The sequence below is a fragment of the Eubacteriales bacterium mix99 genome (genome assembly GCA_038396605.1).
Taxonomy (GTDB): Bacteria; Bacillota; Clostridia; order Caldicoprobacterales; family DTU083; genus UBA4874.
The window spans coordinates 1787817-1903159 of sequence record CP121690.1 but is presented as its reverse complement, the minus strand read 5'-3'; the positions used below and the strand labels follow the sequence as shown (position 1 = coordinate 1903159).

Genomic DNA, 115343 nt, shown 5'->3' with positions numbered 1-115343 from the left:
CTGCCGGATGCATATCACAGCGCAGAATATCCCCGACAATAATCTGGCTTTGAACCTGATCCAGGAGGGATGGCATCCGGAAACGAATGTAAACAAGCTCCCTATCACCCTGAACGATACCCTGATTACCGTGATCGTGAAATTTAACATGAATCTGGACAGCTCACTGGAAAATGAATCCATTACGCTTAATCGCTATTTTCCGGAGTTTCAAAAGATCCTTTCCGAAGCCTTCCGGAAGCATTATGTTGCTTCTCCTCTGAACAACAGTCTCATACTGCATGCCAACCTCTCTTCGGATCCTATGCAGTGCAGGGAAAGTTTTCATCAGCTAAACCGGCTTTTCGGGCTGGCGGGGGGAGCCGCCCGGCACATGGCAATGGGGATCAGCAATCCCGTGGAATCCGCTGCCACCCTGAAGGATTCCTTTCAGCAAGCCAGGATGGCGGTGCATTCCTCTTTCTTAACCGGCTATGGCAAACAGATTTTTTACAGAAACCTGAGCAGGACACCTTTCCGTCCTTCCCTGGACCTGGAGAATCGATTCTTCCATCAGATCAACGTGAACAATATGGCAACGGCCATTGACTTCCTGGAAGATTATATTGACTACATGGAGAAATGTCGTCCGGAAGACATTCCAGCCATCAAAGACGAGCTGGCCAGCATTTCCTTCCGGCTGAACCAAAAGCTGAAAGGACAGGAAGGGATGCAGCGGTCCTTTGTCACCGAGACCATTAGCTACGCTTTGGAGATTACGGATATTCAAAAATATCTGATGCGCCTCCTGAAACAGATTTTATCCGAGATCAACAACCTGGACAACAAAGGCCGGATTATCTTCGATACGGAAAAGTATATTCTGGAAAACTACGATAACGATCTGAGCATTCAAAAGATTGCTGATCACGTGTTTATCACCCCCACCTACCTCTGCCACCTTTATAAAACCAAGACCGGCAGAACCATCAATCAGTTTATTCTGGAAGTCAAGATGAACAAATCCAAAAAGCTGATTACGCAAACCAACATGAAAATCAAGGAGATTTCTGATAAGATGGGGTACAGCAATCAGAACTACTTTACGCGGACATTTACAAAATATTTTGGCGTCACACCGAGTACCTTCCGCAATAAAAGGCTCTGACTACTGATACGTGGGCCTACTGATAAGAGGGTGCTGAAACGGCACAATGGCTTTGACTGACACCTGACACGGAGCTCTGCAAGATACGGGGAGCCAAACCCAAAAGAAGGAGTGAAGCGACCAGTATGAAATGGCTGGATTCCATAAAGCGGGCTTATCTGGACAGCTCTTACCAAAACAAACTGATTCTGTCCATGTTTGCCATCGTTATGCTGCCGGTTATCGTGTTGACTACGTATTCCTATTATCAGAATATTCAGATGGTCAAACGCCAGTCTATTTCCCTTTCTGAATTGTATCTCCGTCAGACAGAGACTTCCATAAACTCGAGGATTACGGAAATTGCCAATGCCGCCCTGAACCTGTCCAGAAACAAAAATGTCACGGAGATCCTGGCAAAGGATCCGGACTCCGTTCCGATTGCAGAGCAGATCGAGGATTTAAATGACCTTGACATTATTGCAGCCCGTTTCCGGAACTCCGATGCCGTCTACAAAATACGGATCTATGTCAGGAACGGTTTCCTGTACAGTGACCGAAACGACCTGACCTACAACCTGGATCAGATCCAGGAAGAAAGCTGGGCAAAACCCCTGAGGGAATCCTATTCCGTTATCTATTTTACGAATCCCTATGATTACACCTACATTCTCAGCGATAAGCAAAGACTCATTTCCGCCATTGTACCCATACGGAATCCCAAAAATTTTGATGAATTCATCGGCATCATAAGCGTGGACATGCTGGAAGGCGATATTCTGGATCTGATGCAGACTGCCGATTACAGCAAAAAAGGAAAAATCCTGATTACCAATCAGGCATATGCCCCCCTGATTTCCTATACGGCAAACAAGAAACTGTTTCCCCATGAAATACCTGAAAAGATGATCCACAACCTGGATCCGTCCTATATTACAACGGACAATGATTATGTGATCGGCAGAACGACTCTTTGGAATAACTGGATGCTGATCACCATATCCTCCATGGAAGATCTGCTAAGCGTGCAGTCCGGCCTGAGAAAACAGTTCATCCTGCTGGTCCTGATTGCCGGAGTCATTGTCTACTGTCTGTCCTGTTTCTATGGACGACAGAACGCAAAACGAATCAACCTTCTGGCAAAACAGATTCGGGGAGTGGAAAGCGGAAATTTCAATGTAAACTGCATTGTGGACAGTGCGGATGAAATCGGGGAGCTTCAAACAAGCTTCAATTATATGGTAAAAAAGGTGAACTCCCTCATGAAGAAACAATACCAACTGGGTAAGAATCTGAATACCATGGAGCTGAAAGTCCTGCAGGCGCAAATCAATCCCCATTTCCTGTACAATACCCTGGATCTCATCTCCTGGACGGCAAAACGCAATGATATGGAAGAAGTATGTGATATTGTCATCAAATTATCCCGGTTCTACCGAATCAGTCTGAGCAATGGCAGTGATTACATTTCCATTGCCAATGAAGTGGAGCATGTTCGTCTCTATGTTGAGCTCCAGAATCTCCGCTTCTTAAAGGATATCGAGCTGAAAACGGAAGTGGATCCGGAACTGGAAGACTATCGGATCATGAAGCTTCTGCTCCAGCCGATTGTTGAAAACAGCATTCTGCACGGGATCGCCAATTCCGATAAAGAAAAGGGAATCATCTTCCTCTCGGTCCAGCCGGTCGAAGGCATGATACGGATTACCATCCGGGACAACGGAATCGGTATGAATCAGACTACCATTTATCGGCTGATGACCTATGATGAGATCCCGAATGAAGGACAGGATACAGGAGGTTACGGACTTAAAAATGTGATCAACCGTCTGAAGCTTTACTATGATAATCAGGCCCGGATCACTTTCGATTCCACGCCGGAGGAAGGAACCTCCGTAACCATTCTGATCCCTCATCTTCCGCAGTAAATAGCACTGCTTCAATGGAATACTTTTCCCGGCAAGGTTATCTTCTTCGCAGACATCCGGTTATAAGCCGTTTGCATAATTTCCACATATCTTTTCAGCCCCATGGAATCCAACCAGGAGTAACATAACGGATATCTTTGCCGTTTTCAGATACCCGATAGAACTCTTCGTTGAATTTCAGATTCTTTATGACCTTCTTTACTTCCCTGCCTTTCTCTATACAAAGAAATTCTATCCGGCTTACTTTCTTAAAAATATCTTCCTCATTTTTTGAGTTATAGATCATGATTGCACGCACAGTGTGCGGTTTATTGAAGTGAAAGGCAAACGTCGATGTGCCATTGACCAGAGTCTCCTTTACATGAATTCTGATAAACTCCGTTTCGTTTTTGTAAAGGGAGAACAATCCATCCGTAAGATACTTATCATCTGAATCCTTTGCCAGCTCTCCACATGTAATGGTTGCTTTCGGTGCAATGTTCCTGTATCCGCTGTATTCATCCATGCATGGATGAATCGATGAGATCGGCTCATTTGCGTACAGAACATCCAAATCGCTGTCATTTTTATCCCTGATCGTTACCCACTTTACTTATACTCTGCGCCCAACTGGCTGAGACCTTCACACAGGCTGTCAAACAGCACCTTGCCTGCGCCCATGCCGTGATATGCCGAATGCACACCGATGCCGGCATTTTGTAATAAATTTTCACTCATGCGATATGATTATGCTATGATCCTTGTATTCTGATGGGGTGCTCCCGGTTTCCTTTTTGAATAGATCAGACGATCCAATATCTGAAAGGCCATGATTGTTATGAAGAAATATAGTGTTACACCATACACATACCGGAAAAATCTTTGCAGCGTCGTCCAGGCGGCTGAACCAAAAGGACTTCAGGGGGACTATGATTCACAGTCTCTGAAGTCCAAAGATAAAACGTAAAACAAGCAGTCGAATGGATCAAATCACGGTCAGATCAAAATCAAGCATATCCGCAAGTATCGTCAGTTCATTTAAATAATTGCCCTTTGTGATACCATAGTGTTGTGTAACACCTGCATCCACTAATTTTCCAAAAAATTCCCCGGCGGGAATCCGGCTTCGAAACAGGCCATGAGAATATCCGGCCAGAAAATGTTTGGTTTTTACGGCATCAATAAGGCTGCAAACCATTTTAAAATGTCCATTTGCATGGGAAATATGAACAATCGTTTTTTCACCCGGCGCAAATACATTCCAGGCAAAGGGTGCACCGGCATGCTTGTAGCCGGACTTCGCGAAGCGTGCATCAATGGATAAAATGGTGGAACTTGCCGGATCCGTATAATCATTTGGGCCGGCATGTCCGGCAGCAAACAGTCCTGTGCGCTTGTCAATATAAAAAGGCTCAATGAAATTCACATGCCCGCCGGACAGTTTCTTTAAGATATAGCAGGCAAGGCCTCCGCCCAGGTCCCCTTCCGGAACTACCATAATATCCTCCGTACCAGGACAGGGAGTAAAGCCTGGCCGCAAGCCGATTTTCTGCATTAGCGTCTCATCGATATCGTTCAGGACCAACAGCTCTATATTGTTATGACGGGAGATCTCTTCCAAACCGAGAGAGGCTTCCACGGAAGCAAACATCTTTTCCTTATTGATCTGGCCATCGGAAGGATAGATGTCCAATATCTGATTCATGACATGGAGGGTTCTTTCTTTTGGAATCTGCTCAATTTCCTCTTCCAGTCCGGAAACGGACAGAAATCTCAGCTCTGGACCAACTTTCAGAAACAGGTCATATGGATCCACATAGGTAGACCACATTGCTTCGTTATAAGAGGGAAGAAGCCCGAAGGAGGTCTGGCGAAGCGTGGAGCGCAGTTTTGCAGCACACGCCGTTTCATGGGCCTTTTTCATTACCTGCTCCATGGTGCCGATCACCGTATATAGCATGGGCCGCTGGAAACGCCGGATGGATCCTGATGCTTCCAGTGTTCCAACGAGTCCACCGGCAGAAAGAAACTCTATAAATCGATCTTCCTCCATGGAATCCTCAAATCCCGGCTCTTCACGGGTAATGGCTGCAAACAGGATGGGCACCTCCGACATATCCCGAAGAAATCGGATCCAGGCAAAGTCGTCCGACCAGGATAAAAAAAGTGCGAACACCATATCCACGTCGTTCACTTTGAACGCATGGACAGCTGCCTTCACATTTTCACGGGTGTATACGATACCGGGAAATATTTTATCCGCAAAGTCCAGCTCCTGCAACAGTTGCTGGGATTCTTTTTCCTTTCTTTCCCGGTAAGTACCATGCTCCGTCCCTTCCCCCAGGTTGCGGAAGCGTGGGGAAGCAATCATCAATACTCCCATAAGTGGTTTTCGACTGTTGTGTTTTGTCAAGACAAGCGGCTCCTTTCCTGATTTATGGTTTACAAAACATCTGCTTTCCGTTCATTTATTGGTGGAGTCGATAGAATCATTTATCCTCCTCCTCTTCCAAACTTCTTTTCAGAGCTCATCAAAGACCCGTACATAATCCACCGTAAAGCAATCCGGCAGCACAGCGGCTAGAAGCTTGTCATCGGGTGTTCTTCCATTACCTTTCCGATAGCCCTTACATTCGGTTGTCAACAGGATAAACTGTTCCACTTTTGACACATACTCATTTGTTCTTGCTGTTTCCTTTCCATCACAATAAAACACATAGCCCTCTTCGCTCCAATGTACTCCAAAACGATGGAATCCATCCTCTGACTCCCTGATATGATATCGAATTCTTGCATCTGATTTTTTATGGCTGCCGTATCCTCCGAATATATTTCCACTCGTTACCTCTCCGTCACGTGTAAAGTTCTCCATAATATCGCATTCTATGCCGCTATATGACGGGTCATATGCAGTGCCGATCGATGGAGACTGAAGCCAAAAAGCCGACCACCAACCCGGTTGCTTCTGCAACTTGCAGCGGACCTCATAATATCCATATCGATGCATGAACTTAGGCTTTGGGAGCTCGCCAAGGGGCCAAATTTCATTTTCCGCTCCTGGAATACTCGGGGCATTGGCAATTTGCTGATACCGATTGGGCAGGTCAAATGAATTGGATCCTGTCTGAAGCTGAGCGGAATAAAACTGTCCATCCTTTTCAAGAAGATGGATCTCCACATTGCTTTTCCCGTCCAGTATGATACCTTTGTCTGTATAGGTTTGGAATCGTTTCCCCCAAAAATTAAGCCGAAAATCCCATTTCCCCCGATCCAATTCGGTCCCATCGAACTCGTCATGCCACACGAGTTTCCAGTTATACGCCTTTGGAAGAAGACTTGGTTCATGGTCAATTACTATATACTCTTTCATTTTCCGCCCTCTCTCATAAACAACCAAAATGAATCACTTGTCTTGCTCTTTCCAGGCTTCAGTGGCTTCCTCTTCCCATTCCTTTCCGCCGATCTCTTCCCACTCTTTGATGTAGTTGTCGTATATGGGCTTCAGATCGCCGCCTGCTGCCACCAGATCCACATACATTTCATCAATGGTCTGATCCATGTCGGTGCCAAATTCGGTACGTGTTTCCAGAGTCTTTACAATATTGACATAAGGAATTCCATTTTCCCGCGCCAGGGCGACACCTTCCCGGGTTTGCTTATTGAAAGTCTCTATCTCCGCATTCATGGCAGGTGCAAAAAGGCTCCAGTAAACAAATCCGCCTGCCGCACGATGTGTTGCATTGTCCTTGTACTCTCCAAGATATTCATATTCTCCATTTGCCTTGTCTGTCCACTTAAACATAACGTTTTCCACACCGAGATACAGCAGCTCGCTGCCTTCTTTGGACATACAGAAGTTGGCCAGCTTTACCGCCGACTCAAGATTCTTGCATTTAGATGAAAACGCATACCCAGTCGTCAGTGAAGGCATGGCAGCAGGAGTCCCATGATGCCCTTCCGGTCCTTTTATGACGGGAAAATCAAACGTAGGAGGCGTTTCTTCCGTATATCTGGATGGCATCCAGTTGTTGGTCGGTCCAACACATTCCCATTCTATTCCTCCAGCCACTCCGTTCCACAATTTTGAAAACATGTCCATCTTGGGAATTGTTGCCCACTCCGGTTCAATTAGTCCGTCCTTATTCAGTTTATTGATATAGGCCATCGCTTCCAGAAACTTTGGATGCTTTACCCAGGATGTAACTGTCCCGTCTCCCAATTCAATTGCTTTTCCCACAGGAATATTGTAAGCACCGAATACAGATGCGAATGAAGATGGGCTGGCATTGGCACAAAGTCCAAATGTATCGTTCTTTCCGTTGCCGTCCGGGTCCTTGAAGGTAAATGCATACAGCACATCATATAAGCTGTCCGGATCGGTGGGCATATCCATCTTCAGATTTGCAAGCCAGTCGGTGCGAAGGTTGAGCTGCTTGCAGTAAGGAAGTTTGGCAGTTAAAATCATGTAAATGCCATCCTCATTTACCGGGGACTTCGAAAGATTTTCACCGACATTATCCAAAACATTGGGAGCATACTGTTCAACCAAATCCCCTACCTCGGCAAGTAATCCACCTTCCCTGAACTCAAGGGCTTCGTCTCCGTCCGTCCCAAAGATATCCGGTAAAGTGCCGGATGCCGCCAGCGTGCTCTTTTTTGTTTTGAGATCGGATCCGGGAACATATGTCATATCAATGATCGTATTGGTCCGTTTGCCAAGCTCTTTTAAAACGAGGTTGTCAGCGGAAGGAGTATTGTCGCCACTTAGAAGGATACTGATCTTTGCCGGGGCTTCCTCCTTGTCGTTCTTGCCGGAGCCCTCTCCTGATTTGTCTGACTTCGGAACTGTTGTGCTCCGGACGTTATCCGCAACATCCGCTTCTTTTTTTTCACTGTCACCTCCCGATTTTGCACAAGCCACAAAAGAAACGGCCAAAAGCAGAGACAATATGCAACATACGGCTCTTTTTCCTTTTTTCACATAAATTCCTCCCTGATTTGTTTTGTTGTTTGCAATAAAGCAACATGGACAGATCCGTGTGTCTGTACATGTTGATTCTTATGGAAGCGTCTATTCCTTTACAGATTCTACCATTACACCTTTCGTGTAGTATTTCTGAAGAAAAGGATAGACGATCAGAATGGGAATGATAGAGACTGTTACTACTGTCATTTTCATGGTCTCTTCCGTCAGTCGGGACGCCGGTCCCAGATCCCCGGCATCTCCCAATGCTCCTTTGGCGCCGGCAGCGCCGATCAATTGGCGGAGATAGACTTGCAGCAGCTGCAGATCCTGATTGTTTACATACAGTACACCGTCCATATAGGAATTCCAGTTGCCCACGCCGTAAAACATGGCAATGGCAGCCAGGGCCGGCAGGGACAAGGGTAATATGATCCGAAACAGGACCTGAAAGGGATTTGCCCCGTCCAAAAGAGCCGATTCCTCCAGAGAGGCCGGAATGGACATATAATAAGTGCGGAGAATGAACATATTATAAGCACTCATGGCTCCCGGGACAACATAAACCCAGAAGGTATCCAGCAATCCCAGACTCTTGATCAATAAATAAGTAGGAATCATGCCCCCGCTGAAAAGCATAGTGAAAAATATCATCATGGAGATCACATTTCTGCCTTTAAAACGCGACAGGGACAACGGATACGCCGTCATCGCCGTCAGGCTTACACTGATCAGTGTTCCGACAAGGGTTTTTAATACGGTATTCCGATATGCCACAAAAATTTGCCTGGTATTCAACAGCATTTTATAGGAAAGAAGAGTAAAGCTGCGCGGCAGGAAGAACAGTCCCCCGCTCATGGATGCATGGGAATCCGATAAGGAATACATGATCACATGCCAAAATGGGTAAATTGTTGTAAATACCAATATTCCCATAAAAGTTCCAATAAATATATCCGTTATCCAATCCGCCATGCTTTTTTTCCTTAACCCAGGTTTACTCATAATACAGCCTCCCTGCCTATCCTATATGATTCCGCTTTCAGGATCGATTTTCTTTGCGATATAATTTGTAGCCAATACCAATACCATACCAATAGCTGATTGAAACAGACCTGCTGCGGTGGCAAGTGAAAACTTTCTCTGCTCAAGGCCCATACGGTAAACATAGGTATCGATGATATCCGCCACAGAAATAACCAGATTATTGGACATGGCAAATATTTGATCAAAGCCAGCGTACATCATTTCCCCGATACGGAAGAACAGCAAAACAACGATAGTTGAACGAATGGAAGCCAATGTAATATGCCACATCTGCCGCCAACGACCGGCCCCATCAATTGCCGCTGCTTCATATAAATTTTGATCTACGCCGCTGATCGCTGACAGATACACGATCGTTCCCATGCCGGCGCTCTTCCAGATATGAGAAACTACAATAACTGCCTGAAAGTGATCCTTGTCCGTCAACAGATTGGGTATTGACCCTTTGTAACCAAGTGCCGATGCAATACCATGAATCGCACCGGTACTCGGGGAAAGAATGGCATACAGCAAGCTATAAATAACAATCCAGGAAACAAAATTCGGAAGGATTACAGCAGTCTGAACAAATTTTTTGGCTCTACTTCTCCGGATTTCGTTAATCAACAAAGACAACAGAATTGGAAACGGGAATCCAAACACCAATTTGTAAACACTGATCAGAATATTGTTCTGCAGTGCCCTGAGAAAGGCCCTGCGAGAAAACAGGTTTGTAAAGTTGGTCAGCCCAACCCAGGGAGCGGACAAGATATCAGAAGTAACCTTATAATCTTTAAATGCTATTGACACACCATACATCGGTACATACCTAAACAGGAGGATATAAACCAATCCGGGTAAAATCATCAGATACAGCATATAATCCTTTCGTATATAGCCAAAAAAGCTTTGCAGCCTGCCTTTTTCCCTATGTCGTGTTTCCCTTTGCAACATTGTGGACATGTTAACCCCCCTAATGAATAGAATACATGGTTAGGATTACTCCGTAAAAAACGGGGACATTTGTTTCCTTTTCCTTCTATCACCTGATAGGATCTACTGTCTGTTACTGTATAACGATTATACCATGCACCGGAATAACCTGCAAGTATTTTTTACAATTATGCCAATATTTTTTGAAAATATTTTCAGTCAGCTAATGCTCCTTGTCATTTTTGAATCCTTAGCCAAAAATATCAAGGCATGTTTAAACGTTCATTATTTCCAGGAGTACTCATTTTATCGTATTTGCAGGCGTTTTTTAGAAAGTGGTTCGAAAGGATATGCCCTATTTCCATTTTCAGACTTTTCGGCACGCTGTATACAGATCAGAAAACAGGAAAGTATGGAAGCTCTCAAATGCAAATTATTTTATCATTTTTAAACTGTTTTTTCGATAATTTGTGTTGACGCGGGAAGAAAAACTATATATAGTAAAGAATGACGATATCGATCAGAAAGGAAAAACGGTTTGCGCTGCCATTCGCAATCGTTCTTCTGATCGTATCCGGTATAAAAATATGTGACTTTCTGGAGGTATCTGACATGAGTTTTATGTTCAAACCATATCCATATGACGATCCGACCGCTGTTAATCATATTACCGTTGATCCCCAAATTCGCAAGGCCATAACCGACGATTCGCAGGAATCCATGAAAGAAATCCTTTCCGGGATCCGGAATAGAACAGACAATCAATCCTCCTGCATCATTGGGATCGATGGTTACATCAGCGCACCTTTGGAGCAATTTGCAGCAATGATTTCCATGGAATGCGCCCAAAAAGGTTGGACGGTCCGAACTCTGTTCACATCGAATCTGTACCTTGACAGCAATGCGCTTCATCAAAAGTTGTTACCCTATCTTCCGGAAGACAGAGAGATTGATCCGGTTCTGCTGTATGGCTCCCTTTATCACGAGGGGTATGAGGGCCTGATGGAGAGTAAGAAAATAGCAGAAATGAAAGAAGGAATCAAAGAATTCCGGAATACAAAAGCAGATGTTCTTATTGTATGGGGAAACGGTTCCCTGATAGATGCCCTGCGCCCCTTCTATGACCTGAAGTTTTACATCGATATGACGCAAAAACGCACCATTTTGAATATTCGCAGCGGTGTCTGCGGAAATCTGGGAGAACCGGTACGCAAATCTCCGTCCGAAATGCTGCGGCGCAGTTATTATGTGGATTTCATCGCAGCTGCAGAACTGAGGGGATATCTGATTCAAAACAATGAGATTGATTATTACCTGCCAGGAGACCATCCGGAAAATCTCCGTCTCATTCCCGTATCAACCCTGAAGGCTTTATTTGAAACGATGATCACCTATCCTCTTCGCTGCAGGCCTGTCTATCTGGAAGGAGTATGGGGCGGATTCTATGTAAAGCGCATTCGCAATTTGCCGGAAGAAATGAAAAACTGTGCCTGGGTATTTGATCTGATTCCAATGGAAGTCTCTATTGTGGCGGACCTGGAAAAGATGGAGCTGGAGTTCCCCTTTTATTCTTTTGTGCAGACAGTGGGAACAAAACTAATGGGGGAAAAAGCAGCCAAAAAATTCAATGGATATTTCCCAATTCGCTTTAACTATGACGATACGTTTCATTCCAGCGGAAATATGTCCATCCAGGTTCATCCGGATGAGGAATATGTTCGTCGGAACAACAGGGAATTTGGCCGCCAGGACGAAAGTTACTATATCGTGACTGCAGGGCAACAGGCTAAGACATACTGCGGCTTCAAGCAGGATGCGGATGTGGAAGAATTCCTGGCAAAAGCGGAAAAAGCGGAAAAGTCCGGAGTGGGATTCCAACATGACGATTATATCCATTCCGTTCCTTCCCGACCCGGAATGCAGTTTCTGCTTCCTGCCGGCACCGTTCATGCTTCCGGCCGCAACCAGGTGATACTGGAAATCGGCAGCCTGACCATCGGCTCCTATACATATAAGATGTACGATTATCTGCGTAAGGATCTGGACGGAAATCTTCGTCCGATTCATCTCCGCCATGCTGATAAAGTATTGCGCCGGGATTACCGGGAGGATTGGGTAACAACCAATCTCATTCAGAATCCACGCACCGTTCGGGAAGGAACCGGATATCGGGAGATTATCACAGGAGAGCATGATCTGTTATACTTCTCCCTGCGCAATGTGATATTTGATCAAAAGTACGAGGACGAAACAACGGATCGGTTTCATGTTCTTGTTCTGGTAGACGGGGAAACCTGTCTGATTCGCTCCCTGACAGATCCAAACCGCTTTTTTGAGCAGCATTATCTGGATACGGTTATTATCCCGGCAGGATTTGGACCGTATGAGGTACTCAACCGGAAGGCAGGAGTTGTTACCATGCACAAGACATTGCTGAAAGACGGCTACGAAAATGAATAATAAAAGCAAATGTATTCTGGCCATCGATGCAGGAGGAACCTTCCTGAAAGCTGCTCTCATTCGGGAAAACGGAGAATCTGCCAGACTGGTGGAAGGCAGTTTCTTCAAAATCCCCGTCGATTCCGGAGGAAATGCGGAAGAAATAAAGGCCGCATACATCGAAGTGGCTTCCCGGGGCCGATCTCTTTCCCAAAAAAATAAAATGAGACTTGAGGGAATCAGTATATGCATTCCGGGTCCTTTCGATTACCCCGCCGGAATCAGCCGGATGCGGCATAAATATCAGTCCATATACGGTATTTCCATGCGGCCCTGGCTGGAACAGGCGGTCGGGAAGGTCCCGGTTTATTTCCTTCATGATTCCACCGCTTTTCTTTTGGGCGCCACACAAAACGGCCTTTCCTCCCGCTATCAGCGAATAGCCGGCGTAGTCCTTGGTACAGGACTGGGGTTTGCTTCCATGTTTGACGGGAAGATTTACGAAAATGATCAGGGCGGACCCGGCATCAGCATCTATGCCATGCCATACCGGGGAAAGGCAGCGGAAGACTACGTGTCCAGACATGCTTTGATCTCACATTACATGGAACTGAGGCAGGGCAGTGGTCGCTGCAATGGGGCATTTTCAGGCGATTCAGAAATGGATGTCATAGACATAGCCAGCCTGGCACGTTCCGGACAGACGGACGCCATCCAGGCCTTCGAGAGTATGGGGATCTGTCTGGCGGAGATATTATATGATATAATAAGGGATAACAGATTTGAATGCCTGTTGCTGGGCGGAGGCATCTGCAAATCCGCTGATTTGTTTCTTCCCGCCCTGCGCGGCATACTGGAAGAGATCCCGACGCTGAAGGTTATTGAAGCAATAACTGATATCGACCATGCATCGTTGCCTGGAGCAGCCAGAGCCATGCAGTTCTCATAACTGTAAACCAGCTGAAGGCATTACCATTTTGAAAGGAGCCATTGAAATGTCGGGTTGCTGCCTGAGATTAAAAGAATTAATGAACACGCTGACTCCAAAGGAACAGCAGGTTGCCGCATTTATTGTCGATTTTCCCGAAGAGGTAATCAATATGTCCATAGAACAACTTGCCGCTGCCTGCGGAACCAGCACTTCTTCCGTCGTCCGTTTGTGTAAATCGGCGGATTATTCCGGATACAAGGATCTGTGCCGTGCCCTTTCCACAGACATTGCATTGAATCAGCATGATACCGTGCCTTATCAGGATGTTCGTCCGGGGGATTCCATTGAATCCATCATTCATCGTGCCTGCATAAGCAATATCAAATCCATTGAAAATACCCAAACCCTGTTGAATACCGATGATCTTGCCCATGTGGTGGAAGCGGTCGTTGCAGCCGAAAGAGTGGATTTCTATGGAGTCGGCACATCGGGGATCGTAGCGCTGGATGCGCAGAATAAATTTATGCGTATCAATAAAACCAGCATGTCCGGCCTCGATCCCCATAGTCAGATCCTTGCCGCGACTTCTCTGAAGCAGGGGGATGTAGCGGTACTGATTTCCTATACGGGAGACACCAGAGATATCCTGGAAACCGCCGATGTTGTCAGGCAAACGGAAGCAACGATGGTCAGCATCACACGATACAGCAAAAACCCGCTGTCCGGGCGCGCAGACATCCGTCTGTATTCCTCATCCTCTGAGCCGCTGATCCGCAGCGGGGCAATGGGCTCCCGCATTGGTCAGCTGACTGTGATCGATATTCTCTATACTTCCGTTGTCAGCCATGAATATCATACCGTCAAGCGGTATCTGGATAAAACAAGACTGGTTTCCACCAAAAAGCATATCGGACCCTTTTCTCCATGATCTCCCTATCCCTGTCGCTCTTTTTCATAGAGAGCCACTGCAATCTGCTGCGGCTGCAATGTTTCAGGAAGCTTCTCCAGAGTCCCGTTCACAGTGGAAACCTCTGTGAGACGATATCCCGGGACCTCTACATTCGTTTTACTCTCCCAATCCGTATCATTCCACAGGACAGCTGCAAGTTTGTTTTCCCTGACAAAAGCTTTTGCCAGGATCGCAGGATTTTTGCCTGGAATCGGCAATTCATCCCGAAACCAGCCGTAACCCAGAATATCCTCATATTTTTTGCGGAGTTCCGTTACTTTCTTTACATATTCCCGACATGCAGGCCAGGCATCTGCCAGAATATCCTCCCGGTCTGCCTGATACCGAACCTCCACTTCGTTTAGAAAGCCGAATGTAATGGCGTAATTGGCTGCGCGCTTTGTGATATAAGGATACGGATTGCAGACAGTGATCGGCACGTCCGGAAAGCAATACCGGAACAACTCCGGGAAAAACACCTTCTCTGGCTTTTCAGGATTCATCCCGGTCTCCATTCTGCTGCCTTCCCTCCCGGGATAGGAATCGATCCCGTGCAGACAATCCACATAGGAAGAATACACATCGGTAATATGATCGGAAAAAAGTGCAAAGTTCTTACCTATTTCTTTCATATGTGCCTGAAGTCCGCCCAGGAGCATCGTCGTTCCTTTGGTTGCGGACAGGGATTCCTTCCCTTTCTCATGAGGATGACTCTTATCAAAACAGATACGGGGCGGCATTCCTCCGATTTGGTCATATAAAATGCCATCCGGGCCAAAGGAAGCAATCAGATCCGCCTTTTCTTTCATCAATTCCCGCCATTCCGGACAGGATGGGCAGGCAACGGAAAAGACTTTATGGGAATAATCCTTTAAAAATGAACTGTTCTGTGCCTTGTTGTACTCTTCGTAACAGGGCATTCCCCATCGGTTTTTGCACTCAAACCGAAAGCCTCCGTTCTGATAGAAATCGGTGGCAATATCCATCAAACGGCCCTGTACATATAAAGTAACATGTCCTCCCCTGTCCTGTACTGTTTTGATGTTATCCCGGAGAACCTGAGCGCCGCCCAGGGATTCACTCACCCTTGTCTCCGGATACCGGTTGTCATGGCCGCCTTCCTGCCACCCGTAGACCCCCAGTGTGTCACAGCCATGGGCAAGAGCCAACTCATAAAGTTTTGGCAGTTTCTGATATCGCCATAGTTCCGCGCCGTACTGCTGCTTGCAGATCACAATGAAATATCCTGTCATATTCTTTACCCACTGCGGTTTCTCACGAACCGGCCGCCAGGTTTTCGACCAATCGATGTAATCCTGCGCCCCATGATGCCAGGTGCCGGTATACAGTTTCAGCAGCGACGTCGGACCTGTCCATCGTTCTCCTTTCCTGACAAATGGCATTTTATTCATTACCAGTGTAACGGCGCCAGGATTTTCGCCGCCCCCGGCAGCGCGAAGCTCTGTGGCATGAAAATCGGCATCATGACCGGCAAAATAAAGGACTTCCCTTTTGTCGACCAGTGCCATCCACTGCATGCTTGCCGGGCCCGGCCAGGTAATGGATAAGGACTGGCTGGACGGCATTCTGGTCGGCTTTTTATCGGCAAGGTATTTACCGATATTGTTATATTTCTCACCGCTTTGATTTGGCCAAAGCAAAGCCGGCTTTCCGCCTGCAAGGGACTGGATTTCCCCTATGACCGGATATTCAAAGTCGGTAATCGGCCCGTCTTCCTTGCTGTTGATCTCCGCATCAAATGTCAGATCCTCATCTTTTAACTGCACAATGAGCTTCAACCCGATATCCGCCATACCATCCCGGGTTTGCAGTCGGTCAGCCGTAAATTCAACCCGATTTCCATCTTGTATCACAGTAAAGGAACGTTCCTTTAAAAAAGCTGTTTTCTCCCAATCCTGGCCCCTACGGAATACCATTTTGAAACCGTATTCGGCAGGGGATGCAAGGATATTTCCCCTGCCGCCTTTGTTATTTCTTAAATAGACAAGCCTCGCTCTTTCATCAAACTTTACCTTCAGGTACTCATTCTGCAGGATATACACAAGCAGTCTCCCTTCCTTTTCGATCCTGTCCTCCCCTGGCATTTTCCGGGGAATCCTCATCATCCTTCACAATAACAGGTTTTTCAAAGTATTCCGTCAGTACTTCGGCGGAATGTTTCCTGCCGTCAAAAGAAACTTTTACAATCCCGTCTTTCCCCGTAACATATGTATCGGCCCCGATTGCCTTGTATCGGTTATTGACAATCAGTGTATCGCTGAAATGATCCATTACTGCGATTTCAGGCCGGACTGCAGCCACAAACTCCGGACCGCTGGACGTCGTATCTCCGTGATGCGGCACCTTAAGCAAATCCACTTTCAGACTTTCCGCTCCGAACTCTTTCAGCAGTTCCAATTCTGCACTCATATAGATGTCACCGGTCAGCAAAGCTGTATTCTCCCCAAAAGTCATTTTCATCACTATGGAATTGTTGTTGTGATCCTCGGTGGAGGCATTCCCACTCATAACGTCTTTGATGCTTTCACTGTTCTGCGGATGAAGTACCTCAATGTGCAGGCCGCCAATTTCCAGCTGATCGCCGCGCCATAAATCCTTTACAATAAAGGGCCGGTTGGGATCGTCAATTCTCGCTTTTAAATCCGTATAATAGTCTTTGTCAATCTTCACATCAAAGCCTGGCTTATACAAGGTATCAACATCAAATTCATCGAGTATACGGGTCATGCCGCCGATATGATCCGAGTGGTAGTGGGATGCGACCAGATGATCAATCCTGGATATATGCATTCGTTTCAGCACATCAACAAGATGTTCAGCCGTGAATGTCTCTCCTGCATCCACCAGCATGGTTTCGCCATTGGGCAAGTGGATGAATATCGCCTCTCCGGATCTGCCCATCATTTGTCCTTCCGCAGGAGGAAGATCGATAAAACGGAATACCAGTTTTCCTTCTTCCCCTTCGGTGGAAAGCACCTCCTCCGTACGTTTTCCGATCCCGGGGACAGTATTCTTCGGCACCGGAGCAGTCAGTTGTATATCGATCCCTTTTCCCTGTTCGATCTTATCCATATAAATGAAATTCTCAGGTATTGTAACAGTAGCTCCGCCAGATACACCGCCTTTTCCCTGAGCATCCAGAACCTTTTTCACGACAATCTGGCCTTCCAGCGTTATGGTGGATGTTCCCTTAATCACACCGGTTTTACAGCCTCCGTATATGGATTCCGCCATACCGCCAACCAGAGTATAGGAAGCATTTCCCATGACATCCGAACCGGGACACCCAAACCGTCCGTCTCCGCCGGTACCGGCATACAGCCCTTTTGCAACACTGTCCACCAGTACCACTTTTGTATCGCCCCGTACACAGCCATTTCTGCTGCCCGCATTAACCCCTTTCGCCACATACGGACCGCTTACATATATGGAGGTGCTGCCTACATCTCCGTCAAAGGATCCTCCGTAAATCACTTCCGTAACATCACCGCCGGTAATGGTAATCCCTGCAGTATCCGAGACGCCCCCCTGATAGCCGCCGCCGTAAATGCGCGATACCGTACCGCTTTCCATTGTCACGCTGGTACGGTTCACAATGCCCTGATAACTTCCGCCATAAATTTCCTTGCCATTGACATCCGCGGTCAGAAGCCTTTTCCTTCCCGATGCATCATAAACAAATGTCCTGCCGTTTATCCTGTCCTTTCGGATAACAATCGGAATTCCGTTTGCGAACACAGAACTCCCCCGGACTGTAACGGTATTCGGTATTGCAATCTCCGGATCCACCACTTCGAAACTACCCTTGAAAATCCGGGTATTTTCACCCGGCTGGAGTTTGCTCATATCAAAACTTTGGGCAACCCAGAGAACCGAAGCGCGGGACCTGCCTTTCCCACTGTCGGAAGCAATTCGTTCCGCTATTTTCATCCCTTCGGACACTTTTATGTAAGCCGTGCCGTTTACCGTTCCGTTCCGACTGCTTCCAAAAACATGATCTGCCACGCCGCCATTCAAAACGATAGAAGAATTGCCGGTCACATTGCCATTCCAACCACCTCCGTAGACAGCGGAGACCACACCGCTTTCCATGACGATACTGGTCTGGTCAACATCATCCGCAACACTGCCGCCGTAGACGGTACCGTGATCAATCGGATCCTCCAAAAGCTTGTTGACTCCCATTTGATCATACAAATAGGTTTTTCCGTCCGCTTTTCCTGCCTTGATTGTCACAGGAGTGCCATTTGCATAGACATTCCCGTTGCTGTCCACTGTAGCCGGGCAAGGCCCATAAACCTGCGTCCCATTTTTGAAAATACGGATTTCATTGTTTGGCTTCCCATCTTCATAAACCGTCTTGATCCGGTCCGTATCAAAATTTTCCGGCACATACACATAAGCTCCTCCATATACCAGATCATTGTAAATCTTTCTCATTGGATGAAACGCCTTGTTGACTTTCGTGCTGCCTTCTATGGTGATATGAGCCATCCCGTTTACATATCCGTGGACACAGCCGCCGTATAAATTGTCGATACTGCCTCCGCGGATTGTGATATTCACATTTCCGCCCACATAAGTATCTGATGTACCGTTCCCACCACCGCAAAGGGTGGTCAGATTGGGATCGTTCAGCACAATGTCAACATTGCCTCTGATCTTCCCTTGTCCGCCGACCACCAATGCCTGAAGATCGGAGACAGTATTGTTGTATTCTATCTTTACCCTTCCCGTCGTACCAGCTCCACAGCCATAAACGGATCCAACAAACCCTCCCCGGACAATTACCTCCGCGGTCCCTTCCACATCTCCTCCTCCACCGCCATACAAATATCCTTTTCCAGTCCTGGTGCGGGTTCCGATTCTCCCGCTTTCCATTACCACTTTTGTATTGGCCACAGTGGCAGTTTGAGCACCTCCAAACACATACGGGACTTCTTCAAGGGGTTTATCAAAAAGTTTTGTCTCACCATGTACATCATAAATATAGGTATTCTGAACAACATTGCCTTCAATCGTTTCTTCCGTTTCTTTAATCACAATCGGATTCCCGTTTGCATAGACATAATGATTTTTTGGATTTTCGGTAACTCCCGATAGTATCTCCTCCTGCGCAAATGCAGCTGCAGGAAACAATGCCAATAACATGGATGCCATTACGATAACAGTTAAGATACTGTGAAACCGTTTCATCCTGATCCCTTCCTTTCGATTCGATCTCCTCACATTTTTTCATAAAGAGCTATTGCAATCTGCTGCGGCAACAAGCTGGCAGGCACACTTTCCCATGTATCCTCAATCGTGGATACCTCAATAAGCCGATATCCTTTCACTTCAATTTTAAGGTCCGCGCATCCGTTACTGTCGTTCCACATGGTCAGGGCAAGTTTATCGCCGCAAACAAATGCTTTTGCGAGAACAGCAGGGTTCGGATTGACAAGCGGAGTTTCATCCATAAACTCACCATATCCCAATACATCCCAGTATTTTTTGCGAAGATCGGTAACTTTTCCTGCGTACTCACGATACTCGGCGTAGGTATCTGCCAGAATATCATCCTTATCCTTCCAGAATCGCAGCTCCATTTCGTAACGAAGACCAAAAGTAAAGGCAAAATTTGCAGCACGGGGAAGAATAAAAGGATTGGGATTGCGTATGGTCATGATCACATCCGGGAAGCAGTAGCGGAAAAGCTCAGGATAATTAATAAAGCCCGGTTTATCGCTCTCTGTATGCATTCGGCTCCCCTCCCCCGATGGAGTAAGGTTCATCCCGTGAAGGCAATCAACATATGCGGAATATACATCTGTGATGTGTTCGGTAAAAAAAGCAAACTCTTTGTTGAGTTCCTTCGTACGCTTCTGAATACGTTTCAGAAGCCCGATTCTTCCTTGGGACATGGAAAGGGAAGGCTTCCCTTTGGCATGCGGGTGCTTTTCATTGAAGCAGGGATAGGCGAACATCCCTCCGATCTGGTCAAACAACACTCCATCCGGGCCAAAACCCGCCGCAAACTCTGTTTTTTCCTCCATCAGTTCCTGCCATTCCGGACAGGAAGGACAGGATATCGCAAAAACTTTGTTGGAATGATGCATCTGAAAAAAGCTTTCATGAGACTTGCTGTATTCCTCCAGATATGGCGTATTCCACCGGCTTCTGGATTCATACTGCCAGCCGCCGTTTTTATAGTAGTCCGCAGTCGGATCCATCAGATGCCCCTGCTGATAAAGCGTGACATGTCCGCCGGCTTTCTGAACGGATTTGATGTTTTCCTTCAGACGTTTTCCCCCGCCCAGAGTCTCACTCACTTCAAGATCCGGATATTGATTGTCATGTCCGCTGTCATACCATCCAAAAAGCCCCAAAGTGTCACAGCCATGGGCAACGGCAAGCTCATAAAGTTCCGGCAGTTCCCTGTAATGCCACATTTCGCTGCCATATTGCTGTTTGTTGATCACCAGAAAGTATCCCATCATGTCCTTGACCCAACGGGGTTTCTCATGAGTCGGACGCCATGTCTGTGCCCAGGCCCGGTATTCCTGTGCACCATGATGCCAGGATCCGGTATACAGCTTTATCAGGGTAAGCGGAGCATCCCATACCTCTCCTTTTTTTATGAATGGCATCTTTTCCATGGTAAGGGTGACGGCTCCCCTGTCTTTCCGGCTGCCCTGAACAAGCAGCTCAGATGTATAGAACTCCGCGTCATGCCCGGCAAAATATAACGTCTGATCCTTCTCCACAAGAGCCATCCACTGCATGCTGCCTGCCATGGAACGGGCGCCCGGGTATCTCAATGCCAGAACGTTTGCATGTGCTTCCCTGCTGTCTTTCTTATTTGACAGATATTCACCGATACGGATACATTTTTCTCCGCTTTGATTCGGCCATAACAAATCCGGTTGGCCGCCGGACAAGGACTTTATCGCACCGATATTCGGATATTCAAAATCCGTGACAAGAGCTTCTTCGCAATTGATTATCTCCGCATCGAATAACAGATCCTCTTCCCTGAGCGTAACAATCAGTTTTATGCTGATTTCAAATACATGGCCTCCGGCAGATACCCGATCAGCAGAAAACTCCAGTCTGCTGCCACTTTGCCTTGTCTGAAAGGATTGTTCTCCTGCTAATACCGTATTCTCCCAATTATCTCCTTTCTGAAAGACAAGTTTGAAACTGTTTTCCGCAGGGCAGGAGATTACGTTGTCTGTATTATTTTTGGTGTCCTTTAGATAGATGAGCGCACCCTTTTGATTAAACTTCGCTTCCAGAAATTCATTTTTCAGCAGGAACATTCGCCGAACCCCCTTAAGCAATTTGACCCGCAAATTTGATCACTCAGCGTTTATATACTCACATGATCCACACAAAGAATCATATCATAACTGTAATAAATTATCAACTATTTATTTTTGATATGATTAAAATTTTCGAAATTATTATCAAGAAATCATAGTACAATTCTTTTATTTTCTATATGATATACCTTCCTCAGTGATGGCACAGAAATTCTTTTATTTATACGCTATCCACGTGTACTGCCGCGGCAATCTGCTGTCTCTGAACTTTTTCCGTATATTCAAGCAGTTATTCCGCTTTACATTATTCTGCTTGTTGATATACTGAAGAGGTCATCGGGTCACAACAACAAAGTGACCCGGCTAAAAAACATCCAGAGGAGAGTGCCATGTTTTCAATAGATCATGATTATCATATCCATACCCACCTGTCCACATGCAGTGGCGATCCAGAGCAAACAGTGGAAAACATAACTAGATTTGCCCGGCAAAATGGTATGCATACCATCTGCATTACAGATCACCTGTGGGACGACTCTGCGCCCGGTGCATCCGCCTGGTACAGGCCGCAGAATATAGCTCATATCCAGCAGTCCCTGCCATTGCCGAAGGGCGAAAACCCACGGGTCCTGTTTGGGTGTGAGACAGAATACCTCGGCGGCACAAAACTGGGATTGTCTCCCGAACACTTTGATCTGTTTGATTTTATTATTGTTCCGTTGAATCATTTTCATATGGTAGACTTTGTGCGTCCTTCCAGTTATGATACGCCGGAAAAAATAGCGGATCTTTTGCTTACCCGGATGGAAGAAGTGGCGAAGCTGCCTCTTCCATGGCATAAAATAGGAATTGCTCATCCGACCTGCTCCCTGGTCTTCAGGGAGGGAAATGAAGCGGATGTTTATCGTGCAATGGATCCGGAAAGACTTGCCAGTGCCATGAAAACATTTGCCGACAAAGGTGCCGGTATCGAATTAAACAGCTCTTCCTTCAGTGGAAACTGGCGACAACACGAAAACGAACATCTGAAGATTTATCGGGCTGCCCGGGACACCGGATGCAAGTTTTATTGCGGATCCGACAGTCATAAGCCCAAAGCTCTCAGCCGCACCTTCCGGAATCTGCCCGTAGTGATTGAACTGTTGGGACTGAAGGATGAACATGTCTTTCATATTGCCTGACATTGGGAAGTCTATCCGCTGACTTACTAGACGCTTACAACTAAAAATGAAAAGCTTAGTATGGAATAAGTTTATACTTTTATCGATAGAAAATGACATCCCTTTGTTAATTGTTTTCTAAACAATATGTTATCAGGATGTCATCTTCTTTTCAATCCTTATGGTAATTTATTACTCTTAATCCCTATGGTAACTTTACGCTAACGGAAATTTAATACTTATGAATAGTTGTACTACTTAGCTAACCATTCAGTTGGAATTTCCTTCTCGTTAAATGTATCCACTGCTTCCTGAGTTATAGAGATAGCCTCTTCGATATTCAAACTCTTGAGAGTAGATATATATTCGTCCCAGCTTTCATCAATATCCAGCTCTCCAAATATAAACTTAAGAGTCATCTCATCTACATAAGTATTTATATCCTTCATGATACTAGCTCTGGCTTTAGATTGATCTGCCGTCAGTGTAGCAAAAATAACACCAGAACTGTTAACTGTTTTATCGTCGGAATAAAGAAGCGCAGTCCTGTAGGAGTTATTGATATCATATATGTTTTTTACAAAAGTCCCAGATTCCATAACCATGCTTTCATGAAAAGAAGCAGGGTATTGCTGTGTTATATACTGCAAAATTCCTTCCGCATCGTTATTCTTTTTTGCTCCAATGTCCCGAAAAGCCACGACAGTACACACTGTCTTGTCGTTTTCCGTATGGGTAAAAAGTGAAGCTGCTTGAGCTGGCAAGCTCACTGTCCAGGATTTAACTTTACTTTTGATAACTTCGTTAGAGAGCAAGCGGGAATAGAACAGAAAGACGCAGAATTGCCGAAAGGAGTGGTTTATCTCCTTCAGAATCTCTGTTTGCCTCGTAGAGAACTCATCTTTGATATCTTTGTTATGAAACAACAAATGATTCCATAACTTTTCTTCCTCCAATTTTTTCAGATTTGATAAAGCCTTTTCTGCTCCCTGAAGCATTGTATCCTTGTCTGGTATAAACTCTGCTATATCAGATAATTTACAGTCAAGGATCTTACATAACGTATCCAGTGTATTGGTAGAAACAGATTCATTGTTTTGGAGTCGCACAACTGTCGAACCACTGATATTTCTGTCTTTTCCTTTGTTCCTAAGTGTATAGGTTGTAGCGCCCTTTCCTTCCATCGTTCCCCAGAGTGGAGCATATGAAATCAGTTTATGTCCCCCCTTTTACTTTCTTTCATTATGCCTTATAATGAACACATATCGTTATGCTCAATATGGGGCATATAGTAAACGGGGTTTCTGACGGGAGACGATAGATTGGTTACATTGTATATCGTTGATGATGAAGATATGATTCGTGAAAGTAGGTGCTTATGTTTCAATGATACCCTGCTGCTTCATATGTTACTTTTCTATTCGCTACTACATTTTTTCACCCGGAATCAGATGAAAGCCTGCCGTCCTCCCCGATCAGGGACCAGTATAGCCAGAGAACAGTATATCTGTTTTTCAGATCCTTGGCATAAACGGCTGCATCGCGGATTTTCGCTTCGCCATACTCCCGGATAAACTCATCCATGGACAGTCCCACCGTATTCAGGAGGTGTTCCAGGGATACCGAGGAGGGCATCCCGGCGAACAGCTCTTGTATCTCCGCCCATTTATCGGTATACAAGGACTGCCAGTCCAATTCGTACCATCCTGCCTTTCTCTGCAGGTCAATGACATTCCTGGCTGCGGTGGTATACAGTCTGTGAATTTCCCTTTCCCATTTGTCCCGGTCAAAGGACCGACAGACTGGATTATCAAGGGCTAAAAGCTCTTCCCGTAAACGTTGGGTGATCACAGTGGAATAGGCAACGTTTCTCCCATGAAGAAAATAAGGTTTTTTGTCAAGGATTCCCGTGATCTCGAAAAAGTGCGACAGGTGATGCTCACTTCCGGATGCCGGACGGGAGTTCCCGATATAACTCATTGCGATGCCTGTGCATACCAAAGCTTCCATCAACGTTTTTATGCTCTCTCCGTCCCGCTTCAGAAGCTTTTTGCCCAGTCCGGCCACATGCTGAACTGTTTCCTGGATAAAATCATGAACCCATGGACAGAAGGCCTCCCCCCGGACCAGTCTGGCAAATTTCCAGTCATTCAGGCATGAATATTTGCCGATGATATCCCCGTAACCGGATTGTATCATCTCCAGCGGCGCATTGCGAAGCACCTCCGTGTCCGCAATGATCGCTTCCGCTGTACCGGTAGGACGGTTTACCTTCATCCCGCCAATCACCAGCGCCGCGCCTACGGATGCATAACCGTCCATAGAGGGGGCGGTTGCCACAATATAGTAAGGAAGTCCGCGCTGTGATCCAATATATTTGCACAGGTCGTTGATGACACCGGAACCGATACCAACCATCAGGTCTGTTTTCCCGCTTACCGCTGTATTGAGAGCGGTGATGGAGGACTCATCCGGAATCAGGAATCCTTCCCCGCTATAGACGACCTTGTTTTCCAGTCTTGCCCCAATCTGTGCTTCCGTCCTGTGGCCACAAACCGCATATGTATTCTCGTCAGCGACCAGAACGACATTTTGGTATCCGTCCAATAATCCGCTCAGTTTGGATATGGCATTCTTTTCAATGATAACATGCCGGATGGGGCAATAATGCGTCATGCCGCATCTGCATACGATCTTTTTGCCAAGCAGTTTGTTGAAATCCATCTTATTCCTTTACCCCTTTCCGTTTTGATTTTTTATTTCCACTGATTTTCCAACATATGATACTCGTATTCGCGTCATCTCATTTTTCCCCTGTTCACCGGCTGATCTCTCATAATCCAGATATCAAGCGGCTAAAATAGCAGGGTTACAGGACTTCAACTCCATTTTGTCCGAATCGTTCCAATAATTTGGGTGATAGGTTGCCATCTGAAATCACCATATCAATGTCTTCGTCCATGGCATAGGTGTAAACAGAGGATATGCCGGCCTTGGAGGAATCCATCAGAACAATGACCTTATCGCTTTTGCCGATCACCATCTTTTTCAGCCGGTATTCATCTTCCTTGCCACAGGTGAAACCACGTCGCTCCGAATAGCCGGTTACGCCAAAGAAAGCATAATTGATATTCACATCATTCAGCATATCAAGACTGCAGCTATCGCTGACACACAGACTCTGCACGTCCAGCCGCCCGCCTATAATATGGATCACAGGTTTTTTCAGACGGGCCATCTCCAATGCAGCCGAAATATTTCCGGTGAAAATAATCATTTGCTCATCCGGCAGGATTCTGGCCAGCTCCGCAACAGTGGAACCGGAATCGAAAAATATGATGTAACCCGGTATGATATAGTGCAGTGCTTTCTGTGCTATTGTACTTTTTTCTTCCATATGGGAGACAGCGCGATTTCTGAACAGATCTTCCGATCCGACAATGGTACCGATGGACCTGGCGCCTCCGTGGACACGTACCAGGGCATGTTCCCGATCCAATGCTTCCAGATCGCGTCGTATGGTCATTTCAGACAGGTCCGGAAAGAGATCCCTTATCTCCTTGAACGTGACCTGACCACGCTGATTCACCAAATCTATAATCTCAGATTTTCGATCGTGCATACTGTACTTTCCTTTCTTCCCTTCGATATCTATCCCTTCGTCATTTCCGATGCGACGACAGGAAATCCCGGAGACTGTAACTCATTAACATATTCCCCGGCGTAAGAGTTCTGTCAATGGACGGCCATCGCAGTCCTTCAATTCTGTCCCCAGTATCTTTGCATAGGTGGGCGCCTGATCAATCAGCCGTCCTTCCGGCAAAATAACGTTCTCACGAAAATCGGGGCCAATGCACCAGAATACCGGCTGAGGTCCCTTATCCGGCAGATGTCCATGTGTGGCACGGCCATATCGGTAGTCGGTTATGTCGTATTGTTTCATCAGCGGTCCGCAAAGATCATCTCCAAATGCAGTGGAGCCGTCCGTTTCCAACACAAAGGAAAATTCTCCCCCAAAATGCTGTTCAGCCCGGCACTCTTCTTCCGTGAAAACACGCCCGATGCCGCAGATCGGATCCTCCCTCATTTCCTTCAGAACCGAGTAAGTACGATCGTATCCCTCCGGTCCAACATCCTCATTCAAATAGACGAGCGCGCTTGTACCGCCGGACTGGCAATAGGCGCGCCATCCGATCAGATTCCCGCCTTCACTCACATCCAGGAGCCCCGCTTCCGCCAGCCGTACGTTTACATTAACGATCTGTTTCACATCAATGAGTCCATGATCGCTGGTCAGTACCACATTGGTTTCCGGGATCAATCCATGACGGTCCAGTGCCTCCATCACCATACCGATATATCCGTCTGTGGCGGCTACCGCCACATCCACCCGATCGTTGAACACTCCGTTTTGATGCCGGGCAGCATCTACATCGGCCGGATGCAGGAAAAGGACATCCGGCTGAAAGGTATCAATCAGGTCCACTGCGCAGCGCATAATGAATTCCGTGGTCTCCGGGTGCCTGTGCAAAGGAACATTCTGGTAGCTGTGTTCAATGGCACACAGAACCTCCTCCGATGAACCGGAACGTCGAAAGACCCCTGGCAGCGGATCGTTTATTGCCTGAGGCCAGTACTCATCAACCAGATAATCGATGGCAGGATGATTTCCGGTCGCAGGCCAGAATACTGCCCCGGTGGTCAGTCCTCTGCGCTTTGCCGCAAAAAAGATGTCATCCGGCCAAAGATTATCGGTTCGAAACCATTTCCATGGCTTCTTTTTGCTTCCCGGCATCATCTGAAGATTGCCGCAGACACCGTGCTTTTCCGGCCAGACTCCGGTACACATGGTAGTATGGCAGGGATACGTGATTGTTGGATAGATGGAGCGTACCCGTTCAATGCCGCTGGCCCGGGAAAAATACTTCCGAAAGTTTTTCATGGATCGCAGTGCATCCACATCCTCTTTCACCAACCCGTCCGCAGAAAGAACAAGCAGTTTGTTTGGCATAGTTATTCCATTCCTTTCTGTTTGCGCTTAACACAAAATCATTATTTTGTGCGTATATTTCATATAAATGAACTTATGTATCGGGCTAAAAAATCAACATACACATCATTACACAGGTATGTAAATTTGTCAAGATATATAACACGGCTTAAATACACTGCTATCGCTTAAACCATCGACTATTTAAGATATTTTGCCGTAGTTATTCGTAATGTTAATTGCAAACATTGAAAAGTCATATTCTTTCAAAACTCAATTTGCTCAGAGAAGACAGGAAACCTTGGTGCATCAGAGAAGCTACAGACCTTTTCGTCTCACAATTTCAGAGGGACATTACCTGGATAGAACAAGGCGGGTTCCATTAGGATATAGGTCAAGATTTTTTCTTATAAGAATGATAACACTCCCTTGCCAACAAAAAACAGAAGTCGCCTCTCGGCAACTTCTGCGCTATCCCGGACTAAATTCATGTAAATTCACTAACGGTCAGGGCAGATAGGCCCCTTCTTCCCGCAGCCGCTTTCTCAGGTTCTGCACATCAACTTCATGCACATTCACTGTCGGCATATGTCCGGCATGAGCAGCCGCCATACCAGCCGCTTCCCCCATGGCCAGGCAAACCGGCATCACCCGGACACTTCCCAGAATGTCCCTGTCACAGGATATGGAGCGCCCTGCAACCAAAACATTGATCAGCCCTTTCGGGGTCAGGCAGCGATAGGGAATCCCATGAGATTCTCCTTTTCCATAGCGACAGGTTTTGGACTCCACCACTTTCTCAAAGGAAGCCCCTTTGACCAGTTTCTCTGCATCTTTCTCTGAATGGTGAACATCGAGGTAATAGCTGTTCCGGCAGATCTCATCTTCAAAGCTTCGCCTGGCCATGTAATCCTCCGCAGTGATCACATAATCCCCCATAATACGGCGCGTTTCCCGGATTCCCATCAAAGTGGCCGTTTGGGACAGATAAGAATTTGCAAAGGCTTCCGGAAAATATTCCGCCAGGCCGTCACGCATCTCACGGGCCAGCTTGCGTCCCTCCATCAACGCACGAGACAGATTGATCGGATCGGTGCTGTCCACATCCCAGAGATGTCCGGCATTGAATCCTACCGTGCCGGGTCCGACAAAATTGCTGCAAATATGTGTATCCCGGATCAGGGGATACTTATCGGAATTTGCGATCTGATGAATCGGACTGTCCGGATTGGATCCGTGCAGCCAGGGGCCGCATTGATATCCATAGTCATCCACATTGCTGATCATAAAGCAATGACTTGCAGGCTGCAGTTCCCCGTTGTCTCCGCCTTTTTCGTACCCGGCACCGGCCCCTACAGCCAGATCCCCGTCTCCTGTGCAGTCCACATATACTTTTGCCTGATACGCGCAGAGGCCGGATTTATTGGTCACAACAATTCCAGTTACCAAACCCTTGTCATCCGTCTCCACACTGCTTAACATGGTATCGAACAAAACAGAAGCTCCTGACCCGGTAACCATATCATCATACAGGGTTTTCAGCTGTTCCGGATCAATCGGCACCCAGTCCACAGCATCTTTCGGCACATGGGGCATGGTACTTTTCAAGGACTCCATTATCTTTTGCGCCAGACCGCCATAGATCACACGCTCTTTATCCGAAAACGGGCACCATGCAGGCACCAGTCCGTTCGTCCCCATACCGCCAAGTGCTCCGGTTGCCTCAATGAGAAGGGTTTTTACGCCTTCCCTGGCGGCAGAAATGGCAGCGGTGCATCCTGCCGGACCGCCACCGACTATGATCACATCCCATCTGTCATCCAGTGGAATTTCCTGTTTCAAGGTAAAATGTTTTTTCATCCCAATCCCTTTCTTTCTGATTCGACTTTCCTCACATATAAAATTCCCGTATCTTTTTTACTGAAACTCATTTTTCATTATATCTGTATCTCAGGCAATCGAACAGAAGAAGATCCTTTGATAATTGTCAATATATTATTGTGTCGCTTTGGGATCTGTCGGCAACTACGCTCCCTCTGAATGATCAGTACAGAGTAACGGTATGCCCCTCATACCTAAAAAGTACCACCATCCCGGATCATGGATGGTGGTACTTCTGTAAACTTTCATTCAAATCAATGGAATTATGATCCGTGCTCCCATTCTTATTGTGTTTCCCTGTCTTTTATATCTCAGGTATCCTAACTTCAACTTCCTTGCCCAGCCCGGCGGATTTTGTAATCCCATCAAGAATCGCCTGGTTATAAAGAATCTGACTGCTGGGAACCGGCGCTGTGCCATTATTCTTCACCGCATTCAGGAAAGAACGCAGCTTTTGTCCAAACAGATTGGTTTCGCTCTTGATGATGGGAATCTCTGTTTCAACCTGGCTGCCAGCCACTTCATGATAAATCTTCATCGGTCCGCCGACACTGCCGTTCCAGCACTCTGTGGACGGGATGCGCAGTCCGCCTTTGGTTCCCATAATGATGGTATCCCCGGGAGTGTCCAGATTCATCGCCCAGGCAATGCGGAAATCCAGGATGATCCCGCCTTCCAGCCGGACAAAAGCAGCTGCAAAGTCATCGACACCAAACACAGACGCATACTCCGGATGATTCTTGTAGTAATCCGGCCTTTTTCCAAAGAAATCAGAGGTGTATCCTGTAACCGTCAAAGGTTTTGGATAACCAATGGCATTCAGTACCATATCCAGGGAATAGCACCCGATATCGCCCAATGCACCAATGGCACCTTTATCCTTCTCAATAAAGGAAGTACCGTATGGTGTGGGAATCCCTCTCCGTCTTCCACCACCGGTCTGAATATAATAAACCTGCCCCAATTCTCCGGATTCCACAATTTCCTTGATCTTTTGCATATTCGGATCAAAACGAGGCTGAAAACCGATGGAAAGTATCTGCCCACTCTTCTTCTCCGCACGCATAATCTCCACGGCTTCGTCCAGGGTGACGCACATGGGCTTTTCCAGCATGACAGGAATGCCCCGGTTCAATGCATCGATCGCGCATACCGCATGTGCCGAGTTATATGTACAGACGCTTACTGCGTCCAGCTCCACGGAATCCAGCATTTCGGTATGACTCTCAAAACACTGTACCTCCGGAAGTCCGAATCTCTTGAAAAATGCCCTGGCTTTTCCGGGAATGATATCAGCACCTGCAACGATTTCGACATCCGGCATCTTTTTATAGTTACTCACATGTGCTTCTGCAATCCATCCAGTCCCGATAATGCCAATCCGCAGTTTGCGGCTGGTATCGATTTCCGCCTGCTCCCCCTGATCCTCCTGAAACCGATTCAGAATGTCGTCGTTTTTATCTGCCATTAAAAATTGCCCCTTTCCTAAATTATGATAATAGAAATTATGATAATAGAGTGGAAATATCCTGTAAGCTTATTTCGATATACTTATCTTCCAATCCATATATAATCTATCACAAATTCGTAAAACAGGAAACATGAAATTCATTATTTTTGGATACAACCGATAAAATGGATAAGTCGTGAAACGAATAAATTGCAATATAAAAAAACAGTCCAGCTTTGGGCTGCCTCATTTAAAGTGGCTCCTCAGGCTGGGCTCGAACCAGTAACCCCTCGGTTAACAGCCGAGTGCTCTACCATTGAGCTACTGAGGAATATATATAAAGATCCGGCAGTGACCTGCTCTTCCGGGAGGTCGCCCTCCAGGTACCATAGGCGCAGAAAGGCTTAACTGCTGTGTTCGGGATGGGAACAGGTGTGACCCTTTCGCTGTAACCGCCGGATAAGGGATATACCCTGAAAACTGCACAATGCTCTATTTATGATCAAGCCCTCGACCGATTAGTATCAGTCAGCTGCATGCATTACTGCACTTCCACCTCTGACCTATCAACCTTGTCATCTGCAAGGGGTCTTACTGCCTTTCGGCATGGGAAATCTTATCTTGAGGGGGGCTTCACGCTTAGATGCCTTCAGCGTTTATCCCGTCCGTACCTGGCTACTCAGCCATGCCGCTGGCGCGACAACTGATACACCATTGGTACGTCCATCCCGGTCCTCTCGTACTAAGGACAGCTCCTCTCAAATTTCCTGCGCCCGCGATGGATAGGGACCGAACTGTCTCACGACGTTCTGAACCCAGCTCGCGTGCCGCTTTAATGGGCGAACAGCCCAACCCTTGGGACCTACTTCAGCCCCAGGATGCGACGAGCCGACATCGAGGTGCCAAACCTCCCCGTCGATGTGAACTCTTGGGGGAGATAAGCCTGTTATCCCCGAGGTAGCTTTTATCCGTTGAGCGACGGCTCTTCCACTCGATACCGCCGGATCACTAAGCCCGACTTTCGTCCCTGCCCGAGATGTCTCTCTCGCAGTCAGGCTCCCTTCTGCCTTTACACTCTTCGAATGATTTCCAACCATTCTGAGGGAACCTTTGGGCGCCTCCGTTACTCTTTCGGAGGCGACCGCCCCAGTCAAACTGCCCGCCTGACAATGTCCCTTCGCCGGTTCACGGCTTTAAGGTTAGAATTCCGGCACAGAAAGGGTGGTATCCCAACATTGACTCCACACATACTGGCGTACATGCTTCCCAGTCTCCCACCTATCCTGTACATTCCATGCCAAAATCCAATATCAGGTTACAGTAAAGCTCTACGGGGTCTTTCCGTCCTATCGCGGGTAACCAGTATCTTCACTGGTACTACAATTTCGCCGGGTCCCTTGTTGAGACAGCGCCCAAATCGTTACGCCTTTCGTGCGGGTCGGAACTTGCCCGACAAGGAATTTCGCTACCTTAGGACCGTTATAGTTACGGCCGCCGTTCACTGGGGCTTCAGTTCTGTGCTTCGCGCTCTCGCGCTTACACTTCCCCTTAACCTTCCAGCACTGGGCAGGCGTCAGCACCTATACTTCCTCTCTCGAGTTCGCAGATACCTGTGTTTTTGCTAAACAGTCGCTTGGGCCTTTTCTCTGCGGCCTTCTTTCGAAGGCACCCCTTCTTCCGAAGTTACGGGGTCATTTTGCCGAGTTCCTTAACAAGGGTTCTCCCGCTCGTCATGGGATTCTCTCCCTGCCCACCTGTGTCGGTTTGCGGTACGGGCACCTCCATCCTCGATAGCAGCTTTTCTCGCCAGTGTGGATTCAACGGCTTCCCTACTCTAATTTCGGTCCCCGTCACAGCTCATCTTTGGGAAACGGTACTTCACTCGCTTCCCGGACTTACTGCTTGAACAGGCTCTACCAACAACCTGCTCCGTCTATCCTCCTGTGTCACTGCTTCTCTCATGCGGATGTCGGTGGTATCGGAATATCAACCGATTGTCCATCGCCTACGACTTTCGTCCTCGGCTTAGGTCCCGACTTACCCTGAGGGGACGAACCTTCCTCAGGAATCCTTGGGCTTCTGACGGCGAAGATTCTCACTTCGCTCTCGCTACTCATACCGGCATTCTCTCTTGTATACCGTCCACCACTCCTTACGGTATGGCTTCTGCCAGTATACAATGCTCCTCTACCACTGTCATGGAACTATCACTAATTCCATGACAATCCAAAGCTTCGGTGACAGGTTTTAGCCCCGGACATTTTCGGCGCAGGACCACTTGACCAGTGAGCTGTTACGCACTCTTTCAATGTATGGCTGCTTCTAAGCCAACATCCTGGTTGTCTGTGCAATCCCACATCCTTTACCACTTAACCTGTACTTTGGGACCTTAGCTGTTGATCTGGGCTGTTTCCCTTTCGACCACGAAACTTATCTCACGCAGTCTGACTCCCGGAAATCAAGACCATGGCATTCGGAGTTTGATAGGGTTCGATAGGCTTGTCGGCCCCCTAGCCCATTCAGTGCTCTACCTCCATGTCTCTTTCCCGAGGCTAGCCCTAAAGCTATTTCGAGGAGAACCAGCTATCTCCAGGTTCGATTGGCATTTCACCCCTATCCACAGCTCATTCCCCGTTTTTTCAACAACGGTGGATTCGGACCTCCACGAAATTTTACTTCCGCTTCATCCTGGCCATGGATAGGTCACCTGGTTTCGGGTCTGCAGCAGAATACTATTTCGCCCTATTCAGACTTGGTTTCCCTCCGGCTCCGGACCTTCCCGGTCCTTAACCTCGCATCCTGCCACAACTCGCCGGTCCGTTCTACAAAAAGTACGTGGTCGCACCATATTTGTGCTCCCACCGCTTGTAAACATAGGGTTTCAGGTTCTCTTTCACTCCCCTCCCGGGGTGCTTTTCACCTTTCCCTCACGGTACTCCTTCTCTATCGGTCACCAGGAAGTATTTAGCCTTGGGGGGTGGTCCCCCCGCCTTCCCACAGGATTCCTCGTGTCCCGTGGTACTCCGGATCCCGGACAATCTTCCATCCCCTTCGCCTACAGGGCTCTCACCTGCTTTGGCCTGCCTTTCCAGTGCAGTTCGGCTGGAGATGTCCGATCTTACTCCGGTCCTTTACCCCGGCCCGAAGTCTCCTTCGGCCCGGTTTGGGCTCTTTCCCGTTCGCTCGCCGCTACTTGGAAAATCGATGTTTCTTTCTCTTCCTCCGGGTACTTAGATGTTTCAGTTCCCCGGGTCTCCCCTCCATAACCTATTGATTCAGTTATGGATATCCGGGCATTACCCCGGATGGGTTTCCCCATTCGGATATCCATGGCTCACGGCCTGCTTTCGGCTCCCCATGGCTTTTCGCAGATTGCTGCGTCCTTCGTCGGCTCCTGGTGCCAAGGCATTCACCCTATGCTCTTTCCAGCTTGATCTTACCTTGGTTCTTTCCTTGCGAAATCGTAGCGTAGTTTCCTGCTCCCGCAGGCCTACTACCTACTCTTCTTTCTTTCTCGTTCTTTGCATTGTGCAGTTTTCAAGGTACATTTCTGGAAGTTAATATTGGAAGCTGAATTATCTCCAACCTCTCATTTCAAACGTCCAGTGAGGATTGATCCCTCAAAACAAAACAGTACAAAATTGAAATCCAAGCAATATTCTTTCGGATTTGGAACCTGTTGTTCCATCATTTCCTTAACCTTCCGGCTAAGTTCGACCTAAGAATTTCTCCCTAGAAAGGAGGTGATCCAGCCGCACCTTCCGATACGGCTACCTTGTTACGACTTCACCCCAGTTATCAGTTTCACCTTCGACGGCTCCTCCCTTTCGGTTCGGTCACCGGCTTCGGGTGCCCCCGACTCCCATGGTGTGACGGGCGGTGTGTACAAGGCCCGGGAACGCATTCACCGCGACATGCTGATTCGCGATTACTAGCAACTCCGACTTCATGTGGGCGGGTTGCAGCCCACAATCCGAACTGAGACCTGCTTTATGGGTTCCGCTCCGGCTTGCGCCTTCGCTTCCCTTTGTTTCAGGCCATTGTAGCACGTGTGTAGCCCAGGACATAAGGGGCATGATGATTTGACGTCATCCCCACCTTCCTCCGAGTTATCCCCGGCAGTCTCTTCAGAGTCCCCAACTTTACTTGCTGGTAACTGTTGATAAGGGTTGCGCTCGTTGCGGGACTTAACCCAACATCTCACGACACGAGCTGACGACAACCATGCACCACCTGTCTCCTCCGTCCATTGCTGAAACGGCATATCTCTATGCCCGTCGGAGGGATGTCAAGCCCTGGTAAGGTTCTTCGCGTTGCTTCGAATTAAACCACATGCTCCGCTGCTTGTGCGGGCCCCCGTCAATTCCTTTGAGTTTCAACCTTGCGGCCGTACTCCCCAGGCGGGATACTTATTGCGTTAACTCCGGCACAGGGGGGGTCGATACCCCCTACACCTAGTATCCATCGTTTACGGCGTGGACTACCAGGGTATCTAATCCTGTTTGCTCCCCACGCTTTCGTGCCTCAGCGTCAGTTACAGTCCAGAAAGTCGCCTTCGCCACTGGTGTTCTTCCTGATCTCTACGCATTTCACCGCTACACCAGGAATTCCACTTTCCTCTCCTGCACTCAAGCCAGACAGTTTCCTATGCACCCCCACAGTTTAGCCGTGGTATTTCACATCGGACTTGCCTGGCCGCCTACGCACCCTTTACGCCCAGTAATTCCGGACAACGCTTGCCCCCTACGTATTACCGCGGCTGCTGGCACGTAGTTAGCCGGGGCTTCCTCTCAGGGTACCGTCACTTTCTTCTTCCCCTGTCACAGAGTTTTACGACCCGAAGGCCTCCTTCACTCACGCGGCGTTGCTGCGTCAGGGTTTCCCCCATTGCGCAATATCCCCCACTGCTGCCTCCCGTAGGAGTTTGGGCCGTGTCTCAGTCCCAATGTGGCCGTTCACCCTCTCAGGCCGGCTACCCATCGTCGCCTTGGTGGGCCGTTACCTCACCAACCAGCTAATGGAACGCGAGCTCATCTTATACCGGATCTCTCCTTTGACCCCTGTACCATGCGGTACTGTGGCCTTATGCGGTATTAGCAGCCGTTTCCGGCTGTTATCCCCCTGTACAAGGCAGATTGCTCACGCGTTACTCACCCGTCCGCCGCTGAATTTACCAACTTAGTAAACTAAGCCGGTAAATCCCGCTCGACTTGCATGTGTTAGGCACGCCGCCAGCGTTCGTCCTGAGCCAGGATCAAACTCTCCCATTAAAGTTTCAAACCCTCATGGGTTTCGTTTGCTTGGCTCTTTCCTTAACGCTTGCTTCCGCTTTGCGTTGTTCCTCTTGAATTGACTTCGATTTCAATTCGCTCCGTTTGTCTTCTCTTTGCTCTCCACAGAATCTCTCCTGCTTCCTTCTCAGAATCCAACTCACGGATTTCGTACTGTTCTGTTTTCAAGGACCAGTCTTTCTGCCGCCCCTGTCTGTAGCAGGGAACCTTTAATCGTTCTTTTACCGCTCCCTCAAGGCGACTTTCCTATATTAACAAATCGTCTCCGCTTTGTCAACATGTTTTTTAAGATATTTTGCACTTTTATGTCGATGCCACTTCAAAAGCTCGTATCTCGTATCAAGTGCAAGGAATACTATATCACAATTCTATTCGGGATTCAAGCCTATTATTCCACTTTTTTCGCAGAATATCATATATAAAGATAGAAATGCACTTTTTTCGCCAGGGCAGCGGGTCAGAAAGAAGGAGATCATTGACACATTCCGGTTCCGGGATGACAGACCCGATTCAAAATTGACAGGAACCTTTCGTACCATCTTCACCCGACCGGCATATCTTATACCATATCCTATTGAACAATCGTTCTTATCATTCCTGGAAAGGAGAAAGTATATGGAATATACGGCATTAGCCTCTTTACATTGGGTTTATCTCCTGTTCATTGTTCTCATCATCGTTGTTATGATAATGAGAAGAGACACCACTTTGGTATGCGTGGCTGGCATTTTCGTCCTTGGTCTTGTGGCAACAGGATCCCTGCACCAGTCTGTTATGGGCATCTTCAGCAGTTTCATCTATGCAATAACGGAATTGCTGAGTACGATTCTGATTATCTCTGTAATTACCGGCATGAGCAAGGTCATGCTGGAAACCGGAATCAATGAAGAGATGGTTCGCCCCTTTACGAAACTGATTCGATCGCCTTCCCTGGCTTACTGGATCATCGGTATTCTGATGATGGTGATCTCCTGGTTCTTCTGGCCTTCCCCGGCAGTAGCCCTGATGGGCGCTGTTCTGCTTCCCGTGGCGCTTCAGGTGAAATTGCCTGCCATTGGCGCCGCCATGGCGATGAATCTTTTTGGACATGGCATTGCCTTGTCAGGTGATTTCATTATTCAGGGAGCTCCAAAGCTGACAGCGGATGGAGCGGGAATCCCGGTAGGCGATGTCCTTTCCGCAAGTGTTCCCCTGGTAATCATTATGGGCGCAGTAACCACCATAACCGCTTTTTGTTTCCTGAAACGCGATATGAAAAAGGGTACCCTTACCATGGAAACCAATCCGGCAAAAGAAGAGGAAACCAGGAAGGCTTCCGAGGGGAAGGAAGACAAAAAACGCATCCTTTCCGGAACAACAGGAAAAATTCTCGCCGTTTTGATCCCGGTATTATATCTGGCGGACCTCCTGACCATGTTCCTGTTCAAGCTGCAGGGAGGAGATGCCACTGGCCTTGTGGGAGGAACTTCCCTTTTCATCCTGATTCTGATCGCCATGATCTCTCACAAAAACAGTGGTCTGGAGAAAATAACCTCCTGTTTTATTGATGGACTGAAATTTGGGTTTCAGATTTTTGGACCGGTTATCCCTATTGCTGCCTTCTTCTACCTGGGGGATGCCGCATTCCCTCATATTTTCGGAGAAGTATTGCCAGCCGGATCCAGCGGCCTGGTAAATGATCTCGGTATCGCGCTGGCCAATGCCGTTCCGCTGAACAAAGCAGTCGCGGCGGCCACCTCCACGATAGTAGGCTCCATCACAGGACTGGATGGTTCCGGATTCTCGGGAATCAGTCTGGCCGGCTCTGTGGCAAAACTGTTTTCCACAGCTATCGGCAGCGGATCGGCTACTTTAACCGCCCTTGGACAGGTGGCGGCAATCTGGGTAGGCGGGGGCACCCTGATCCCATGGTCCGTTATCCCGGCAGCGGCGATCTGCGGAGTCAGCCCCTTTGACCTGGTTCGACGGAATATGAAACCGGTTATAATCGGTCTGGCAGTAACCACAATTGCAGCAATCTTCCTGATTTAGCAAAAGTCCGAAAAGCGTATCCGGGGACTTGAACAGTCCCCTTTTCATGGAATATACTGTTCTGTAGGTTGACAAAGTGAAGTAAAGTACATAGAATAATATAAAGTCATAGCAAACATATATGAATAGGAGGATGATATCCCATGAAAGCAGATTATTTGGCACTCGGAGCATTGCTGGCTGCCATCGTGTTTCTTGGTATTCTGGCATATTTAGGCAAGAAAAAAGTGGATTTTGGCCTGCGAACCATTATCGCTCTGGCATTTGGACTGGTACTGGGCATCGTTTTTGAGGGCCACACAGATTATGTGCAGCCGATCGGTACCATTTATGCCAACATTATTTCAGCCTTTGTCGTCCCGCTTTTGTTTTTCAGTGTCATTTCCGGCATCACCAACCTGGAGAATGTAGGCAAACTGAAAACAATTGGATTAAAGAGCATCGGATTGCTTATTTCTACCACGTTTATTGCATCCACAATCACATTGCTTGTTTCCTTGCCGCTGGGTATCGGAAAAGGTGCGGCGATCACCCTGCCGGCGGACTATAAAGCGAGGGAAATCCCGAAAGTATCACAGGTCATTATTGATTTGTTCCCCAGAAATTTTTTTGAACAGGCTTCAACGAATACAGTCGTACCGGTTATTCTGTTTGCTCTGTTGATTGGCATAGCAGTGGTGATGCTGTCCACGAGGGATCCCCAGGGAGTAAAACCCTTTAAGCGCTTCGTGGACTCTGTTTCAGAGGTAAACAATACTGCCATCTCATATATCATTGAATTTACACCCTATGCCGTACTGGCTTTGATTGCAAACGCAGTATCCAGTAACGGACCGGATAAATTATTGCCTCTCCTGCCTGTATTGGCTGTGGCATATTTGTTATGCTTCCTTCAAACCTTTGGAGTAAATGGCATATTGATAGGAACAATGGCCAAATTAAATCCCATCCGGTTCTTTCAACATATCTGGCCTGCACAGGTAATCGCCTTCACTACCCAGAGCAGCATCGGAACAATTCCTGCAACGGATAAATGCCTGAGGAAAGCAGGAGTCTCTGAAAATATCTCTTCCCTTGTTGTACCGTTGGGTTCAAATATAGGCATGCCCGGGTGTGCAGGTATCTGGCCGACTTTGCTGGCGGTTTTTGCAATCCATGGATTAAAAATGGAATATTCTGCCTTGCAATATGTCCTCCTCGTTCTGATTACGACCCTGGTCAGCATAGGAACCGTGGGGGTTCCTGGAACAGCAACCATTACCGCAACTGCCGTGTTTGCAGCAGCAGGGCTTCCGATTGAGATTATTGTATTGTTGGCACCGATCAGTTCCATTGTGGACATGGCCCGCACCGCCACCAATGTAAGCGCAGCGGCAACAACTGCCTTAATTATTGCCAAAAGTGAAAAGGAACTGGATTTGAAAAAATACAATGAGATACATGGTGAAACATAAGGGATCACCGGTAGGATCGGATTAAAAACAGGATAATGATTAAAAGAAACAGGACGGATACAATCAATCCTGTCTTTAATATATTCAGGGCGAAGGGGATCGTTACGCCGCTGTTCCCCGCAATAAGGCCAAAACTGATCAGAATTCCTGCCAGAACTATACTGAGAGCCAGCATAATCACACTGAGGGAGATTCGGTTCGTGATCCGACTCAGTTGCTTCTGAAGCGAATCTCCACCCTTTATTTCAATTGGAACTGAAAAATCCTGCTCCCCGATTCTGTGCAAAATGTTTTGCATCACAGCCGGGAATTCATGCAGCATCCCCTGGAATCTCCATATTTCCTTCCGAACCTGCTTCTTCACCTTTCGCAATGAGAAAGATTGATAAACCAACTTTTTGGCGATGGGTTCTGTAATGGAAATGGCATTGAGATCTGGGGCCAGTTTTTCCAGCACCCCCTGCAGGGTCGCCAACGTCTTTGCCAGCAGGGTGAATTCATGTGGAATTTTGATATGATTCAAATACACCGTATGAAAGACTTCCCGGATCAAATCATCGATCCGGATTTTATCCATGGGCATGGTCAGGTATTTCGCAACGATCGTGTCAACATCCTTTTCGAAGTTTTTCATATCCTTTTGGTCCACCGTAACATCCATGTCCACCAGAGAGCGAACTACCATTCCGCTGTCTTTGGAGGTAACTCCGACAAAGAATCTGGAGATCATCTCCCTGCGGGTCTCATCCAGACGTCCCACCATCCCGGTATCGAGAAAAACCACTGTCCCGTCCGGCAACACTTGTATGTTGCCAGGATGGGGATCCGCATGAAAGAAGCCATCCCGAAGGATTTGATTGCATATGGACGTGGCAATCCTTTCCCCGATTTTCCTTCGGTCCAGCCCCGCCCGATCCAATTCCTCCAGATCGCTTATTTTCAGACCATCCGAATATTCCATGGTAAGAACACGTTTTGTGGTATAGATCCACTTTACCTTCGGTACCGTTATGCCCTCATCCCGCTGGAAATGATGCAAAAAGGTATCTGCGTTTTCTCCTTCCTCCATGAAATTCAGTTCTGCCTTTATGGCGCTTTCAAAATCTTCCACCATGCCGTTGAAATCATAGAGTTTCCCATATTTGGTATGATCAATAAAGTGAGCCATGCTTTTCATAATATCCAGATCCAGGTCGATGGTATCCTCTATTTCCGGCCTTTGCACTTTCACGGCGACCTGCACTCCGGAAAAAAGCGTTGCACGATGGACCTGGGAAACAGAAGCCGCGGCGATTGGCTCCGGATCAAATTCCTGATAGATATGCTCCAGGCTGTCGTGAAACTCGCTTTCGATCAAAGTCCGGACCTGCGGAAACGGAAACGGCGGTACCGAATCCTGAAGCTTTTTCAATTCCTTCACAACACCATCCGGCAGACGCTTCGACATTGTCAGAAGCTACATCCTGATCGGACACTCCCCTTTTTTTCACAAAAAAAGGATGGGAATCGGCTTGCTGAAACAGCATTCCAAATCCATGCCTTGTAAAAACAGCGATAATCTCCTTGTATCTTTTGATGCGTACCTGCCTGTCATCCATTCAATCATCCCATCATTACAAAGCTGCCATAAATGGCCCTTGCCGTCCCCGCTCCGTCAGATTCCCGGCGTATTCTCCAGTTTATCCTTTCCTTTTTTTGCCCCTTTATTTGCCATTTTCTTTCGGGAGTCCACCCTGATCCTGCAGGGATTTTTGTATCTCTTCCCTTACCAGCTCCCGGATTTCATCCTTTGTGAGGATATCTTTCCTCTGCACTACATTCAGGTGATCCAAAGCGTCTGCGGTTTCCTTCTGAATCATTTTTTTCAGCTCTTCCCGCTGTTCCTCGCCCTGCTTTATGAACTTACCTGCCAGCTGCCTCGCGTCCTTCTTTGCCACATCGCCTTTGTCAACCAATTCTTCCACCAGATTTTCAATCTTTTCCCTTGAGTACATCAAAAGACCCAGACCCAAACTGAAGGACTCTTCAATTGATTTTCCAATGGAATCGGATACATGGGACATGTTAGCCCCTCCTTTCCTTTCTTTATTTAACGATCCTTTTTCTTCTGCTGCTCCTTTTGCTGTTTCTGCTGCTCCTTTTCTTCCAGAAGCTCCTTTCTTCTCTGCTGATATTGTTCCTCCGTTTTATGGTCTTCCATCCATTCCAGAACTTTTACTGCCTTTTTGCTGTTCTTGCTATAGGCCGTAACAGCCAGAACAGAATCTTTGGTATCGAAAACGGATTTACTGAGCGACTGGATGTCCGAAGCCGGAACCCCATACACTCGGGGCGTTTTATCATCTTCCGTGGAAAAGGTGTACCCGGCCAGCTGCTCTTTGGTAAAGCGCCCCGTCAGATCCGTGTAATCGTCCAGCGGCAGGAAGGCACCGCCTTTGGCCATATTCTTAAACTCATCCTTCGGGAAAGCATAAATATCGCCACTTTGGCTGCCCAGCATCACCGTAAGCTTTTGCCTGCCGGCATATTCCATATCGCCTTCGATCCCAATGTTGAAAAGATTCACTTCACGAAGGCCCGGAAAATCCATGCATACGGTATCGCCATATTCCTTTGCAGCATCCTCCATCATATAGCCGCCCACCAGATAGATATCCACTTTCTTCTCCGGCGGTGTCTGTGGTTTTGTAACCGTGGCCAGCATACTCCAGGAGAAAATGGTCAGAACAATTCCCAGCACATACTTCCACTTGTCATAATGAAAATGGTTCCTTATGGTTTCCTTATCGACTCGTACACGATACATCCATTCATCCCCGCCATTCTTAAACTGCAATATGATTTCGATCTATTGATTTCCTGATGAAAAGAAATTTATTTGTCATGATCATTATAGAATATTGATATAAAAAAGGCAAGCAGACGTGAGTTCCTGGCTGCAAGATTAACAGATTATTCATAATGTCCTTCATTTCCTTATCCCCGGGTCTTTGACAGGGATCATCGAAGTCCAGGTAACAGGACAATGAAAGGATATATAACATTGATGTATGATATATAATATCATGGTATGGTATATAACATCGTGATATGGTATATAATATTATGTCATGTCTTTATGTATTTTTAATCATTCCGGCTCTTGTCTTTTATACGATTCGTGGAACTTTCATTTTATACTTGTGTTTTTAACGCTCAAAGTTTATAATAGATTTAGTAAAACAATACAATATGTAATGATCATTTGTTATATAGGAGGAGATATGAGTAATCTAGATTCAGCTGTACTTCGGGACAAGGTTGCAGGAGCTCTTTATGGACAGGCTCTCGGTGATGCGTTCGGCATGCCTGGCGAGCTTTGGGGAAAGAAACGTGCAAGAAAGTTCTTTGGTGGCCTGATCACAGAATTGATTGACGGCCCGGATGAGAACGATGTGGCTTTCAACTATGAGAAGGGCCAATTCACGGATGATACAGGTCAGGCCCTTGTCCTTCTTGACTCTGTTGCATCGGCAAATTATGAACCGGACGCAAGAGACATCGCGAAAAGGATGCTTGAGTGGGCTGACCGCGAAAACGCCTTTGAGAATAACATTCTTGGTCCAACCACAAAGCTCGCACTTGCCGACTTCCGTGAAGGACGTGATGCATCCGGAACAACGGACAAGGCGCTTTCCAATGGATCCGCTATGAGAATCGGACCAATCGGTGCATTGCTCTCCCCGGACAAAAAGGAAAAACTCGTCGATTATGTCTATGGTGTAACAAGAGCGACTCACACAAGTGATGTCACCATTGCCGGCGCCGCGATGATTGCAGAAGGTGTCGCATCCGCAATTGTCAACGATGACTTCGGGAAGGTGCTGGACGATATTCTCGCAGTGGAACCGATCGGTTACGACAAAGGAGCGGAGACCTGCAGCCCGCGTCTTGCGGAACGCGTTAAGCTCGGCGTAGGATTTGCTCATCAGTATCCGGGCCAGGACGAAGAATTTCTCCAGAAGGTCTACGATGTTGTCGGGACCGGCGTACCGATCATTGAATCGGTTCCTGCAGCTATCACCGTTGCTTACTATGCACAGGATCCGAACCGATCCGCCTTCCTCTGCGCCAACATGGGAGGCGACACAGATACGATCGGAGCGATGGCAACGGCGATCTGCGGAGCATTTACCGGCGCACAGGCCATCAAGGCCGGGTATCGTGATCTTCTCAACAGGCAGAACGACGTAAACTTTGACTCTTATATTGATATTATCATGAAAGGACGGGACATCCTAAAATGAAAACACTTGTTGTCGGTGCTGCCATTGTCGATCAGATGATGATGATTGACCGTCTTCCCCTAAGCGGTGAGGACATCCCATGCCGTGAGACAAAAACCGTCATCGGCGGATGCGCCTTCAATGTTGCCAGTACAATGAGAAATATCGGCGCGTCCCATGACCTCTGCGTGCCAGTCGGAACCGGAATGTATGCAGATCTGATCCAGAAAGGCCTAAAGGAAAACGGCTATCCGGTCCTTCTCCACACGGATACAATGGACAACGGGTACTGCCTGAGTCTTGTCGAGAATACAGGTGAGAGAACCTTCATCACCGTTGTCGGCGCCGAAGGCCACTTTGAGAAAGAATGGCTGGACAGGATCGATCTCAGTGAATACGGACAGATCTACCTTGCAGGCTATCAGGTCGCCGGTGCATCCGGACAGATACTCGCCGACTGGCTTCGCGATTCGAAGACGAGCGCCAGAGTCTTCTTTGCACCGGGACCAGTCATCACAACAATTTCCTCGAAAATCATGAATGAACTTCTCTCCCTGCATCCGATCCTTCACATCAATGAAAAAGAAGCCAAAGATTTCACACAGAACGAACATATCGAGACGGCTCTGCACATCTTATATGAAAGAACCGGAGCTCCGGTCATCGTGACTCTCGGTTCAAAAGGAACTTCCTATTTCGACGGAAGCGGGACAAAAATCATTCCGTCTGAACCGGCCAGGGTCGTCGATACGGTTGGCGCAGGAGACAGCCATATAGGCGCAGTCATGAGCGGACTTGCCCTCGGTAAATCCCTGGAGGAATCCATTGCTGTTGCGAATCGTGTCGCCGGTGCCATCGTGGCAACACAGGGACCGACAATGACAAAAGAAGATTTTGATCGAAAACAGATTATCTGCTTTACAGCATGAACGGACAAGAATTTGCAGATCATACCGGATTTGTAAATCCGGTAAATAGAGAAAAAATTACCGAGAGTCGGAGGAAAATATCATGAATAAGATCAGACATTATTTCGACGGTTGGAGTTGGAAAGAAAAAACATGGCTTGCGTTTGTTCTGATTTTCCAGACAGTAGCATGGGTAATTGACAAGGAATCCCTTTTCATGCTGGTCATGACGCTCACAAGTTCACTCAACCTTGTGCTCGGCGCAAAGGGCAAGGTAGAAGGCCTGTATTTTGCGATCATCAACAGTGCCCTCTATGCGATTCAGTGTTTCGGCATCCCGCTTTACGGTGAGATCATGTACAGCCTCGCATACAGCATCCCTGTCAGTATCGCTTCCATCATCCTCTGGAAGAAGAACACGGCTGACGGTGGTGAAGTCAAGTTCCGCACGATGACAAAGAAGGGCATTCTGCTCATGACCGCAGTTACGATTGCGGGTGTCTTCGGATATGCGGCAGTCCTGAAGGCAATGGGCGGCGGATTCGCATTCATGGATTCCCTGACGACAGTTGTCGCGGTGGTTGCAAGTTTCCTTTACATGAAACGCTACTCTGAGCAGTGGCTGATGTGGGTCATCGTCAATGTGTTCTCTGTCGTTATGTGGATCATGGTATTCGCATCTGGCGACAAGTCGGCTCTGCTGATCATCATCATGAAGGCTATCAACATGATCAACTCCACATACGGCTATTTCAACTGGAGAAAGATCGCGAAAGAGATCAATGCAGCAGATGCCTGAACAGCAGCCCTGAAGTAATGGTACAGGCCGTCACAACAGACGGTCTGTATCTTTCTTCCCGGATATGTTAAGATATATGAAAACATGACTATCGCATGGATCTGAAAGTGCGTGTATTGTAATGATATTTGCTCAGGATATCGGAATGGAACTTCCGTTCCCGATCCGGAATGAAGAGGTACTAAATGACAAAATACGAACAGATCATGAATGACATTAAGTCAAAGATCGCGTCGCACCAGTATAAAGAAAATCAGGTTATTCCGTCCGAACACCAGATGTGTGAGGAGTACGGCGTAAGCCGGATCACCGTACGAAAAGCAATTGACTGTCTGGTAAACGAAGGCATGCTGTACCGCATCAGCCGTAAGGGCTGTTTCGTCCGGGAGACAGCGGACCAGAAACTTTCCCATATTTATAGCTTTACAGAAGCCATTCTCAACCAGGGCAGAACTCCTTCACGGAAGCAGCTCTCCCTCACAAAAGAGCCGGCGGGTGACCAATACGCAAAGCTTTTCAGCATTGATAAAAAAGAATATATTTACATTTTGAAATGCCTTTATTTTGCGGATGGCACTCCCTACTGCGTCAACAGTTCCGTGCTTCCCGAAAACCGTTTTCCGAAACTGGAGTTCTTTGACTTCAACAGCCGCTCTCTTTACGATGTGCTGAAGTCATTCTATGATCTGAATATGTCTCGCGCGACACAGAATATCTCCGCCGTCCGTGGAAATGAAGAGGTCTGTGACTTCCTCCACATAGACAGTGCACAGCCTCTCCTTCGTATCAATGCAACATCATTCTGTCTTGATGGCGGAAAGGAGCACGCATTTGAGAGATATGAGGCGGATATCCTGACAGATATACTGGATTACTATGTAGAAAAGTACGATTAAGCGCTCAGAAAATGATACTATTCTTTAATCTCCTCCACAATCTGTTTTGCAGAATTACTCAATCTCATAGGGAATCCAATAATACCTCCCTATTGGTTCCATAAAAAATATCCTCATTTCCCGAGAGCATCTCCAGAAATCGTTCAAACTCGCTCCAGGTGTCATGAATGTCCAGTTCATAACTATGGCCCCAAATATAAAAAATCTGTGGGCTGTCCGGCTTCATTTCCAGAAATTTTCTGCCAAGATCAAACATTTTTTCCATCTCCATCACGTGATATACCGAGGGTTTAAACTGAAACAGATCCCTTTGCTTCTCAAATCCGTAATTACATATGGTCGTGCGGGCGTATTTTATTTCCGTATAATTTTTAATTAATTCAGCAACCTTTTCTGTATAATTTACTCCGCCTCCCGGATATGCCATTCCCACCACAGGATACCCGGCCAAACAGCTTAAATTCTCTCTGTCCGACTCTACCTGGCGAATAATCGTTGCTGTATCTGTAATTCTGGATAAATTGGTGTGTCTTAAGGTATGTACTGCGATCTCATGTCCTTCATAAAGCCCACGCACTTCCTTTGCCGCTACCTTTGTGTGATTTACCTTAACGCCTTCCCTGATAAGGTAATTTTCCTGACCCAAGAGTTCCGAATTAAGATTAAATGTAGCCTTCATACCGTATTTATTCAACAATGCTACCATGCGCCTGTCCTGCAGCACACCATCATCATAACTGAACGTTAAAGCTTTCTTCCAACCATTCATTCTCTTTCTCCTTCTATTGTGCCGTACTTTCACCAGATTGCCAATACTTATTATACACGAAATATGATTCTTTGAAAAATTGTAAAATGTAATTTTCCGACTTCTTCACACAATAAACCGACTTTTCATCTCAGAAAATACCAGTATCTTTTCAGCATAGCCAGTAAAGAGAGACCATTGGATTCTCTTCTATCCAAACAATTTCTCTGATACAGATGGGTGGCTGATACAAAATGCATCAGCCACCGTTTTCCACAACCTGTCTCGGTGCTAAATCGGGTATTAAATTGTTACTCAAACTTCGCAGTTTGAAAAGAGCGATGAACCTTGAAAATTCAATGAATCCTGGTAAAGATATAGCATGAGACCCTCGATTTTGGTATAATTGAATTGCTAAAAACAATCATAATCGGAGGCTCATGCTATGAATAAAAGTATAACACAAACCACCCAGGATGATAAGCAGAATTCATCAACTGTCCAAAGATTTTTCAAAAGATTTCATGTCGCGTCAGCATTAAAAGCAGCCAATGCATATAAGGAAAAAGGATTTTCTGTAGCCCGAATCTTCCAGTATCTGTTTTTGTTGGCTTTCTCCAATCGCTCCATGTACATGAATCTTTTGACAGGAAAGAATGTGCCTGCTTTTGCAAAGGATACTGCCTACCGGTTCATGAGAATGGCACATATAAACTGGATGCGCTTTACGACAATCCTTTCTTGCAGAATCATAAAGGATACGGTTGCTCCCCTTACAAGCGATGATCGGGTCAATGCATTGGTGATTGACGACTCCGTATTCGATCGTAATCGCTCCAAAAAGGTGGAGCTGCTTGCTAAGATATACGATCATGCAAAGCATGTCTATCTCAATGGATTTCGTATGCTCACATTGGGATGGACAGATGGAAACACCTTTCTGCCAGTGAACAGTGTTCTCCTGTCCTCTGAAAAAGAGAAAAATCGTATTACGGAGGCAAGCCAAATGGATAAACGTTCCGTTGGATACAAGCGCCGTAAACTTTCCGTGACAAAGGGAACGGAAGCAATGCTGGAGCTGTTGAAAACTGCAAAAGCAGCGGCTATTCCGGCGAAGTATGTTCTTTTTGACAGCTGGTTTTCTTCCCCGAAAACTCTTCATGCCGTAAAGGAAATTGGCTATGATGTAATTGGCATGGTGAAGAAATCCTCTAAAATGCACTTTGTCTATGAAGGAGAAAGCTTATCACTACCCGATATTTACATGCGCAACAAAAAACGTCGCGGCAGGTCCCGGTACCTTCTTTCTGTCAGAGTGGATGTTGTTAAGGACGGGAAAGTTATCCCGGCTAAAGTCGTATATGTCCGCAACAAAAGAAAGAGGAAAGAGTACCTCTGCCTGATATCCACGGATCTGTCCCTGACGGAAGAAGAAATCATCCAGGTTTATGGAAAACGCTGGGATATCGAAGTCTTTTTTAAGGTCTGCAAAAGCTATTTACGATTAAGCAAAGAATGCAGATCTCTGTCATACGATGCAGTAACTGCTCATACGGCAGTTGTTTTCGCCCGATACATGATGCTCTCCATCGAAAACCGTGAATCACAGGATGAACGGTCTCTGGGTGAACTGTTTTTGTACTTCTCTGATGAAATGGCTGATATTACATGGATACAAGCATTTCATCTGCTTATGGACACATTCAAGGAAAAGCTATCCGATTATCTTGAATTATCCGAGAAGCAAATTTCTAGTTTAATGGATGCATTTATGAAAGCCCTTCCCCCAACATTGCTAAGAAGCCTAAAGGCCGCATAAATCAAGAGAATGTTTCTGGTTGATTCCTGCTTCTTGTTGAATTTTCAAGGTTCATAGCCTATATCCATATGCGAAGTTTGAGTTATAAATATAAAATTATAATTGTACTTCAATACAAAATGCATTAGAATAGGTAAAAATAGACGGCGATTTATTTTAAGGAGGCAACGAATCATGAAAAAAATCATTGGAATGCACCTGATCCTCAGTCTTGTCCTTTTGACAGCTGCAGGATGCTCCTCCACTCCCACCGGAAAAAGTGGTGGTGGCAATGTGATCCGGATCGGTGTCTATGAGCCTTCGTCCGGTGACAACGGTGCCGGAGGGAAACAGGAGATCCTTGGGATCGAATACGCCAATGCCGTTGTCAACACCGTTGAAATCGGCGGCAAACCCTATAAGATCCAACTGGAAATCGTCGATAACGAATCGTCCACAGACAAGGGCCCTTCTGCAGCATCCTCACTGGTCAGTGCCAAGTGTTCCGCTGCCATCGGCTCCTATGGCTCCAGCGTATCCATTGCAGCCAGCGATGTATTCCGAAATGCCGGAATTCCCGTAATCGGTCCTTCCTGTACCAATCCCCAGGTTACGCTGGGAAATACCCATTACTTCCGGGTATGCTATCTTGACCCTTTTCAGGGTACGGTACTTGCCAACTTTGCTGCTGACAATTTTCAGGCAAAAAAGGCATATATCCTGACAAAACTCGGGGATGACTATTCCGCAGGTCTTGGAAATTACTTCAAGACTGCCTTTACCGGAATGGGCGGCACGGTTGTGGAGGAAAACTTTCAGGAGGGAAACAGCGATTTCACAGCATATTTGGCTACTGCCACCAACGAAGGAGCAGACGTCATCTTCGCACCGACATCCACAGAAGCAGCGTCCCTGATCATCGGCCAGGCAGCTTCCCAGGATATCGGCATTCCCCTGCTTGCGGGAGACACATGGGACAGTTCCGTTATCCTGGATGCCGCCAAAGGTTCGGGGCAGAAGGTTTTTGTGTCCACCTTTTTTGATGAAGGAGACGATTCCGCTGCCGGCTCCCGGTTCGTGACCGATTTCAAGACATGGCTGAGCAAAAATCCGGCCAAGCGCAACAACAATGGCGGCAATCATATCGTGGCAGCCGTTTCCGCACTGGGTTATGATGCTTATATGACTGCCATCGAAGCAGTCAAGACTGCCGGAAGTGCGGATCCGACAGCGGTCAACGATGCTTTATGGAATGTAAAATACGCCGGAGTAACCGGGGATATCTCCTTTGACAAAAATGGGGACGCCATTCGGGAGGAAGCCTACATCAAACAGGCAAACAATTCGGATGGTACCTGGAAGTTCGTCGGCATTCAGGGCGTGAATTAACTGTTGGGAGGCTTTAACATGGGATTTTTTCAAACCAATCTGCCTTATATCCTGGCCGGCATTTCCGTGGGAGGACAATATGCTCTGATTGCCATTGGGTATACCCTGGTATATGGAATACTCCGGCTGATCAATTTTGCCCATGGCGATATCTTCATGACTGCCGGGTTTATGATGGTTTATCTTTCTGCCAGCCTGCCACTTTGGCTGTCCATCCCTCTGGTCATTCTACTGACCGTACTGCTGGGCTTCCTGGTGGAGCGGATTGCCTACAAACCGCTCCGAAAAGCTCCGCGCATGTCAATTATGATCAGTGCCATCGGCGTTTCCTATCTGATTCAGAACTGCGCATGGTATGTGACCAGTGGTCTGGCAAAACAATTTCCTGTCATACCCTGGATCAGTGATTCCGTCACTGTTTTCTCCGCTACCACCAAAGTGGTGACCATCCTAACACCGGTGTTTACGCTGGGGCTGGTTGCGGCCCTGGTTCTGCTCATCCGCCATACCAAAATCGGAATGGCAATGCGGGCGGTATCCAGGGATTTTGAGACAAGTCAGCTTATGGGCATAAAGATCAATTCCGTTATCAGTACCACCTTTATTATTGGTTCCTTCCTGGCAGCCGTTGGGTCGATTCTATATTTTACCAACTATACCACCGTTACACCGACTGCCGGATCCATGCCAGGTCTGAAAGCTTTCGTTGCAGCCGTTTTCGGCGGAATCGGCAGCATATCCGGTGCAGTTCTGGGAGCCTTCCTGATCGGTATTTGTGAGAATATCATCAAGGGATTGGGCTGGACAACTTTTTCCGATGCTTTTACCTTTGCACTGCTTATTGTTATCCTTATCGCCAGACCCACTGGGCTTTTCGGCGAGAAATCCATGGACAAGGTTTAGGTGAAAATTATGAAGATGAAAAACAAAATCATTACAGCAGTTGTTCTGATTATGGCACTTTTTGTACTGCTTCTGGCACTGGAACGAATATTGCCCCCTTCCTCCATGCTCTTCGTGGTATTGAAGAAAGGCGCCATTTATGCTCTGGTGGCGGTCTCCATGAATCTGCTCAACGGTTTTACCGGCTTGTTCTCTCTCGGTCAGGCGGGATTCATGCTCATAGGGGCTTATACCTATGCCATATTGACCATTCCCATGGAAGCCCGGGGTATGGTATATCAATACTTTGACGGAGGAATCGTACCGCTTGCCCTGCCGGTTATCCTTGCCATTCCTCTGGCCGGTCTGGTAACAGCCATTTTTGCCTATCTTATCGGCTTGCCGGTTCTCAGGTTGAAAAGCGACTATCTGGCCATAGCCACACTGGGCTTTGCAGAAATCATACGCGCAATCCTCCAATGGGATAAGCTGGGGCCCATTACCAATGGATCCAATCTTCTGAAATTATATCCCGTTTTTACCTCCGTGATCTTTCCCTTTGCCGTAACAGGAGTCTGTATTGCCATTATTGTTCTCCTGATCAATTCTTCCTACGGGCGGGCCTTCAAAGCCATTCGGGAGGATGAAACTGCAGCGGAGGCAATGGGAATCAACCTTGCCCATCATAAACAGCTTTCCTTTACCATCAGCTCCTTTTTTGCGGGGATAGGCGGAGCTCTCCTTGCCATGTATCAGACAACCGTACAGGCATCGGCGTTCCGGGCCACCATGACCTATGAAATCCTCCTGATTGTGGTAATCGGCGGCATCGGTTCCGTCACAGGAAGCTGTATTTCCTCCTTCCTGTTCATTGCCTGCAGCGAATGGTGGCTGAGATTCCTGGATAACACCATCTTTATCGGCAATTTTCAGGTGCCTCTTTTGGGACCCGGTTTTCGAAAGGTAGTCTTCTCGGTCATTGTAATGATCATTGTGCTGTTCTACAGCAGGGGAATCATGGGAACAAAGGAACTTTCACTGGAAGGGCTTTACCAATTCCTTCGAAAGCGCTCTGAAAAGAAAAAGAAGGGAGATGTTCCAGCATGACGGATCATATTCTTCAGATGGAAAACCTGACCATGCAGTTTGGCGGTGTAATTGCCCTGGATAACCTTTCCCTGGAGATAAACCGGGGAGAAATTATAGCCCTCATCGGCCCCAACGGGGCGGGGAAAACCACGGCATTCAACTGCATCACCGGTGTTTATGAACCCACAAACGGATGCATCCGATACGAAGAACAGATCATCGCCTCCAATCATCCCCAGGGGAAAATGAAAAAGCTCTATATCGGAAAAAACAAGGATTCCTATACAAGGGTGATCCGACATACTCCGGATAAAATAGCCCAAATGGGCATTGCCCGTACGTTCCAGAATATCAGACTGTTCAAGGATCTTACCGTATTTGAGAACGTTCTGATCGCCAAACATATGCACATGAAACAGAACGTTTTCACGGCAACCTTTCGCATGAATCGTCGGGAAGAAAAGCGTATCCGGAAGGAATGCCTGGATTTGCTGGAAGAACAGGATCTGCTTCCCTTCTGCGGCGAACCGGCAAGCAGCCTGCCCTATGGACTGCAGCGCCGGCTTGAAATTGCCCGGGCACTGGCATCCGAGCCAAAGCTCCTGCTGCTGGACGAACCGGCGGCAGGCATGGATCCCCAGGAGACCCGCAGCCTGGCGGATTTCATTGTCCATGTCCGGAATAAATACCGTCTTACCATTTTTCTGATCGAACATCATATGGATCTGGTCATGCGAATTTCCGACCGTATCTATGTGCTGGACTTTGGAAAGCAGATTGCCCAGGGTTCGCCGACTGAGATTCAAAACAACCGGTGCGTGGTGGAAGCATATCTGGGGGTGGCTGAAGATGCTTGAAGTAAAGGAACTGAAAGTCAATTACGGCGGAATTGAAGCTGTCAGGGGAATCTCCTTCTCCATACCGGAAGGAAAGATTGTTACTCTCATCGGTGCCAACGGCGCAGGCAAAAGCACTACACTTCGCACCATTTCCGGGCTGATCCGCCCAATCAGCGGCAGTATCTCCTTTCTTGGAGAGGACATTACTGAAAAGGGCCCCGCCGATATTGTGGCAAAGGGTATTACCCTGGTTCCGGAAGGCAGAAAAATATTCCCTGATCTGACCGTCCTGGAAAACCTGAAAATCGGCGCATATCTCCGAAAGGACAATCCGAAGGAAGATCTCAAATGGATATTTGAACTGTTTCCCCACCTGAAGGAGAGAACCTGGCAACCGGGCGGAACCCTGTCTGGCGGGGAGCAGCAGATGCTTGCGGTAGCCCGGGCACTGATGAGCCGCCCCAGGCTCATCATGATGGACGAGCCTTCCCTGGGACTGGCTCCCATTGTCGTCAGGGACATTTTCCGTATTCTTCAGGAAATTCACAGGCAAGGGGTAACGATCCTGCTGATTGAGCAAAATGCAAACATGGCACTGAAAGCGGCGGACATCGGTTATGTAATGGAGACCGGACGGATCACTCTCGGCGGGTCCGGTGCAGAACTGCTGGCAAACGAAGGAGTCCGGAAAGCATATCTGGGGACGTGAACCGTCCCCTCTTTTCATGAATATACTGTTCCATGGGTTGACAAAGTGAAGGAAAGTACATAGAATAATATAAAGTCATAGCAAACATATATGAATAGGAGGATGATATTTCATGAAAGCAGATTATCCGGCAATCGGAGCGCTGCTGGCTGCCATTGTGCTCATTGGCATTTTGGCATATTTAGGAAAGAGAAAAGTGGATTTTGGCCTGCGAACCATCATCGCTCTGGCATTTGGGCTGGTACTGGGTATCGTTTTTGAAGGGCACACGGATTATGTGCAGCCGATTGGTACAATTTATGCCAACATTATCTCAGCCTTTGTCGTCCCGCTTTTGTTTTTTAGTGTCATTTCCGGCATCACCAATTTAGAAAATATAGGAAAGCTTAAAACAATTGGACTGAAAAGTATAGGATTGCTTATTTCAACCACGTTTATCGCTTCCACAATCTCATTGCTTGTTTCCCTGCCGATGGGTATCGGAAAAGGTGCGGTGATCACCCTTCCGGCGGATTATGAAGCGAGGGAAATCCCGAAAGTATCACAGGTCATTATTGATTTGTTCCCAAGGAATTTTTTTGAACAGGCTTCGGCGAATACAGTCGTACCCATTATTCTGTTTGCCCTGTTGATTGGCGTAGCTGTCGTGATGCTGTCCGCAAAGGATCCCCAGGGAGTAAAGCCCTTCAAGCGCTTCGTGGACTCTGTTTCAAAGGTAAACAATACTGCCATCTCATACATCATTGAATTTACGCCCTATGCCGTACTGGCTTTGGTTGCAAATGCGGTATCCAATAACGGACCGGACAAGTTATTGCCTCTCCTGCCAGTGCTGGCTGTGGCTTATTTATTATGCTTCCTTCAAACCTTTGGGGTCAACAGCATATTGATTGGAACGATGGCTAAATTAAATCCCATCCGGTTCTTTCAGCATATCTGGCCGGCACAGGTAATCGCCTTCACTACCCAGAGCAGTATCGGAACGATTCCTGCAACGGATAAATGCCTGAGAAAGGCAGGAGTTTCTGAAAATATTTCTTCCCTTGTTGTGCCATTGGGTGCAAATATCGGTATGCCCGGTTGTGCAGGTATTTGGCCGACTTTGCTGGCGGTATTTGCAATCCATGGGTTGAATATGGAATATTCTGCCGTGCAGTATATCCTCCTCGTTCTGATCACCACCCTGGTCAGCATAGGAACCGTAGGGGTCCCGGGAACAGCCACCATTACCGCAACTGCCGTGTTTGCAGCAGCAGGACTTCCGATTGAGATTATAGTGCTGTTGGCACCGATCAGCTCCATTGTAGACATGGCCCGCACCGCCACCAATGTAAGCGCAGCCGCAACAACCGCCTTAATTGTTGCCAAAAGTGAAAAGGAACTGGATTTGAAAAAATACAATGATATTCATGATGAAACGCAAAAGGGATCACCGGTAGGATCGGATTAAAAACAGGATAATGCATAAAAGAATCAGAACGGATACAATCATTCCTGTCTTTAATACATTCAGGGCGAAAGGGATCGTTACACCGCTGTTCCCCGCAATGAGACCAAAACTGATCAGAATTCCTGCCAGAACAATACTGAGGGCCAGCATAATCACACTGAGGGAGATTCGGTTCGTGATCCGATTCAGTTGCTTCTGAAGCGAATCCCCGCCCTTTATTTCAATGGGAACCGAAAAGTCCTGCTCTCCAATTCTGTGCAGAACGTTTTGCATCGCAGCCGGGAATTCATGCAGCATCCTTTGGTATTTCCATATCCCTTTCCGAACCTGCGTCTTTACCTTTCGCAATGAGAAAGATTGATAGACCAACTTTTTGGCGATGGGTTCCGCGATGGTAATGGCATTGAGCTCCGGGGCCAGCTTTTCCAGCACCCCCTGCAGGGTCGCCAACGTCTTTGCCAGCAGGGTGAATTCATGTGGAATTTTGATATGATTCAAATACACCGTATGAAAGACTTCCCGGATCAAATCATCGATCCGGATTTTATCCATGGGCATGGTCAGGTATTTCGCAACGATTGTGTCAACATCCTTTTCGAAGTTTTTCATATCCTTTTGGTCCACTGTAACATCCATATCCACCAGAGAGCGAACTACCATTCCGCTGTCTTTGGTGGTAACTCCGACAAAGAATCCGGAGATCATTTCCTTGCGGCTCTCATCCAGATATCCCACCATCCCGGTATCGAGAAAAACCACTGTCCCGTCCGGCAGAACCTGTATGTTGCCCGGATGGGGATCCGCATGGAAAAAGCCATCCCGTAAAATCTGATTGCATATGGACGTGGCAATCGTTTCCCCGATTTTCCTTCGATCCAGCCCTGCCCGGTCCAATCCCTCCAGATCGCTTATTTTCAGGCCGTCCGAATATTCCATGGTAAGAACCCGTTTTGTGGTATAGATCCACTTTACCTTCGGTACCGTAATGCCTTCATCCTGACGGAAATGATGCAAAAAGGTATCTGCGTTTTCTCCTTCCTCCATGAAATTCAGCTCTGCCTTCATGGTACTTTCAAAATCTTCCACCATGCCGTTAAAATCGTAAAGTTTTCCAAATTTGGTATGACGATCAATAAAGTGAGCCATGCTTTTCATAATGTCCAGATCCAGGTCGATGGTATCCTCTATTTCCGGTCTTTGAACCTTCACGGCAACCTGTATTCCGGAAAACAGCCTTGCCCGATGGACCTGGGAAACAGAAGCCGCGGCGATTGGATCCGGGTCGAATTCCTGATAGATATGCTCCAGTCTGTCTTGAAACTCGCTTTCGATCAAAGCCCGAACCTCCGGAAACGGGAATGGCGGTACCGAATCCTGAAGCTTTTTCAATTCCTTCACAACTCCATCCGGCAGAATATCCTGCCGGATGCTCAGAATCTGACCCAGTTTGACAAATGTCGGACCCAGCTCTTCCAAGGCCATCCTCAGGTGCTTTCCGGCGGAAGCTTCGGCATTGCCGGAAGCTGCGTCCGGATCGAATATTCCCTTTTTTTTCGCAAAAAAAGGACGGGAATCTGCTCGCTGAAACAACATTCCAAATCCATGCCTTGTAAAAACAGCGATAATCTCCTTGTATCTTTTGATGCGTACCTGCCTGTGATCCATTTAATCATCCCATCATTACAAAGCTGCCAAAAATGACCCTTGCCGTCCCCGCTCACCGGATCCCCGGCATACTGTCCGATTTATCCTTTCCTTTTTTTGCTCTTTTATTTGTCGTTTTCTTCCCGGGACCTGCCCTGCTCCTGCAGAGCTTTTTGTATCTCTTCCCTTACAATCTCCCGAATTTCATCCCTTGTGATGATATCTTTCTTTTGTGCTACATTCAGGCTATCCAAAGCATCTGCGGTTTCCTTCTGAATCATTTTTTTCAGCTCTTCCCGCTGTTCCTCACCCTGCTCCACAAGCCTGCCTGCCAGCTGCCGTGCGTCCTTCTTTGCCACATCGCCTTTGTCAACCAATTCTTCCACCAGATTTTCAATCTTTTCCCTTGAGTACATCAAAAGGCCCAGTCCCAAATTCAAAGACTCTTCAATTGATTTTCCGATGGAATCGGATACATGGGACATATTATCCCCTCCTTTCCTTTCTTTTTAACGATCCTTTTTCTTCTTCTGCTCCTTTTGCCGTTTCTGTTGTTCCTTTTCCTCCAGGAGCTCCTTTCTTCTCTGCTGATATTGTTCTTCCGTTTTATGGTCTTCCATCCATTCCAGAACTTTTACTGCCTTTTTACTGTTCTTGCTATAGGCCGTAACGGCCAGAACGGAATCCCTGGTATCAAAAACGGATTTGCCGAGCGACTGGATGTCCGAAGCCGGAACCCCATATATTCCGGGTGTTTTATCATCTTCTGTGGAAAAAGTGTATTCGGCCAGCTGCTCTTTGGTAAAGCGCTTCGTCAGATCCGTGTAATCATCCAGCGGCAGAAAAGCGCCGCCTTTGGCCATATCCTTAAACTCATCCTTCGGGAAAGAATAAATATCGCCGCTTTGACTGCCCAGCATCACCATAAGCTTTTGTCTGCCGGCATACTCCATATCACCCTCAATCCCAATGTTGAAAAGATTCACTTCGCGAAGGCCCGGAAAATCCATGCACACGGTATCGCCATACTCCTTTGCAGCATCCTCCGCCATATAGCCGCCTACCAGATAGATATCCACTTTCTTGTCCGGCGGCGTCTGTGGTTTTGTAACCGTGGCCAGCATGCTCCAGGAGAAAATGGTCAGAACAATCCCCAGCACATACTTCCACTTATCATAATGAAAATGGTTCCTTATGGTTTCCTTATCGATTCGTACGCGATACATCCATTCATCCCCGCCATTCTTATACTGCAATATGATTTCAGCTTATTGATTCCCTGGTGAAAAGAAATTTATTTTGTTATGATTATTATAGAGTATCGATATAAAAAAGGCAAGCAGCCGGGTGTTCCCGGCTGCAAGATTAACAGATTATTCATAATTGCCTTTTCCCGGATCTGTTTTTAGTACAGTTTTGCCCCTGCCGGAATGTGATCATCCACCATCAGAAGATGAAGATTTTCTTTTCCTTCTTCTTCGTGAATTGCACTCAGCAGCATACCACAGGAATCCACTCCCATCATTGATCTCGGCGGAAGATTTATGATCGCAATCAGTGTTTTTCCGATTAGTTCCTCCGGCTCGTAATATGCATGGATTCCGCTTAAAATGGTGCGTTCCCCGCCTGTTCCATCATCCAAAGTAAACTGCAGCAGCTTCTTGCTTTTTGGTACTGCAAAACAGTCTTTTACCTTCACTGCACGGAAGTCTGACTTGCTGAAAGTATCGAAATCGACTTCGTCTTTGAACAGTGGTTCAATCTCCACCTTGGAGAAATCAATGACTTCCTTTACTGCTTTCGCAGTCTTTTCTCCTGCCGGCTTTTCCGTCTTTACCGAAGGTTCGGATTTATCCAGGGGCTTCATTGTGGGGAAGAGAATCACATCCCGGATGGAATAGGAATCGGTCAGCAGCATCACCAGGCGGTCAATACCAATTCCCAGGCCGCCGGTTGGAGGCATACCAACCTCCAGGGCGTTGACAAAGTCTTCATCCATCCTCTCCGCTTCCTCGTTTCCGGCTGCTCTCTGCCTTGCCTGCTCCACAAACCGTTCTCTCTGATCAATGGGGTCATTTAATTCGGAAAACGCGTTGCCAAGCTCCCGTCCGCTGATAAATATTTCAAAACGGTAGGTCAGCCTGGGATCCTCTTTCTTTCTCTTTGCCAGCGGCGATATCTCAATGGGGTAATCCATTACAAAGGCAGGCTTCCGCAGCTGCTCCTCCACCTTTTCTTCAAATATGGCATAAAGTACTTCGCCCCAGGTTGTTTTCCCTTCTGTCGGAACGCCAATCTCTTCCGCAGCTTTTCGTGCTCCCTCATCGCTTTGGATTGCCGACATATCCACTCCGGCATACTTCCGAACCGCATCGATCATGGTAATCCGGTCCCATGGAGGGGTCAGGTTCACTTCCTCTCCCTGATAGGTCAGGGCATCCGATCCGAGTACCTTTTCTGCTACAGTGGATACCATGTTTTCCGTCAGGCTCATCATATCCTGGTAATCCGCATACGCCTCATACAGTTCAATGGTGGTAAACTCCGGATTATGCTTGATGTCCATGCCTTCATTGCGGAAGATACGTCCTATTTCATATACCTTGTCAAAACCGCCTACCACCAGCCGTTTCAAATGAAGCTCCGTGGCAATCCTCATGTACATATCAATGTCCAGGGCATTATGATGAGTCACAAAGGGACGCGCAGCAGCTCCTCCGGCGGAATTATGCAATACCGGAGTCTCTACTTCCAGATAGCCCCTGCTGTCCAGATACTTCCGGATTTCCTGCAGAATTCTGGAGCGGGTCACGAAGGTATGACGCACCTCCGGGTTGACAATCATATCCACATACCTTTGCCGGTATCTCAGATCCGGGTCCTTGAGACCATGCCATTTTTCCGGCAGAGGCTGCAGGGATTTGGACAGAAGGGTGAGTTCCTGCGCACGAACTGTGATCTCTCCCCTGCGTGTCCGGAAGACGCTTCCCGTTACCCCTACAATATCTCCTATATCATAAGCCTTAAAGTCTTCATACGCTTCTTTGCCCAATGCATTGATCTGAACATACATCTGAATCTTTCCCCGGGAATCCAGAATATGTGCAAAACTTGCTTTTCCCATGATCCTTTTGGACATCATACGGCCTGCCAGCGTAACTTTCTGATCCTCCAGCTGATCAAAATGGGCTAATATATCCTCGGAATAATGGGTCGGACGAAATTTCGTGATCTCATAAGGATTCTTTCCTGCTTCTCTCAGACTCTCTAACTTTTCCCTTCTCACCTGAAGAATCTCGTTGAGACTTTCCTCTGTCTGCACTTGTCCCGTTTGTTTCCTGTCACTCTGATCCCTATTGCTTTGGTTCACTGATTTCTCACCCTTTATTTTTTAATTTCCAGTATCTTGAGTTTAATAACCCCGTCCGGAACGGCTACTTCCACCTCCGAACCAATGGGTTTCCCAATCAACGCTCTTCCCACCGGAGACTCATTGGAAATTTTATTTTTGCCCGGATTGGCCTCTGCAGAACCTACAATGGTATATTCGATGACATCATCGAATTCAATATCGAGAACCTTCACGGTTGCCCCTACACTGACCACATCCGTGGAGATATCTTCGTCATCAATAATCTTGGCATTTCTCAGCAGTTTCTCAAGAGTCACGATGCGTCCCTCGATAAAAGCCTGTTCATTTTTTGCTTCATCATATTCGGAGTTCTCGCTCAGGTCACCAAATGCCAGTGCCTGTTTGATTCGATCGGCAACCTCCCTGCGACGCACCGTTTTCAGTTTCTGAAGCTCCTGCTCCAGTTTTCGCACTCCTTCCGAAGTCAGAACCGTTTCCTTGTTGGTCATAATTCCATTCTCCCCTTCAAATATTATATACCAAAAAATAATATGACGCTACTATACTCCCAGCGTTTCAATTTTATTCTCTGGCAATCCATGGAAATCTAATTATGTTAAAGAAGCACTGCATACCCTTTCTTTTCTGCAGTGCCTGAATTCTTCGATTTTAATCACAACTATTATAAGTGGCAGCCCTCCATTTTGTCAAGATATATCTTCGTTGTTTCTGGAAAAATACTCCTTTCGAAAACGATTGAAGTGAATTTTCCTTCCGTTTTGTACAAAGCCCTGCAGCTTGACAGGATACCTTTCATACAGCTGCTGTATCCTTTCAATCTGCCGCAGGGAAAATCTGCTGCTGCGGATATCGTTCCGGTATATTTTACTGCTGATCGTGATCAGGCCTTCCAGTATACCCAGTTCATCCCACGGGCACAGTTCCTTCTCCATGACAATGTCCCGGGGTAATGCCATCCAGCCCATTTCAATCCAATAAACCCCCGGACTTTCATACGGTACCCCATCCTGCTGGGAGACGGGAAAGCTGCTTTCCGGACAGGACAGGAAATGAAAGGAAGGCTGACAGATTGTATAGGGAACGGGAACCGGTTCGGCAAGTACGGTGAGTTGCTTATCGCTCAGGCAAGTATCCGGATCCTGGGTAATCCGACAGGACAGCCCGGTCGTATTCAGAACCTCCCTGCCTGTCTCCTCCAGCACTTTCCGATCCTGTCCTCCAAGGCACATATGATTCACCACGCCAACCATGAATTCCACCCAAATTCTGCCGATATCCGTATCCGCACCCCAGATGCCGACTTCAAAAAAAGGGAGTTCCTTTTCCAGAATAATAAGCAGTTCTTTCCATACAAGAAGCAGGCCCGCCAATAAGGGGTAAAACCCGTCCAGCACAGCAATGCCCCGGTCTTCCAGGCAGAATATCTCTTCCGGATCCAAAAAATCATACGCAAACGGAAAAGAAAGGTAGTGGATGCCCCTCTTTTTCATTTTCCGGGCCATCCCTTTCAAAAGATGGAGCCGGCTTCCGTCTTTCCCTCTCTCCGGCTGAAGGAACAAGGCAGGAACCTTCACCATACAACCCAGCCTGTCATTGTCCTCCCTATCCAGTATGAATCCGGCCGTCCGTGCAGGCAGACGGGAAAGACAGCACCTTGCGTATTTTTCGGGCAAATATTTCAGAACGGGATGGGATGCCAGGATCCCTTCCCCTTCGTCCGGCTGCAGTACCACTGCAAATTTATCCATAAAGACCATACTCCTGTTTTGCTATACTGCAGTTATATTCCCATTGTGAGAAAAGTATGCCACCCGGCTTCATCCGTTGTAGCTTTCCTCCGCTTCTTCCCTTCTTCGTTCCGCCCCATAGGAGTTCAGCAATGCCCGCACCTCTGCCTCCGTATTCAGGGAATTCACCTGACTCCGGATCCTGCCGGAATCCTTCATCCCCTTCAGATACCATGCAATATGTTTCCTCATCTCAGGTACAGCCACTTTTTCTCCCTTTTGATCCACCAGCATCCTCAGATGACATAGGGCAGTGTGGATTCTTTCTTCCGCACCGGGCGGAGGAGGTACCGTTCCGGTATTCCACAGAGAAACAATGTCCCGGAACAGCCATGGATTGCCGCGGGCACCCCGGGCTGCCATGATTCCATCGCAGTTTGTCTGCTTCTTCATTTCCAGGGCAGACTGTGCAGTGAAAACATCACCGTTCCCGATGACGGGGATCGAAACACTGGATTTTACTTTCCTTATAATATTCCAATCCGCCGAACCGGAGTAGTATTGTTCCCTTGTTCTGCCGTGCACCGTTATGGCAGCTGCTCCTTCTTCCTCCGCAATCCGGGCAATTTCCACCGCATTTACACTTTTTTCATCCCAGCCTTTTCGGATCTTCACCGTGACCGGTTTGGAAGATGCCCTGGAAATCCCACGTACGATGTCGGCCACCAGGGAGGGATTTCTCATCAGTGCACTGCCTTCCCCATTTTTTACGATCTTGGGCGCAGGGCAGCCCATATTGATATCAATCAGATCCGCTTCGGTTTCTGATATTTTCTCCGCCATCCTTGCCATGATCAGTGGATCGGATCCAAATATCTGCACTCCTATGGGATGCTCTTTCCCGTCGATCTTCATCAAATCCCTGGTACGGCTGCTTCCATAGTATAAGCCCTTTGCACTGATCATTTCCGTATATGCCATACCACACCCCTGCTCCTTGCACAGCTTTCGGAACGCAAAGTCCGTAACCCCCGCCATAGGGGCCAAAAACAGGGGCGTTTCAATCGACAGGCGTCCGATCCGCAAACCGGCCATCTCCATCCGTTCCAGCCTCCATCCATGAAAAATACCGGCCTGAAGCCGGCAACCCTGCTTTTATTATTCCCCGGAATCCTTTTTCGCATCCTGGCTTGATCCCGGGCTTTTGGAAAGGGCGATGCGATTGATCTTCCACTGACCTTTCACCTTTCGAAATTCCACAGCCTTTTCTCCGTTCTGCCACTTGGGCTTTGGAATATTCAACTTCACCTTTGCGGTTTCCCCATTCTTTGCATTGGAGCCGTCTTCCTTTTCCGCGTCCTGCGGGATTCCCTGCTCCGCAGTCAGCTTTTCCCGCATTTCATCGGTAATGGAAAACTTCCAGGAAGACTCCGGTATGGACTCCTCCACCAGCACATTTGTCCTGGACTGCCATGGCCAGACCCATATTCTGCGGATCTTCAGTTCATAACCATAATCCGATATCTGATAGCCCTGATACGGATGGCTGCGGAGAAAAGAATCCGAATTCAGGAATTTCTTTGTGAAAAACCGATTCAGGCTGTCCGTATCCTCCTCGTTGATAATGGTTTCTGCTCTTTGGGAAAGCCCATCCTTAGCCATAACATATATATTGGCCACATCATATGCAAAAAAAGTTGCCAGAACAATCAACAGCAGCACAACAAACATGATGGTCAGTTTCCGAAGGAAAAAGGATGCCAATTTCAAGCCGGTATTCAAATATATTCACCTACTCTCCATCATTCTTTACCGTCTTATATCTTAAAATTATATTAGCATAAAATATGAGCTTTGTAAATTTACAAACCTTCACGGATAGCGTCAATTTACTGTAGGGAAAGAAAGAATAGAGACATCCTGAAATATTCTTACTAGCAACAGTGGTCTTGATTGATTTCATTAATTTTAACAGCAATCAATCTTGTCAGCTACATTTATTCCACGATCTGCTTGACAACGAGCCTCTGCCGGTGTGGCTTACGGCAGATGTCGGCAGCAGCCATCTCTAACAGCGGGATAGGCTTTGGAGCGGTTGCTGCCGTACCTCAATGCTACCACACCGACTTCTCGTTATCAAGCAGCTTTCGCGGCATAAACGCTTGATCTATGTCGTCCCGGCTATTAAAAACGCCATAACGAGCTTTATGAAGGGCCTAATAGCGTATTCCGGCCATACTCCTCATCTCATTAAACAGCCCTGTCTTTTTCCCCATGGTAATTACAGTTGGGCTGCTGCTCCATGAACCAGCATATCTGCTTTCTGATGATTTCCTTACTTCCTTGATTAACTCATCCTGCAATTCATGTTTCCTGTTCTCCTTCTCCTTAAGCTTCTGTGCCATAACCAGGTCATAGATCCTGCCACCGTTTTTCTTATATACGATAAGTTTGGACATCCTGGCAACACCTTTTTCAGACCATCCCTTAGGCCTGCTGCTTAGCCTGCTTGAAAACACATGGCTTATATGACCTTCGGCACTGCATCCTATCAGTTCATGGCCCTTATCAGCCTTTATCTCTATTCCATGCCAGTTATTCAATATGTACCGTCTGGCATCCTTAACTGCCTTCCTCTTCGTTTTGGAAACCGTTCGTTTGAGGATCTTCTTGAAAACATCCTTGACCATGTCCTTGTCCGGCCAATCCAATGCATCCTTCAACTCCTGATAGATGTCTCCATCGTTTAAGTGTGCAGTCGCAGTTATCATATATTTCTTAAGATGAAAATTGTCCAGCACAAACTTGCTTTTGGGAATCCAGTCAAGCCCGGCCTTAATCCATGATGCCCCATCCCCGGAAAGGTATATGGTTTCAATGAAATCCATGTCGTACTGCTTGTCTATATATTCTATGACCTCCAGCCACAGATCCTCACTCTCATCATACATGCCGCCAAAATATTTAACGTTTTTAAGCCTGGTCCTTGTTTGGCTGCTTTTTTCGGGATCTACGCCTTCATGAACATAAACCAGCCTGGGCATAGCTATCTTGCTTTTATCGTCTTCTCCCTGCAGGGAAACATGATCTTCATCTGCTTCAACATACAGTATCCTGACATCCCTCTTCTTGTCCACCTTATGCTCATGTTCGCTGATCTCAAGGTTATGTATTTTATCCATAACAGCCTGCTTGCTTATTTCGTCCATATATCCGGCTCTTTCTCCACCTTTCCTGTAGCTGCTGTCTATGGCCTCTTCCACCACATTGATCACCACATCCGCACTCACTCTGTCATGTGGCTTAAGACCAACAAGCTCATCAACGAGATATTTCCTTTTGCCACCACTCTTTGGCTTAAAATACGTTCTATTATACTTGATCGTTCCAAAGGTCGTTAAGATCCCTGTCTCATCTTTCCTGACAATCTCCCAATTGTTTTTCCTGACCCCGGACTTTCGAAGCTGTTCATCCATCCCCTCAAGAGTCTCCACCAGTATATTCCGACCAAGTTCAAACAGATCCTCCTGCAGCCCCAGAGTCAGTTCCGCCAGATCCTTACCTTCCCTTAAAAATTCTCTTACCTTATTTTCTGTTTTTCTTGCAAACTCGTTAAAATCTTGTATACTGTACATGGAAGGTGGCACCCTTTCTTGATATTTTTGTTGATGATCAATATTTTAGCAGGATGCCACCTTCTTTTCAATCCTTATGGTAATTTATTACTCTTAATCCCTACGGTAACTTTACGCTAACACCTTCACGACAACGCTGAAAGGTGAAAATCTATAATATGAAAACAAATGCGGCAATTGCTTTCCGGACATGGATATTGTATATTATTCATTGCCCGGAAGTTGAAAGAGATGCGAAATGGAAAACATACTTCCTGTGTTTATGATGAGACCATGGGGGTATAAATAACAAGTGTGAGCAAAATGCAGAACAAAAGCAAGGAGGTTTTTTACATTGAAAAGTTTAGTTGGTACCAAAACCCGTGAGAACCTATTGAAATCCTTTGCCGGGGAATCCCAGGCAAGAAACAGGTACGTATTCTATGCTGCCGCTGCAGAAGACGAAGGATATATGCAAATCGGCAGAATCTTCCGCGAAACCGCAGATAATGAAGAGCAGCACGCCAGGAGATTCTTCAATTTCCTCGTGGAAGGCTTGAAAGAGGAACTGCCCACCTCTGTGGAAATCAAAGATGCCGGTTATCCTGTTGCCAAAGGGTCCACCCTTGAAAATCTGAAGGCCGGAGCCGCCGGAGAAAAGGAAGAATGGGACGAGCTGTATCCTGCCTTTGCAAAAGCCGCCAGGGAAGAAGGCTTTCCGGAGGTTGCAGCAGCTTATATGAAGATTATCGAGGTGGAAAAGAGACACGAAACCCGCTACAACAAGCTGGCTGAAAATGTTGCCAACAGCAGGGTGTTTGAGAGAGAACAACCTGTACAGTGGATTTGCATGAAATGCGGATATGTATACACCGGAAAAACACCGCCGAAAGTATGTCCCGCCTGCCTGAATCCCCAATCTTACTTCGAATTGTTCGTGGAGAATTATTAACCGGATAGAAAAAGCGGAATCAGAGACTCTCCCGGGAGAGTCTCTTTGATTTTTCATGAAGGGTATTTTCTTAAGCAGGGGAACAAGGATTTGGGCAATGGAGTCACGCTCTCCGGTTGTGAGGTTGACGCCCTCGCGGGTTTCGACAAGATCATCGTGGTATTTCTTATCAGCGATACCGCATTGTAGTAATACTTATCGAGATGGCATCCGGGGCTGTCCTTGCATTTGCTGCAGGCTCCCGGAGATTTGTCACGGCGATTACATATGGGCTCTTCATAGAAGGCGCATTTTTTAACGCAGGGCTTTGTTGGGCAGGTGCGCATTTTGGCACACATAAAATGAGGTCGCTTGACTCTGGATGTTACTTTTTCTATTCACGCGCAGTAAATTGACGCTATCGTTTTGTTCTGAAAAGTTGGTATAAGAAATCAACGATAAAAAAGCCATAAAAATAGCCAATTACAGCGATAGCGGGAAAATATTTTAGAAAAATATTGCATCCCGCTGCTTTTTATGATATAATATTACGTTATAATATATAATAACAACGTAAAGGAGGAAAAGAATGGAAGGCATTTCACAAATCCACCAGAAAATCTATCAACTGAATCAAAAAAGGTGGGAGCTGCTTGAGAAGATTATGACCCCGGGACAGCTGCTGGCTGCGTCATTTTACGAAAGAATGACCAAGTGCGGCAATCCCAACTGCAAATGTGCATCCGGTGAACTGCACGGTCCTTTCCCCTGGATCTACCAGAACCTGAAGGGCAAGAAGCTGATCTCAACTTCCTGTGTGGCGGACAAAGTCGAGGATGCCCGAAGATTTTCTGAGAATTACAAGGCGTTTAAAGAAAACCGGGCGCAAATCAAAGCATTGGATCAGGAGATCGATGAATTGGCGGCTCAGATCCAAACCTTTTATGAAGTGGACGTAACAGAATTCGTAAAGAAAGCGGGGGAAAGACGTGGTAGAAAACAAAAGAGAAGCGAAGAAGGCCCTGAAAAACAGGAAGGTTGACATGGCCATCCAAACAAATTGGCCGTTCATCGGCCCATTCATGAAATTTCTCGGGAATATGGGGATTCTGTGGGATCTCAGGAAGATCACCGGCACCCATATCAGAACGATGCTTGGAATTCATATTTATGTGCTGTTGTACTTACTGAAAATTATTGTGGGTATCCCAACAACACGGGGCAGTGAGGCGTTGCTTGGGGATAAAGGAGCCATGAGTCTGATCGGCTTTGATGTGGAGACCGTTAAGGAAGGCCTGTGTAAAAGAGGAGACGCCAATCAGCACGGAGAAGGCTATAAAAAAAATACCCTGTGTCATGAATGTGTTTACAGTATTAGACAATATTGAGAAATGCTGTATCGAAAGCACAATGGGGGTTTACAATACCGTTGTACGAAGACTCAGGAGACTGCTGCGGAGCGGAATATTTGCGTTGGACTCTACAATCGTTGAGACAAGGCCGGATTTTCCGGGGTGTGGGAAGACGAAAAGAAAAAAGGAAGGCCGTCCCAGCGACCCTCCCGAGTACAAATACATATACGGCTTCAAAGTATTCGTGCTGTATGAGATAAAGTCGCGAATCATTGTTGCCGTAAAGATTGTACCAGCAAATGAGGATGATCACAAGTATTTCTTGCCTATGATCAGGCAGGGCATACACAATTGTGGGAAAAACCGCATTGAAACGGTCATTGCGGACCGGGGCTTTCTGGACGGCGCTCAATTATGGGAATTGAAACACAGACTGAAGATTGACTTTATTATCCCGGCAAAGGCAGGCATGATTATCCGTGAAGATGCGATAGCTCTGCGGAAGGAGTATCAGAACAAGCCATTGGCACAGTGGGTTTACGGAAAGGGCATATGCCAGGGTTACGGGGTGGACGGTCTGCAGTCGTATCTTGAGTATAACCCGAAAGGAGTACAGAACAATAGCAAAACAAACGGCACTCCTCTGAATGCTGTGGTCGTCACAATGTGGAAAGGACAGGCCGTGCCTGTGGAAGATCAGATTGTACTGCTGACCAGCCTGCCGGCCGAGGAGGATGCGGCAGGCATTCCAAAAAGATATCGGCTGAGGTCGCTGATCGAAAACGGCGGGTTCCGGGAACTGAAACAGGCGGCATATCTGAAGCGGTTACCCAGAAGGAAGGGCAAGTACGCAGAAAACGCGGCATATATGCATATCATTCTATGCATCTTTGCTCATACGCTTTTCTATGCCTTTCTGGGGTGGCGTAAAAAGGAAGCTCCCAGGCAGTCTGACGGGGACTGCCTGCGGGAATGGAGAAGGCGGGAATCCATAAGGGATGGTGGTAAAATCCTTATCATCGCCAACGTTAAGTACTACGCATTCTTTGATTTAGATGAAGTACTGGATATACTTGGTGTCAGGCAGAAATTCCGGATAAAGAGGAATTGCTGAACAGACCGGCTTTTCATAAGATTACCAATTGGAATTAATTGGCATACCTAGTGTATGTCTATTCGTGTTACCCATTTTTAGTCAAATGTCGCTGTCCTGATGGATTACAGTTGGTTCTCTGGCTTAATTTAACCCAGTAACACCCATATATTTACTTTTAAAGAAATATAGTTCTAATAATGCTATTTTTATAAAAACATGTGCTGTCCCTCAGATTTTTTGCATTTCTTATACCAACTCTTCAGATCGTTTTGTTAAAAACACTTGCTTTTTTTCACCAGATATAGTATTATAATAGCTGTTTCTTCGACTGGGTGTGGCGCAGTTTGGTAGCGTGCTTGAATGGGGTTCAAGAGGCCGGAGGTTCAAATCCTCTCACCCAGACCATCAGAAGCCGCTCGTCCGTAAGGATTGAGCGGCTTTACTTATCTATCTGTCTATCCCACACCACAATCGCCTTCTTTTAGTACAAGGATGTAGGGATGATAAATCAAACTAATGGCCTTACTTCACTTTCAATTTTATGTTTCAACTGCTTATGCAAATCATCCAATCCATAAAATTCATCCGGCTTGCCAATATGCCGTTCCAAAACATCTCTGCCGAAATCGTGAATCAATAAGCCGTCAAAACATATCGCTGTCAGACCACGCTGACGGTGTAACCACGCCGCAGCGATTCCACATACATAATGTTTTCAGGAATGTGACCTATGTCGGCTGTTTTGTCTCCAAGCATCAGACGACAAAAGTTGGCGAATGGGAATGCGATTGGCGCTTTGCTACCAGCTTTCAGCATCTTTGGTCTCTTCTTTGATAAATACGAAATTGTCCTGACCGGAAAGCTCTTCCCGGTATGTATATCCCAGACGGTCAAAGCCCTTGATCGCCTCAGGATGGGTTATATTCTGTCCGGCCAGCCAGCGGACCATTTCACCACGGGCCATCTTCCACATCGTGCCCTTTTCGATCACCTTGTCACCTGTCCGCTCTCCAAAGGTATATCTTAAAAGACAGACGGACTTCGGCAGGTGCGCCGAAACAGCCTTGCTGTACTCCCTGGAAGCAAGATTTAAAATAAAGTCGGTCTCGGCACAAAGCTGTTGCGCCAGCTTATCCCCCCAAAAGGCATAAAGGTCCTTTTTTCCGTCCACCGAAAGCTTCGCCCGCATTTCCAGGCGATAAGGCGTTACACCGTCGAAAGGTCGCAACAGACCATAAAAGCCCGACAGAATACGCAGATGCTCCTGAATATACGCGAACTGTCCGTCCTCAAACACACCGGGAGCCATATATTGAAACTGAATGCCTTCATAGGATAAAATAGCCGGGGTCAGGTTACGTCTCAGATCCATCGTCTGTACACGCCCGTAATTAAGGTTGGCAATGGAATCGTTGCATTGCCATAATGCCTTCAGCTCCGCATAACTCATACTCTGCAGGCAACGCAGCAGCCTTTCTGCCTCGTCTGAAAACTGCGGCAAACTCTCCCAGGGCAAGCTGTCTGTTTCCGTATTCATTTTCTTTGCAGGAGAGATGATAATTCGCACAGACTCCTTCCCTTCCTGATCCATCCCTATTTTAACATGTTTAATTCGTTCCGTACAACGCAAAAATTAGCCTGTTATCAGTGAAAATCAGCGCAAAAAAAATTTGTATATCAGCCAACTACGAAAGTTCCCATTCTTCATCATTATCACAAAGCGCAACCACTTGTCCTTCAGCAGGCCGTTTTTAGGCTCCACATCCGCCAGACTCTTCGCCCGCAGTCTTTTTTCGGGCAAAGCGGAGCTCTACGGCTTGGCCCCTCCAGGGTGGCCCGGCGGGATACACCGAGAAAAACATGCAGCCTTCTGCTTTGAGAATTATACATATGCAGGAAATGCCAATGGGTCCTGATACATACATAAAAAGCAGGAAAATACTGCAACTGGTTGCAACTTTTCTCCATAAGCGTTATAATAACCTTTATAGTGTTTTTCGAAAAATCTCCTAAATGAAAATTATTATAATAGGAGGGGACAAGCATTGAAAATCATTTTTATTACGCCTGCCAGCGATGTGCGCCGAATGAAGCTTTATCGGATTGGAAATCTGATGTATGGTCATCCCAATGCCGTAACAGGGCCCTTAATCCTTGGTCATATTCTGAAAAATGCAGGACATGATGTTGCAGTATATGAAGAACTTTATTCCGATATTGATTATTCGAAACTGCTGGACGCGGATGTGTTCTGCCTCTATACGATGACCTCAAATGCTCCGAGAGCTTATGAAATTGCTGATATGCTTCATCAGAAATCCAAAGCACGCATCCTGATCGGGGGAATGCATGCCAGCACACTTCCGGAGGAAGCGGCACGGCACGCAGATCAGGTTATTGTGGGAGAAGGGGAAACGGCAATTCTCGATGTAGTGGAGGGACGCCGTTCGGAAAAAATCGTCTATGCCCAATGCCTGAAGAACCTGGATGATGCACCATTCCCCGATTACTCCATTTTGAAAACCCGCTGCGATTGTGCAAATGTCGTATCCACACGCGGCTGCCCGTTTTGCTGCCCGTTCTGCACGACTTCCCGTATGTTTCACCCTTACAGGGAACGCAGTGTGGACAATGTGATCGGAGAACTTCGATACTACAAGAGCCTTGGGTTCAAATACATGAATTTCGAGGATGATAACTTCACTGCGAATAAAGAGCGGGCCAGGGAGATTTGCCGGCGAATGATCCAGGAAGGCCTGATATTCAAGGAAACGTTTTTCTTCGGGCGAACCGATATGGCGGATGACGAAGAACTCCTTACCTTGCTGCAGCAGGCACATCTGAGCCGTGTGCTTGTCGGGATTGAATCCCTGAACCAGAAATCGCTGGACGAGATCAACAAGCATCAGAAAATTTCCGACATTGAGCGATGTGCCGAAGCACTCACAAGACATAAAATCCGCCTGATTTCGAGCGTTGTGCTGGGAATTGACACGGATCAGAAAGAGGACATGCTTCACAGTGTTGAATTCTCCAAAAAGGTCAATGCCTATCAGCTGCAGCCTGCCATTATGACGCCGTTTCCGGGAACGGTCGTGTACCAGCAATATAAAAAGGAAAACAGGATACTCACAGAGGATTGGTCCCTGTACGATATGATGAATGTTACATTCGTTCCAAAAACAATGACACCATGGGAACTGCAGGAAATATTTCTTCAGGCGGTAAAGAAATTTTATACATTTTCGTCCTCTTTTCAGATATGGAAGATTTTTGGTGCCAATTATGGATTAAGGCGAATTGCACTTTCCCTGGTGATGAAAGTTGGTGTCTTCGGTTTGAGACTGATCGCACGTTTCGGCAAAAATACAAATTTATATCGTCTGAAGCACCTTCCGGCCAATGAATCTTGTGAAAAGGCTGATCCGGAGCACGCTTCTGAATCAAATGTCTAAAGCTATTACCGTAAGTATAATGTCTTACTTCATCAAATAAGTTTATTTTATATTTAACCGGTGTTATAATGGAATGCGAAAGAAATTATAACATTTAACGATTACCAAGGAGAACAGTGAAACATGACAACAAACGATAATACGCCTTCTTTGAAGTCCCGGAACATTATGTTGATCCTTAATCCGGTTGCCGGCCGCGGACAAGCTATCCGGCAGCTGCCGGATCTGACCCACGCCTTTGAAAGGGAAGGCTGCCAGGTTACTTCCTTTATGACTAACGGAAAAGGAGATGCCACACGGATTGTGGCGGAATATGCCAACAGATTTGACCGGATCGTTTGCCTGGGCGGAGACGGGACCCTCAATGAAGTAGCTACAGGCGTGATACATGCAAACTGCAAAGTCCCTGTCGGGTACATCCCCACTGGAAGCACCAACGATTTTGCACGAAGTCACAAACTTTCCCATAATGTATCCCTGGCCGTGAGGGAAATTCTGGAAGCAACCGGACGCCCAATGGATGTGGGAAAAATGAATGATCGGTATTTCGTTTATGTGGCAGCTTTTGGCGCCTTTACCCGGGCCTCTTATTCCACCCCCCAGGAGATGAAAAACATACTTGGATATGCAGCGTATGTCCTCAGCGGCATTCGAGATGTATCCAACATCAAGCCCCTGCATATCCAGCTTACATCGGGCAAGGAGGTTCATGAAGGGGATTATTGCTTCGGCGCGGTTTGCAATACCCTGTCCATGGCTGGCTTTATGTCCCTGCCAACCGATTCCGTTGCCATGGACGACGGGATCTTTGAAGTGCTGCTGTGCCGTATGCCGGAGAATGTCCTGGAATGGCCCCCTCTGCTGCACGCATTGGCCAATCAGGATTATTCCTATAAGGGAATTGAATTTTTCCACTCCGGGGAATTTGTCATTGAAACAGAAAAGCCCATGGAATGGTCCCTGGACGGCGAATATGCCTGCGAGGGCCCAGCCATTCAGGTAAAAAGCCTTCACCGTGTTCTGGTATTGGCTGCAGACGATCCTTCTTCCCAACAGGATTCCGCCATAAAATAAAAGCCGAAACCGGCTATGCGGCTATCCTCCCGGCTGGCCTCACCGGCGCCCCGGGAAATCCGGATCACTTTCTGGAAGTATGGGATCGGAAGAATGCATTGTCGCAGGCAAACCGTTGGTGAGAAAGGTAGAGTCCTTGTGTCCCACGGATCCGGCAACATCCACGCTATAACTTTCCATCACACCGGAAACGCCCAACACGGTCTTATTTCCATACTTCCAACACCCCGGAGGAACGGATGCCTTTCATCAGGATCACAATCAGGGGAAGCAGCAGCATACCCACTACTCCAAACAAATGCAGTCCCAGGTACATGGCGACCAGGGTTACCAGAGGATGAAGGCCGATCCGTGCTCCAATGATCCGGGGCTCTATGATATTGCGTACCACGGTAATGATGGCATATAGAACCAGCAGACCGATTCCTTTCGGAATCTCTCCCAGCAAAATGGAAATCAGGGCCCATGGAATCAGGATCGTCCCAGTACCAAGCACCGGCAAAATATCCAACAACGCAGTGACAGCGGCAATGAGAATGGGATAGTCCACCCACAGCAGGGAGAATCCAACGGAAAGCTCCACAAACGTAATCAGCAGGATCAGAACATATCCCTGCAGCATTTTGGCCAATGTCCGCCCGCTGGTATTCCATACATTGGACACCAGCTTCCGGTATTTAAGCGGAATATGATGCTTGAAAGAGTTTTTGATAGTGTCATATCCCACACTGATAAAAAACAATGCCACAATGCTGATGATCGTACTCATCAGGATCCCGGGCAGCTTGGTGGCCATGCCGGCGACCCATCGCACCGCTTTCCCGGAAAAACTGGTCAGGCTGCTCTCTATGGTATGAAGTACGTTATTCAATCCCGTATTGATCTGTCCTTCCCATTCGGAAGGCAATCCTTCCAACAACCCCTTAAGCTGGTCTTCCAGTGCCCGGACTACAGAAGGTGCTTTCTCCTGAAACCATACAGGAAGGCTTTTGAAAAAATCAACAATGCTGTTGATCCCGTTATAGGCCAAAATCCAGATCAGCATCATAAAGACCAGCACAGTCAGCAGAGTGACGAAAACCGCCACAATACTTTTCTTCACCCGTATCTTCCTGCTGATCCAGCTGACAGGCTTTTGCAGAATCGTCGCTATAAGAAACGCAATAACAAATGGCATCAGCCAGGCCAATAAATACTTGATGGTCAAATAACCCAGTATAACAATAATAGCGATAAAAAACGCATTAATGATAAATGTCTTTTTTTGCCCGATATCCAAACCTTACCCTCTTTCCCGCTTTTGCTTTCAGCGATAAATTCTTCACTCTTATGATTCCGACTTCCTGTCCTGAACCATCTCAGCCGTCTCCTCCTGTACTTCCTTTTGTCGATTCCCGGAAAGCTTTTTGCAGACGCAGACTCCGATCAGACTGATGGCTCCGGTAATCGCATAAACAATCAATGCTATCCTGTAGTTTTTTACTCCCAATGCATTGCCTGTAATGGTGGAGGTAACAATGGAAGGAATCCGGGCAACAGAGGAGAGACCAAGAAAGGTTGTCAGCTTGATGGGAGTCAATCCAACAAAGTATGTAATCACATCTTTTGGCGTGCCCGGAATAAAAAACAGGAAAAAAACCAGAAGATTCAGGTGATTGCTGGACTTCATAAACCACATGGAATCTATTCTTTCTTTCCCGACGATGGTTTCTGCCATTTTCAATCCGAATCGCCTCGTAAACAGAAAGATCATGATCGAACCCAGTGCCATGCCCACCAGGCACAACAACGTGCCTTCCAGAATACCGAAAGCATAACCTGCGCCAACTTCCAGCGGTTCCCCCGGAATCAGGGCAAACAGCACCTGCAAAATCACCATGCCGACAAAGACCAGTCTTCCCAGCACACCATGCCGGTCGACCCAGCTGCGAAACTGCCTTGGATCGGAAAAGGTGCTGGTAATCGGCTTCCACAGTAGTATGGTAGATACCACAAAAAAAGCAATCACCGCTACAACCGAAACTATTCGGACAGCCTTTCTGTGATTTCTGTATTTTATTTTGTCCAACGTATCCAATACTTCCCTTTCCTCCTGTTCCGGTTTCCCTTTATTATAACTGAAAACCTGAAATATCGCCAGAGATTCCTGAAATCTCTCCTTGCTTTTTAGTCTTTACGTGTACCATCCCACTATGCCCAATACGCAAATTTTTCTTAAAATGCAGGGGGTGTCCCATACAGGCAGGCTCGCAGCCCTAATTCCGCAGGTTTCGTGGCTCAGGAAGGTTGCGTATTGATTAAATGCGGAATTTTGAGTATAATAACCTACAATGGCTTTATGTCCGGGAAGGCGTTTCGTCAGCTGGCTTTGCCGCTGATTTTTAAAGCGTATCCTGCTAATATTGTGATACGCTGCGTTCATACATAGGGGAGATGTAGAGAAGGCAGCGACTTTTCCGATGCAAAAAAAACAAAAGGAGCGAAATCTACCTTATGTTGGAACTCAAGAACATCAAAAAAGATTACCCGGCCGGAGACGACGCAGTACATGCGCTGAAAGGAATCTCGTCAAAATTCCGCGAAAATGAATTTGTTTGTATTCTCGGACCATCCGGCTGCGGAAAAACAACCATGCTGAATATTATTGGTGGCCTCGATCAATATACCGAGGGCGATCTGATCATCAACGGAAAATCCACCCGGGACTTTACCGACCGGGAGTGGGACTCCTATCGAAATGAATCCATCGGTTTTGTATTCCAGAACTATAATCTGATCCCGCATCAAACGGTCCTGCAGAATGTGGAACTGGCACTGACGCTGTCCGGGGTGTCCAGGGAAGAGCGAAGGGACCGCGCCACAAAGGTTCTCAATGATGTCGGCCTGGGCGATCAATTGAACAAAAGGCCCAATGAGCTGTCCGGAGGACAGATGCAGCGTGTGGCCATTGCCCGCGCCCTGGTCAACAACCCGGATATTATCCTTGCAGATGAGCCCACCGGCGCTCTCGATACCACCACCAGTGTCCAGGTGATGGATGTATTGAAGGATATATCGGAGGACCGGCTGGTTATCATGGTTACGCACAATGCAAGCCTTGCTGACCGGTATGCCTCTCGTATCATCCGGATGCTGGACGGTCAGATCACCGACGACAATGTCCCGTTTACGGATGACGAATATCATTTTGCACAGGCAAAAGACCAAAAAAAGAACGAAAAAACAGCAAAGAAGAGAAAAAAGAAAACTTCCATGTCCCTGGGGACTTCTTTTTCCCTATCCCTGAAAAATCTGATGACAAAAAAGGGCCGGACGATCCTGACTTCATTTGCCGGCAGTATCGGCATTATCGGCATCGCATTGATCCTGGCCTTATCCCAGGGATTTACTGCTTACATTGATTATGTACAGGAGAACACTCTATCCTCCTATCCGCTGACCATTGAATCCTCTGTGGCGGATTTGGGATCCCTGATGGATACGGTCATCAAGGCAAAAGACAAAAAGCCCAATCATAAACTGGATGCGGTCTATCCAAATCCCATCACATATGATCTGGTCAATTCCCTCAGCGACATGGAGACAAGGGAAAATGACCTGAAGTCCTTTCGATCCTGGCTGGAAAAGGAAAAAAGCGATGCAGCAGGTACATCCGGCCTTCATGATGCGGTCAGCGGAATCAAGTACACATACGATATGGATTTCCTGACGTATACGAAAGAATCGGACGGCACCATTCTCCGTTCCGATCCGACCGAGCTGCTGAATAATCTGGTGGAAGAAAACATGAACATCGATATGTCTTCCATGACAGAGAACAGGGATAACATTCCCATGGCTCAGATGGGTGCCATGCCCGGCAACAGACTGAACATGTGGGAGGAAATGCTTCCCGGTGAAAACGGCAAACTGACCAGCGGTCTTTTGGAAAGCCAGTATGATCTGGTCTACGGTTCCTGGCCGAAGCACTATAACGAAATTGTGCTTGTCCTGGACAAGAATAACGAATTGGACGACCTGACACTGTATGCCCTTGGCCTGGAATCCACCGAAAACATGACGAAGATTATGAAAGCTGCCATGAACGGAGAAAAAGTGAAATCCGAGAGCAAAAAATGGACATACAGGGAAATCTGCGATATGGATTTCAGGGTGGTACTGAACGCCGACCGGTATGGTTATGATGATGCAACCGGCCTGTACAAGGACCTTTCGGACACCGATACCGGTATGAACTATCTGTATGACAACGGTATCGATCTGAAAGTCTGCGGTATTATCCGTCCGGATAAGGATGCTCTGGCTTCCATGCTGACAGGGTCCATTGGTTATACGGATAAGCTGACGAAATATGTCATTGAGCACTCCAATGCCACGGACGCCGTAAAAACCCAGCTGTCAGACAAAGCAAAAGATATATTCACCGGTCTTCCTTTCAAGGCCGAGGATACGGAGCTCACAAGCGGGGAGAAGGATGCCAGGTTCCGGGAATACGCCGGATCTTTGCCCATAGCGGAAAAAGCAAAGCTCTATACCAATATCATGAGTACCCCGACGGATGAATATCTGCAGTCGCAGATGGAGAAATACATGCAGGGCAAAACACGGGAAGACCTGGAAAAGACCATGACGGATGCGTATTCTCAACAAGCAGGCATGAACCAGGAAAAAGCACAGGATTACATCCACTCCCTGGACGATGAAACGCTGAACAAATATTTCAGGGAAGCTATGGAAAAACAGATTTCCGGGCAATATGCCAAAGGGGCGGAGCAGAAGCTGGCAGCCATGACACCGGAGCAGCTTGCCGCCGCTCTGGATGCTGCACTGCCTTCCTATACACCGGCTCAGACCGCTGCCTATTATGATAAGTTTCTGCCTGCAGAATTCTCGGATTCCACACTGGACGATAATCTGAAGAATCTCGGATACGTGAACCTGGACACCCCGTCCTCCATCAACCTGTATGCCTCCACCTTTGAAGCGAAGGATACCATCGCGGACGCAATCAAGGCATACAATAAATCCGTGGATGAGATGAAGCAGATCACTTATACGGATATTGTCGGCTTGATGATGTCTTCCATAAACACCATCATCAATACCATTTCGTATGTCCTGATTGCTTTCGTTGCCATTTCCCTGATTGTTTCCTCTATCATGATCGGCGTCATTACACTGATTTCCGTTCAGGAACGGACCAAGGAAATCGGCATCCTCCGTGCCATTGGCGCATCGAAGCGGAACGTGTCCAGCCTGTTCAATGCGGAAACCATGATCATCGGATTTTCCTCAGGAGTTCTGGGAATCCTGGTGACCTATGCGCTTTGTATCCCCATCAATATGATTTTGCACAAGGTAACCGGCATCATGGAGCTCAATGCATTCCTGCCATGGCAGGCGGCTCTGATTCTCATCGCCATCAGTGTGGTGCTGACGCTGTTCTCCGGCCTGATCCCCTCCCGTAGCGCTGCGAAGAAGGATCCGGTGGTTGCACTGCGCACCGAATAAACAAATTCAGAAAGAAACCAACACCTCAAATGGGCAGGCGACAGATAAAATCATCTGTTTCCTGCCCATTTTTGATTCTTACACTGCAACTTGCAGCAGTACTGTCAGCATGCCTGCAACAATTGAACCATTCAATAAGCTGCAAGCCTCAGCAGCAACCGCCCATCATGTAATCGAAAAGCCTCCGTCCACGACAATGGCCTGCCCGGTAACATAGCTGGATGCCTCTGAAGACAGGAACAGAATCGTCCCGGACAGTTCCCCTTTTCGTCCCGGCCTGGAAGCAGGGCAAAGGGAATTATACATTTTCATAAAGTCTTTCGCTTTGAACAGGGTATTCTCTGTCATCTCCGATTCAAACAGTCCCGGGCACACTGCGTTTACCGTAATGCCGTACTGCATCAGGGATGCTGCCATGCCAATCGTCAGTCCCATCACGGAGCCCTTTGATGCATTATAGGAATGTCGGACCAGTGGAGCCGGCTTGTCCCCCAGGATTGCATTCACAGAGGCGACATTGACGACTTTGCCATATTTTCTTTCCTTCATGCCGGGTATCACATATTTACTCATCAGATAGGGACCCTTTGCGTTGATGCTCATCACACGATCCCACTGCTCGGCCGGAAGGTCTTCCACCGATCCGCCCACGGCAATTCCGGCATCGTTCAGCAGAATATCGATCTTGCCGAAATGATCCAGTACCGTTTTCACTGCATTTTTAACATTTTCCTCGTTGGAAACATCACATGGCACGGCAATCGCCGTGCCGCCGGCTGCCTCAATTTCTGCCACGACGGATTCCAGCTTTTCCTTTCTCCTGGCCAAAAGAGCCACCTGTGCGCCCTGAGCCGCATAGGCCCTGGCTGCATCGGCCCCCAGTCCGCTGGATGCCCCGGTAACGACGGCTACCTGCCCCGTCAGATCAAACATGTTCATTTCCACACCATCCTTCATCTTTTTATTTCCGTACAGATTTTTTCAATAAAAAAAGCCAGGAAATCGGATGATTCCTGACTTTTTGGTGGACCTGAAGAGATTCGAACTCTCTACCTTGGTATGTTAATAAAACCACAGATTATTGTTCCTTAAAATTAAGTACGGTCATTCCTACAAATTTATAATAAATTTCCACCAGTTGGGTGATATTGCCCTCTGCGTCCTTCTCCCGCTGATGAACGACGATTTTGTCGATCAGCTTATTAAGAATCCGGGCGTCCAGTGCAGTCAGATTTGTGTATTCTTGAATCAGTTTCACGAACTGCTCCGCCTGTTCCTCGCCTTCACGGGCGCTCTGTGCGGCTTTTTCATAGTCCGCGACCGTTTCCTCCAGTGCTTTGTGTTCCTGCTCGTAATCGGCTGACAGGGCGGCGAAGCGCTCGTTTGTGATGGCTCCCGCCGCGTTCTGTTCCAGCAGCTTCTTGAGGATGCCGTCCAGCGCCGCAAGGCGCTTTTTACATTTCTCAGCCTCTTTTTTCCGGCTCTGAAGCTGCTTGACGCTCTGCTCGGCTTTGGCCTCCTTGAGCGTTTTCAGATACTGCCCATGGTAAAAATACGCATACCGGGCCTGCCTGCGGATATCGTCCAGAACAACGGTACTGAGCTGATCCAGGGTGATGTAGTGGCTGGAACAGTATTCCTTGCCGTGGCGCATGTAATACCAGCATTTGTACTGTCCGCCGTCCGGCTTTGTCTTGCGATGAACGGCCGAGAAGGAAAGGGCGCTGCCACAGTCTGAGCAGTGGAGGAGTCCCGCGAACATCTGCGGCTCTCCATCCTTTTGCGCTCTGCGTCTGGATTCCATCTGTTTATGAACAATTTCCCATTGCTCCGCGCTGACCAGCGGCTCATGCGTATGTTCCACCACAATCCAATCCTCCCTGGCTTTTTTCTCCGTTTTCCCGTTCATGACCTTGCTGCCCACCCGGTTGTGGGCGACGCAGCCCAGATAGACGGGATTGTTCAGGATGGACTGGATGGACGTCACATGCCACTGCGTACCCTGTTTCCAGTAGTCGCTGTGATAATAGTCCGGGTTTTTCTGGTTGAAGTAGGTCAGCGGATTAGGGATGCCCTCGACGTGGAGCGTTCGGGCAATCTTGTTATAGCCCGCCCCGTGGGCCGCCATGTCAAAAATGCGCTGGACGATCGCCGCCGCATCCTCGTCTACAATCAGGTGATGCCGGTCGGCGGGATCTTTGACGTACCCGTAAGGAGCTTTGGCGGCAAGGTACATCCCCTGTTTGGCGCGGGCTTTTTTCGCGTCCCTGGTTTTGGTGGAAATATCACGGGCGTAGAAGTCGTTCATCATGTTCAAAATTGGAACGCTCAGATTGTAAGCTCCGTTGGCGCTGTCCACCGAGTTGCCAGGCGCGATGAACCGGATGTTTTTACGGATAAAGTAATTATCCAGGTACATTCCGGACTCATAATAGTTTCGGCCGAAACGGCTCAGATCCTTGCAGATCACGGTATTGATGGTTCCGGATTCGATGGCATCCAGCATTCGCCGGAAATCCGGGCGGTCGAATGAAGTTCCGCTCACTCCGTCGTCAATAAAGTAATCCACGATATGAAATCCGTGCTGATGGCAGTAGTCCGTCAGCATTGCTTTCTGGGTTTGGATGCTTTCGCTTTCGTCTGTATCGGGGTCATCTACGGAAAGCCGGCAATAAACGCCGGCGTTGACTGTTGCCTGCATAACGCTCCTTTCCCGGACTCAATATTGCCCCATGTGTCGGGGCCGCCTGTTCGCAACAGCAACCTGTCTGTATGTCCAACATACCACACTCGCGGCCCCAAAGCTATTGAAATATCAGGTCAAATCCGTATTTTTATTCTCGGGTTCGTCCGTCTGTTCCAGATCTTCGATCATCAGCTCGCCCAGTTTCGGGACGATGGTTTCCCAGCCGCAGAAGTGGCTGATTACGCAGAAATTCACTTTATTGATTTCTACGGTATGCGCGGTTTTTTCCACAGGTAAAATCACGCCGTCGACCCTATCCAGCGCTTCTAAAAATTGATTTTTATCCATTGGCTTCTTCCTCCTTATCGTCTCGTCATGGCAAACTTCCAATATATGTCTCATCTGCCGTGATTTCGCCGCAAACGGGCCCTGACCCCGCTCGCAACCCCACAGGATTTTCCGAATTCATGCGGAAATTTCGGCGTCCGTCGGTTCTGCAACCCCGAAGCCAACCCCAAGGGGCATTTTCCGACCCCGCTGAGAAAAGCCCTTCGACCCGCATTGCGGGGCGATGTAAGCCGGAGCGAGGGGCGCTTACGACCCCGCTCCTTTAACCAGCATCATTTTCAACCCCATGGTTCACCTTCAGTATCATCAGAGAAAATAAAAGCGCTCGTTTTCTCGTGCAATAAAGACACCTGAGAGAATTTTGGGCTTTCATCTGCCCCAACGCGAGGCGTTTCCTCTCTCGACGAGAAGCAAATGCCGCCCTTGTATGAATAACGCAACACAGCCGCACACAGGCAGCAACAACGGAGGATTCTCTTTTTTTCTTTCTGATGTTAAAGCTTGTTATACTGGGCAGTTAGCATTCTTCTTATTGTTTCCTATCCGTCTGTCAGACAGGGGATGGTCCACCATGACCCGAGGGACTGTCCGCCAGGCAACTGGCTGCCTGGAACACATAAGTATTGTTGATCTGCCTGCCGCCATTAAAATTATGCTGTACTCTGATTAGTCCGCGAGCTTCGAGCAACTTCAACGCTTTGCTCGCCGAACTGACCGCGATGCCGCAGGCTTCCGCAATGGTACGCTTGCTGGGATAGCACCCCCGTTCCCGGCTGTTACAGCGGAGCAGGTAGCAATAGACATAAAAAGCGATGGGCGGCAGCTTGTACCGGAACACATCGTTGTCCACCATAAAGAAATTTCTACGCTTCATTGAAAATACACATCCTTCCTAATCTGCTTGTACGGATAGCGACAGCAAAACCGTTTTGCCAGCAGGCATGTCTTAAAGGCTCTCCACTGTGTAGGCAGCGGAACCGCACATTTTATAACCATCTGGCTCACTAATTTTGTTTTGATTTGAACTCATCGCTCTTAAACTGGAGAAAGTCTCTCTACTCTTTTACCCGTCGGGATTAAGTGTTGAGCGGTTTTTTTGTGAAAACCAAGAAATTTCAGATAGGCGTACAAACAGTTGGGTAGATAATTGTTAAAAATGTCCATGGTAGAAATTTTTATAGGCTGGTGATGACAATAGGCAACGGAAATGTTAGCCATGATGGTATACGTTTGGCTAAGCAAAAAGTTATGACATCATGGTATACTTTGAGTTTTAAAGTGAGCCATGTTGGTGCATTTCCTTATTGTTTTTCTTTCGCTGGGCGAAAACTTGCACCAAGTTGGTGCAAAAAGGACAACCGAGGCAATTGCCATACCCCGGCTATCTCTCCGGCGTTATTACTTTTCCAAGAGCTTGCATAATTTCTTCAGGATTTTGCTTTTCCGGTAGTGAAACGTCATCGGCGGAATCCCTGTTTCCGCCGACAACTGGCGTTCGCCTTTGTTATGGAAAAACAGTTCACGAATCAAACTCCGCTCTTCCAATGGAAGTGTTCGAATACAAGCCATCATCCGTTCGATCATCACAGCGGTTATCTCCCTTTGCGTGATCTGATTGTCGTTGAGATATAAAATCATAACATAATAGATGCTTGTCAGCAGCGTCCCGATGAGGCTCGGCACACCAAATACCTTTGATATCGTCGCCAATCTCACCTCCAAGGATAAAAAGCAAAAAGAGCTCCGCCGCCAGTATTGCCTGGACGGCGGAGCCATGGTGAAGCCGCGCGAGATGCTGCGGCAGTTTTATGAGGAGAACTATACCCATCAGGAGCAGTTCCGCTCCGCTTGGGAGGCGCTGAATAAGGCGGAGAAGAAAAGCTGGGCAGATCGCCAGGCATACGAGCAGGCCAAAGCGGATTTATTTGTCTTGGCTGGATGGTCAACTTAGCTACGCAAAGCAGATTCATATTGATAATGACAGCTGTATGGAAGAATCTTGAAGTGCAAGAGAGGGAGCGGCAATGACCAACTCCTCATTTTGCTTCTGCATAGCTCATAATGTCGATCTTGTTTCCGCCTTCGTACATATACTTGGCATAAATGACTATATTCTCGCCGCTAACCTTATTTTTTAATTTCTTTCGCCTCTATCTCATTTCTGGGCGTTTCGCGACTCTATCTTTATTGTAGTAATTCATTGACATGAAATAATAGATGTAGTATCATATATTTAGTTGATACTACATCTATTATTAGGCGGGAAGTGTGAAGGATGGACAGTACAAGGCGGCAAATAACAAAAATTGCGCGCGAGGTAAGTAAATTTACCGTGCGAATGCTGAAAACAGACGGCGTCGGCACGGCGGAATATGATTTTATCCATGCGGTGCGGAAAAACCCCGGCATCACTCAGGCGGCGCTGCGGGAGCTTCTCACACTGGACAAGGGTGCGGCCGCGCGCCGCGCGGCGAGCCTGGAGACGAAGGGATATCTCATCCGCAAGCCCAACCCGGAGGATGGGCGCAGTCAGCTTCTATACGCGACGGAAAAGGCGGACAGCCTGAAAAGCTCCAAAGCCTCCGTGGAGGCGCTGTATTACGAATGGCTGGAAGAAGCTCTCACCCCGGAGGACAACGAGGAATTCTGCCGTATTCTGAATATGCTCTACGCCCGTTCCAAGGCCGAGAGCAAGGCGGGCTTTCCAAACCTGACCCGGCGGTTTTTGGAGGGGACGGGCAAAAATGAGCCATCAGCGGATTGAAAAGGTCCCGCAGCCGGACCGCGTCTGGTCCTACTTCCGATTAGAAGCAAGGCCGCTTGCACTTGTTACGGTCTCTGGCATTCTCTATAACGTGGGAATGGTGGCAGGGCCATATTTCGAGGGACAGCTTGCGCAGTGCCTCTTTGATATCATGAAGGGTTACAGGACTGTGTCCGCCATGGTATCACTGGCGGCGTTGTATGTCTCCGTGATCCTGTTCGTGCAAGCCATGCGGGCGGTCAAACGCTTCGGTGTGCGCCGGTTCGCCAACGACACGAGCCGCAATATGCGCCATATGCTTTACAACAGTCTTGTTCACATGAGCCGGGAGGAACTGGAAAAAGAAGAACTTGGTTCTGTCATGACGAAAGCTGTGGCAGACGTGGACGCATGCGTGGAGGGAATGCGAAAATTCACAACCGAGGTCTTTGACACCGGCGTGGTACTTGTGGCGTATACTGTCATGCTGTTTTCTTACGATTGGCGTCTGGCACTGCTCTCTTGCGCGTTTACGCCCTTCGCCTACCTCATCGCCGGGTACCTGAAGGGACGGGTTGCTCAAAGCAGCGCCTCCTACAAGAAAAGTGCCGGCCGCTTAAACGGGGCCACGATGGATCGCGTCTCCAACGCCGTGACCTATAGGGTCTACGGCTGTGAGCAGAACCGGGACGCCGCTTACGAGGCGCGGTTGGGCGATTACGAAAAACGCGCTGTTGCGGCCAATCTCTGGGAAAACACAATGCAGCCGCTCTACAACATCATATCCATGTGCGGCGCTGTGCTGATTTTGTATCTGGGCGCGCGGAACGTGCTGGGCACGGGGTGGAAAAGCTGGGACATCGCCGCTTTCACCACCTTTCTCTCCTGCTTCACAAAAATGGCTCTCAAATCCTCTCATGCGGCCAAGCTTTTCAATGCCGTCCAGAAGGCCCAGGTGTCCTGGGCACGCATCAAGCCGCTGATGAAAGCGTACATAGGGCCGGACGCCGTATCCCAGCCGGATACCGCAAAGTCCGCAGCGTTGACGCTTTCCGGCGTATCCGTGGGCTGGCCGGATGGAGAAACCGTACTGAGGGACATTTCCTTTTCTGCCCGCCCGGGACAGATCATTGGAGTAACGGGGCCTGTGGCCTGCGGAAAATCCACGCTGGGAAAGGCATTTATCGGTGAAGCCCCTTACTGCGGCAGCATCCGCGTGGCCGGGCGGGAGCTCAGGGATCTGAGTCCCTGCGAGCGCAGCCGTCTGATCTCCTATATGGGGCACGAGCCGGAACTGATCAGCGACACGCTGGCGGAGAATATCCAGTTGGGAGAGCCGGGAGAAATTGAACCGTTTTTGCGGACGGTGTGCTTGGATGAAGAGGTGCGGCAGATGCCGCAGGGTGCCGACACGCCGGTGGGCAGCGGCGGCGTGCGTCTGTCCGGTGGGCAGCAGGCCCGCGCGGCGCTGGCTCGGACGCTGTACAATGCCCGGAGCATTCTTGTATTGGACGATCCATTCTCCGCTGTGGATCGAGGCACGGAGCTAACCATACTGAAAAATCTGAGGACTTTGGCGGAGGATAAAATTGTGATTCTGTTCTCCCACCGACTGTATCAATTCCCCACATTTGACCGGGTGCTGTTTTTGCGCTGCGGCAGGGGCGTTTTCTCCACCCATGAGAAACTCCTGCGGGAGAATTCCGATTATGCAAAGCTTTATTCGGAACAGGTGAATGGGGGTGGCGGACATGAAGCATGAAAAATGCCTCGGTACGGTGCTGCGTCGGGTCATTGCCGCCAGCACGATGACGAGTATTTTGACCGTACTCGTCATCGTGCTGGCCGTGGTAACGGCCCTGTTCCCGCCGCTTGTCCTTGAGCGGGTGGTCAACAACCTTACGGCAGGTCGTGGAGTTGCTCTGAGTCTGGCGTTTTCCTATCTGGGACTGATCGCCCTGTCCGGCTTGCTGGAATCCGGGCAGAACGTGATGATCACCGTATTCGGTCAGAAAGTCACCCACGGCCTGCGCAGCGCGCTCTGCGCCAAACTCCGCCGTTTGCCTGCGGCCTATTTCACCTCCCACGAAGCCGGTAAAATTGCCTCCCGCTTCGTGAACGACGTGGACACGGTGGACTCTCTCTTTACGGACGGGATTGTCAGTATGTTTGCCGACGGGTGTAAGGTGGTCAGCATTCTGATCGTGATTTTTTATAAGAGCATGGGGCTTGGCTTTCTGATGCTGCTGGTTACGCCATTGCTCTTTGCCATGACGCGCCTGTTCCAGAAGCGGATGCTGAAAGCACAGCTTGAAAACCGTGTAGCTGTGAGCAAGGTGAACAATCATGTGCCCGAGACAATTCGCAATATCCGTATGATCCATGTGCTGCTTCGGGAAAAGTACATGGAACAGCGCTACGACGATTACATCGGCGAGAGCTACCGCGCAACGGACAAATCCAATCTCTATGATTCCATCTATTCGCCTATCGTCATTTTTGTCAGCTCCTGCGTCATTGCCGTAATGATGGTTTGCGCCTCTATGGGAGGGGGAATCCGAGAGTTCTTCGGCATCAGCGTGGGCACGGCGGTAGCTGTGATTGCCTATGTAGGCCAGGTGTTTGCACCGCTCGAAAGCCTCGGCATGGAAATTCAGAACATCCAGTCCGCCGTGGCCGGAGTGAAACGGATCGACGAGTTTCTGGCCGAGCCGGAGCGGGAGATGCCGGACGATTCCAACGCAGGAAAAAGCTCAGACGCGGTCCCCATCGTCCGCTTCGACCATGTTCGTTTCGGGTATGGCGAGGACAGCGATGTGCTGCAAAATCTGAGCTTCACAGTAAGCAAAGGAGAAGCGGTTACGTTTGTCGGCAGGACAGGCGCGGGCAAGAGCACCGTCTTCCGTCTGCTGCTGGGGCTGTACCGGCCGCTTGAAGGGCGGGTGCTTATTAAAGGATCGGGGGCTTCCGGCATTCCGGACGAAAAAAAGCGTCGTCTAATCGGCTATGTGGAGCAGTCCTTCCATCTGGTAGAGGGCACGGTTGCGGAGCAGATTTCGCTGTTTGACCCAGCCGTTGCTCGAAAGCAGGTTGAAAATGCGGCCAAACTGGTGGGACTGCATGAAAGTATCCTTGCCCTCCCGGACGGATACGATACGCCCGCTTCGGAAGCTGCCTTTTCGCAGGGGCAGTTCCAGCTTCTCTCTATCGCGCGGGCCATTGCGGCCTCGCCGGAGATTCTGCTGCTGGATGAGATCACAGCAAATCTCGACAGCGATACGGAACAGCGCGTGCTGGATGCGCTGGAGCGCGCCGCCGAGGGCCGGACAGTGCTCTCCATTTCCCACCGTCTGCAGGAGCATGTCAACGGTCAGCGGATAATCCGGATCGGCGGCCAGTTGTAACCGCTTGAGAAATCAGGCCCTATTTGCCACTTAAGTCCTATGTGATATGGTAACTGCTCTTTTCTCTTATATAGTCGCTCTCATAAGGCAGAGGAAAAAAGCTGGGTGGATTGTCAGGCATACGAGCAGGTCAAATCAGATTATTTTCTTGCGTCTTACCATCTCGGAAATATATAGAATCAGTTCTTCAGGCGTGGGTATATCTTTTTCGCATGGGACAGCGTCCCAAAACGCCTTGACCTTCGGATCGGTGCTGCATAAGCCATTCAGCATGGCAATTTGCATCTGCTTTCTTACATATTCCGTTGAAACACCGTCACGCTCGGCGATTTTCCTGATGGCGTTTTCCGCTACGATCCGCTTTGCTGTTTTGCTTCCGCTCTTTTTCTTACCCACGCTTCCAACCTCACTATAATTTATTTGGCATAGCCGTTTTATCAGACATCTTTGCGCGTAATGAAGGCCGCGGCTCCGGCAGCCTATCAGTTTTCAGCATCCCCGCTGGTCGTGCTTGCCGATAATACGCCTACAGAAAATGACGTCTCCACAGGCACCCCGATTTGTATCAGTTTATCGTGAAAAGAAATGCAGTTTCTTCCGGCTCTCTTGGCACGGTACAGCGCTTTATCCACGGCTTTATAAAGATCGACCAGCAAATCGTCCGGTTGTGGTGTATTCGTTGCAACGCCTATGCTGACAGATAAAAAATCGCCTGGATTGTTTTCCGAGGCTGTTGTGACTTTCAAATTGATAATGGATGAGGAAAGGGATTGTGCCATTTCCAAAATACGATCATCGTTTACTTCCGAAAGGAAAATTAAGAACTCATCTCCGCCGATTCTGCTTATAATGTCCGTTTCCCTCCTGAAGCAGCTTTTTACGCTGTCCGCCACCTGCCTTAAGATGTTGTCACCCTCCGGGTGCCCAAAGGTGTCATTGTAGCTTTTGAAATAATCAATATCCGCAAGGATGACGCCAACTTTCTTCTTATCCCGCTTGCAAAGAGCCCAGGCGGTTCCTGCCGCCTGCTCCAAACCGTTGCGGTTTAGCAGGTGCGTTAAGGCATCCGTTGTTGCCTCCGTTTTCAGACGGTTTATCTCCTCAATTTCGTTCGTAAAGGAACGGGTGACGGCCTTACCGGTTATGCTGGCGGTGAAAACTGTCCCGACATTGGTCAGCAGAAGAATTAAAAACAGTTCAAAGCGTATTTGGCCCAAGCCAAGCAAGACCGCCGGGATGCCTGTTGTCACGATGAGCAATAATAACAAGTCCCGGAATGAGATCACGAAAGCCGCGCCGCATAGTAAAAAAATGGCGGAGCAGAACACGGTCAGGCAGACAGGCAGCGCTTCCGCCTCAGCCGCTGGGGAAAAAATCAATATGCCAATAAATATGATAAAAGCAAAGAGCAATCCGGCCCTCTGCTTATTGAAAGCCTTTATCTTGTCTTTCACTTGCTGCTCTGTCCGGATTTCACGATCTGCCATGATGTACTCCTGTTTTCATTATTATTTGTCGTAACTTGCAGTATTACTACAATATTATACCTCTATACTGCGTATGATTGCAACTCTCTATTGGATAAAATATAAGAGAAGATTTTATCTGATTGGAGGGATTGCTGTGCCCCCAATTAACAGCAAATCATACACAGAGGAAGAAAAGCAATTTCTTAAAAATATCGGTTTCAAAATTCAATTTTTCAGAAAGCAGCGGGGCCTCAGCCAAAATGAACTTGCTGAAAAAGCTGATTTAAGCTATACCACGATCAGTCATATTGAAAGTACATCTTCCTATGGCATGTCCATCATTGCTATCTACAAGATTGCGAAGGCTCTGGATGTTGATCCGAGCCAATTACTTCTGTTCAAGTAAATGCAAGGCGTATGACGCTATTCCGAATTGATTTGAGAACAGGAGGATACCGGCCAAAGTTGTACGCGAGTCATCAATCGGCTGTGCATAGCATTTTTTATAATCCGTTTTTCTTCCGCAATACAGAACAGGCGCTCAACCCGGCTTGCTTTGCCGGCGTTGAACGCCTGTTAACGATTGTAAGAGGTAATCGTTAATGGTTGCTATTTCGGATAATCGTTAAAAGGCAACCCAGTCCGTCTTCTGCCAGAACGGCAGGGTTTAGATAATTCAAAATCTGTGACATTCTTCGATTTCTTCCACAAGAGCAGCAAGCCGTTCCTCTCGTTTCTCCTTGTTTGAAAGTTCACACTCCCATACCACAATTACGTGCCAGCCCATATCTTCAAGCTGCTGTTTTTCAGCCTTGTCACGCCTGACATTTTTTTCAAACTTATCAGCCCAGAACCCCCTGTTTGTTTCGGGAATCCGGGCAGCCTTGCATCCGGGGTGCTGATGCCAGAAACATCCGTGTACTAAGACAATGGTATGGTATTTCGGCAGTACGATATCCGGCTTGCCGGGATAGCGCTTGTCATTTTTTCTATATCTATATCCCTGTGCAAACAGATATTTCCTGATAAGTTCCTCCGGCTTGGTATTCTTACCTCTGATACGTGACATATTATAACTTCGTTGCTTTTTTGTCATGACATCCGGCATATGATCACCCGCTTCAAAATTTTTGCATGGCTGTTCAGCGATTGCAAACAGGAATCGCTGACATATACCAGTTAAACCTCATTAAACACTTTCGCAAAAATAAGCTTCGTGAAAACATCATCTATCTGTTTCGTTATGTTTTTCGATTCGACTAAAGTACCAAGTTCTATATTCCCCTGTTGACCGTGGTAGGATAAATTTGCTGATGTGATCAGTGCTTTTTCCTGATCCACGGATATCACCTTGGCATGAAGGGCAGCCATGGGATCCTCGGACTGACGATAGTTGTATATTTTCAGAAAATGACCTTTATATCGTAATATCTTGTCAAACCCTATCTGGTTCTCTATATCGTTTACATAAAACTTTATAAAAACACCGCTTTGGCTTTTCTGAATTATTGTATCAACAATGTCGGAAAAGTACGATGACATGGAATATCCTGTAATCAGGATATTCCTGTTGGCACTGTTTATCATCGACTGAACGACATTCATAGTAGTTCTCGCTTTTATTGCAAATGACGGTGGAGCGGTAACCACAAGCGATACTTTGTCGGTATCATTTGTATTCATGGCACTTGCTATGAGTCCGGCGATATCACTGCATTGTTCATTTGTCAATGCGGGAAAACTTCTCTTCAAAAGTGTGATTGAATTTGAAGTTCCGTTATTGGCATCACCCTTTATAGTGTTCAGCAGTATTTCCCTGCTTATATTTCCACTTGACATAGTTCATTCACCAATTCCTTAAAGTATGCGCATTCTTCACGACCGGGGATAGGAACGACAAAACCACGGTCAAGCATTCTGTTCCCGTTCTCACAGGCAGTTTCGGAAATCATGCAACAGGAATGGCACGCTGCACCATTGGAGTCTTTTCCTGCAGGAAGATTGTTCATACACTCCGGGTCGTTAGTGCATACAAGTGCTTCTTGGAACGCACCTCTCATCAGGCTGGTCATCTGGTCGATGTTTCCAAGTTCAACCAAACCGCCTAATGAGCCTTCCTTATCAGAACTCCCGGTATACAAGAGAACGCCGGACATTTTATCTCCGAAATAGATTCTTTCTCTGATCGCCGATGAGGAGTACCCTGAAGACATGGACATCTGCTTTATCATAAGGTGAGCAAATGTATGCATCAGCACATACACTGCATTTCTAAGTACGGTAACCGTCCATCCCTTGGATTCGCAGAATTCTTTGTATGAATCGGAATATTTCTGAGAGAGTGCTTTTACCTTATCTGAATTCAGCCACTGGACAAGGGTATCCTTATTAAACTCTATAAAGATTCCCTCACCATTGACTTCGGCAGCTGGAAGCCAGCGTTCTGTTCTTCCTTTGCTGAGATATACGATATTTGCCTGTTCATCGGCATCTGGATCTGGAGCGTCCACTCTTGTAAATCCGAGTAGCACCCTGACTTCACGAAGCCGGGTGATGCGCACAATCCTGCTGAAGTATTTCTGCAAATATCCGGGCAGAGGGTCTTCCTCAGCTTTGAAATGCTTCTTGTTCGATTCATATGCCGGATCATTATGATGCGTAATGGCGTTGTATTCCATCTGCTTGATTTCGGTGAACTCCTTTATATTGCTTAAGCGGCGGGCGAGAGCCTCGTCGAATTCGTCACGTGTGTAAGCGGCAAAATACATCTCGTATATCTTTGTAACACCGTCGTCCCCCATGAGTTGTTTTGCGAGCTCAATATCCCTTAGATGCTCATCAATCATGTTATAAAGCGGATTAATCCACGGAGGAATCGATATGGCACTTCTGCTCACAGCGAAGTAAACATTCGACGCACCTCTCTGAGACGGGATAATCGGCTTGTCGCATCTCTGATTCTTCACATTCGGTCTGAACGGATGATGTCCGGGGCATGTCAAGCCATCAAAATTCTCTCTCTGTGTTGCTCCGCTCATGCTTCGCTTTGCACCGCATGAACATTCGACCCACATATCAGCGAGTGTGGATGTGTTTCCTGTCGAATACATCTTTAATGTACCGTTGCAGTCGGTATCGCCTCTGTGAACCCACCACTTCCAAGGAAAGTCAGACATGTGCCCATTTTCACATATGATAATGAAACGGGATGGATATGCGGGGCGGTGGCATTCAGGGCACGTGACACCGTATTTTAAATACTTGTCAAGGTCAAAATTTTTTCTTGCGTCAAATAGTTTGCCGCATCTTAAATTGGAACAAACATGCCAGTATGGGAATGTCACGACAGGTATATCACCTGAGAAACTTGTACGTGGCATATAGAAGCAGTCTACCCCAAGGTAGGAAGCAAGCCTGCCGTCAATAATCTTTTTTCCTTTTTGTTTCCAGTAGGATATATCCAGTATGGTTACCGAGTCCTTGACGGCATCCACGACCGAGCCAGGACCGAAGGTGGTAATTATCTGATTCGGGCGTAATTCGCCGAGTTTGTTATTATCAAATCCAGTCATTTCATTCCTCCGTGTAATAAAACATATTTGCAGAACTCTCAACTTCACGCATGGAACGCAAAGTAGCTTTCTCGTTATCATTGCTCGGAAGTTCATAGGGATTCATCAACCTGCTGTACCTGTCAGTCTTCACGACATAGTAACGAAGCGGCTTTGTCTGTGCAGCCTGCAGTTTCCACCAGTCGATAAACCGGTCTATTTCCTCTTCGGCATCTGCCTTGGCAGACGGCTTAATGATATTCAGCCTGTCGATGATCAGCTTTTTCACCGAGTCAAGCTGTTCATCAGATAACGATCCAATATCAGCCGCATCAGCATTGTCTGCCATTTCAGGATAGCTAAGCCGTATTGCAGAGATTACTAGGGCATGCATGACACGATCCCTTGCTCTGGCAGAGAAAGGAGTCGCAGTTGTGCCCTCCACGAATCTGTAAATCTGGGAATGATAACCTGTAAAATTCTCGTAATGTGACAAATCACGCGGCCGGTATGCGTTGTACAGGGTGACCACCAATCCGGGAAAAGCACGACCGATACGGCTTGTCGCCTGGATGTATTCTGAATTCTGCTTAGGCTGACCGGTAACGACCATAAGTCCCAGACGATCAACATCCATACCGACAGCAATCATGTTTGTGGCGACGGCAGTATCAAGACAATCCCTTGACTCGTATGTAGTCTCAAGCTGATTGAGCTTCTCCGGGATTTTATACGATGACATGCGTGATGTTATTTCCACGTTGCGGTTGAGATAACGCTGCTTGTCCAAATGATATTTGTTCTTGATCCTGTATATTCTCTTCGGAATATCGTCCTGGAGAAGCCTCACGGCACCGCCAAGCTCACGGATACTGTTGAAATACCCGACAAGGGAATAATAGGGGTCAATCACATCTTTATATTTTTCCTGCAGGGAGAACGTGTATGCTGCCTGAAGGATAATTGCGTATACCCTTAACAATGCTGTTTTCACTGACTGACCGGGAGCGCAGACACCCACATATTTTCTGAAAGGATCATCTTTAACGGGTATCTCCTTAATAAAGAAGCTGTCACCGATCTCAAATCCGTTAGGCGGGAACTGGGTGGTATTCCTCCTGGCATAAAGACACTTTGTCTGTGCCTCTGCATTTTTAATTGTGGCTGTCGAAACCACGTACTTCGGCTTTATCCCGTCATGCGTGCACATATCTTCGATAATGGTCTCATATGCACCGTACACCGTTCCAAGAGGGCCGGTGATAAGATGGAGCTCGTCCTGAATAATAAGTTCCGGCGGAAGGAACGGCCGTACATTCGTCAGTGTTGATGCCGTCCTGTTGTGCTTACTGTGCGCTGCACCGTAAGCCACATATCCGTCGCGGCTGCATTTGCGGTCAATGCGGCCAAACAGGGCGTTTGTGCTGACATCCCATGGCAGTCTTGCAAATTTATCCACAGTAGACAAAATGATGGTTGGACATTTGGAATATATTTCTTCATCCACCAGATACACAGGAATCGGAATCCGGTCATTTCTGTACTTGTAAAATTTGCAGTCCCGGTCAGAACAATAAATATCAATGGACTTTCTGTCCGGATCAATGTAAAAGTTGTCTTCCTTGAGAGGATTTCCGCAGAACGGGCAGGTGAGAAGCTGCTTGTACACGTGATTCCTTGCGCTTCTTGCTGCGTAAGGGTTATCCGGCTTTTCATTGAATTCATCAAATTTATTCGGAGTAACTCCATCTCCGACCCAGAAGCCGATACTGATAGGTTCCCTGCCGTACATCGGATATGCCTGGCGGCGTATCATTTCTGCGGCAAGCACCATCTTTGTAATACGATCTCTCTGCTGTGTGGTCAGCAGACGGAGCGTGTACCTCAGAATAATGGTCACGCCTCCGTCGAGGTTATATTTATCGCCTTCGCCGGCACGGAGCCGTCTGTTTGCGATGACAAACGCCATGAGACCGAGATAGGCTTCCGTTTTGCCGCCGCCTGTTGGAAAATAGAGGAGATCCACAACTTCACGGTCGTGGTGTCTGGGATCAACGATGCCTGCAAGGTTCATAAGAATAAAAGCAATCTGGAACGGACGCCATCCGAAATTGTTCTCAGGTTTCCTTGGATCGATAAAGTCCTGAAAATTGCATTCAATACCTGCACCGTGCTTCTTGGAGTAATTCTTGATGCTGTTCTGAAGAAATATAACACGGTTCATGAAGCAGAAGGCTTCGAACGAGGTATCGTCCGATTCAATGATATGTATTCCTTCACGAATTCGCCTCAATGCGTCCCTGCACCTGGATATAACCTTGTTGCCGATTTTATCGCTGAAACCGGTATCATCCATTTTTGCGTTCCCGGCTAATTCCTTATTTATCCAGTGCTCATAAGAGTCTGCGAGTGTGTTGAGTTTCCCAATGGTTTGGGCCTTTTTTGATTTCACAGACATCAGGCAGGTGGAAAAGTAAAATTTGTCAAAACCATCAAGTGCGGCGCTGACTCCGGGAAATTCGTATTCAGGTATAAAGTCGGATTTCACATAAGTGGTTCTACCGTCAACAGGGTCTTCCCATACCACCGCACATCCGCGTCCGCATCCCATAATTGGACGCTGTTCGAAATAAAACTCATCTGCAGCAAGTATTTTTCTGCAGATATGTTCTGCAATAAAAGCAGCTGAACCGTCTTCCGAATACGCCTTGATTCCCACTTGGAACATGATTGCTTCCGCACTGTTTGCCGGATTGCTTCTCTTGTTAATGACATAAGCCGTTACGAGAGAATAGCCGCCTTTCAGAGAAATGCGGGAAGCATGGACATGAACATTCGAATCGCAGACAAGTTGGTAATCCTTCGTACGCGTAAATTCTCGGAAATTGATTCGCAATGTTTCATTCATTGGATGCCGGGTGTAAACTGCACGGCTGTGTTCTTTCCCGTCCTTACCAGTGTACTTTTCGGATGACTTTGCATAGTCTCCCCAGTTTATATCCAGATTAATGCTTTTTGTATCGCTCTGTATATAGAAACTGATTCCGATTGATGAGGGTAGCTGGAAATGAGTTGTGGAAACCGGTTCATTATCATCGTCTTCACCGGCAGTAAAATCCTCACCATCCTCGTAGGCGATATCTGTATCGACTTCCTGTTCGCCAGCACTGGATGAATTATTATCTTTATTCTGTGAATCAAGCATGCCGACAAGATATGCATACCTTGGGTTCTCATCCAGAACCTCATTTTCAGACTTGGGTCCGATGAGATCGGTTCTTATGGCATCTATGATTTTCTGTCTGACTTCTGAATATTTGAATCTGTCAGCCATTATGATTCCTCCTTCACTGCGTGGGCGGTGCCAAGCGTATACTTGCAGGTGTTCCCGGGATGTATATTATCATCCGATATAAGCTTGTACTCCCATTTTTTATGGTCCGGGTCGGCTGTTGATGCAAACCGGCACCATTTGGTTCCTTCCCTGGCTTTTGAGATAACCTCTTCTGAATTCACCTCGTTTAAGGCCTTGACCTCGACCATGAATTTACCGGAGAAAGTTTCCACCAGAAAATCCGGGTTATACTGCTGACCTGCCTTCCAGAACAGACCGAGCTGGTTCAGCGGAGGTTTTATCCAGCGTATGACATCCGGGTCTTCCTCCAGAATGATGGAGAACAACCTTTCCGTGTCACTGTCAAAGGCGTTCGAAGGATAATAGGACTTCTTATAGCCTGTAAACAGATATTGTTTGATATTGCTCTTGTCGGAGAACGGCTTGTCGAATCTTACTTTGCCATCCTCTTTGACATTCTTCACAAATTTGCGGAACAGAATCAGATCCTTCTGAATAATGTGGATATCCTGCGTCGTTTTGTCCATATGCTCATAAATCTGCTGGCGGATGTCAGAGACAATCAGAGTGGCATAGCGGCGGACGATTCTGCGTTTGTCCTCCTCGTCACCCGGAATCTGGCTGAGATATTGTTCCACTACATCAATAACGAAGTCAGCGTCGTCATAAGACAGTTCGCTGATTAAATCCAGCAGCATACAGGCGAGCGTGTTCAGCGAATCGTTGACCTCAAGTATCTGGGCGTCGACAGCTGTCAGAAGCTGCTGGTTGACGGCGTCGAAACGCTCGATTTTTGCCATTGCCACTTCAAAATCAGGTATTGTGCGTTTAACTTCAAAACGGTTGAATTTCACCTCCGAGGTCGTTTGCACGAGAATCTTGGGGACAGAGATTGCCTTGGCGGAATATTCTTTCACAGCCTTCACAAATTCCTCTTTGCTCAAAGGCTGCTTACCTGATTTCAGGGAAGTCTGCGGCTGTGAAAGGGCAGTATCTTCTGTTGGCGTATTATCTGGTTCCACGCCGGGAATGAAGTCGGATATCGACATCTGATTATCGTTTTCCGGCTTTGTTTTGCGCTGGGAAGCCATGAATGTTTTGACGTATTCCTGATAGATTTCAAGCTGCGTCTTTGTAGTGCTCACTTCAGCAAAAGTCTTTACGCCGGACGCGGTCATGGCAACGTCAAACAGAGTAAGCTGTCCGTCGTCAACGGAACTGGAAACATCCACTGACTCTATCGGCTCGACAGCTGTCTTATCAAGGTCACGGTAACGGAAGATATCACTGCTTTTGATTTCATCAACAAGTTCCCTGTAGTGGTCATGCGCCACAATATCGAGCGTGTCGAGGTCTTCATTGCCTGTTTGTTCGCCGAACGGAAGTCTCAGACCGCGGCCTATTGTCTGCATAGCCAGAATATCACTCTTTGCGGCATTCAGCGGGATAATGGTGAACAGATTGTTGACATCCCAGCCTTCCTTCAACTTATATACGTGCAGAACAATCTCCACCGGGTTAGCGTTGCTTTCTATGGAGAGCAGAAGACGGATGTTTTCATCTGACTCCTCACCGGTCTGCTTGGAGTGAATTTCTATTACCTTACCCTTGTATTTACCATTCTGGAAATCGTCACTGTCTATGAGGGCACGGATTTTCTTGGCATGGTCGGTGTCCTTACAGGCAATCAGTACAATAGGTTTCACATAATCCAGTCCGTTGTCGCTGCAATATTGTTTCAAAACGGTCTTGCGGTGTTCATGAAGGGTAAGACCATCACGGATCTTCATTTCCTCAATATCATTCTGGCTGTAACCCGCCATGTTTGAGCGGCCCATAACGACAGGAATCTTGAGGTATCCTTCGACAGCGCCTCTTGCAAGATCATAAGCGTATATGACATTGGATGTTGACTTTGGCGTGGCGGTGAATTCAAGTCCGAGAACAGGCTTCAGATAATTGATGGCTTTCATGGAAGCGGGAGCATAGTAGCGGTGAGCCTCGTCCATGCATATCACAAGGTCATCAAACTGCGCCAGCACATCCGCAAAGGAAGCGCCGAGCGTTTCCTTAAACTTGTGGAAATTGAACTGCACATCCGTCTTACTGTTGAATATCTTTCCGATATTAAAAATGAAGAGTTGTATCTCGGAGGCCTTTTCTATACTCAGCGTCATCTGCTCAAATTTCACGGGATATGTATCGTAATTCTCGCCGTCATAAACTTTCGGCTTTCCCATTTCCGATTCAAGCCCCTTGAAGATATACTTCGGATGATTCGGATTGGATTCCTTGCGGAACTTGTCATAAATCGTACTGCCGGGGGCGAGGATGAAGAAATGCTTATATCCCTTTGTTTTGTACAGGTAATAGATGCACGCTCCCATAAGACGTGTTTTCCCTATGCCGGTGGCCATTGCATAGCAGAAAGAAGGAAAGTTAAATTCCGATTGAATCCTGCGCTGTTTTTCACAGTATTCAGTTGCGGCTTTCTCAACGGTTTCCTTATTGGCTTTCTTGTAATCACAATGAGAGCTGATGGCGTCGAGGTAGGAGAGCGCTTCCTCCTGTGGAGTCCTCAGACTCATCGCATACTTGATTTTTTTCACTATGTCTGACATTTATTCTGCCTCGCTTTCAAAATCGCACTTTTCCAGAAGGTCTTTCGGTATTTTCTTTACCTCAATGTTATCGGGCAGAATCATGTCCGACTGAATCTTCGTGCCGTATATCAGAAGGGACTGCCCGTCGGCAAGTCTGGCTGACAGCGATTTGACATATCCGGCATTCACGAATTCCCTGGTTATGTGGATAAACCGCTTCTCGGAAGAGTGTCCGTGGAAGACATCCTCCGGCTTGTATTTAAATCCCTCAATCTTGCAGATAGCCTCGCAGAGCATTTCAAAGGTGTAGGACGGGTTTATCTGGTAAACCGGAAGCTTGTCGTTTTTCACGAGCAAGCTATCGGCAAGTTCGTAGAAATGGTAACCACCGCCACCTTGCCAGTGGACGTCTTTAGAGATACCTGTCTTATCGCCATTTATGACATTATCCATACGCACTTTGCAAAGTGTATAAGCGTGTTCTCCAAACTCTATCCCTATCCATTTTCTTTGCATTTTGTGTGCTGTAGCTATGGTGGAGCCACTTCCGAGAAAAGAATCCAATACCCAATCACCTTTGTTGGAAAAGAAACGAATTATCATTTCAAGTAATTCTTCCGGTTTCTTGCCTCCTCGAAATTCAACTCCGCCTTCTTGTCTACAGTTCCCGAAATTTCCTGCAAGGTCATAAAACCCATTTATTGGATTCTTACGTTTAACAGCGTCAGATTCCAATTTGTCTACAGGGACGCCTTGGTAATACTTACCTTTTGTTGCACCTTGACGTTTGGGACCAGTGAAATATCTATAATCATATCTGTCATCTCCAATACCATAAACTTTATACATTACGCCATAGCCATCTTCTTTATATCTTCCAGATAAATAATCTCTAAAAAAGCGCCCAGAAGAGTTGCCATCGAGAATTGTTCCTGTTGCCCATATTTCTTTTAACCCGTATTCGTCTCCTTCTTCCTTGGCCTCGATAGTATACTCGTCTTTAGTGAAAATCCGAACTTTCTTTCCTCCAATAGTGGTTTCTTGACCACATCCGCTTTCATGAATTTGGTATATAAATTTCTCAAAACCGACCTCATCATAATCAAAGTTAGGAACAGCTTCTGGTCTTTTCCTATAAACAAAAATCTGTTCAATCTCTTTATGAAAGTCCATATCTGACTTTAATGTTTTATCAGGGTATCGAACCCGGATATATAATGTAGTTAAATAATTTGATCGTCCAAATATTTCATCGAGAACGACTTTCAAATAATGACTTTCAGAGTCATCAATTTGGCAGCATAAAAAGCCATCGTCTGATAGTAAATTCCATAAGAGTTCAAGTCGGCTCTTCATTAACGATAGCCAAATGCTATGTTCTACATCGTCGTCATAATATTCAAATGCGCTACCTGTGTTATATGGAGGATCTATGTATATACATTTGACCTTTCCTGCAAAGTCCTGCTGCAAAGCTTTCAGGGCAATCAAGTTGTCCCCGTGAATCAGCATGTTCTCGCTTGCCGGATCGCCGTATGATTTGCTCTTGTCCTCCAGCAGAATTCTCGGTTCGATTATTTTTTCATCATACTTGCCAACCCAGGTCAGCTCTAATTTTCCTGTTTTCTTCATATTGCGTCTCTCCTAAAATTTCAGGACAATATTAACCAGCAGTATTGGGTTAATATCGAACTGCTTGTTAAATGTTTCGATTTCCCGCCGTCCATCTTCCTGAATGGCAGAGACCTTCTTGTGAAATGTCTGCTGGAATTTCTGCAGGTGTTTCCGCTTTTCATCCGCTTCTTTCCGGATATCCACTTTTTCAAGGAAATCCGCAGCCTCTGCAGCCCGGGTCATCAGTTCATCAATTTCAGCCGACATATCCTCAATCTGGATATTCAGCTGTTCCGTCTGGATTTCAACCCAGTTTTCCACCTTGCGTTTATTATAGGCCATCTGCGGCTCCACGCTCCGGCGGTACCGGGTGGTCATTTCTTCAGTAAGCTGGTCATATATCTTCTGATATCGGCAAACTTCCTCATCAGAGGGAGTGAAATAACGGATATCGGAATCATTTGCGCCCCCTAACGCCTGAACCATTTCATTCTCAGTGAAATCGACATAGTCCCCATGTTCGTCGCAGAGTAGCAGCACAGGAAACAGGAGTTTTGCTCCGTTGCAGAATGCTCCTATAAACAAAACACCATGCGAACCCATGACATCATTGCCCCAGTTGTCGATTTTCCAGTAGTATTGCTTCCCGTCCAATTCCGGCTCGTCAAAGCCGTTCCAAAATTCAACTTCCTGCAGATACCGGGCTATATCAGCCTTTGTTTTATCCAGTGCCTGTTCCTTGGCTCCGCTGCTCTCGGTAAGAAACAGAGAGCGCAGTTCCCTGGCTTTTTTGTCCATCCTGGCGTCGAGCTTCCGGTCCAGTTTGTCAAATGCTTTCTTGAATTCCGCAGTGGTATCGCAGGTCTGGTAAATCTGCAGCACCATTTTTTCGAAGTTTGTCCCTGATTCCAAAACTCCGAGAGCTATGTCCGAGGCTCCGAACACGCCCTCGAACAGTTCAAACTTCTTTGACAGTATGTCGTAAACCCGCTGGTCAGCGGCATTCTGCGTATTCAGCAGGTTTATGGCCACTACATCATGTTGCTGTCCGTAACGGTGGCAGCGGCCGATTCTCTGCTCGATTTTCTGCGGGTTCCACGGCAGGTCGTAGTTTATCACCGTGTTGCAGAACTGCAGGTTCAGGCCTTCGGAACCTGCGTCAGTGCATATCAGAATCTTGGCGTTGTACTGGAAGTAATCCACGATTGCGTGTTTGTACTCAACACTCCGGCCGTAATTGGTCTTTCCGAAGTTCTTGACCTGCCATGTCCTGTATATTTCCTTTGTCATGGTATCGTCAAAATCCCCGTTGAAGAGAAGAACGTCCTCATCTTCATATCCTGTTTTCCGAAGCTCTGCGGCAATGTATTTCTGGGTACGCTTGGATTCGGTGAAAATAACAACCTTTTGCGGAATACCCTGTTCCTGCTGGTGATCGAAGGCTATATGTATTGCAGTTTTCAGTGCCTCGATCTTGGCATTCGTCTTAATGCGCTTTGCAACACCGATGATCAGGTTCACTTCATTGAGTTCCGCCTGTATCAGCTGCTTCTGAACAACCGTATCTTCATCCTCGGTTTCTTCAAAACCTGACTCGTCAATTTCATCCTCAACAAAGCTCCAGAACAAATCAAAGCCTTCCTGGGCGTTTGCTGACTTGCTTCCCTCACAGAGCTTCTGAAGCCTCTTCTTCAAAACTTCAAATGTCTCTATCAGAGCGAAACTGGAGGAGGCGAGGAGTTTGCGGATAACAAGAATGATAAGCCCCCGGTTTGATGTGGGAATGGAATACAGGATATCCCGTTTCAAAAAGTCATTGACTCTCTGATACAACTCCATTTCATCTTGGGAAAGCGTAAAATCAACTGTTTTACAGGTCCTTTTCTTGAAATTCATGTACTTCGCCACATCTTTGCGAAGTGTGCGATAAAGCACCGGGGATAATTCCCGCTTTAAATCCGCGTAATTCTGTCCTTCGACATAGCGCTTGTTAAACAGCTTTTCACTGCCGAAAATTCTGGGGTCTATAAAAGAAATCAGTCCGTGAAGATCTGTCAGCGAATTCTGCAAAGGCGTTGCAGTCAGCAGAATCTTTGGAATACCCTTGGAAAGGTCGTACAGGTTCTTTGTCCGCTTTGTCCCGTGAAATACATTCCTGAGATTGTGAGCCTCATCAATGATTATGAAGTCCCACTTCACATCCGGAAATCTCTTCATCAGCTTGGAAGCATAGTCATACGATGTCAGAATGATCCGCGCCTTTTCCCTGTCATTGAATCTGTCGCGCCAGCCGGAGAAATCCTTTTCGACGATGATTCTGTCGAGAATCGTTGATTCCAGTCCGAATTTCTCTTCAAGCTCAAGTTCCCACTGTTTCCGGAGGGAAGCGGGAAGAGCGATCAAAACACGTTTTGCTCCTGAATCAAGCACATATTTCAGCACAAGACCGGCTTCGATTGTTTTGCCAAGTCCTACTTCGTCCGCAAGGACAATTCCTCCAGTTTTCAGAGCTTGGATAGCTGCACAGAAAGCATTGACCTGATGAGGGTTCCGTTCTATGTTGGCATCAAGCAGGAAATGAAACGGTGAGTCCTCAAGCTCTATTTTTTTATATCTGCTGAATTGCTCGAGGAGCAGGTTACCTTCCATTGCAATCACCTTTGTGCAACTGCTCAAAAATGCCCATGGCGATTCCCTTCGCCATCAGCGGAGGGACAGCGTTGCCAATCTGAATAAACTGCGATGTTCTGGGCCCCTCAAAAAAGTAACTGTCGGGGAAAGACTGTATTCTTGCGGCTTCTCTCACCGTGATGGAGCGGTGTTGTTCAATATCCGGATGAATAAAGTAATGCCCATCCTTTGACAAGTGTGCAAGTATCGTATGGCAGCACTTCTCATCACCTTCAACCACTTTGAACCTGTCTGTGAAGGAATGCCTGTTCTTATGAGTCTTCAGTTCTTCCGGAAGATCATTGTAATTCAGACGTTTGTGACCGTCATTCCATAATTCAACGGCTCTCCGATAAATTTCTATATCGCGCTCCTTGTTGGGGCGGCAGATGTGGAGCGTCAGAATATCATCTGCAGTTCTGATGCCTGACTCGAGGACATAACGGCTTGTCTTTGTCCGGGCATATTTGTCAGAACTCTCGCCCGGATGCAGCTTTGGCAAATCGGTGAAAAGGTCATTGACAACGGCATCAGATTTGATTTTCAGGAAATCCGGATATTTCAATCCGCTTTTTTTCAGCCATCCGACGATAATTATGCGGCGTCTGTTCTGAAGGACACCGAAGGTCTGCGCATTTTGCTCATGGCATTCTATTTCGTATCCGACGCGCTTCAGATACTTCTGGATGTTCTTCCATGTAGTACCGCCGTTTGCCGATTCAATACCGATGACATTTTCAAACACAAACATGCGTGGCTGATAGCGCTTCAGGAATCTTGCATAAAGTTTGTACAGATAATTGCGCGGATCCTCAGCCATAGGAACTTCCATGTGGCTGCTCTGTGCTCTGCCAACAAGAGAGTATGCCTGGCATGGAGGACCACCAACGATGACATCAACCTTTGAAATGCCCCTGATCTTCATTATTCCGTCAATGGTTTTGAAGACAGCGGGTAAAGTATCATCGGACATGGTTTCATTGATTACGGTCTTTGTGATAGAAGCAGGAATCTGCTTCACAAATTCATCGCGTGTGATTTTGCCGCTTAAGTATTTCTTATATAAACCAAGGTTATTAGTGCTTTTTAAATAGTAGTAAGCGCTTCTTGTTTCGAGCGTCTTTGCGGCAAACTCATTCATTTCAACATGGGCAACAGGGTTAAACCCTGCCTGCAAAAAGCCTTCAGACAGACCTCCTGCGCCTGCGAAAAGATCAATGAAATTGTAATTTGACTGTATGTTATTCAAAGGCATATAGATTCCTCGTTGTTCTGTGTTATTATTTCTGAGTGCTCGTTTTTTCCTATTTATCTTCTCTACTTTCAAAGCGCGGGTCGGCAGGCTTCTGAGCATCAGGGGGCAGTAGCCAAGTCTTACCGGCCTTCATGACACCGGTAATACGTCCCTGTGAGCAAAGCAATGCTACACGCCGGGGAGAGATCCCCCACAATTTTGCAGCTTGCTTCGTCGTCAAAAAATCCATATTCAACACCTCAAGAACTATAATTTTATATATTACAGTATATTCTTTTATCTGAACAGAAGCAAGCCTCTGTGGAAAATATTTCATCTTTTCTAAATGCTTTTGTCATAACAAAAAGTGCTCTGACTACCGCACATACTCTGCGTTTCAAGAGTCATGCGTTTTGTTGGGTCACGTGTTAATCGAAATGGTATAGAAAAATCCTGTCTCATTACGAGGCAGGATTTTTGTGGTGGACCTGAACGGGATCGAACCGTCGACCTCCGCGTTGCGAACGCGGCGCTCTCCCAGCTGAGCTACAAGCCCGTATGAAATTTTAATAATAAGACAGGTTGCTGTTTTGATGGCGCTGAGCCCGATGTGGTTTTACGAACAATCCTCGACCTCTCGGATGCGAACCGAACGCTCTGCCAACTGAGCTACAGGCCCGTAACAATCTTTGTGACTTTCATATTATACCGCAGAAAATCTCAAAAGTCTACCCCAAAATTATCCTTCTCATCCTGACAGGCACCGCCGGCTGCCCGGACATCAACATTTAAAAGGCCGGAAGTTTCCTCCCGGCCTTTGGTGAACTTATTCAGCATCCACTTTGGCCATATGAACGATCAGGTCCACGACCTTGTTGGAATAGCCCCACTCATTGTCATACCATGCAATCAGTTTGACAAAGTTGGAATTCAATGCAATACCGGCCTCCGCATCAAAGATGGAGGTCCTGGGATCCGTCAGGAAATCGGAAGAAACCACCTGATCCTCCGTGTAACCCAGAATCCCCTTCATTTCATTTTCCGAAGCATGCTTCATGGCAGCTTTGATTTCATCATATGTAGCAGCCTTTTCCAACCGGCAGGTCAGATCCACAACGGATACATCGACGGTCGGAACGCGGAAGGACATACCAGTCAGCTTGCCGTTCAGCTCGGGAATAACCTTGCCGACTGCCTTCGCGGCACCAGTGGAAGATGGAATGATATTGGCAGAAGCGGCACGTCCACCTCTCCAGTCTTTTTTGGACGGACCATCCACAGTCTTCTGGGTCGCTGTGGTGGAATGTACGGTGGTCATCAGCCCTTCGGCAATGCCGAAATTGTCCTGCAGAACCTTCGCCAGAGGCGCCAGGCAGTTTGTGGTGCAGGAAGCGTTGGAAACGACCTTCATATCACTGGTATATTTGTCCTGGTTGACCCCCATGACAAACATGGGCGCATCCTTGGAAGGAGCGGAAACAACAACCTTTTTGGCACCCCCCTTGAAGTGGGCGGAAGCCTGCTCGATGGTCTTGAATACACCGGTGGACTCCACAATATACTCCGCACCGCATTTGCTCCAGGGGATCTCCTCAGGCTTCATGCATGCATATACGCTGACTTCCTGTCCGTCCACAACCAATTTACCATTTTCTGTTTTAATGTCTCCCTTGAACTGGCCATGTACGGTATCATAGCGGAGCATGTACGCCATATAGTCCAAATCAATGAAAGGATCATTAATGCCGACTACTTCAACATCAGGGTTGCCCAGAGAGGCACGGAAAACCAGGCGTCCAATCCGACCAAATCCATTAATACCAACTTTTACTTTCATATAATAACCTCCTATCGTTTTATTACGTTTTCAGTTCTTATTCTATAACACTTTTCCCCGGTTGACAAGTCTGTCCGACAAAACTGTGAAAAAAATAACATGCTGTCTGCTTCTTACTGCGACATCTGCAGATAAGCGTTGATGAACATATCCAGATCCCCGTCCATCACTGCCTGGATATTACCGGTCTCCACGTTCGTCCGATGATCCTTGACCATATTGTACGGATGAAAAACATAGGAACGAATCTGGCTTCCCCACTCTATTTTCTTCAGTTCCCCTTCTATTTCATCCTTCTTCTCCTGGTTTTCCTGCTCCTTCAGCGTCAGCAATTTGCCCCGCAGCATTTTCATGGCGGTTTCCCTGTTCTGAATCTGGGACCGCTCATTCTGACAGGTTACCACAATGCCGGTAGGCAAATGGGTAATCCGGATGGCGGAGGAGGTTTTGTTGACGTGCTGCCCGCCGGCGCCGCTGGAACGGTAGGTATCCACTCTCAGATCTTCCGGTCGGATCTCGATCGTATTGTCATCCTCCAGCTCCGGCATGACGTCCAACGACGCAAAGGAGGTGTGCCGCCGGCCGGAGGAATCAAATGGAGAGATCCGGACCAGCCGATGGACCCCTTTTTCCGCTTTCAGATAGCCATAGGCATTTTCTCCGATCACGTGAAGGGTCACACTTTTGACACCTGCTTCCTCCCCGGGCAGAAAATCCAGGGTTTTGACCTCATATTCTTTGCTCTCGCACCATCGGGTGTACATTCGGAGAAGCATGGATGTCCAGTCCATGGCTTCCGTTCCGCCGGCACCGGCATGGAGGGATACGATGGCATTGCTGGCATCATAAGGTCCTTTGAGCAGGGCGTTTAAACGCATCTTTTCCACGTCCTTCTCCAATTGCTCCACATTGCCCTGTACTTCCTCTACAACAGAGGAATCCTCCATCTCCTGCCCCAGGTCAATCAGGACTTCCGTATCTTCAAGCCTGCTTTTGGTCCGGTTATAGGACTCCAGTTTCCTTTTCAGGGACCTGGTTTCCTGATTCACCTTCTGCGAGCGTCCCAGATCATTCCAGAAATCCGGAACGTTCATCTGTTCTTCCAATTCCTCTATTCTCTGCTGACATCCAGGGATGTCAAAGTGAATCACCTACCTTTAAAAGAGTCTTCCGGACAGACTGCAGATTTTGCTTTGCTTCCTCCAGCTCTATCATATCTTCACACCTTTCCAAATTTTCATACGGCCGGGATTTCCCAATCCGGCCAATCCTTAAAACGCAATCCTTGTTTGCTACAGATTGGCACCGCAGCAATTCTTATATTTCTTCCCGCTTCCACAGGGACAGGGATCATTACGCCCGATCTTCCTGTTCCGGTTGACTGCCGGCTTTTTCGGCCCGTCCTCGCCGTGAGTGGCGGAAATGGGCTCGGCCACCTTTTCCCGTTTTGGAACATTGCTTTGCACCCGGACATGAAACAAAAGGGTTACGACTTCTTCCTGGATGTTTTTGACCATTTCCTCAAACATCTCATAGCCCTCTAATTTATACTCCTGCACAGGATCCCGCTGTCCGTATGCCCGCAGCCCAATCCCCTGCCGCAGCTGGTCCATGGCATCAATGTGGTCCATCCACTTCTGATCCACCACCCTGAGGGTAATCACCCTTTCCACTTCCCGCATCCGCTCGTTCCCGTTGACTTCTTCCTGCCTGCGGTAGACCTTTTCTGCGATTTTCATCAGCTCTTCCTTCGCAGTCGGACGGGTCAGATCATAGATCTGTTCGTCATCCGTATTGAAGGTGCCTGGCGGAATGCAGATCTTTCCGAGATAGGTCAGCAGGCCCTTCCAGTTCCAATCCCCCGGATGGCTCGCATCCCCGGCATAGGTCTCAACGGCGGAATCAATCAGGGTCGATACCATATCCATAATGCTGTCCCGCAGATTCTCCCCTTCCAGCACACTGCGCCGCTGTTTATAAATAATTTCACGCTGTGTGTTCATGACATCGTCATACTGGAGTACATTTCTGCGGATATCAAAGTTATTGCCTTCCACCCGTTTCTGCGCCTGCTCGATCTGTCCGGAAAGCAGCTTGTGCTCAATGGGCTGATCCTCCTCCATTCCCAGGGAAGAAACAATGCCCTTGATCCGATCCGATCCAAACAGCCGCATCAGGTCATCCTCCAGCGAAATGTAAAAACGGGAGGATCCCGGGTCTCCCTGACGGCCGGAACGGCCCCGGAGCTGATTGTCGATGCGCCGGCTTTCATGCCGCTCCGTACCAATAATATGCAGACCGCCCAGCTTTACGACCTGTTCCCGTTCCTGCCTTGCCTGTCTGTCATATTTCTGATAGAGGTCGGCGTAAACCTTTCGCGCCTCCAGCAGTTCTTCGTCGGTTGTCTCATTGAAACCGGTCACCTCGTTGAGCATTTCATCGGAATAGCCCTGCTGCCGCATTTCCCTCCTGGCCAGCAGCTCAGGATTGCCTCCCAGAATAATATCAGTGCCGCGTCCTGCCATATTGGTGGCGATGGTAACGGCATTATACTTTCCGGCCTGGGCAATGATCTCGGCTTCCTTTTCATGGAACTTCGCATTCAATACCTGATGGGGAATCTCCCGGCGTTTCAGCATATCGCTCAGCATTTCAGAGGTCTCAATGGAAATGGTCCCCACCAGCAGAGGTTGTCCGGTTGCATGCCGCCGGGCGATCTCCTCCACCACCGCATTGAACTTCCCTTTTTCCGTAAGATATACCACATCGTTTAAATCCTTACGGATCATGGGCATGTTGGTGGGAATGACAACAACATCCAGCCCATAAATGGATTGAAACTCATTCTCCTCCGTCTTTGCCGTACCGGTCATACCGGACAATTTATGATACATCCGAAAATAATTCTGGAACGTAATGGTGGCGAGCGTTTTGCTTTCCCGCTGAACCCTTACGTTTTCCTTTGCCTCAATGGCCTGATGCAGACCGTCACTGTAACGTCTCCCCATCATGAGACGGCCGGTAAATTCATCCACAATGATGATCTGGTCATCTTTCACCACATAATCCCGGTCCCGCTTCATCAGGACATGAGCCCGCAGTGCCTGATTGATATGGTGGGACAATTCGATATTCTCCGGATCCGCCAGGTTCTCCACGGAAAAATATTGCTCCGCCTTCTTCAAACCTCCGTCGGTCAGATTGACGGTATTGTCCTTTTCATCCTTCTCATAGTCCTGATCCGGTTTCAGGTGTACAATAAAGCGGTCCACGCGGAAATACATATCCGTGGATTTGTCGCCGGCCCCGGAAATAATCAATGGAGTACGTGCCTCATCAATCAAAATGGAATCCACTTCGTCCACAATGGCGAAATTCAGTTCCCTCTGAACCATATCCTCCCTGTAAATGACCATATTGTCTCTCAGATAATCAAATCCGAACTCATTGTTGGTACCATAGGTAATATCTGCCCCATAGCTCCGCCGCCGCTCCGCCGGCTCCATATCGTGAACTATCAGCCCAACGGAAAGGCCGAGGAACCGATGGATCTTGCCCATCCATTCACTATCCCTGCGCGCCAGATAATCGTTGACCGTAACAATATGGACCCCTTTGCCGGTCAGGGCGTTCAGATAAGCAGGCAGGGTTGAAGCCAGGGTCTTCCCTTCCCCGGTCTTCATCTCGGCAATACGCCCCTGATGCAGGACAATCCCACCGAGCATCTGTACATTGAAATGGCGCTGGCTGATGACCCGGACAGCAGCCTCCCTCACCACGGCATAAGCTTCGGGAAGCAGGCCGTCCAGGGATTCCCCGGCGCCATATCGATTTTTGAACTCCATTGTCTTGCCCTGCAGCTGCTGATCGCTCAGTGCCTTCATGGAAGGCTCAAGAGATTCTATTTTATCAACGATCTTCATCAATCGCTTTATTTCACGGTCATTGCTGTTTCCCAGCAGTCTTTTGAACAGATTCGCCACTGTTTCTCCACCTCTGCTTCCGCTCTCATTCTTTTTATTTTAACATGGAAACGGGAAGGATACAAGGATTCGCAAAAAAGTTCAAAAATCCTGAAAGCCAAAGAGGCAAAGAAACCGCTGCAGTCAGTCAAATTCCGGTTCAATCAGCCCGTATCTGCCGTCCCGCCTTTTGTATACCACATTGGTTTCTCCGCTTTCCGCATTGGTAAACACAAAAAAGCTATGTCCCAGCAAGTCCATCTGCATGAGGGCTTCCTCAACCGACATGGGCTTGACGGCAAAACGCTTGGTGCGGACAACCCTGAGCTCCCTGGCGCCATCTTCAAACAGGGGTTCATCACTGAACAGTGGCTTTTGGTCCTTAAAAGCCCCCTTGCGGAAACTCCGCTCCAATTTCGTCCGGTAACGGTGAATCTGATGTTCCAGTTTGTCCAGAACCTTATCGATGGATGCGTACATATCATCAGTGGATTCCTCTGCACGGAACAGCATTCCCTTGTACGGAATGGTAACCTCAACAATATGCCGGCTTTTTTCAACCGACAAAGTGACCTGCACTTCCGTTTCCGGTTCAAAATAGCGTTCCAGTTTCCTGACCTTTTTGTTGATCTGATTCCTCAGTGCGTCCGTGATCTCAAGATTTTTCCCACTTATAATGATCTTCATGCTGGTCAGCTCCTTTCATCCATTGTAGGTATCTATTCGACGTCAACGGAAAAATTCCTGTTTCACAGGAGAAAGCCGGCATTCTTCCGTCATTTTATTTTTACCCCATCTGCACTTTCCCAAACATTTCTATGGGATATGCCATTGCAGCATTGACATATCCTGTCGATTCTGCTGTTCTTTTGTCAGGTTCTCACTAGTTTTGCGGAAAACGACACATCGATATGAAAATATGTCAGACTATAGGCAGAAAGGAGGAGATAGATTGGAATTGAAGGAACTGGAGACCCGGATCCAGCAAAAACGTCAGGAACTGAATCAGCTGATTTCGCTCCATATGGAAGACCTGAGTTCCGACGAAATCCTCAGAATGAGCAACGAGTTGGATGGTCTCATTTCTGCCTATATTGATCTCTCCGAAAAGGGAACCAGGTCATAATGCCTGTACAGCACTGCGGTTTTCATCATGACGATACGGCATAGAATCTTATCTTTGTCTTTTCATTCAACGAATCAAATTCCTTCTGTGACAGAATCTTCTGTTCCGCTACTTGCCACCGATAATCGGATCGCTTCAGCTTCATGCGGGTATAAAGGGTTTTCGAACCATCCGTATGCATCAAATACACAAACAGCCCTCCATCCTCCGTGGGATGTGTCTTCTCACTGAGGGACAGATCCGAATGCTTTCCCGGAAAGTCAGCCGACTTCAGATTGTCTTCGGACAGGGCTTTCATGCGGGGAGCGCTCAGGCCTTTTTCTCTCATTTTTTTCGAATAGGCAGAAAGCTCCAGATTCCCTTCCAAACAACGGTTCCACAGCTGCCCTGCCTGTTCCGCCACCAGGGGAGCCTGATGTCCGACAGTAAAACGGTAATGGCCATATACTGCCCCAAAAAGTAGTACCGTTATGACCACGATGGACAAAATCCGGCAGACCGTCGGCCTTTTGCTGCCTTTCCTGAGACGGAGAAAAGTTTTCAGAAGATAGGACAGCCATGGCAAAAAGATCAGAATTCCGATCACAGTATAAACAATTCGAGCTGCTTTCATAATCCGCCTCCTACAGCACCTTGCTCAGAAAAGATCTGGTGCGGTCATTTACAGGATGATTGAAAAGGGCATCGGGAGTATTTTCCTCTGCGATAATCCCTTCGTCCATAAACAGGATCCGGTCTCCCACTTCCCGTGCAAAGGCCATTTCATGGGTTACCACAACCATGGTCATCCCTTCCAGTACCAGCTTTTTCATCACGGCCAGTACTTCGCCCACCATCTCCGGATCCAGGGCAGAAGTCGGTTCATCAAACAGCATGACCTCAGGATCCATAGCCAGCGCCCTGGCAATGGCAACCCGCTGCTTCTGTCCGCCGGAAAGCTGATTGGGATAGGCACCCACTTTATCCGACAGTCCCACCTTGTGCAGAAGTTCCACCGCTCTGCCTTTTGCCTGCCCGCGGTCCATTCCCTTTGCCCGGACCGGCCCGATGGTAATGTTATTCAATACCGTCATATGGGGAAACAGATTAAACTGCTGAAATACCATTCCCACCTTTTGCCGCAGCTTATTGATGTCCTTCTTTTGCTCCGTAAGAGAAACGCCGTCAATGAAAACCTCTCCGGAAGTGGGTTCCTCCAGCATGTTCAGGCACCTTAAAAACGTGCTTTTCCCGGAACCGCTGGGCCCGATGATGCAAACGACTTCTCCCCTGCGGACTTCATTGGTAATGCCCTTCAGTACGGAAAGGTTCCCGAAGGATTTATAAAGATCCACGACCTTAATCACTTTTCCTCATACTCCTTTCCGCTTTGTTCAGGACCATGGTCATGCATACGGTAATATACAAATAGATCACCGCGATGACCAGATAAGGCGTATAGTTTGAAAAAGTACGGCTGCGGACAATCTCCGCGCCGCGCATCAGATCATCCAAGCCAATGAAACCGGCAATAGCTGTTTCCTTCCACAAGGCAATGACCTCATTGCCCATACCGGGCAGAATGTTTTTGATCGCCTGGGGAATCACAATATAACGCATCCCCTGATAGTAGGACAGCCCGATGGAACGGGCAGCCTCCATCTGGCCCCTGTCCACAGCCTGTATCCCGGCACGGATCAATTCCGCCACATAGGCACCGCTGTTAATGCCGAATGCAATGGAAGCCACGGTGACCTTCGGCAGACCGGTGGCGGCAAATACAGCAAAATAGATGATCAGCAGCTGCACCACAACCGGCGTTCCCCGGATGATATCAACGTACTTTTCTGCAACCCCATTCAGTACCCTGTTGTTGGTCAGCCTGGTCAGTGCGATCAGCAGCCCGATGACACTGCCGATCACTGCGGCATACAATGTCAGCTGCACGGATATGCCCAGACCTTTGACAAACAGCATATAGCGATTCTCCCGGATCAGGTTGGCATAAATCTCATCGGACAGCATGGAAACGATGTTTCCCGCATACTTCATTCCCTTCACCATCTTTCCTTTCCCGGTTCTTCCCTATCTATTGAAGGAAGGAATATTCCTCGACCCATTCATCAATCCTGCTGCTGGACTGCAGCTCACTGAGTACCTCGTTTATCACCTTTTGAAGGTCCTTATCGCTCTTGCGGACCGCCATGGCATACTCTTCGTCGTCTGCTGCCTTTTCGTCCAGGACAACCAATCCGGGATTCTGTTCGGCGATCATCCGGGCAGGCAGATTGTCAATCAGCACCGCATCCAGCCGACCGTTCTTCAGATCAATGGCTGCTTCCGGGCCGTTATCAAACCGGACAACGTTTTTCGTATAATCCTCTTCCGCCACAATTGCCCCGGTCGTGCCTTTCTGTACACCAATGGCCTTGCCTTTCAGATCCTTCGCCCCCTTGATCTCCGTGTCGCCTTCCCGGACAATGATCTTCTGTACCGCCTTGAAGTATTTATCCGTAAAAAGAACCTGCTCCTCCCGATCCGGCCGTACAGTAAGACCGGCAGCGATAAAATCAACCTGCTTTGCGTTCAGGGCGTTGATCAGTCCGTCAAAGTCCATGTCCTCCACTTTCAGCTTCACGCCCAGCTTATCCGCAATCTTCTTTGCGATTTCCGCATCCACACCGATGACCTCGTCTCCCTTTCTCATCTCAAAGGGCGGAAAGGCCGCATTGGTGCCCAGGACAATCTCACCCTTCTTTTTGATCTTCTCCATGGTATCCTCCGTTGTGCTGCTGCCGCAGCCGATCAGCGAAAATGCCATCGCCGACATCAGAACCAGGACAACCATCCATTTTGATTTTTTCATATCGCTTTCTCCCTTCCCCCTACAACTTCTTTTTGCCGCCTCCGAATGTCAGGTCTATTATAAACTAATATTTATAATATTTCAATGCATAAATATAAATAAATTTTTCTTGCAATTTTTTTCATTGGCCCTGTCACCATGATGGAATTCTTTCACGGATGTGGAGATGTGGACAGTCATGCTGTGGACAATGTGGATAAAGTTGTGTATAACCTGCCGTGATGGCCTTTTATGTGTGGATAACTGGAAAATCCCTATAGGAACAGATATTCTGACAACAAAATATCTCTCTGGATTCGATGGCGACTCTGGATATTTATAGAATCCGACAAATTAAAATGGCATAAAAAATGCAAATGTCAAACGATTCCCAAAGCTCTGCAATGAACAGACAAATAAAAAAGCCCCGGAACAAACGTCCGGGGCGATTTGACCAATCCTCTTCCATGTTGACATAAGGATCCCTTGGCTCGGGGATTACCTTCTCCTGG

At 47.5% G+C, this 115343-nt stretch carries 92 protein-coding genes, 4 tRNA genes and 3 rRNA genes (2 of these 99 cut by a window edge); 34 read left to right on the top strand and 65 right to left on the bottom strand.

Annotated features, from left to right (window positions below):
* Together QBE55_08365 and QBE55_08360 are read left to right on the top strand one after the other, a co-directional pair.
* On the top strand, positions 1-1147 hold the 3' portion of the coding sequence (locus QBE55_08365) for a response regulator (GenBank protein WZL77581.1). 365 nt of this gene lie to the left of the window's left edge; the window shows 1147 of its 1512 coding nt (coding positions 366-1512); its start codon lies off the left edge, out of view; it ends in the stop codon at positions 1145-1147.
* A gap of 125 nt (positions 1148-1272) precedes the next feature.
* Positions 1273-3054, top strand: a complete 1782-nt coding sequence (locus tag QBE55_08360; protein ID WZL77580.1) for a sensor histidine kinase — start codon at positions 1273-1275, stop codon at positions 3052-3054.
* A 94-nt stretch (positions 3055-3148) separates the two neighbouring features.
* On the opposite strand, the gene QBE55_08355 is transcribed toward QBE55_08360, so the two are convergent.
* From QBE55_08355 to QBE55_08325, 7 genes are all read right to left on the bottom strand, one after another.
* Positions 3149-3607, bottom strand: a complete 459-nt coding sequence (locus QBE55_08355) for a hypothetical protein (protein WZL77579.1) — start codon at positions 3605-3607, stop codon at positions 3149-3151.
* A gap of 35 nt (positions 3608-3642) precedes the next feature.
* Positions 3643-3771, bottom strand: coding sequence for a hypothetical protein (locus tag QBE55_08350; protein ID WZL77578.1), 129 nt, complete (start codon positions 3769-3771; stop codon positions 3643-3645).
* A gap of 247 nt (positions 3772-4018) precedes the next feature.
* Positions 4019-5446, bottom strand: a complete 1428-nt coding sequence (locus QBE55_08345) for a hypothetical protein (GenBank protein WZL77577.1) — start codon at positions 5444-5446, stop codon at positions 4019-4021.
* 108 nt (positions 5447-5554) lie between these two features.
* Positions 5555-6403, bottom strand: a complete 849-nt coding sequence (locus QBE55_08340; GenBank protein WZL77576.1) for a glycoside hydrolase family 16 protein — start codon at positions 6401-6403, stop codon at positions 5555-5557.
* A 33-nt stretch (positions 6404-6436) separates the two neighbouring features.
* Positions 6437-8014, bottom strand: coding sequence for an extracellular solute-binding protein (locus QBE55_08335; GenBank protein WZL77575.1), 1578 nt, complete (start codon positions 8012-8014; stop codon positions 6437-6439).
* A gap of 90 nt (positions 8015-8104) precedes the next feature.
* The gene (locus QBE55_08330; protein WZL77574.1) at positions 8105-9001 is read right to left on the bottom strand and encodes a carbohydrate ABC transporter permease; all 897 of its coding nucleotides are present in this window, start codon (positions 8999-9001) and stop codon (positions 8105-8107) included.
* Between the two features lie 21 nt (positions 9002-9022).
* Positions 9023-9985 (bottom strand): ABC transporter permease subunit, encoded by a 963-nt coding sequence (locus tag QBE55_08325; protein WZL77573.1) that lies wholly within the window; start codon positions 9983-9985, stop codon positions 9023-9025.
* 582 nt (positions 9986-10567) lie between these two features.
* On the opposite strand from QBE55_08325, the gene QBE55_08320 reads away from it, so the two are divergent.
* From QBE55_08320 to QBE55_08310, 3 genes are read left to right on the top strand one after another with little or no spacing between them, the layout of a single operon-like run.
* Positions 10568-12415 carry a class I mannose-6-phosphate isomerase gene (locus QBE55_08320; GenBank protein WZL77572.1) on the top strand — a complete coding sequence of 616 codons (1848 nt, stop codon included), beginning with the start codon at positions 10568-10570 and terminating at the stop codon, positions 12413-12415.
* Entirely contained in the window at positions 12408-13343 is a 936-nt protein-coding gene (locus QBE55_08315) for an ROK family protein (protein ID WZL77571.1), read from the top strand. Before QBE55_08320 ends, QBE55_08315 begins: the two co-directional genes overlap by 8 nt.
* Before the next feature lie 46 nt (positions 13344-13389).
* A complete protein-coding gene (locus QBE55_08310; GenBank protein WZL77570.1) occupies positions 13390-14253 on the top strand; it encodes a MurR/RpiR family transcriptional regulator in 864 nt (287 codons plus the stop codon).
* Between the two features lie 5 nt (positions 14254-14258).
* Here the strand turns inward: QBE55_08310 and QBE55_08305 are convergent, their stop codons facing one another.
* Genes QBE55_08305 through QBE55_08295 form a run of 3 tightly spaced genes read right to left on the bottom strand, consistent with a single transcriptional unit; the run spans position 14259 to position 21596 of the window.
* Positions 14259-16379 (bottom strand): DUF6259 domain-containing protein, encoded by a 2121-nt coding sequence (locus QBE55_08305; protein ID WZL77569.1) that lies wholly within the window; start codon positions 16377-16379, stop codon positions 14259-14261.
* Positions 16318-19491: an MBL fold metallo-hydrolase gene (locus QBE55_08300; protein ID WZL77568.1), complete on the bottom strand. Its 3174-nt coding sequence runs from the start codon at positions 19489-19491 to the stop codon at positions 16318-16320. The genes QBE55_08305 and QBE55_08300 overlap by 62 nt, the downstream gene beginning before the upstream one ends.
* A gap of 29 nt (positions 19492-19520) precedes the next feature.
* A complete protein-coding gene (locus QBE55_08295) occupies positions 19521-21596 on the bottom strand; it encodes a DUF6259 domain-containing protein (GenBank protein WZL77567.1) in 2076 nt (691 codons plus the stop codon).
* A gap of 392 nt (positions 21597-21988) precedes the next feature.
* On the opposite strand from QBE55_08295, the gene QBE55_08290 reads away from it, so the two are divergent.
* On the top strand, positions 21989-22780 hold the full coding sequence (locus QBE55_08290; protein WZL77566.1) for a PHP domain-containing protein: 792 nt from the start codon (positions 21989-21991) through the stop codon (positions 22778-22780).
* A 233-nt stretch (positions 22781-23013) separates the two neighbouring features.
* Here QBE55_08290 and QBE55_08285 read toward each other — a convergent pair whose 3' ends face one another.
* The 11 genes from QBE55_08285 to QBE55_08235 all read right to left on the bottom strand — a co-directional run bounded on the left by QBE55_08285 (position 23014) and on the right by QBE55_08235 (position 36539).
* Complete coding sequence (locus QBE55_08285) at positions 23014-23943, bottom strand: helix-turn-helix domain-containing protein (GenBank protein WZL77565.1); 930 nt, start codon at positions 23941-23943, stop codon at positions 23014-23016.
* A gap of 253 nt (positions 23944-24196) precedes the next feature.
* A complete protein-coding gene (locus QBE55_08280; protein WZL77564.1) occupies positions 24197-25483 on the bottom strand; it encodes a sn-glycerol-1-phosphate dehydrogenase in 1287 nt (428 codons plus the stop codon).
* 145 nt (positions 25484-25628) lie between these two features.
* Complete coding sequence (locus QBE55_08275; protein ID WZL77563.1) at positions 25629-26381, bottom strand: DeoR/GlpR family DNA-binding transcription regulator; 753 nt, start codon at positions 26379-26381, stop codon at positions 25629-25631.
* A gap of 84 nt (positions 26382-26465) precedes the next feature.
* Positions 26466-27770 carry an ectonucleotide pyrophosphatase/phosphodiesterase gene (locus QBE55_08270; GenBank protein WZL77562.1) on the bottom strand — a complete coding sequence of 435 codons (1305 nt, stop codon included), beginning with the start codon at positions 27768-27770 and terminating at the stop codon, positions 26466-26468.
* Between the two features lie 486 nt (positions 27771-28256).
* Complete coding sequence (locus QBE55_08265; GenBank protein ID WZL77561.1) at positions 28257-29609, bottom strand: FAD-dependent oxidoreductase; 1353 nt, start codon at positions 29607-29609, stop codon at positions 28257-28259.
* Between the two features lie 325 nt (positions 29610-29934).
* Positions 29935-31098 carry a Gfo/Idh/MocA family oxidoreductase gene (locus QBE55_08260; protein WZL77560.1) on the bottom strand — a complete coding sequence of 388 codons (1164 nt, stop codon included), beginning with the start codon at positions 31096-31098 and terminating at the stop codon, positions 29935-29937.
* A 238-nt stretch (positions 31099-31336) separates the two neighbouring features.
* Positions 31337-31411: transfer RNA gene (locus QBE55_08255), tRNA-Asn, on the bottom strand.
* 12 nt (positions 31412-31423) lie between these two features.
* Positions 31424-31540 (bottom strand): 5S ribosomal RNA (gene rrf / locus QBE55_08250).
* Between the two features lie 38 nt (positions 31541-31578).
* Positions 31579-34516, bottom strand: a 23S ribosomal RNA gene (locus QBE55_08245).
* Between the two features lie 300 nt (positions 34517-34816).
* A 16S ribosomal RNA gene (locus QBE55_08240) occupies positions 34817-36350 on the bottom strand.
* The 16S, 23S and 5S rRNA genes sit together here with 1 tRNA gene alongside, the layout of an rRNA operon.
* Before the next feature lie 42 nt (positions 36351-36392).
* On the bottom strand, positions 36393-36539 hold the full coding sequence (locus QBE55_08235; GenBank protein ID WZL77559.1) for a hypothetical protein: 147 nt from the start codon (positions 36537-36539) through the stop codon (positions 36393-36395).
* A gap of 447 nt (positions 36540-36986) precedes the next feature.
* Between QBE55_08235 and QBE55_08230 the strand changes: the two genes are divergently transcribed.
* Positions 36987-38402, top strand: coding sequence for a hypothetical protein (locus QBE55_08230; protein WZL77558.1), 1416 nt, complete (start codon positions 36987-36989; stop codon positions 38400-38402).
* A gap of 143 nt (positions 38403-38545) precedes the next feature.
* Positions 38546-39856: a dicarboxylate/amino acid:cation symporter gene (locus tag QBE55_08225; protein ID WZL77557.1), complete on the top strand. Its 1311-nt coding sequence runs from the start codon at positions 38546-38548 to the stop codon at positions 39854-39856.
* A gap of 4 nt (positions 39857-39860) precedes the next feature.
* On the opposite strand, the gene QBE55_08220 is transcribed toward QBE55_08225, so the two are convergent.
* From QBE55_08220 to QBE55_08210, 3 genes are all read right to left on the bottom strand, one after another.
* Positions 39861-41303: an AarF/UbiB family protein gene (locus QBE55_08220; GenBank protein ID WZL77556.1), complete on the bottom strand. Its 1443-nt coding sequence runs from the start codon at positions 41301-41303 to the stop codon at positions 39861-39863.
* A 256-nt stretch (positions 41304-41559) separates the two neighbouring features.
* The gene (locus QBE55_08215) at positions 41560-41919 is read right to left on the bottom strand and encodes a hypothetical protein (GenBank protein ID WZL77555.1); all 360 of its coding nucleotides are present in this window, start codon (positions 41917-41919) and stop codon (positions 41560-41562) included.
* A 26-nt stretch (positions 41920-41945) separates the two neighbouring features.
* A complete protein-coding gene (locus QBE55_08210) occupies positions 41946-42662 on the bottom strand; it encodes an extracellular solute-binding protein (protein ID WZL77554.1) in 717 nt (238 codons plus the stop codon).
* Between the two features lie 457 nt (positions 42663-43119).
* On the opposite strand from QBE55_08210, the gene QBE55_08205 reads away from it, so the two are divergent.
* From QBE55_08205 to QBE55_08190, 4 genes are all read left to right on the top strand, one after another.
* Entirely contained in the window at positions 43120-44142 is a 1023-nt protein-coding gene (locus QBE55_08205; GenBank protein ID WZL77553.1) for an ADP-ribosylglycohydrolase family protein, read from the top strand.
* A complete protein-coding gene (locus QBE55_08200; GenBank protein ID WZL77552.1) occupies positions 44139-45050 on the top strand; it encodes a PfkB family carbohydrate kinase in 912 nt (303 codons plus the stop codon). The genes QBE55_08205 and QBE55_08200 overlap by 4 nt, the downstream gene beginning before the upstream one ends.
* 82 nt (positions 45051-45132) lie before the next feature.
* Complete coding sequence (gene pnuC, locus QBE55_08195) at positions 45133-45828, top strand: nicotinamide riboside transporter PnuC (GenBank protein ID WZL77551.1); 696 nt, start codon at positions 45133-45135, stop codon at positions 45826-45828.
* A gap of 185 nt (positions 45829-46013) precedes the next feature.
* The gene (locus QBE55_08190; protein ID WZL77550.1) at positions 46014-46724 is read left to right on the top strand and encodes a GntR family transcriptional regulator; all 711 of its coding nucleotides are present in this window, start codon (positions 46014-46016) and stop codon (positions 46722-46724) included.
* Between the two features lie 64 nt (positions 46725-46788).
* Here the strand turns inward: QBE55_08190 and QBE55_08185 are convergent, their stop codons facing one another.
* Positions 46789-47526: a polysaccharide deacetylase family protein gene (locus tag QBE55_08185; GenBank protein ID WZL77549.1), complete on the bottom strand. Its 738-nt coding sequence runs from the start codon at positions 47524-47526 to the stop codon at positions 46789-46791.
* A 391-nt stretch (positions 47527-47917) separates the two neighbouring features.
* Here QBE55_08185 and QBE55_08180 point away from each other — a divergent pair, with 391 nt between their 5' ends.
* From QBE55_08180 to QBE55_08150, 7 genes are all read left to right on the top strand, one after another.
* The gene (locus QBE55_08180) at positions 47918-49291 is read left to right on the top strand and encodes a transposase (GenBank protein ID WZL77548.1); all 1374 of its coding nucleotides are present in this window, start codon (positions 47918-47920) and stop codon (positions 49289-49291) included.
* Between the two features lie 174 nt (positions 49292-49465).
* Positions 49466-50659, top strand: coding sequence for an ABC transporter substrate-binding protein (locus tag QBE55_08175; GenBank protein ID WZL77547.1), 1194 nt, complete (start codon positions 49466-49468; stop codon positions 50657-50659).
* An 18-nt stretch (positions 50660-50677) separates the two neighbouring features.
* Positions 50678-51562, top strand: coding sequence for a branched-chain amino acid ABC transporter permease (locus QBE55_08170; GenBank protein ID WZL77546.1), 885 nt, complete (start codon positions 50678-50680; stop codon positions 51560-51562).
* Positions 51563-51571: 9 nt separating this feature from the next.
* Entirely contained in the window at positions 51572-52648 is a 1077-nt protein-coding gene (locus QBE55_08165) for a branched-chain amino acid ABC transporter permease (protein ID WZL77545.1), read from the top strand.
* Entirely contained in the window at positions 52645-53487 is an 843-nt protein-coding gene (locus QBE55_08160) for an ABC transporter ATP-binding protein (protein WZL77544.1), read from the top strand. Before QBE55_08165 ends, QBE55_08160 begins: the two co-directional genes overlap by 4 nt.
* Entirely contained in the window at positions 53480-54178 is a 699-nt protein-coding gene (locus QBE55_08155) for an ABC transporter ATP-binding protein (GenBank protein WZL77543.1), read from the top strand. Before QBE55_08160 ends, QBE55_08155 begins: the two co-directional genes overlap by 8 nt.
* 112 nt (positions 54179-54290) lie before the next feature.
* Positions 54291-55628, top strand: coding sequence for a dicarboxylate/amino acid:cation symporter (locus QBE55_08150; protein WZL77542.1), 1338 nt, complete (start codon positions 54291-54293; stop codon positions 55626-55628).
* Here the strand turns inward: QBE55_08150 and QBE55_08145 are convergent.
* The 9 genes from QBE55_08145 to QBE55_08105 form a co-directional block, all read right to left on the bottom strand.
* Positions 55608-57293, bottom strand: coding sequence for an AarF/UbiB family protein (locus tag QBE55_08145; protein WZL77541.1), 1686 nt, complete (start codon positions 57291-57293; stop codon positions 55608-55610). The genes QBE55_08150 and QBE55_08145 overlap by 21 nt on opposite strands.
* Positions 57294-57397: 104 nt before the next feature.
* Positions 57398-57757, bottom strand: a complete 360-nt coding sequence (locus QBE55_08140) for a hypothetical protein (GenBank protein WZL77540.1) — start codon at positions 57755-57757, stop codon at positions 57398-57400.
* A 24-nt stretch (positions 57758-57781) separates the two neighbouring features.
* Positions 57782-58498, bottom strand: a complete 717-nt coding sequence (locus tag QBE55_08135; protein ID WZL77539.1) for a hypothetical protein — start codon at positions 58496-58498, stop codon at positions 57782-57784.
* Between the two features lie 179 nt (positions 58499-58677).
* Positions 58678-60642 (bottom strand): lysine--tRNA ligase, encoded by a 1965-nt coding sequence (lysS, locus tag QBE55_08130; GenBank protein WZL77538.1) that lies wholly within the window; start codon positions 60640-60642, stop codon positions 58678-58680.
* A 14-nt stretch (positions 60643-60656) separates the two neighbouring features.
* Entirely contained in the window at positions 60657-61136 is a 480-nt protein-coding gene (gene greA, locus QBE55_08125) for a transcription elongation factor GreA (protein ID WZL79899.1), read from the bottom strand.
* Positions 61137-61331: 195 nt separating this feature from the next.
* Positions 61332-62393, bottom strand: coding sequence for a hypothetical protein (locus QBE55_08120; GenBank protein WZL77537.1), 1062 nt, complete (start codon positions 62391-62393; stop codon positions 61332-61334).
* Between the two features lie 69 nt (positions 62394-62462).
* Positions 62463-63458 (bottom strand): tRNA dihydrouridine synthase DusB, encoded by a 996-nt coding sequence (gene dusB, locus QBE55_08115; protein ID WZL79898.1) that lies wholly within the window; start codon positions 63456-63458, stop codon positions 62463-62465.
* A gap of 72 nt (positions 63459-63530) precedes the next feature.
* Positions 63531-64154 (bottom strand): hypothetical protein, encoded by a 624-nt coding sequence (locus tag QBE55_08110; protein WZL77536.1) that lies wholly within the window; start codon positions 64152-64154, stop codon positions 63531-63533.
* A gap of 434 nt (positions 64155-64588) precedes the next feature.
* On the bottom strand, positions 64589-66007 hold the full coding sequence (locus QBE55_08105; GenBank protein WZL77535.1) for an ISLre2 family transposase: 1419 nt from the start codon (positions 66005-66007) through the stop codon (positions 64589-64591).
* 334 nt (positions 66008-66341) lie between these two features.
* Between QBE55_08105 and QBE55_08100 the strand changes: the two genes are divergently transcribed.
* From QBE55_08100 to QBE55_08075, 6 genes are all read left to right on the top strand, one after another.
* Positions 66342-66938, top strand: coding sequence for a rubrerythrin family protein (locus tag QBE55_08100; protein ID WZL77534.1), 597 nt, complete (start codon positions 66342-66344; stop codon positions 66936-66938).
* Positions 66939-66983: 45 nt separating this feature from the next.
* Positions 66984-67127, top strand: a complete 144-nt coding sequence (locus QBE55_08095; protein ID WZL77533.1) for a hypothetical protein — start codon at positions 66984-66986, stop codon at positions 67125-67127.
* Between the two features lie 379 nt (positions 67128-67506).
* Entirely contained in the window at positions 67507-67959 is a 453-nt protein-coding gene (locus QBE55_08090) for a hypothetical protein (protein WZL77532.1), read from the top strand.
* Position 67960: 1 nt separating this feature from the next.
* On the top strand, positions 67961-68305 hold the full coding sequence (locus tag QBE55_08085; protein ID WZL77531.1) for a hypothetical protein: 345 nt from the start codon (positions 67961-67963) through the stop codon (positions 68303-68305).
* Positions 68274-69383 (top strand): transposase, encoded by a 1110-nt coding sequence (locus QBE55_08080; GenBank protein WZL77530.1) that lies wholly within the window; start codon positions 68274-68276, stop codon positions 69381-69383. Before QBE55_08085 ends, QBE55_08080 begins: the two co-directional genes overlap by 32 nt.
* Before the next feature lie 310 nt (positions 69384-69693).
* Positions 69694-69770: transfer RNA gene (locus QBE55_08075), tRNA-Pro, on the top strand.
* Positions 69771-70164: 394 nt separating this feature from the next.
* On the opposite strand, the gene yaaA is transcribed toward QBE55_08075, so the two are convergent.
* Positions 70165-70932, bottom strand: coding sequence for a peroxide stress protein YaaA (yaaA, locus tag QBE55_08070; GenBank protein WZL77529.1), 768 nt, complete (start codon positions 70930-70932; stop codon positions 70165-70167).
* Between the two features lie 478 nt (positions 70933-71410).
* Here yaaA and QBE55_08065 point away from each other — a divergent pair, with 478 nt between their 5' ends.
* Positions 71411-72820: a radical SAM protein gene (locus QBE55_08065; GenBank protein WZL77528.1), complete on the top strand. Its 1410-nt coding sequence runs from the start codon at positions 71411-71413 to the stop codon at positions 72818-72820.
* 123 nt (positions 72821-72943) lie between these two features.
* Entirely contained in the window at positions 72944-73894 is a 951-nt protein-coding gene (locus tag QBE55_08060; protein WZL77527.1) for a diacylglycerol kinase family lipid kinase, read from the top strand.
* 39 nt (positions 73895-73933) lie between these two features.
* On the opposite strand, the gene QBE55_08055 is transcribed toward QBE55_08060, so the two are convergent.
* The 3 genes from QBE55_08055 to QBE55_08045 are packed head-to-tail and all read right to left on the bottom strand — an operon-like array spanning position 73934 to position 75971.
* The gene (locus QBE55_08055) at positions 73934-74074 is read right to left on the bottom strand and encodes a hypothetical protein (GenBank protein ID WZL77526.1); all 141 of its coding nucleotides are present in this window, start codon (positions 74072-74074) and stop codon (positions 73934-73936) included.
* Between the two features lie 25 nt (positions 74075-74099).
* The gene (gene ytvI / locus QBE55_08050; protein WZL77525.1) at positions 74100-75173 is read right to left on the bottom strand and encodes a sporulation integral membrane protein YtvI; all 1074 of its coding nucleotides are present in this window, start codon (positions 75171-75173) and stop codon (positions 74100-74102) included.
* Between the two features lie 48 nt (positions 75174-75221).
* Complete coding sequence (locus QBE55_08045) at positions 75222-75971, bottom strand: VTT domain-containing protein (protein ID WZL77524.1); 750 nt, start codon at positions 75969-75971, stop codon at positions 75222-75224.
* A gap of 416 nt (positions 75972-76387) precedes the next feature.
* Between QBE55_08045 and QBE55_08040 the strand changes: the two genes are divergently transcribed.
* Complete coding sequence (locus tag QBE55_08040; GenBank protein WZL77523.1) at positions 76388-79405, top strand: ABC transporter ATP-binding protein/permease; 3018 nt, start codon at positions 76388-76390, stop codon at positions 79403-79405.
* 165 nt (positions 79406-79570) lie between these two features.
* Here QBE55_08040 and QBE55_08035 read toward each other — a convergent pair whose 3' ends face one another.
* The 5 genes from QBE55_08035 to QBE55_08015 form a co-directional block, all read right to left on the bottom strand.
* Positions 79571-80338: a glucose 1-dehydrogenase gene (locus tag QBE55_08035; protein WZL79897.1), complete on the bottom strand. Its 768-nt coding sequence runs from the start codon at positions 80336-80338 to the stop codon at positions 79571-79573.
* A 145-nt stretch (positions 80339-80483) separates the two neighbouring features.
* Entirely contained in the window at positions 80484-82106 is a 1623-nt protein-coding gene (locus tag QBE55_08030) for a recombinase family protein (protein WZL77522.1), read from the bottom strand.
* 114 nt (positions 82107-82220) lie between these two features.
* Entirely contained in the window at positions 82221-82439 is a 219-nt protein-coding gene (locus QBE55_08025; GenBank protein WZL77521.1) for a hypothetical protein, read from the bottom strand.
* A 550-nt stretch (positions 82440-82989) separates the two neighbouring features.
* Positions 82990-83313, bottom strand: coding sequence for a helix-turn-helix domain-containing protein (locus QBE55_08020; GenBank protein ID WZL77520.1), 324 nt, complete (start codon positions 83311-83313; stop codon positions 82990-82992).
* A gap of 524 nt (positions 83314-83837) precedes the next feature.
* Positions 83838-84149 carry a hypothetical protein gene (locus QBE55_08015; GenBank protein ID WZL77519.1) on the bottom strand — a complete coding sequence of 104 codons (312 nt, stop codon included), beginning with the start codon at positions 84147-84149 and terminating at the stop codon, positions 83838-83840.
* Here QBE55_08015 and QBE55_08010 point away from each other — a divergent pair.
* The 4 genes from QBE55_08010 to QBE55_07995 all read left to right on the top strand — a co-directional run bounded on the left by QBE55_08010 (position 84109) and on the right by QBE55_07995 (position 88586).
* The gene (locus tag QBE55_08010; GenBank protein WZL77518.1) at positions 84109-84390 is read left to right on the top strand and encodes a hypothetical protein; all 282 of its coding nucleotides are present in this window, start codon (positions 84109-84111) and stop codon (positions 84388-84390) included. The two genes, QBE55_08015 and QBE55_08010, sit on opposite strands and share 41 nt — an antisense overlap.
* Positions 84391-84714: 324 nt before the next feature.
* Positions 84715-85203: a MarR family transcriptional regulator gene (locus QBE55_08005; protein WZL77517.1), complete on the top strand. Its 489-nt coding sequence runs from the start codon at positions 84715-84717 to the stop codon at positions 85201-85203.
* The gene (locus QBE55_08000; GenBank protein ID WZL77516.1) at positions 85184-86944 is read left to right on the top strand and encodes an ABC transporter ATP-binding protein; all 1761 of its coding nucleotides are present in this window, start codon (positions 85184-85186) and stop codon (positions 86942-86944) included. Before QBE55_08005 ends, QBE55_08000 begins: the two co-directional genes overlap by 20 nt.
* On the top strand, positions 86934-88586 hold the full coding sequence (locus QBE55_07995) for an ABC transporter ATP-binding protein (protein ID WZL77515.1): 1653 nt from the start codon (positions 86934-86936) through the stop codon (positions 88584-88586). Before QBE55_08000 ends, QBE55_07995 begins: the two co-directional genes overlap by 11 nt.
* Before the next feature lie 135 nt (positions 88587-88721).
* Here QBE55_07995 and QBE55_07990 read toward each other — a convergent pair whose 3' ends face one another.
* Together QBE55_07990 and QBE55_07985 are read right to left on the bottom strand one after the other, a co-directional pair.
* Complete coding sequence (locus QBE55_07990) at positions 88722-88982, bottom strand: hypothetical protein (protein WZL77514.1); 261 nt, start codon at positions 88980-88982, stop codon at positions 88722-88724.
* Positions 88983-89068: 86 nt separating this feature from the next.
* Positions 89069-90073: a GGDEF domain-containing protein gene (locus QBE55_07985; protein WZL77513.1), complete on the bottom strand. Its 1005-nt coding sequence runs from the start codon at positions 90071-90073 to the stop codon at positions 89069-89071.
* Between the two features lie 136 nt (positions 90074-90209).
* Between QBE55_07985 and QBE55_07980 the strand changes: the two genes are divergently transcribed.
* Positions 90210-90461 (top strand): helix-turn-helix transcriptional regulator, encoded by a 252-nt coding sequence (locus QBE55_07980; GenBank protein ID WZL77512.1) that lies wholly within the window; start codon positions 90210-90212, stop codon positions 90459-90461.
* A gap of 270 nt (positions 90462-90731) precedes the next feature.
* Here QBE55_07980 and vsr read toward each other — a convergent pair whose 3' ends face one another.
* The 15 genes from vsr to raiA form a co-directional block, all read right to left on the bottom strand.
* The gene (gene vsr, locus QBE55_07975; GenBank protein ID WZL77511.1) at positions 90732-91124 is read right to left on the bottom strand and encodes a DNA mismatch endonuclease Vsr; all 393 of its coding nucleotides are present in this window, start codon (positions 91122-91124) and stop codon (positions 90732-90734) included.
* Between the two features lie 110 nt (positions 91125-91234).
* Positions 91235-91894, bottom strand: a complete 660-nt coding sequence (locus QBE55_07970; protein WZL77510.1) for a phospholipase D-like domain-containing protein — start codon at positions 91892-91894, stop codon at positions 91235-91237.
* Positions 91876-93627 carry a DrmB family protein gene (drmB, locus tag QBE55_07965; GenBank protein ID WZL77509.1) on the bottom strand — a complete coding sequence of 584 codons (1752 nt, stop codon included), beginning with the start codon at positions 93625-93627 and terminating at the stop codon, positions 91876-91878. The genes QBE55_07970 and drmB overlap by 19 nt, the downstream gene beginning before the upstream one ends.
* Before the next feature lies 1 nt (position 93628).
* Positions 93629-96940: a DISARM system helicase DrmA gene (drmA, locus tag QBE55_07960; GenBank protein WZL77508.1), complete on the bottom strand. Its 3312-nt coding sequence runs from the start codon at positions 96938-96940 to the stop codon at positions 93629-93631.
* The gene (locus QBE55_07955) at positions 96940-99582 is read right to left on the bottom strand and encodes a DEAD/DEAH box helicase family protein (protein ID WZL77507.1); all 2643 of its coding nucleotides are present in this window, start codon (positions 99580-99582) and stop codon (positions 96940-96942) included. Before QBE55_07955 ends, drmA begins: the two co-directional genes overlap by 1 nt.
* The gene (locus QBE55_07950) at positions 99583-101196 is read right to left on the bottom strand and encodes a site-specific DNA-methyltransferase (protein WZL77506.1); all 1614 of its coding nucleotides are present in this window, start codon (positions 101194-101196) and stop codon (positions 99583-99585) included.
* Between the two features lie 12 nt (positions 101197-101208).
* On the bottom strand, positions 101209-103827 hold the full coding sequence (drmD, locus tag QBE55_07945; protein WZL77505.1) for a DISARM system SNF2-like helicase DrmD: 2619 nt from the start codon (positions 103825-103827) through the stop codon (positions 101209-101211).
* Positions 103817-105103 (bottom strand): DNA cytosine methyltransferase, encoded by a 1287-nt coding sequence (locus QBE55_07940; protein ID WZL77504.1) that lies wholly within the window; start codon positions 105101-105103, stop codon positions 103817-103819. The genes drmD and QBE55_07940 overlap by 11 nt, the downstream gene beginning before the upstream one ends.
* A 49-nt stretch (positions 105104-105152) precedes the next feature.
* Positions 105153-105332 carry a helix-turn-helix domain-containing protein gene (locus tag QBE55_07935; protein ID WZL79896.1) on the bottom strand — a complete coding sequence of 60 codons (180 nt, stop codon included), beginning with the start codon at positions 105330-105332 and terminating at the stop codon, positions 105153-105155.
* A gap of 230 nt (positions 105333-105562) precedes the next feature.
* Positions 105563-105638, bottom strand: a tRNA-Ala gene (locus QBE55_07930).
* Between the two features lie 44 nt (positions 105639-105682).
* Positions 105683-105761: transfer RNA gene (locus QBE55_07925), tRNA-Ala, on the bottom strand.
* 147 nt (positions 105762-105908) lie between these two features.
* Entirely contained in the window at positions 105909-106919 is a 1011-nt protein-coding gene (gap, locus tag QBE55_07920; protein ID WZL77503.1) for a type I glyceraldehyde-3-phosphate dehydrogenase, read from the bottom strand.
* A 113-nt stretch (positions 106920-107032) separates the two neighbouring features.
* A protein-coding gene (prfB, locus tag QBE55_07915) for a peptide chain release factor 2 (GenBank protein WZL77502.1) occupies positions 107033-108134 on the bottom strand; the annotation gives its coding sequence in 2 pieces (ribosomal slippage) (positions 107033-108058 and positions 108060-108134; 1101 coding nt in all).
* A gap of 77 nt (positions 108135-108211) precedes the next feature.
* Positions 108212-110902 carry a preprotein translocase subunit SecA gene (secA, locus tag QBE55_07910; GenBank protein ID WZL77501.1) on the bottom strand — a complete coding sequence of 897 codons (2691 nt, stop codon included), beginning with the start codon at positions 110900-110902 and terminating at the stop codon, positions 108212-108214.
* A gap of 123 nt (positions 110903-111025) precedes the next feature.
* Positions 111026-111568 carry a ribosome-associated translation inhibitor RaiA gene (gene raiA / locus QBE55_07905; GenBank protein WZL77500.1) on the bottom strand — a complete coding sequence of 181 codons (543 nt, stop codon included), beginning with the start codon at positions 111566-111568 and terminating at the stop codon, positions 111026-111028.
* 265 nt (positions 111569-111833) lie between these two features.
* Here raiA and QBE55_07900 point away from each other — a divergent pair, with 265 nt between their 5' ends.
* Complete coding sequence (locus QBE55_07900) at positions 111834-112007, top strand: aspartyl-phosphate phosphatase Spo0E family protein (GenBank protein WZL77499.1); 174 nt, start codon at positions 111834-111836, stop codon at positions 112005-112007.
* 25 nt (positions 112008-112032) lie between these two features.
* Here QBE55_07900 and QBE55_07895 read toward each other — a convergent pair whose 3' ends face one another.
* The 5 genes from QBE55_07895 to QBE55_07875 form a co-directional block, all read right to left on the bottom strand.
* Complete coding sequence (locus QBE55_07895; GenBank protein WZL77498.1) at positions 112033-112620, bottom strand: hypothetical protein; 588 nt, start codon at positions 112618-112620, stop codon at positions 112033-112035.
* 10 nt (positions 112621-112630) lie between these two features.
* The gene (locus QBE55_07890; protein ID WZL77497.1) at positions 112631-113353 is read right to left on the bottom strand and encodes an amino acid ABC transporter ATP-binding protein; all 723 of its coding nucleotides are present in this window, start codon (positions 113351-113353) and stop codon (positions 112631-112633) included.
* Complete coding sequence (locus QBE55_07885) at positions 113346-114038, bottom strand: amino acid ABC transporter permease (GenBank protein ID WZL77496.1); 693 nt, start codon at positions 114036-114038, stop codon at positions 113346-113348. Before QBE55_07885 ends, QBE55_07890 begins: the two co-directional genes overlap by 8 nt.
* Before the next feature lie 37 nt (positions 114039-114075).
* The gene (locus tag QBE55_07880; GenBank protein ID WZL77495.1) at positions 114076-114852 is read right to left on the bottom strand and encodes a transporter substrate-binding domain-containing protein; all 777 of its coding nucleotides are present in this window, start codon (positions 114850-114852) and stop codon (positions 114076-114078) included.
* Positions 114853-115329: 477 nt separating this feature from the next.
* A protein-coding gene (locus QBE55_07875) for a zinc-ribbon domain containing protein (protein ID WZL77494.1) crosses the window boundary here: on the bottom strand, positions 115330-115343 show its 3' end. It continues 265 nt past the right edge of the window; the window shows 14 of its 279 coding nt (coding positions 266-279); its start codon lies beyond the right edge, outside the window; it ends in the stop codon at positions 115330-115332.

Bases quoted from the DNA above. Each gene is read 5' to 3' on its own strand.
- QBE55_08360 (WZL77580.1), top strand. From the start codon at position 1,273: ATGAAATGGCTGGATTCCATAAAGCGGGCTTATCTGGACAGCTCTTAC.
- QBE55_08350 (WZL77578.1), bottom strand. From the start codon at position 3,771: ATGAGTGAAAATTTATTACAAAATGCCGGCATCGGTGTGCATTCGGCA.
- QBE55_08340 (WZL77576.1), bottom strand. From the start codon at position 6,403: ATGAAAGAGTATATAGTAATTGACCATGAACCAAGTCTTCTTCCAAAG.
- QBE55_08330 (WZL77574.1), bottom strand. From the start codon at position 9,001: ATGAGTAAACCTGGGTTAAGGAAAAAAAGCATGGCGGATTGGATAACG.
- QBE55_08325 (WZL77573.1), bottom strand. From the start codon at position 9,985: ATGTCCACAATGTTGCAAAGGGAAACACGACATAGGGAAAAAGGCAGG.
- QBE55_08320 (WZL77572.1), top strand. From the start codon at position 10,568: ATGAGTTTTATGTTCAAACCATATCCATATGACGATCCGACCGCTGTT.
- QBE55_08315 (WZL77571.1), top strand. From the start codon at position 12,408: ATGAATAATAAAAGCAAATGTATTCTGGCCATCGATGCAGGAGGAACC.
- QBE55_08310 (WZL77570.1), top strand. From the start codon at position 13,390: ATGTCGGGTTGCTGCCTGAGATTAAAAGAATTAATGAACACGCTGACT.
- QBE55_08305 (WZL77569.1), bottom strand. From the start codon at position 16,379: ATGCCAGGGGAGGACAGGATCGAAAAGGAAGGGAGACTGCTTGTGTAT.
- QBE55_08300 (WZL77568.1), bottom strand. From the start codon at position 19,491: ATGAAACGGTTTCACAGTATCTTAACTGTTATCGTAATGGCATCCATG.
- QBE55_08295 (WZL77567.1), bottom strand. From the start codon at position 21,596: ATGTTCCTGCTGAAAAATGAATTTCTGGAAGCGAAGTTTAATCAAAAG.
- QBE55_08290 (WZL77566.1), top strand. From the start codon at position 21,989: ATGTTTTCAATAGATCATGATTATCATATCCATACCCACCTGTCCACA.
- QBE55_08285 (WZL77565.1), bottom strand. From the start codon at position 23,943: ATGGAAGGAAAGGGCGCTACAACCTATACACTTAGGAACAAAGGAAAA.
- QBE55_08280 (WZL77564.1), bottom strand. From the start codon at position 25,483: ATGGATTTCAACAAACTGCTTGGCAAAAAGATCGTATGCAGATGCGGC.
- QBE55_08275 (WZL77563.1), bottom strand. From the start codon at position 26,381: ATGCACGATCGAAAATCTGAGATTATAGATTTGGTGAATCAGCGTGGT.
- QBE55_08270 (WZL77562.1), bottom strand. From the start codon at position 27,770: ATGCCAAACAAACTGCTTGTTCTTTCTGCGGACGGGTTGGTGAAAGAG.
- QBE55_08265 (WZL77561.1), bottom strand. From the start codon at position 29,609: ATGAAAAAACATTTTACCTTGAAACAGGAAATTCCACTGGATGACAGA.
- QBE55_08260 (WZL77560.1), bottom strand. From the start codon at position 31,098: ATGGCAGATAAAAACGACGACATTCTGAATCGGTTTCAGGAGGATCAG.
- QBE55_08230 (WZL77558.1), top strand. From the start codon at position 36,987: ATGGAATATACGGCATTAGCCTCTTTACATTGGGTTTATCTCCTGTTC.
- QBE55_08225 (WZL77557.1), top strand. From the start codon at position 38,546: ATGAAAGCAGATTATTTGGCACTCGGAGCATTGCTGGCTGCCATCGTG.
- QBE55_08220 (WZL77556.1), bottom strand. From the start codon at position 41,303: ATGTCGAAGCGTCTGCCGGATGGTGTTGTGAAGGAATTGAAAAAGCTT.
- QBE55_08215 (WZL77555.1), bottom strand. From the start codon at position 41,919: ATGTCCCATGTATCCGATTCCATTGGAAAATCAATTGAAGAGTCCTTC.
- QBE55_08210 (WZL77554.1), bottom strand. From the start codon at position 42,662: ATGTATCGTGTACGAGTCGATAAGGAAACCATAAGGAACCATTTTCAT.
- QBE55_08205 (WZL77553.1), top strand. From the start codon at position 43,120: ATGAGTAATCTAGATTCAGCTGTACTTCGGGACAAGGTTGCAGGAGCT.
- QBE55_08200 (WZL77552.1), top strand. From the start codon at position 44,139: ATGAAAACACTTGTTGTCGGTGCTGCCATTGTCGATCAGATGATGATG.
- pnuC (WZL77551.1), top strand. From the start codon at position 45,133: ATGAATAAGATCAGACATTATTTCGACGGTTGGAGTTGGAAAGAAAAA.
- QBE55_08190 (WZL77550.1), top strand. From the start codon at position 46,014: ATGACAAAATACGAACAGATCATGAATGACATTAAGTCAAAGATCGCG.
- QBE55_08180 (WZL77548.1), top strand. From the start codon at position 47,918: ATGAATAAAAGTATAACACAAACCACCCAGGATGATAAGCAGAATTCA.
- QBE55_08175 (WZL77547.1), top strand. From the start codon at position 49,466: ATGAAAAAAATCATTGGAATGCACCTGATCCTCAGTCTTGTCCTTTTG.
- QBE55_08170 (WZL77546.1), top strand. From the start codon at position 50,678: ATGGGATTTTTTCAAACCAATCTGCCTTATATCCTGGCCGGCATTTCC.
- QBE55_08165 (WZL77545.1), top strand. From the start codon at position 51,572: ATGAAGATGAAAAACAAAATCATTACAGCAGTTGTTCTGATTATGGCA.
- QBE55_08160 (WZL77544.1), top strand. From the start codon at position 52,645: ATGACGGATCATATTCTTCAGATGGAAAACCTGACCATGCAGTTTGGC.
- QBE55_08155 (WZL77543.1), top strand. From the start codon at position 53,480: ATGCTTGAAGTAAAGGAACTGAAAGTCAATTACGGCGGAATTGAAGCT.
- QBE55_08150 (WZL77542.1), top strand. From the start codon at position 54,291: ATGAAAGCAGATTATCCGGCAATCGGAGCGCTGCTGGCTGCCATTGTG.
- QBE55_08145 (WZL77541.1), bottom strand. From the start codon at position 57,293: ATGGATCACAGGCAGGTACGCATCAAAAGATACAAGGAGATTATCGCT.
- QBE55_08140 (WZL77540.1), bottom strand. From the start codon at position 57,757: ATGTCCCATGTATCCGATTCCATCGGAAAATCAATTGAAGAGTCTTTG.
- QBE55_08135 (WZL77539.1), bottom strand. From the start codon at position 58,498: ATGTATCGCGTACGAATCGATAAGGAAACCATAAGGAACCATTTTCAT.
- QBE55_08120 (WZL77537.1), bottom strand. From the start codon at position 62,393: ATGGATAAATTTGCAGTGGTACTGCAGCCGGACGAAGGGGAAGGGATC.
- QBE55_08105 (WZL77535.1), bottom strand. From the start codon at position 66,007: ATGTACAGTATACAAGATTTTAACGAGTTTGCAAGAAAAACAGAAAAT.
- QBE55_08090 (WZL77532.1), top strand. From the start codon at position 67,507: ATGGAAGGCATTTCACAAATCCACCAGAAAATCTATCAACTGAATCAA.
- QBE55_08085 (WZL77531.1), top strand. From the start codon at position 67,961: ATGGCCATCCAAACAAATTGGCCGTTCATCGGCCCATTCATGAAATTT.
- QBE55_08080 (WZL77530.1), top strand. From the start codon at position 68,274: ATGAATGTGTTTACAGTATTAGACAATATTGAGAAATGCTGTATCGAA.
- QBE55_08060 (WZL77527.1), top strand. From the start codon at position 72,944: ATGACAACAAACGATAATACGCCTTCTTTGAAGTCCCGGAACATTATG.
- QBE55_08055 (WZL77526.1), bottom strand. From the start codon at position 74,074: ATGGAAAGTTATAGCGTGGATGTTGCCGGATCCGTGGGACACAAGGAC.
- QBE55_08040 (WZL77523.1), top strand. From the start codon at position 76,388: ATGTTGGAACTCAAGAACATCAAAAAAGATTACCCGGCCGGAGACGAC.
- QBE55_08035 (WZL79897.1), bottom strand. From the start codon at position 80,338: ATGTTTGATCTGACGGGGCAGGTAGCCGTCGTTACCGGGGCATCCAGC.
- QBE55_08030 (WZL77522.1), bottom strand. From the start codon at position 82,106: ATGCAGGCAACAGTCAACGCCGGCGTTTATTGCCGGCTTTCCGTAGAT.
- QBE55_08025 (WZL77521.1), bottom strand. From the start codon at position 82,439: ATGGATAAAAATCAATTTTTAGAAGCGCTGGATAGGGTCGACGGCGTG.
- QBE55_08020 (WZL77520.1), bottom strand. From the start codon at position 83,313: ATGAAGCGTAGAAATTTCTTTATGGTGGACAACGATGTGTTCCGGTAC.
- QBE55_08010 (WZL77518.1), top strand. From the start codon at position 84,109: ATGAGGCTCGGCACACCAAATACCTTTGATATCGTCGCCAATCTCACC.
- QBE55_08005 (WZL77517.1), top strand. From the start codon at position 84,715: ATGGACAGTACAAGGCGGCAAATAACAAAAATTGCGCGCGAGGTAAGT.
- QBE55_08000 (WZL77516.1), top strand. From the start codon at position 85,184: ATGAGCCATCAGCGGATTGAAAAGGTCCCGCAGCCGGACCGCGTCTGG.
- QBE55_07995 (WZL77515.1), top strand. From the start codon at position 86,934: ATGAAGCATGAAAAATGCCTCGGTACGGTGCTGCGTCGGGTCATTGCC.
- QBE55_07985 (WZL77513.1), bottom strand. From the start codon at position 90,073: ATGGCAGATCGTGAAATCCGGACAGAGCAGCAAGTGAAAGACAAGATA.
- vsr (WZL77511.1), bottom strand. From the start codon at position 91,124: ATGTCACGTATCAGAGGTAAGAATACCAAGCCGGAGGAACTTATCAGG.
- QBE55_07970 (WZL77510.1), bottom strand. From the start codon at position 91,894: ATGTCAAGTGGAAATATAAGCAGGGAAATACTGCTGAACACTATAAAG.
- drmB (WZL77509.1), bottom strand. From the start codon at position 93,627: ATGACTGGATTTGATAATAACAAACTCGGCGAATTACGCCCGAATCAG.
- drmA (WZL77508.1), bottom strand. From the start codon at position 96,940: ATGGCTGACAGATTCAAATATTCAGAAGTCAGACAGAAAATCATAGAT.
- QBE55_07955 (WZL77507.1), bottom strand. From the start codon at position 99,582: ATGTCAGACATAGTGAAAAAAATCAAGTATGCGATGAGTCTGAGGACT.
- QBE55_07950 (WZL77506.1), bottom strand. From the start codon at position 101,196: ATGAAGAAAACAGGAAAATTAGAGCTGACCTGGGTTGGCAAGTATGAT.
- drmD (WZL77505.1), bottom strand. From the start codon at position 103,827: ATGGAAGGTAACCTGCTCCTCGAGCAATTCAGCAGATATAAAAAAATA.
- QBE55_07940 (WZL77504.1), bottom strand. From the start codon at position 105,103: ATGCCTTTGAATAACATACAGTCAAATTACAATTTCATTGATCTTTTC.
- QBE55_07935 (WZL79896.1), bottom strand. From the start codon at position 105,332: ATGGATTTTTTGACGACGAAGCAAGCTGCAAAATTGTGGGGGATCTCT.
- gap (WZL77503.1), bottom strand. From the start codon at position 106,919: ATGAAAGTAAAAGTTGGTATTAATGGATTTGGTCGGATTGGACGCCTG.
- raiA (WZL77500.1), bottom strand. From the start codon at position 111,568: ATGAAGATCATTATAAGTGGGAAAAATCTTGAGATCACGGACGCACTG.
- QBE55_07895 (WZL77498.1), bottom strand. From the start codon at position 112,620: ATGAAAGCAGCTCGAATTGTTTATACTGTGATCGGAATTCTGATCTTT.
- QBE55_07885 (WZL77496.1), bottom strand. From the start codon at position 114,038: ATGAAGTATGCGGGAAACATCGTTTCCATGCTGTCCGATGAGATTTAT.
- QBE55_07880 (WZL77495.1), bottom strand. From the start codon at position 114,852: ATGAAAAAATCAAAATGGATGGTTGTCCTGGTTCTGATGTCGGCGATG.